Raw genomic sequence first — 110,390 nt, forward strand, 5'->3', positions numbered from 1 at the left:
CATGGACGCCTGACTATCGCTGGCTGCTCGACCGCGCCGACAGCCCCTGGTACCCCAGCGTGCGGCTGTTCCGGCAGACCGAAACGCGTGAGTATGAGAGCGTGCTCGATCGCGTGCGGGACGAATTGCGCGTATGGACCATCCCATTCGGACCAGGCCCGCGTTGACGTTGAAACGCCGTCACTCCTTCAAGCCGCTGGCGGCCACGCCACGCACGAAATTTCGGCGCATCAACGAGAAGAACAGCGCGCTCGGGACCAGCGCCAGCGCGGCGGCCGCGCTGAGGCGACCGATATCCACGGTGAAACCGGTCTGAAACAAGGCGAGCCCAACCTCCAGCGTGTAGGTCTCCTTGTTGGTCATGACGACAAGCGGCCACGCAAACGCAGTCCAGGCCTGAAAGAACGCCAGCACGGCGAGAGCGCCCAACGGGCCGCGCATCAGCGGCAGCACGATCCTTAAGAAAATCCAGAGCTCCCCCGCACCATCGACCCGCGCAGCCTCCAGCAGCTCGTCGGGGATCGACGTCATCACATATTGCCGCACCAGGAAGATGCCGAAGCTCATGATGAGATAGCCGACCAGAAGCCCGGGCCAGGTGTTCAACAGTCCGGCCGACTGGACGTTGAGGTAGAGCGGGATCATGTAGACCTCGAACGGAACGACCGCCGTCGCGATGATGACGCCGAAGATGACCGGGATTCCCGGCAGATCGAACTTGCCGAGCACATAGCCTGCGATCGCCGACGTAGAGACGATGCTCGCGGTCGAGAGCATCGCGAAGATCAGCGAATTGCCGATCCAGCGAAACAGCGGGGTTTCACTGAGGACGCTGACAATGTTGTCCAGCGTCGGCTGGTGCGGGATCACGGTCGGCGGCCAGGCCAAGAGCTCCGGCGGCGTCTTGAACGCGTTGCTGATCAGGAAGACCAGCGGCAGCAGCATCATCAGGCTGACGACGCACAAAACGGCGTCGATCACGAAGCCGACGGCACCGCTCTGACCGACGACGGACGGATGCTCGCGTTCGTGCTCGCTCATGCGCGGCTCCGATCGCGGAACAGCCTGAACTGCGCGCCGGTCAGAATGAGGACGATGACGAGCAGCACGACGGCTTCGGCGGCGGCATAGCCGACCCGGTAATTGCGAAAGCTGTTTTCGAGCATGTCGAGGACGAGGACGCGGACGAGATGCCCCGGCGCGCCCTGCACATCGGACGCCAGCACGAAGGCCTGCGCATAGATGTTGTAGGACGAGATCAGCGTAATGACCGACACGTACAGCATGACAGGCTTCAACAGCGGCACGGCAATGTAGCGGAAGGCCTGAAGCGACGAGGCGCCGTCGAGGCGCGCGGCCTCGTAGAGCGCCTCCGGCACGTTCTTCAGTCCGACGAGGAAGATGAGGACGGCATAGCCGATCGCCTGCCAGGAGCAGAGAACGATCAGGCAGACCAGTGACAGAACCGGATCGAACAACCACGACTGCGCCGGAATTCCAACCAGGCCGATCAGGGCGTTGAGCGGCCCAAGCCGGGCGTCGAAAATCCATTTCCAGGCCATCGCCGCCGGAACCAGTGAGACGACGTGCGGCAGGAACACCGAGGCCTCATAGACGCCGCTGCGCCTCAGCCCCTGCCTGGTATTGATCAGGGCGGCGAGCGCGAGCGCGACGGGAATGGTGATCGCCACGACGCTGAAGGCGATGATGGTGGTGTTGAAGATCGCCTCGAGAAACAGCGGATCGCTCGCCAACTCGACGAAGTTGGCGAAGCCGACGAATGGCTTGCGCCGCGAGATGATATTCCATTGGAACAGGCTGAGCCGCAGCGTCTCGATGATCGGATAGACGCGGACACAGCCATAGAGGGCAAGGACCGGAAGCAGCGCCAGAACTGGAAACAGCCATTTCGGCGTGGTGCGCATGGATCCTCCGGCAGGCGCCGGTCAGCGACCGGCGCCTGGATTGAATGGGTCGCTCCTGTCGGAAGCTCTAGGGTTTGGCCAGCAGATCTTCCCGGGCGAGGATCTTGTCGCTTTCATCGGCCGCGGACTTCAGGAAAGCATCGATCGCGGCATCGTTGCCCGCCAGCGACTTGTCGGTGAAGGCCTTCTCCAGCCGCGCCGCAAGCCGGGTGAGGATTTCGCTGGCCGGACTGATCGCCGGGACCGTGAAGAAGACGTGGCCGGGCGGCGTGTTGACGAAGGCGTCGAGCTGCGGGATTTTCTTGATGACGGCGGAATAGTCGAGGCCCTTGCGGTTGGGGACCCAGGCGGTGTTCTCAAGCAGCCAGAGCAGATTTTCCGGCTCGTTGGCCTTCTGCACGAAATCCCAGGCGATCTGGCTCTTGGGTCCCTTGTTCGGCACGTAGAGATCGACCGGAACCATCAGCGTGCCCTTGGGCAATGGAGCCGTGGCGTATTTGAGGCTGGGCGCCTTCTTGGCGACGTCGCCGATCACCCAGGATTCCCGGATGAACATCGCGGTCTGGCCGAGCTCGAAGGCTTCGGCATCCGCCTTCATCTCGGGCGTCACGGTCCGGTAGACCACGGTGTTGTCGAGGTACTGCTTGAGCGCGCTGCGGCCGGCCGGGCTCGCATAGGCGGCGCGCCATTTTCCGCCCTTCTCCTCAAGCAGCGTCCCGCCGTGATTATAGAGAATGGTCCAGTACTTCTCCGCGATGCCCGAGCCGCCGCCGCTGAGACGCAGGCTCCATCCGCTCACCGTCGGCACGCCGGACGCGTCGCGCTGCGCGAGCTTCTGCGCATAGGCGGTGTAGTCGGCCATGGTCTTGGGCGGACCGTCGAGGCCGGCCTTGGCGAACATCTCGGTGTTGTAGAACAGCGCGCCCTGGCCCTGGAACAACGGCACACCGAAGATCTTGCCCTCGTACATGGCGGTCTTCACGCGCGTCATATCGTAATTGGCTTTGACGAAATCGGCGATCGACGCAGGCGGCTCCGGAATGAGGCCAGCCTCGAGATAGCGCGCCGCCTCGACCTCCATCTCGATGACGTCGCCGGCCGCGCCTGACGGCAGCGACAGCGCCAGCCGCTTCTCGTGCTCGCGGAGCGCAATCGCCTCGACGCTGATCTCGAGATCCGGATATTTGCTCTTCAGCTGGTCGCCGACGCGCTTGTAGAACGGCGCCAGATCAGGCCATCCGCTCCAGATGGTCAGCTTCTCCGCGGATGCGGGCGAAGCAAACGCCGGCACCGCGACGGCCAGCGCCAGCGACAGCGCTGCGGACATCAGGGAACGGCGGCCCGAATTCGCCGGGCGAATGCTGTCCTCGGGACGCGTGATGGAGCCGAACCTGCCGACGGGTTTCACCATGAGGGTCATTCTCGCAATACGGAATGGGACAAATCCTGCGAAAAAGCTCGCATGCAACCGGTTGCGTGTCAATTGCGATCCGTTGCCGCTTTCGAAGGCCATTGATGAAATCGTCAGCGGCCTCGCCGCTTCACCGGCGCCGGACCTGTGCTGGCGCGAACGACGAGATGGGAATTCAGCTTGTGGCGGATCTCGCCGGATACGCCGCCATTCATCTGGCTGAGCAGGAGACCGACCGCGACATCGCCGGCATCGGCGCAGCGCGCCGACACGGTGGTGAGCGGCGGATAGGTGGTCTCGCCGAGGACATCATCGCAGCCGACGACACTGAACGATTTCGGCACCTCGACGTCGAGCGCAGCGAGCCCAGCCAGCAGGCCTTGGGCAACGAGGTCGTCGAACGCGATCGCCGCGGTGACGCCGCTGGCGACGATCTGGGTCGCCGCCAGCCGGCCGGTGTCGTAGGACGGCGGACGCGCGGGAACGGCGATCACCTTGAGCCCGCGCTTCTCCGCCTCGCGCCGGACGGCGTTGCGCCGCTGCTGGTTGGACCACGATGTCGTCGGGCCGCTGACATAGGCGATGTGCCGGTGCCCGAGCTCGGCAAGATGCGCAATCGCAGCCGCCACCCCCGGCGCCGTGTCGATCAGGACCCGCGTAGTACCCTCGATATCGCGATTGATGAGCACCAGCGGCCGGCGCGTCGCATGGCGGCGGATATGCTCTTCGTCCAGACGGGACGAGGCGAGGACGAGCCCCTCCACCTGGCCGATGAAGCGGCCGACCAGCAATTCCTCACGCGCGGGATCCTCGTCCGAATTGCCGAGGAAAACGCACAGCCCCGCCTGGTCCGCACGTAATTGCGCCGCCCTGATCAGCGGCGGAAAGAACGGGTTCGCGACGTCAGAGACGATGAGGGCGACATTGCCGTGGCGTCCGGTCGAGAGGGCGCGGGCGACTTGGTTCGGCACATAGCCGAGCTTGCCGGCGACCTCCTTGACGCGCCGGACGGTCTCCTTGGTCAGCATCTCCGGCCGCGAGAAGGCACGCGATACGGTCGCGCGCGAAACCCCGGAGGCCTTCGCCACCTGGCTGATCGTCGGCACGACCGATCGACGTCCCTCCCCGCCGCTATCGGAATCGCGCTTCACCGCAGGCCGCCTTCTCTGCATCGCATTCACCTACACATGACGCGGACAGGCCCGGGGCGCAAGCTTGACATGCAACCGGTTGCATTACATTCTCTTCGCTGGGGTGACAGGCAGGCCCGGCGGACCTATGGATGAGCATGACGGCTTCGGCACCTCCCTCAATCGCGACATTTGAGACGCGGGATGCGATGGGCCGTGCGGCGGCTGCGGATGTCGGTGCGACGCTGCGTGACCGCCTGGCGCGGCAGAGCACGGTGCGGATGATCTTTGCCGCGGCGCCGAGCCAGGCGGAGATGCTGGATGCCCTTGCACGCGAGCGCGATATCGACTGGCGGCGCGTCACAGCCTTCCACATGGATGAATATATCGGGCTTCCTCCGGATGCACCGGAGCGCTTCGGCGCCTGGCTGACGCGTCACCTGTTCTCGCGCATTGCCTTCGGCACCGTTCACCTGATCGGGCAAGAACCGGATCCGGGCCGGGAGGCGGCGCGCTATGCGACCGTTCTCGCCGAAGCCCCGATCGACATCATCTGCCTCGGCATCGGCGTCAACGGTCACCTCGCCTTCAATGACCCGCCGGTTGCCGACCTGCACGACCCGGAAGAGGTCAAAATCGTCGAGCTCGACGCGGTCTGCCGGCAGCAGCAGGTCGACGATGGGTGCTTCCCGACGGTTGCGGACGTCCCGACGCACGCGATCACGCTGACAATTCCGCGGCTGCTGGACGCCGGCCAATTGTTTTGCGTGGTGCCCGGCGCCTCCAAGCGCGCCGCCGTCGAGCAATCGCTGTACGGTCCGATCGGCACGGCTTGCCCGGCGAGCGCGCTCCGCACGCATCCGCGCTGCGCGCTGTATCTCGACCAGGATTCCACGCCGCCGCGGCTCTCACTGCAGACACCGGTACGCGCATGACGGATCCGGCAACGCGCGTCTCGGGCCGCGATCCGGAGACCGGGCAGACTCGCACCATCGTCATCCGGGACGGCCGGATCTCGGACATCGTTCCCGGCGGGCACGATGACGGACTGTGGCTGTCGCTCGGCCTGTTCGATCTGCAATTGAACGGTTTTGCCGGCCACGATCTCAATGCCCGCCCTGATCTCCAGACGGTCCGCGATCTCGTCACGGCCGTCCACAACAGCGGCGTGTCGCGGTTTGCCCCGACGCTGATCACGGCCTCGCACGACGCGATCATCGCGGCGTTGCAGGCCATTGCGCAGGCGCGGGACAGCGACCCGTTTCTCAAGCACGCGATGCCCTTCGTGCATGTCGAAGGACCGCATATCGCGCCGGAGGACGGTCCACGCGGCGCGCATCCGGCCGAGCATGTCAGACCGCCGAACCTCGACGAGTTCGACGCGTGGCAAGCCGCGAGCGGCAACCTCGTCGGCCTCGTGACATTGTCGCCGCATTGGCCGGAAACAGAGACGTATGTGCGCGGCCTTCATACCCGCGGTGCTCGTGTTGCCATCGGCCATACCAGCGCGACGCCGGATCGGATTTCTGCGGCCGTCGCAGCGGGCGCAACGTTATCGACGCACCTTGGCAACGGCATCGCAGCCACGCTGCCGCGACATCCCAATCCGATCTGGTCGCAACTGGCCGAGGACAGGCTGTGGGCGAGCTTCATCGCGGATGGCCATCACCTTCCTCCTGAAGCCTTCAGGGCGATGCTGCGCGCAAAGGGGCTGGAGCGGTCGATCCTGGTGTCGGACGCCGCCGCGCTCGCGGGGTGCACGCCTGGACTCTATGACGCTCCGATCGGCGGCAAGGTCGAGCTGAAGGCGAACGGCCGGCTGGAGGTCGTCGGCACGTCCTTCCTGGCCGGCGCGGCCGTCAGCCTCGCATTCGGGATAGAAACGGCCAGACGCATGGCCGGACTGTCCCTGGCCGAGGCGCTGAGGCTGGCAACAATCAATCCGCGCATCCCGTTCAACCTTCCTGCCCTGACGGTCGGGGCGCCCGCTGATCTCTTGCGCTTCCGTCTCGGCGAGGACGGGGCGCTCGTGCCCGAGACGGTCTATGTCGCGGGCCGGCCTTATCCGCTCAACCCCAGAGGACTGAGACATGAACCGGCTTCGCATCGGATTGATCGGTCCAGGGGCAATCGGTGAAACGCACGCGCGGGCGATACGGGCGCTCGACGAGACCGTCTTGTCCGCGATCGCCGGCGGCACGCCCGAGCAGATTGCAGCGTGCATGAATGGCAAAACTGTTCCGACATTCGCAACGGCCGACGCAATGCTGGCAGATGACGGGATCGACGCGGTCGTGGTCTGCACCCCCAGCGGCGCACATCATGACGTGGCCTTGGCTGCGATCGAGGCCGGACGGCACGTGCTCGTCGAGAAGCCGCTCTGCGTCGATCCAGCCGAGGCTGCATCCCTGGTCCGCGCTGCCGAGCGCTCGCAGCTGACCTGCGGCGTGGTTTCGCAGCGCCGTCTCGAACCGCAACACCAGGCGATCAAGGCTCTGCTCGACGCCGGTCATCTCGGACAGCCGCGCCTGATCGAGGCGGCGCTCCATTGGTATCGCTCCGACGCCTATTACGCGGAGAAGCCGTGGCGCAGCGAAGCGGAGCATGGCGGCGGCTCGCTGTTCAATCAGGGCGTTCACAATCTCGATCTGATGCTCTGGCTGTTCGGAGCGGTGAAGAGTGTTCAGGGCAAAACGGCAACGCTCGGGCACACCCACGCGGTCGAGGACACGACTGCAGCGCTGCTCTCCTTTGCGTCCGGCACGCTCGGCGTCATCGTGACCAGCACGGCGCTGCCGCCGGGACGGCCGGCCATGCTTCGGCTGTTCACGGACCGTGGCAGTTGCGAACTCGCCAACGACAACATCGTCCGCTGGGATTTTCCCGGCATTGCGGAGCCGCCGAGCGCGGCCGGGGTTGGAAGTGCTGCCAACGACCCCAAGGCGATCGGGATCGCTGGACATATCGCGCAGTGGCGCGACTTCGCTCAAGCCGTCCGGGAGCGACGGCCGCCCGCGAGTTCGTTCAGGGATGGATTCGAAGCCGCGAGACTGGTTGACGCCATCTATCGCTCGGCCGCGGAAGGTCGTGCCATCAGCCCCAACGAGATCGCACCTGAGGTCATTCATGCCGGCTGACAGCTCCGCGACGCTCGACATCGCCATCATTGGCGCGGCCCACCCGCATGTCGAATATGTGCTGTCAGAGATTGCGGTCAGAACCGACGTCAGGGTCGTGGCCGTTACCGATCATGACGGGCCAAGACGCGCCGAGCTCGAACGACGTACGAGCGCGCCCGGCTATGGCGACGTGAATGCGCTTCTGGATGCGCATCCAATTCGGGCCGCAGCAATCTTCACCGAATTCGGCCTTCGCGCTCCGATCGTCGTCGAGCTTTTGCGCCGCGGCATCTTCGCGATCGCCGATAAGCCGATGGCGGTGACCCTGCCCCAGCTCGCAACGATCGAGGAGGCGCTCGCCGGACGCAATTTGCTGACGCTTCTGCTGGAGAAACGTTTTTATCCTGTCACACTCGCGCTCCGCGCGATCATCGACAGCGGCGAGCTTGGAGACGTCGTATCCATCAGCGCGACGGGTCCGCACAAGCTCATCCCCAGCCGTCGTCCTGCATGGATGTTCGAGCCGGCGACTTATGGCGGCATCCTCGCCGACCTGACAGTCCACGACATCGATCTCGCGCTTTGGCTGACGGGATACGACAGCGGCACGGTCAGCGGCTGGGTCTCGCCGATTCCGGCGGCAGGCACGACGGACTTTCCCGCGCTCGGACGCGCCATCCTGGCCTGCGACGGCGGCCCGCAATTTTCGATCGAAGTCGACTGGATCCAGCCGGAAGCATCGCCACGGCATGGCGACTATGCCATGCGGATCTCCGGAACGAAGGGACGCGCCGACGTTCTGTTTGCGGAAAATCGATTGCTGGTCGAGACGGCGACGAAACCCCGGCGCGAAATCGACCTGCCCGCGGGCAGCTCACCTGCGGCCTTCGTCTTCGATCATTTCGTCCGCGGCGAGACCTTGCAAATTCCGGCAACCGACGCCCTGCGCGCCACGCGCATCGCGATCCTCGCGCAGGAGAGCGCAGCCGGTGGCGGCCGACCCCTGCGATGGGGCTGAGCTTGCTCGCGATGGCCGGCTGATCTGTTCCAGAATAAAACCACAGATCTCGATCCAGCTTGGGCTGTCACGCGCGCCGCTGATGGTCGCGCATACTCAACGTTCTGGGGCTTCCCGATCGTAGGCGCCTCTTTCCAGAACGGTGCCAATTGGCCCGGCGCTTGCAACCGGCACGTTTGACAATATTCAATCGATGGCGGAATCATTCCGGGAATAGTGGAATTCAAGGGCTACTCATGGACGACCGAGACCCACGCTGCATCGTGGAGATATTGCGCGACACGGCTCTGGCGACATGAATTACCGTTGGGACTGGTCGATCCTCTTCAAAGATACCTATATGGGTTGGCTGTGGAGCGGCCTGCTCTGGACCGTGATTATCAGCCTTGCCAGCTGGGCCGTCGCGCTCACGGTCGGCCTCCTGGCCGGAACCGCCCGGAGCGCCCCGTCGCGTAGTGCCCGGCTGCTGGCCGGACTCTATATCGACGTCTTCCGCAACGTGCCGCCACTGGTGCAGCTCTTTCTCTGGTATTTCGTTTTGCCCGAGGTGGTCCCGGATTCCTTCGGGCTCTGGCTCAAGCGGGACCTGCCCTATCCGGAGATCGTCACCGCTGTCGTGGCCATCGGTCTCTTTGCGGGTTCGCGCGTCGCCGAGCAGGTCCGCGCCGGAATCGAGGCGGTGGGCGCCCCGCTGATGCCGGCAGCGCTGGCGACGGGGCTGCGCCCGGCGCAGGCCTTCCGATTGATCGTGCTGCCGCTGGGCCTGCGCGCCATCGTCGGGCCGCTGACCTCGGAATTCCTGATCACCGTCAAGCTCTCCTCTCTCAGCCTCACGATTGGCGTACTCGAACTCACCGCGCAGAGCCGCCATGTCGAGAACTACACCTTCCAAGGTTTCGAGGCCTTCACCTTCGCGACGATCGGCTACCTCGTCATCGGCCTGTGCGTGACGGGACTGATGCGCCTCATCGATATCAGGATCGGCGGCGCAGCCCTGCGAAAGACGCCGGCATGAGCGATTTCGACTGGGGCATCATCGCCCGTTCCTCGGCGTTTCTGGCGGAAGGCATGGCGCTCAGCGCACTGCTCGTACTGGTCGCGACCGTCGGGGGGCTGATCCTGGGCTTCGGGCTTGCACTGATGCGGCTGTCCTCGCACCGGCTGCTCTCCGTCCCCGCATCGACCTACGTCACCGTGATGCGCACGCTGCCGCTGGTACTCGTGCTGTTCTGGTTCTACTTCCTCGTGCCGCTCGTCATCGGCAGGCCGGTCGGGTCGCTCACCTCGGCACTGCTGGCCTTCGTGCTGTTCGAGGCGGCGTTCTATTGCGAGATCGTCCGCGCCGGCATTTCAAACGTTCGCAATGGACAGAGTGATGCGGGATTGGCGACCGGGCTGCGGCGCGCGCAGGTGCTGCGCCTCATCATCCTGCCGCAGGCATTGCGGGCGATGATGCCGCTGATCCTGAACCAGATCGTCATCGTCTTCCAGGACACGTCGCTGGTCTATGTCGTCTCGCTGCATGATTTCCTCACCGCGGCGAGCGTCGTCGCGTCCCGCGATGGGCGCGCCACCGAGATGTATGCGCTGGTCGCCGTCGTTTATTTGGCGATTTGTCTGGGCACGACCAAAGCCGCGGAGTTCTACAGGAAGGGCCTTCCGACATGATCGTCATCGACGATGTGCACAAATCCTACGGCAGCCAGCCCATCCTGCGCGCCTGCTCCGCGACCGTCAGCCTCGGCGAGGTCGTGGTGGTTTGCGGGCCGTCCGGCTCCGGCAAGAGCACGCTGATCAAATGCATCAACGGGCTCGTGCCGTTCGAGCGCGGCACGATCACCGTGGATGGCGTCTCCGTCTCCTCGCCCAAGACCGACCTGCCGAAGCTGCGCTCGCGCATCGGCATGGTGTTCCAGAGTTTCGAACTCTATCCACATATGACTGCATTGCAGAACATCAGCCTGGCGCAAATCCATGTGCTGAAGCGCTCGCGGGCGGAGGCGGATGCGCGCTCGGAGAAAATTCTGGCGCGGGTCGGGCTCGGCGACAAGCGGGACAGCCGACCCAGCCAACTTTCAGGCGGACAGCAGCAGCGCGTCTCGATCGCTCGCGCGCTGGCCATGGACCCGCAGGCCATGCTCTTTGACGAGCCGACCTCGGCGCTCGACCCCGAAATGATCAACGAGGTGCTGGAAGTCATGCAGGAACTGGCGCTCGAGGGCATGACCATGATGGTCGTGACCCATGAAATGGGTTTCGCCCAGCGCGTTGCCGATCGCGTGCTGTTCATGGATCGCGGCCAGATCGTGGAGGACACGCCCAAGGCCCAGTTCTTCACTGCCCCCGTTTCGGAGCGGGCCAGGCAGTTCCTCACCAACGTCCTGACGCATTGAGCCGCTGAGATGATCGCCCTTCCCCAACCAGACCCAGAAAAGGCGCTCGCACGATGCGCGTAAGTATTCTTGGAGCCGGCTCCGCCGCCTGCGGTGCCGCCGCCTATCTCTCGACGGCCGGGCATGCCCCGATGCTGTGGTCGCCTTCCGGCCGCAGCACGGCAGCCCTCGCGGCGGGAGAGCCGCTGCAGGCGACGATGGCGATCGAGACCGGTTTCCATCCGCGCATCGCCGGCAGTGCCGCCGAAGCCATCGCCGACGCAGATGTCGTGATGCTGGCGATGCCGGGCTACGCCCACAAGATGGCCCTCGATGAAGCGGCACGGCACCTGCGGGATGGACAGCCGATCATCATCAGTTCGCACGCCTCCTTTGGCGCGCTCTATCTCTCGCGGCAGCTCGCGGCGCGTGGCGTGAGTTCACCGATCATCACATGGGGCACGACGCTGACGACCGGCCGCAAGACTTCGCCGACCGAGGTTGCCGTCAACTCGGTGCGCTCGAAGATCGATCTTGCGACGGTGCCGCAAGGAGCCAGTCGCGAAGGTCTCGCGCTCTGCACCGCGCTGTTCGGCGACCGCTTCGTCGAACGCGAGGGGCTTCTCGCCATCGCGCTGAGCAACCTCAACCCGCAGAACCACCTCGCCATCGCCCTGTTCAACCTGACGCGCATGGAGCGAGGCGAGCGCTGGGGGCAGGCGGAGAACGTCACGCCCGCCGTCGGGCGTGTCATGGAAGCGCTCGACGCCGAGCGGTTGGTGATCGCCGAAGCCTTCGGCGTTTCGGTCCGGACGATCCACGAACACTACGCCTACTCCTATCAACTCCCGGTCGCCAGCATCGCCGAGATGAATGCCGAATTGCACAATCGCGGACGCGGCGGCTTCGGCCCTGCGACGCCGGACAGCCGCTATGTCCTCGAGGACGTGCCCTTCGGATTACTGCCGACGGTGCTGCTCGGGCGGCTCGTCGGGCGGCCGGCGCCGTTGCACGAGGCTGGGATGACCATGCTCTCGGCGGCCTACGGCCGCGACTTCACACAAGACAACGACCTTCTGCCCGCGCTCGGCTTCACGCAGATGACGCGGGAAGAGCTCCAGACGCGGGCACGCGAAGGATTCTAGACACCTGCCCAGACGCTTGCCCTCAACCTGGGGCGGATCACCATGCGAGCGATCGCGACAACCGAGAGAGACCCATGACACTCAATCTTGCTGCCGCCACAGGCGCGTTCCTGGCCATCGGTCTCGCAGCTTCGTCTGCCGGGGCGCAGGAGGTGGACGCCATCGTCAAGAAGTTGCGCGACACCCAGACCATCACCATGGGCGTCCGGGACGCTCTGTTTCCCTACAGCTACCTCGACGACCAAAAGAACCCCACCGGCTATTCGGTCGAGTTCTGCACGCGCATCATCGAGGACATCAAGAACGAGTTGAAGCTGCCGGAGATCAAGATCAAATACGTCCCGGTCACGATCCAGAACCGTCAGGCGCTCGTCGCCAATGGCACGATCGACCTCGAATGCGAAGGCACGGTCAACACCTTCGGCCGCAACAAGCAGGTCGACTTCTCGTCGGTCTCTTATGTTTCATCGAGCCAGATGCTCGTCCTCAAGAGCGCCGGCATCAAGAGCTATGACGATTTGAACGGCAAGATCGTTGCGGTAGCGACCGGCGGCAGCAGCGAGAATGACCTCAAAAACCTCATCGCCGAAAAGAAGCTGAACATCCGCATCGTCAACGTCGACGACCACGCGGCCGGGCTGATCACCGTGGAGACCAGGCGCGCCGACGCCTATTTCAGCGACAACGGCGCCTTCTACGGGCTGATACGGCAGTCGAAGAAGCCGGACGCGCTTGAAATCGTCGGTGACGAATATGGCTATGCGCCCCAGGGCTTCATGGTGCCCAAGCTCAACCCGACGATCCTCTGGATCGTCAACCACTCGATGGGGAAGATGTTCAAGTCGGGCGAGGCCGAGGCCCTGTTCAACAAATGGTTCGGCCAGTTCGGCGCTCATGTCTCGCCGAAGCTAAGGGCGGCCTGGTCCACCCAATCCTACGCCGAATGAGCTCGGCCTGACATCGCGCCGGTTTCGCCTCGCCTTGCGCAGGGCGGATCCCGCCAGCCTGACGGCGCGGGATTCGCAGCTTTATTCCAAATGATTGCGACTGGCGCGCCCGGAACGATTCGAACGTCCGACCCTCAGATTCGTAGTCTGATGCTCTATCCAGCTGAGCTACGGGCGCGTTTTTCGCGAAAAGTGCGGGCCTTAGCCCACACGCAGCCTCCGGACAGCGCCGGAGGGGTGCGAAAGAGCGCTCTGACTAACCGCTCTTGCCCCGATTGGCAAGGTCCCGGTTGGGGAGATTTTGCACGGAAATGACAGTTTCCTGCGTCGGCCTCTGGCCGACTACGCCCTCTGCCGCTCGTTGCGAATGGAGAGGAGTTCCACGGGGCGGTCGGGAATGACGATCCGGAAGGTGGCGCCGAGGGTGCCTTCGACCAGATGGATGTCGCCGCCATGGGCACGAACCAGCTCGGCGGCGATCGCAAGGCCCAGCCCGCTGCCGCCGGGGCGCCCCGACGTCTGGAACGCCTCGAACAGGTGATCCCGGGTCTTCTGGGGCACGCCGGGGCCGGTATCGGAGACTTCCAGGATGGCAACGGCGCCCTCGCGCTTGCCGGTGATCCGGATCTGCTGCGCGCCGCCGGCCTCGGCTGACGCATGGCTTTCCAGCGCCTGGGCGGCGTTGCGGACCAGATTGAGCAGCACGCGGAACAGCTGGTCGGGATCGGCATCGATCGCGAGCCCGCGCTCGATCGCGGCGATCCAGGCGATCGTGGCGTCGGAGGCGAGGCCCGCGGTCTCGCGCACCTCCAGCACCACAGGCTCGATCAGGATCATGCGGCGGTCGGGCGCGGCTTCCTGGGCACGGCCATAGGACAGCGTCGACTGGCAGAAGGCGATGGCGCGCTCGAGCGAGCGCACCAGTTTTGGCGCAAAGCGCTGCACCCGCGGATCGGGCACGCTGGCGAGCTGATCGGACAATAGCTGCGCCGACGCGAGCAGATTGCGCAGATCGTGATTGATCTTGGACACCGCGAGGCCGAGCGCGGCGAGCCGGCTCTTCTGATGCAGCATCGACATCAGATCGCGCTGCATGTCCGACAATTCGCGCTCGGCGACGCCGATCTCGTCGCTGCGCTGGCTCGGCACGATGATCCGCGCCGAGCTTTCGGGGTTTTCGTGGAAGCCGACCAGGCTCGCGGTGAGCCGCCGCATCGGCCGTACGAAGAGATAATGAAGCGCGAGGTAGACCAGGCCCGCGGTCAGCACCCCGATGATCAGCGCCACCACCACGACATTGCGGGAGAAGCGGTACATCGACTGCCGCAGCGGCAATTCGTCGGTCACGATCTCGACGAACTGGGCATTGCCGACGCCGGGTCCGACAATGCGGATCGGCTGGTTGCCGGTCTCCAGCATCATCTGGAACGAGCCGGTGATCGCCTCCCACACGGTCATGTCGCGCAGGTCGACGTCATGCTCGATCGTAGCAGGCAGATTGTCACTGGCGAGCAGCCGGCGCTGCTGGCCCATCTTGATTGCGACGGCGCGGGCATTGATGCTCTTCAGGATCTCGCGCGACAGCGAATCGGGGACCATGCCGAGCGGCGCGGCGTCGAGCACCAGCGCCGCCGTGTTGGCCGCCGCGACGCGGTCATTGAGCCGGTTGACCCAGAAGTTGGCGATGGCGGGGACGTAGAGCAGGATGGCCGCGATCATCACCAGGGGGACGGTGAGCAGCAGCAGCTTGCCGGACAGCCCCAGCCCGGCAGGCCCACGCGGCCGCGCTGCGGGCGGGTCCCGCTGATCCATATCCTGGATCGGCTGGAGGTCTGTCACTGCCACGAAATTCGTCCTCGCTGACTTGCCCGGTGAACGATCTGGCGGGGGAAGGATGCGGCCCGCCTCCGGTCCGGTCAAATTACGGATCGCTAATCTGCCAAGGTGGGATGTAAGCGCTGATAGGACGAGTCGCCACCTCATGGGTTAAAAACCCCGCACAAACAGCGATATTCACCGGAATCGCGCGCTCTTGCGGCGTTGACGAAAAGGGGACGCTCGCATATAAGCCGGCCAAATTGTCCGCGATGACCCGGTGTGACGCCGGGAGCGGCTCTCTTGGGGCCGAAAAGGGCCCATTTTGGGCCGCATCTTCCGGACTTTCCATCAATTCTACAGGCAAATTGCCCGGTCAGCGGAGAAAAACCCGTGAAGCGGACTTATCAACCCAGCAAACTGGTGCGCAAGCGCCGTCACGGTTTCCGTGCCCGTCTCGCCACTGCCGGAGGTCGCAAGGTTCTCGCCGCCCGCCGCGCGCGCGGCCGCAAGCGTCTGAGCGCCTGAGCCGGACCCCCTTTTTGGGATTTCATCATGGATCGGCTGAGGCAGCGGGCGGATTTCCTCGCCGTTGCCAATGGCGCGCGGGTGAATAGTCCCGCGTTCGTCCTGCAGAGCCTTGACCGCAGAAGCCTTGGTTGCCAAAGCCTTGACCGCGACGACAGCGGCCCGATCCGGATCGGCTTCACCGTTACCAAAAAGAACGGCAACGCCCCCGAGCGCAATCGCATCCGGCGCCGGCTTCGCGAACTGGTGAAGCGGCTCGACCCGGTGTCGATGCAGCCCCATCATGATTATGTGCTGGTCGGCCGGAGGGACGCGCTCTCGCGCGACTTCGCCACCATGCTCGACGATCTGCGCATGGCGTTCACGAGGCCCGCGCGGCATACGGCCAAGGGGCCGTCGAAGGGACGCGGCCCAAGAAGCGACGGCACAAGGCCCGGCCCCGCTCCCGCCGCCAGCCGCAAACCCGATTGATGACGAGACATTAGAGATGACCGACAATCGCAATACCATCCTCGCCGTCATTCTGTCGGGCCTCGTCCTGATCGCCTGGCAATATTTCTACAACGTGCCGGCGATGGAGAAGCAGCGCGCCCAGCAGCAGGCGGCCGAACTGCAGCAGAAGAACACGCCGCAGCCGACGGCGTCCGCAACGCCGGGCACCACGCCCCAGGCCGGCGGCGTCGCGCAGCCGTCAACCCCCGGCGCGAGCCAGCAGGCCCAGCCTGTCGTTGCCCGCGATGCCGCCATTGCCGCCAGCCCGCGCGTGAAGATCGACACGCCGCGGTTGACCGGCAGCGTCTCGCTGAAGGGCGGCCGCATCGACGACCTCGCGCTGGTGCAGTACCGTGAAACGGTCGACCCGAAGTCGCCGGCGATCATCCTCTATTCGCCCTCGGGCACGGCAGAACCCTACTACGCCGAGTTCGGCTGGGTGGCGGCGACGGGCGTGACGGCGAAGATGCCTGACGCCCAGACCGTCTGGCAGCAGGACGGCAGCGGCAGCCTGACGCCGACGACGCCGGCGGTGCTGAAGTGGGACAATGGTGAGGGCCTGACCTTCCGCCGTACCATCGCAGTCGACGATCATTATCTCTTCACGGTCAAGGACGAGGTGAGCAATGTCGGCAACACGCCGGTCACGCTCTATCCGTTCGCGCTGATCTCGCGCCACGGCACGCCGCAGGTCTCCGGCTACTACATCCTGCATGAAGGCCTGATCGGTTACCTCGATGGCCTGCAGGAATATGCCTACAAGAAGATCGACGAAGCCAAGACGGTGAACTTCAAGGCCACCAATGGCTGGCTCGGCATGACCGACAAATACTGGGCCTCGGCGCTGCTGCCTGATACCAGCGCGCAGCTCCAGGCGCGCTTCTCGTCGAACCCGGTCGGCAACGTCCACACCTACCAGACCGACTACCTGCTCGACCCTGTCACCGTCGCGATCGGCGGCACCGCGACCGCCAATGCGCGGCTGTTCGCCGGCGCCAAGGAAGCCGGCGTCGTCGGCGTGTTCCCGTTCGCCGGCCTCGGCGGCTACAACAAGGAGCTCGGGCTGAACCATTTCGATCTCTTGATCGACTGGGGCTGGTTCTACTTCATCACCAAGCCGATGTTCCTCGGCCTCGACTTCTTCTACCGCTTCTTCGGCAATTTCGGCATCTCGATCCTGCTCGTGACCGTGATCGTGAAGCTGCTGTTCTTCCCGCTGGCGAACAAGTCCTACGCCTCGATGGCGAAGATGAAGTCGGTCCAGCCGCAGCTTCAGGCGCTGAAAGAGCGCTTTCCCGACGACAAGGTGAAGCAGCAGCAGGAGATGATGGAGATCTACCGCAAGGAGAAGATCAACCCGGTCGCCGGCTGTCTTCCCGTGGTGATCCAGATCCCGGTGTTCTTCTCGCTCTACAAGGTGCTGTTCGTCACCATCGAGATGCGGCACGCGCCGTTCTTCGGCTGGATCAAGGACCTCTCCGCGCCCGATCCGACCAATCTGTTCACCCTGTTCGGGCTGATCCCGTTCGACCCGACCACGATTCCGCTGTTCGGCCACTACCTCGCGCTCGGCATCTGGCCGATCATCATGGGCATCACGATGTGGTTCCAGATGAAGCTGAACCCGACGCCGCCGGATCCGACCCAGCAGCTCATCTTCAACTGGATGCCGCTGATCTTCACCTTCATGCTGGCGGGCTTCCCCGCAGGTCTCGTGATCTACTGGGCCTGGAACAACACGCTCTCGGTGCTGCAGCAGAGCTTCATCATGCGCCGCAACGGCGTGAAGGTGGAGCTGTTCGACAATCTCAAGGCGACGTTCGCGAAGAAGGCGACGTAGCTTCCGTCATTGCCGGACGCAATTGCCTCCACATCGTCATGCCCGGGCTTGTCCCGGGCATCCACGTTCTGGAGGGTGACGTGCGGACAGACGTGGATGGCCGGGACAAGCCCGGCCATGACGAAAGGATAGAGCCTTCGCATGACCGACGACAAAGATGCGAAGCTGATCGAGGCGGGACGCAAGCTGTTCACCCGCGACTGGCAGTTCATCTGGGCCTCGCCCTCGATCGAAACGCTGCCGCCGATGGACGGGCTGGAGATCGCCTTTGCCGGGCGCTCCAATGTCGGCAAGTCCAGCCTGATCAATGCGCTGACGGGGCGCAACGCGCTGGCGCGAACCTCGCATACGCCGGGCCGCACCCAGGAGCTGATCTTCTTCGAGGTCCCCGGCAAGAATGACCTGCGCCTCGTCGACATGCCCGGCTATGGCTATGCCAAGGCGCCGAAGAGCCAGGTCGCGTCCTGGACTGAGCTGATCCACAAATTCCTGCTGGGCCGCGCCAGCCTCGCGCGCGTCTACGTACTGATCGACGCGCGGCACGGGCTGAAGGACGTCGATCTCGAGATCCTCAAAACGCTCGACCGCTCCGCCGTGAGCTACCAGATCGTGCTGACCAAGGCCGACCAGGTGAAGGCCTCCGAGCTTGAATCGCGCATCGCCGAGACCGAGACGGCGCTGGCCAAGCATCCGGCCGCGTTCCCCAACGTGCTCGCGACCTCGTCGCGGAGCTCGACCGGCATGGAGAGCTTGCGGGCGGCAATGGCCAAGCTGCTGGAAGAGCGGACCAAATGATGGCTCGCCTGTTGATTGGGCTTGCCGGTTTGATGGGCGCCGCCGGCGTCGCACTGGCCGCCGCCTCCGCCCATGGCGGCGATGCGAGCCGGCTTGCTTCGGCCAGCGCCATGCTACTGTTTCATGCAACTGCCATACTTGCGGCGGTCGCGCTGCTTTCGCGCGGCCTTCTGCACGGCGGAATTGGCCTCATCGCCACGTTCGGTTTCGTGACCGGCGCGGCACTGTTCGCGGGCGACCTCACCTTGCGGCAATATGCGGGGCACTCGCTGTTTCCCTATGCAGCGCCGACGGGTGGAACGGTGATGATCCTGAGCTGGCTGACGGTGACGCTGGCGGCGGCGGTGGCACGGAAATAGGGTTCGTGTCCCGGACGCGGTGCGGCACGCAGTGACGCTCCGCAGAGCCGGGACCCAGCAGCCACATGGGCCCCGGCTCTGCAGCGCACCGCTGAAGAAGCGCTGCGCTGCGTCCGGGGCACGAAGAGCACTTTGCGCCCCGCCCGCCAATCGGATAGAACGCGGCCCGACAGTCCCGCCAGTGAGATCCGCCTCATGACCGACATCTCCCCGCTCGACCAGGCCCGCATCCTGTCCGAAGCGCTGCCGCACATGCAGCAGTATGACGAAGAAACCATCGTCATCAAATATGGCGGCCATGCCATGGGCGACGAGGAAACCGCCAAGAATTTTGCCCGCGATATCGTGCTGCTGGAGCAGACCGCAATCAATCCGGTCGTGGTCCATGGCGGCGGGCCGCAGATCGCGACCATGCTCAAGCGCCTCGGCATCCAGTCGGAATTCGCCGCGGGCCTGCGTATCACCGATGCTGCGACCATCGAGATCGTCGAGATGGTGCTGGCCGGCTCCGTCAACAAGCAGATCGTCGGCTACATCAACGAAGCCGGCGGCAAGGCCGTGGGCCTGTCAGGCAAGGACGCCAACATGGTGAAGGCGTCGAAGACGACGCGTACCATCATCGATCCGGGCTCGCATATCGAGAGGGCGGTCGATCTCGGCTTCGTCGGCGACCCCGAGAAGGTCGACCTCACGCTGCTGAACCAGCTGATCGGCTATGAGCTGATCCCGGTGCTGGCGCCGCTTGCAACCTCCAAAGAAGGCCAGACCCTGAACGTCAACGCCGACACGTTTGCGGGTGCGGTCGCGGGCGCGCTGAAGGCCAAGCGCCTGCTGCTGCTCACCGACGTGCCTGGCGTGCTCGACAAGTCGAAGAAGCTGATTCCCCAATTGTCGGTGAAAGACGCGCGAAAGCTGATCGCCGACGGCACCATTTCCGGCGGCATGATCCCGAAGGTCGAGACCTGCATCTACGCGCTCGAGCAGGGCGTCGAGGGCGTCGTCATCATCGACGGCAAGATGCAGCACGCCGTGCTGCTGGAGCTCTTCACCAACACGGGCACGGGGACGCTGATCCACAAGTGAGACGCGAACGCGAGCAGCGGAATAAGGTCGTCATGCCCGGGCTTGACCCGGGCATCCACGACTCTCCGCGCGCGCTGTTGCACGTGGATGGCCGGGGCAAGCCCGGCCATGACGAGTTGAGAGAGCGGCGGCACCGCCGTTCGACTCTGACACGTGTACTGATGTCTCTCCCCGCCGCGGCCGTCTCGTTTGTCTTCTCCTCCGCCCCTGCCTTCGCCGACCTCAAGATCTGCAACCGCATGTCCTATGTCGTCGAGGCCGCGATCGGCATCGACGACAAGGCGGCGACCGCGACGCGCGGCTGGTTCAGGATCGATCCCGCCACCTGCCGCGTGGTGGTGCAGGGCACGCTGAGTGCCGACCGTATCCTGCTCAACGCCCGCGCGCTCGGCGTCTATGGCGCCTCGCCGATCCCGCAGAACGGCAGCGACACGCTGTGCGTGGCGCAGGACAATTTCGTCATCGCCGCCGCCCGGCAGTGCCGCAGCGGCCAGACCCAGGCCGCCTTCACACAGGTGACGCCGACGCAAACCGACGACGGCAATCTGGTGACGTATCTTGCCGAGGATTCCGAATATGACGACGAGCAGGCGCGGCTCGCCGGCATCCAGCGGCTGCTGGTGATCATCGGCTATGACGTCGGCGCGATCGACGGCGTCGACGGACCGAAGACGCAAGGCGCACTCGCCGCGTTCCTGAAGAGCCGCGGGCTGGCGTCCGACGCCGTGTCGTCGCCGAACTTCTTCAAGACCATGGTCGATGCGACGCAGACGCCATCGCCGAGCGGCCTGACCTGGTGCAACGACACCCCGCACAAGGTGATGGCTGCGATCGCCACGGACGACGGCAAGTCCGTGACCAGCCGCGGCTGGTACCGCATCGACCCCGGCAAGTGCCTGCATCCTGACGTGACCGGTCAGCCGAAGCAGATCTTCAGCTTCGCAGAGGCGATCGATGCCGACAACCGTGCCATCAAGGTCAAGGACAAACCACTGAACTGGGGCGGCGAAAAGCAGCTCTGCACGCGCGAGACCAAGTTCGAGACCAACGAGCAGAGCGATTGCAGCGCGCGCGGATTCGCGGCGGCGGGTTTTGGCGCGGTGGACATGTCGAGCGGCGGCAAGACGCTGCGGTTTGCGGTGCCGTGATCGAGAGAGTTTTGATGAAATCCCCCCGCGCCTTCGCCCATGTCGACACCTGGGTGTTCGACCTCGACAACACGCTCTACCCGCATCACGTCAATCTGTGGCAACAGGTCGATGCGCGGATCGGCGAGTTCGTGTGCAACTGGCTGAACGTGACGCCTGCCGAGGCGCGCAAGATCCAGAAGGACTATTATCTGCGCTTCGGCACCACCATGCGTGGCATGATGACCCTGCACGACGTGCGGGCTGACGATTATCTCGCCTATGTCCACAAGATCGACCATTCGCCGCTGGAGCCGAACCCGGCACTCGGCGCCGCCATCGCAAAGCTGCCGGGACGAAAGCTGATCCTGACCAACGGCTCGGTCGACCATGTCGACGCGGTGCTGGCGCGGCTCGGCCTCGGCTCACATTTCGACGGCGTGTTCGACATCATCGCGGCCGGGTTCGAGCCCAAGCCGGCGCCGCAGACCTACCAGAAATTCCTTAGCCAGCATGCGGTCGAGCCAACCAAGGCGGCCATGTTCGAGGATCTCGCCCGCAACCTCACCGTGCCGCACCAGCTCGGCATGACCACGGTGCTGGTGGTCCCCGACGGCACCAAGGAAGTGGTGCGCGAGGATTGGGAACTGGAAGGCCGGGACGCGGCCTATGTCGACCACGTCACGGATGATTTGGCGGGGTTCTTGTTCAGATTGCAAGTTTCATAGTAATCTACCGTTGCGCGGTCACCGGTTGTTGAAATATTCCTTCATGAGCATCGCGCGAGAGCGAGATGCCGACTATGGATCAACGCAAGATATTTCAGCACGACGTATTCCTCAGCCACCGAACTGGCGACGGCGCGGCTGGTCTAAGAACAACCTTGGAGCAGTTAGGATGCTCGGTCTGGTTCGATAATGATAAGCCACTAGCGGACCGTCGTCTTTTCAAGACCGTTCGCGAGGGCTTCGAGAATTCACGAACGGTGCTGGCGTTCTTGTCGGCGAATAATCGACCGTCGCCGTGGACAATCCTTGAAATGATCGCAGCGCTGAAGAGCGAGTCTGCTGGGTTCGAACGTCTTCTCTTCTTCATTCCGGATCAGGCGCACCCAGATACCTTAGAACTTCCTGCCGAAATACGGGATGCAATACGAGCGCACGATTGCTATTCAGAGCGAACGATCGATGCGCTCGCGTTGAACCTCCGCCAACGCAATATAATTGATGTGCCGATTTGCCTGCTCGGCGTCCGCCCAGACACTCCGGCATTGCAAAATTCGCGTCGTCTCAAAATTAGTCGAACGTTAGGTCGGCTTGATCAAGCCATCGAAGACTGCCGGTCTTTGAGAGTCGACGAACTCCCGCTTCGTGACAAGATATCCGCCGCCGAAGCTCTCGAAGCTATCATTGGAGGCGCCGAGCACTGTCTACAACGGCTAAGTTCCGAGCCAGAACTTCTTGACACAGGCACGCACGATTTGACGCTCATGATACTTCGCAGCCTGCTGGAGCACCATCTGTCAAATCGGGCGCTCGAAAGGCCCTACAAACTAACCAGCTTATTCAAGGCTATCGGAGCTGCATTTGCAAAATCGCGCAACACGGATGATCGCGCAAACGCGGCCTTCATCTTGAGCTCCCTCGCTGAATATGACGGCGTTGCAGCAAGGCTCCTGAGATTACACCTCCGAGCGGAGCGGGATTGGGACGTTGCAAAGCTTTTTCGGCCCGAACGAGCGATCGACGCTGCCTGGTGGCCAAAGTGGCTCCCTGGTATCGAAGCCACGCTACTGGAGCGAAAGGAGCAATTTGACGAACCCGCTCCAAGCGAGGTGCTTCCCCTGCTTCGCCCAGACGTCCGCGCAGCGCTCTATCGGGACAAGACAGAATTCAAATTGGACGCCCTCCCCCGCGCATATCGGGTCGACGTCTCGATACATTGGATCAACATACTCACCGAGGCAGTGGACACAGCTCGCGAAAAACAAGAGCTTCGCGATGATTTCCAGTTTAGACTCGAGTTTCAGGCCAGTGACGTTGAGCTGTCGTACCGGGACCTACACAAGGATCTCGCCAGACTCTTTTATGAACCTGTGCTGGACGAAATCACGATCAGTTCCGCTATCGAACGTGCATCGGTTGCAACGCGACGTTTGGTCGAAGTAAGCGAACTGTCCCTAGGCGCCCCCTTGTCTAGCTTCGCTGCATATTTTGTAGATCATTTGCTGCCCATTCTTGGGCTTTTCATTCTTTTGCTGGATGCTGAAAAACATCGCCTTTTAGCGGGGCGGGCTGTTGGGGTTCTGGCTCCTCTTACAGAACCGAAAGAAGTCGTTGCGTACACGGCGTTCATCGAAGATTGCCATCGGTTTCGGCAAGCTGGACACTATGGGCTCTCGGATGATGGCCCGCTGGGGCTCGGACACGATCAGTTTGAAATCAAGAGGAGTCGGTTTAAGGAACTTTGGATAGCATCTGTGCAGTGATGAAAATGACCTTGATGGTGCTCTGGGCCGAGTGATGCCTTGACTCTCCCGGCCCAAATCCCGAAAAAGCGCCCCAATCCGTCAAAATTCCCGTTCCGAAGAGGAAATCCCGATGTCTCTGTCCGCCCTCGAATCCACCATCAACAGCGCCTTCGACGCGCGTGACGGCATCTCGACCTCGACCAAGGGTGAGGTGCGCGAGGCCGTGGACCAGGCGCTGGAGACGTTGGACAAGGGCGAGGCGCGCGTTGCCGAGCGCGGCGCCGACGGCAAGTGGAAGGTCAATCAGTGGCTGAAGAAGGCGGTGTTGCTGTCGTTCCGCCTCAACGACATGGACGTCATTGGCGGCGGTCCGGGCAAGGCGAGCTGGTGGGACAAGGTGCCCTCGAAGTTCGAAGGCTGGGGCCCGAACCGCTTTCGCGACGCCGGCTTTCGCGCGGTGCCGGGCGCCGTGGTGCGCCGCTCGGCCTTCATCGCCAAGAACGTCGTGCTGATGCCGTCCTTCGTCAATCTCGGCGCTTACGTCGATGAGAGCACCATGGTGGACACCTGGGCCACCGTCGGCTCCTGCGCGCAGATCGGCAAGCGCGTGCACATTTCCGGCGGCGCCGGCATCGGCGGCGTGCTCGAGCCGCTGCAGGCCGAGCCCGTGATCATCGAGGACGATTGCTTCATCGGCGCGCGCTCCGAGGTCGCCGAAGGCGTGATCGTGCGCAAGGGCGCGGTGCTGGCCATGGGCGTGTTCCTGGGCGCCTCGACCAAGATCGTCGACCGCGACACCGGCGAGATCTTCATCGGCGAGGTGCCGGAGTATTCGGTGGTGGTGCCCGGCGCGCTGCCCGGCAGGCCGATGAAGAACGGCCAGATCGGCCCGAGCACCGCCTGCGCCGTCATCGTCAAGCGCGTCGACGAGCGCACGCGTTCGAAGACCAGCATCAACGAGCTGCTGCGGGACTGAGACTCTCTCCTCTCCCTCTCCCCGTTCTTACGGGGAGAGGGTTGGGGTGAGGGGCCTCTCTCCACACGCGAGATCGCCGCGAGACCTGTACCCCCTCACCCGGATCGCAAGAGCGATCCGACCTCTCCCCGCAAGCGGGGAGAGGTGAAGAGCCCTTGCGGCGGCAATCGAACCCACCGTCCTTCCATCGCGACCAATCACCGGACGGCCTCCGCCGCCCGGAACCTTCGCCATGGACTGGACCTGGTACCTCTTCCGCTTCGACGGCCGCATCAACCGCGCCCTGCTGTGGCAGGCGCTGCTGATCGTCATGCTGCTGGCGGCCGTGCTCGGGATCATCGGTGAGGCCGTCAACGTCTTCAACGGCCACAGATCCGCCACCACCACCCTCATCTTCTCCCTCGACTTCAATCTCGACGAGCTCTTCAACGTTGTCGATCCCAGGTCCTACCGCCTGCTGGCGTCCGCCGACCGCCCGACCCTGATCCTCAAATTGCTTTGCACCCCGCTGTTCGTGTGGATCTACCTCGCGACCGCGATCAAACGGCTGCACGATCGCGACAGGCGCAGCTGGTGGATGATTCCGTTCTTCGTCGTGCCCGGCCTGTATGACCAGTTCTCGGACCTGCTTCCCCACTCCAACTGGGTTCTTCCGTTCACCCTGGCTGCCTCCATCCTGTGGCTATGGGGCCTCGTCGAAATGTTCTGTCTGCGCGGCAGCGTGGGCGAGAACCGGTTCGGTCCTGATCCGTTGGCCGAGACCGACGACAGCTCCACATCGTCCCCTGCGCAAGGCTGGGACCAGAGCCGCGAGATCGAATTTGTCCCGCCCAGCGCTAGCCCACCCGGCGGCATGCATGTTAAGCGGGGCGCATGACCGATGCTCTTTCCATTGCCCGCGATCTCATCCGCTGTCCCTCGGTAACCCCGGCCGACGCCGGCGCACTGGGGGTGCTTGAAAACGCCCTGAACGCCGCCGGCTTCACCTGCCACCGCGTGACGTTCAGCGAGCCCGGCATCGCCGACGTCGACAATCTCTATGCGCGGATCGGCACCGAAGGGCCGCACATCACCTTTGCCGGCCACACGGACGTGGTGCCGCCGGGCGACGAGAGCGCCTGGAGCGTCGGCGCATTCTCCGGCGAGGTGAAGGACGGCTTTCTGCACGGCCGCGGCGCGGTCGACATGAAGGGCGGCATCGCCTGCTCGGTCGCAGCGGTGCTGGAGCATCTCGCCGCCAATGCCGGCAAGCCGCGCGCCGACGGGACGGGCTCAATCTCGTTCCTGATCACCGGCGACGAGGAAGACGTCTCCATCAACGGCACCATCAAGCTGTTGAAATGGGCTGCCGAGCGCGGCGAAAAATTCGATCACTGCGTGCTCGGCGAGCCGTCCAATGTCGAGACGCTCGGCGACACCATCAAGGTCGGGCGCCGCGGCTCGCAATCCGGCACGCTCTATGTCGACGGCGTGCAGGGCCACGTCGCCTATCCGCACCGCGCCGCCAACCCGGTGCCTGATATTTCGCGGCTGATCGTCGCCATCAGCGACGAGCCGCTCGACCACGGCAGCGCGCAGTTCCAGGCCTCCAATCTCGAATTCACCTCGGTCGACGTCGGCAACAAGGCCAACAACGTCATCCCCGGCGAGGCGCGCGCGAAATTCAACATCCGCTACAACGACAATCACACCCAGGCATCCCTGCGCGAGCTGGTCGAGGCGCGGCTGGCGAAGGCGTGCGGCAACCGCATCAAGGCCCGCATCGTCTGGGAGCCGTCGAACTCGAACGTGTTCGTGACCAAGCCCGGCCCGTTCACCGATCTTGCGGTGTCCGCGATCGAGGAAATCACGGGGCGCAAGCCGGAGCTGTCGACATCAGGCGGCACCTCGGATGCGCGGTTCATCTCCAGCTACTGCCCGGTGATCGAGTTCGGGCTGGTGGGACAGACCATGCACCAGGTCGACGAGCGCGTGCCGGTGGTGGATTTGGAGAAGCTGACGAAAGTGTATCGCGGGATACTGGCGCGGTATTTTGCTTAGCCTGACCGCAGCCTTCGCCAAACACTCCACCGTCATGCCCGGGCTTGTCCCGGGCATCCACGTTCTCTGCTACGAGGAAGAAGATCGTGGATGGCCGGGACAGGCCCGGCCATGACGCCAGTGTCGGCGTCAGGCTCTAATAATCCACCTTCATCAGATACAGCCCGTCAGGTGGCGCGACGATGCCGCAGGCGGCGCGGTTGCGGGCCTCTAACGCTGCGGAGAGATCGTCCGCGCTCCAGCGGCCCTCGCCGACCCAGACCAGCGAACCCACCATCGAGCGCACCTGGCTGTGCAGGAACGAGCGCGCCGAGGTGAGAATCGTGATCTCGCGGCCGTCGCGCATCACGTCGAGCTGATCGAGCGTCTTCTCCGGCGATTTGGCCTGGCACTCGGTATCGCGAAAGGTGGTGAAATCGTGCTTGCCCAGCAGGCGCTGGGCGGCCGCATGCATCGCGTCGCTGTCGAGCCGGCGCGGCACGCGCCAGGCATGGCCGATGTCGAGCGCGAGATTGGCGCGGGTGTTGACGATGCGGTAGCGGTAATGGCGCTTCACGGCCGAGAAGCGCGCCTCGAACGTATCAGGCACGATCTCGGCTTCGAGGACCGCAATCGGATGCGGGCGCAGATGTGCGTTGAGCCCGTCGCGAAAGCGGCCGGGTGGAAACTGTTTCTCGATATCGACATGGGCGACCTGGCCGCGCGCATGCACGCCGGCATCGGTGCGGCCCGCACCATGCACCCGCAGATCCGCGCCGGTCATCGCCTTCACCGCCGCTTCCAGCGCGCCCTGCACCGAGGGCAGCGTGTCCTGCACCTGCCAGCCGAAGAACGGCGCGCCGTCATATTCGATGGTGAGCTTGTAGCGGGGCATCAAGCCAGCCGCATCGGCGGCTTCACGGGCACGCCCCGCAGGAAGTCCACGGCCTGCATTCGGGCCTTGCCCTCGCGCTGGAGCTCGAGGATGCGGATCGCGCCGTCGCCGCAGGCGATGGTGAGTTGGTCGTCGAGCACCTCACCCGGGGTGCCCGAGCCCTTCGCCAGCTCGCAGCGCAGGATTTTCACGCGCGCATTCTCAAGCTCGGCCCAGGCACCGGGAAACGGCGACAGGCCGTGAATGTGGCGTAGCACCGCGTGCGCGGGCTTGGTCCAGTCGATGCGCGCCTCGGCCTTGTCGATCTTGGCGGCATAGGTGACGCCATCCTCGCTCTGCTTCTTGAGCTGAAGCCCGCCGCGGTCGAGCGCAGCCATCGCCCGCACCATCAGATCGGCGCCGAGCCGCGAGAGGCGATCGTGCAGGTCGAGCGCGGTCATGGTGTCGGTGATCGGGAGCCGCTCGGCCATGGCGACGTCGCCGGTGTCGAGGCCGACATCCATCTTCATCACCATCACGCCGCTCTCGGCATCGCCGGCCATGATGGCGCGGTTAATGGGCGCGGCGCCGCGCCAACGCGGCAAGAGCGAGGCGTGCAGATTGTAGCAGCCGAGCTTGGGCGTATCGAGGATCGCCTGCGGCAGGATCATGCCGTAGGCGACGACGACGGCCGCATCGGCCTCGAAGGCGCGAAACTCTTCCAGGGTTTCCGGCGTCTTCAACGTCTTCGGCGTCAGCACGGGAATGCCAAGTCGTCGCGCGGCGTCCTCGACCGGGGTCGGCTGCAATTGCAGGCCGCGCCGCCCGCCGGGCTTCGGCGCGCGGGTGTAGACGGCGACGATCTCGTGGCCATGCGCGACGAGCTCGAGCAGCGTCGGCACGGAGAAATCGGGCGTGCCCATGAAGATCAGGCGGAGGGGCATCGACAGAACTCACTCCCCCCGCTTGGCGGCTTTCTCGAACTTCTTGATGACGCGGTCGCGCTTGAGTTTTGACAGATAGTCGACGAACAGCACGCCGTTGAGATGGTCGATCTCGTGCTGGATGCAGGTGGCGTAGAGACCTTCGGCGTCCTCCTCGTGCACCTTGCCGTCGAGATCGGTGAAGCGCACGCGTACCTTGGCGGGACGCTCCACCTCCTCGTAATATTCGGGGATCGACAGGCAGCCTTCCTCGTAGACCGACAACTCTTCCGACGAAGCGACGATTTCAGGGTTGATGAAGACGCGCGGAAGCGGCGTGGTCTCGCCGCTCTCGTCGGGCTTGGCGAGGTCCATGGTGATCAAACGCAACGGTTGCGCGATCTGGATCGCCGCCAGGCCAATGCCGGGCGCGTCGTACATGGTCTCTAACATGTCGTCGGCAAGCTTGCGGATCTCCGGCGTGACCTTCTCGATCGGCTTGGAGACCAGACGCAGCTGCTTGTCGGGCAGGATGATGATTTCTCTGAGGGCCATGGCCGCGATTTAAGCCGCATGCCGGATGCGGTCAATGCGGCCAGGAACCCCGTTAACCCTTCGCTAACCATAAAACTTCAGGTTTTCTTAACCATAAAAATTAACGGGGCATTTACCGGAAATGTTCGCTATTCGTTCGTGCCGGCAGCCGAATCGGCTAGAAGGGCAGGCATGAACGAGATCATTTTCATGGCTGGCGACTGGCCGGTGCGCATCATCGATGCGCTGATCGGCTTCGGCGCGCTGGTTCTCATCCTTCTGATCGTCATAGCGGTCGTGATCGCGCGCTCCGGGCGGCGCGGCGCGGAACTCGCCATGGCGAATGCCATCCGCGCCGACGAGCTCGAGGAACGCCTCAGCCAGGTCCTCCACGCCCAGAGCGAGGCCGCCGGCCGGGCCGACGCCATGACCCAGGCGCTGGCCGGCCGCCAGGCCGAGATGGCCCGCGCCGTCAACGAGCGGCTGGATTCGGTCACCCATCGCGTCGGCCAATCCATGGAACACTCGACCCGCAACACCATGGAGAGCCTGCACGCGCTGCACGAGCGGCTCGGCATCATCGACAACGCGCACAAGAACCTCACCGACCTCACCACGCAGGTCACCACCTTGCGCGACGTGCTCGCCAACAAGCAGTCGCGCGGCGCCTTCGGCCAGGCGCGGATGGAGGCGATCGTCCAGGACGGCCTGCCGAAGGGGGCCTACGAATTCCAGTTCACGCTCTCGACGGGAAAACGCCCGGACTGCGTCGTGTTCCTGCCCGACCAGCGCCCGCTCTGTATCGACGCGAAATTTCCGCTGGAGGCGATGACCGCGCTGCACGACGCCCGCACCGACGAGGAGAAGCGCATTGCCACGCAGCGGCTGCGCGGCGACGTGATGAAACATGTCAACGACATCGCCGAAAAATACCTCGTCACCGGCGAGACCCAGGAGATGGCGCTGATGTTCGTGCCGTCGGAATCGGTCTACGCGGAAATCCACGACGGCTTCGACGACGTGATTCAGAAGGCCTACCGCGCCCGCGTCGTGCTGGTATCGCCCTCGCTGCTGATGCTCGCGATCCAGGTGATGCAGCAGATCATGAAGGACGCGCGCATGCGCGACGCCGCCGACCAGATCCGCATCGAGGTGATCAAACTCGGCGACGACCTCGGCCGCTTGCGCGACCGCGTGCTCAAATTACAAAAGCACTTTGGCGACGCGAACGAGGACGTCCGCCAGATCCTGATCTCCGCCGACAAGATCGAGAAGCGCGCGGGACGGATCGAGGAACTCGATTTCAGCAAGGCGGATGCGCCGGAGGGACCGCATCTGGTGGCGACAGGTGCGCCGGAGCTGTTTCCAAGGAAGCTCCAGGCGGGGGAGTGAGGTTTGAGGCACACTGTCGTCGTCCGGCTTGACCGGGCGACGACAGCTCACTTGTGGCACCAGAATCTGCTAACACCTCCCGATGACCGCACCCGACGCGACGTCCCCCGCCACCTCCGCCCCTGCGACCTCCTGGCGCGACAGCCTGGCCGTGTATCTGCAACCGCGGGTGCTGATCGTGCTGTTCCTCGGCTTCTCCTCCGGGCTGCCGCTGGCGCTGTCGGGGTCGACGCTGCTGGTGTGGATGCGCGAGGCCGGGGTCGATCTCAAGACCATCGGGCTGTTTGCGCTGGTCGGCACGCCCTACACGCTGAAATTTCTGTGGGCGCCGCTGGTGGATGCGCTGCATGTGCCGCTGTTCACCCGCGCGTTCGGACGGCGGCGCGGCTGGCTGCTGTTCTCGCAATTGCTGCTGATCGTCGCGATCCTGCTGCTCGCGCTCACCGACCCCGCGCGCTCGCCGTTCTATGTCGCGCTGGGCGCGCTGCTGGTGGCGACGATGTCGTCGACGCAGGACATCGTGGTCGATGCCTTCCGTGTCGAGAGCCTGCCCGAGAGCGAGCAGGCGGCCGGCATGGCGGCTTACGTCGCGGCCTATCGCATCGGCATGCTGGTCTCGACCGCGGGCGCGCTGTTCATCGTCTCGGGCTTCGAGGACACCGGCATCCCGCGCCAATCAGCCTGGATGTGGGGCTATGTGGTGATGGCGGCGATGGTGCTGATCGGAACCATCACGGCGCTGGCCGCGACCGAACCCGAGCAATCGATGCGAGCCGAGGCGGCGACGCAGGAAGAGAGCGCGTTCACACGCGTGCTGCACGCGGCGATCGGCGCCTTCTCGGAATTCTTGACGCGCAAGGACGCGCTCGCCGCGCTCGCCTTCGTCGTGCTGTTCAAGTTCACCGACGCCTTCTCGGGCACGATGACCGCGCCGTTCGTGATCGACCTCGGCTTCACCCGCAATGATTATGCGGCGATCGTGAAAGGCGTTGGCCTTGCCGCGACGCTGATCGGCGGCTTCGCCGGCGGCTTTGTCGCACGGCGCTATCCGCTGGCGGCGGCCCTGTGGATCGGAGGCGTGGTGCAGGCGCTGGCCAATCTGTCCTTCTCGTGGCTCGCAATCGCAGGCGCCAGCCAGTGGGCCCTCGCCTTCGCCATCACTTGCGAGAATTTCACCAGCGCCATCGGCACCGTGATCTTCGTCGCCTATCTTTCGGCGCTCTGCCAGAACCCGCTGCACACGGCGACGCAATATGCGCTGCTCACCGCGCTTGCGGCGGTGGGGCGGACGTACCTGTCATCGGGAGCCGGCTTTGTGGCTGATAGCACCGGCTGGGCGCTGTTCTTCGTGATCTGCGTGCTGGTGGCGATCCCGAGCCTGGTGCTGCTGGCCTGGCTGCAGAAGCGCGGGCATTTCGAGACGCTGGGGCCGGTCAGGGTTTAAGGCTCACCTGTCTCCCCGTCATTGCGAGCGAAGCGAAGCCATCCAGACTGTCGCTGCGGAAACAGTCTGGATTGCTTCGTCGCAAGGGCTCCTCGCAATGACGGCGGAGCGAGCAGTGCGCTGCCTGCCCCCTACTGCTTCTTGATCAAGCTCCACTTCGTGATCACGGCTTCGCTCATCTGGCCGGGATCGCTGGCGCAGGCGACTTCGTCGACCTTGACCGAGATCGCCTTGCCGACGAACGATTTCAGCTGGGCTGCCTGCGCGTCGCTGGAGGTGACGAGCTGGAAGGTCTCAGGCCCGGTCTCGAGATTGCACAGCCCGTTCGGCGCCGGCAGGCGGCGCGGCTCGGAGGTGATCTGGTACATCGCAATCCGCTTGCCGGCGTTCTTGACGTCGCGCACCTTCATCGCGTTCAGCTCGCCCGAGAGCACCTCGCCGGTGTTGATCGGCTTGCCGGGCTTGGGTGCCGGCGATGCCTCGTCGTCCTGCTGCGCGGCGATGGCCGGCGTCACCAGCAACATCATCGTCGCAACCAAAGCCGAGCGTGTGGCGAATCGTTTCGTCATGTCGTCCGTTCCGTCAGGTCTGTAGGAAAACTAGAACAGGGTCCGCTGCCGCATCGCGGCCGATAGCGTACCTTCGTCGAGATAATCAAGCTCGCCACCGACGGGCACACCATGGGCCAGCCGGGTTACTTTTACGTTGGCGTCCTGAAGCAGGTCGGTGATGTAATGCGCGGTGGTCTGGCCGTCCACCGTCGCATTCAGCGCCAGGATGATCTCGTGCACCTCGGCCGCATGCGCGCGCGCCACCAGCGCATCGATGGTGAGATCCTGCGGGCCGACGCCGTCGAGCGGCGACAAGGTCGCACCCAGCACGTGATAGCGCCCCTGGGTGGCGTTGGCCCGCTCCAGCGCCCAGAGGTCGGCGACGTCGGCGACCACGACGATGATGGCGGGATCGCGCTTCGGATCGATGCAGACGGTGCAGGGATTTTGCGTGTCGATGTTACCGCAGGTCTTGCAGACCTGAACCTTGTCCAACGCGACCTGCATCGCGGATGACAGCGGCATCATCAGCGCTTCGCGCTTCTTGATCAGGTGCAAGGCCGCGCGCCGCGCGGAACGCGGGCCAAGGCCCGGCAGCCGTGCGAGAAGCTGCACCAGCCGCTCGATCTCGGGACCTGCAACCGCGCCCATGTTACTGGCCGAACAGCCCCGGCGGCAGGCCGAGCCCGCCGGTGAGCGATTGCATCTTCTCCTGCACCGCCGTTTCCGCCTTGCGGCGGGCATCGCCGAGCGCGGTGACGAGCAGGTCTTCCAGCACCTCGCGCTCCTCCGCCTTCATCAGCGAGGGATCGATCTTGATCCCCTTCACGTCCATCTTGGCAGTCATGCGCACGGCGACGAGACCGCCGCCGGAGATGCCTTCGACCTCCACATTTGCAAGCGCGTCCTGCATCTCCTGCATCTTGGATTGCAGCTGCGCCGCCTGCTTCATCATGCCGAGAAAATCAGCCATCGGTGCCTGTCCTCAAAATTTGGCTCAGAGATCGTCGTCGGCTTCGGAACCGTCGGGCGGATCGTCACTGCCGTAGTCGGCGTTAATATTGGATTCCGGCGTCTCGGGGGCAAGCCTGCGGACCTCGACGACCTTCGATCCGGGGAAGCGCGACAGCACCTCCTGCACGCGCGGATCGGCCTCGGCGGTACGCGCATGTTCCTGCTTGGCGGCCTGGTTCACCGAACGCAGCGTCGGCTGGCCCTGCTCGTTGGAGACGATCACGGTCCAGCGACGGCCGGTCCACAGCTCGAACTTGCGCGCCAGCTCGGTGATCATGGTCTTGGAGGCGTTCGGCTCGAGCGCGACCTCGAGCCGGCCCTCCTCGAAACGAACGAGGCGCATATCCGCTTCGAGTGCACCCTTGGTCATGAGGTCGCGCTTCTGGCCGGCGAGCGCAACGAGCTGGGTGAAGCTGGTGACGCGCAGCTGGGGGGCCGCGGCTTGCGGATCCGGCGCGGGCGCCGCCATCTGCGGCCGGGCCGCGCCGCCGCCAAATCCCGACGGCGCGCTCGGTGCACGCACGGGCGCGGCAGAGGCAACAGGCGCCGCGGATGCCATCGGTGCGGCCGGCGCACTGCTGCGGGCAGCACCGCCGCCGTTCACCACCGGCGAGCCACCGCCGTTCTGCTCCAGCATCCTGATGGCTTCATCGGGCGTCGGCAGGTCGGCGACATAGGCGATGCGCACCAGCACCATCTCGGCAGCTGCCGCAGGACGCGTCGCGGCCTGCACCTCGGTGATGCCCTTGAGCAGCATCTGCCACATCCGCGACAGCACCCGCATCGAGATTTTCGAGGCGAAGTCACGCGCGCGCACGCGCTCGGTCTCGCCATAGGCGACGTTGTCCGCGGTCGCCGGCACGATCTTCACACGGGTGACGAAATTGACGAATTCGGCAAGATCGGAGAGCACGACGATGGGATCGGCGCCGACGTCGTATTGGTCGCGGAACTCCTTGAACGCGGCGGCGATGTCGCCGCGCGCCAGCGAATCGAACAGGTCGATGACGCGGGTGCGGTCGGCGAGCCCGAGCATCTGCCTGACCGCATCGGCCTTCACGGTCCCCGCCGCATGCGCGATCGCCTGGTCGAGCAGCGACAGTGAGTCGCGCACGGAGCCTTCGGCGGCGCGCGCGATGATGCCGAGCGCTTCCGGCTCGATCTCGACGTTTTCCTTCGCGGCAATATTGGCGAGGTGCTTCATCAGCACGTCGGCCTCGACGCGGCGCAGATCGAAGCGCTGGCAGCGCGACAGCACCGTGACGGGAACCTTGCGAATCTCCGTCGTGGCGAACACGAACTTGGCGTGCTCCGGCGGTTCCTCCAGCGTCTTCAGGAAGGCGTTGAACGCCGCCGTCGACAGCATGTGGACTTCGTCGATGATGTAGACCTTGTAGCGGGCGCTGGCCGGCGCGTAGCGCACGCTGTCATTGATCTGGCGAACGTCGTCGACACCGGTATGCGAGGCCGCGTCCATCTCCAGCACGTCCATGTGCCGGCTTTCCATGATCGCCTGGCAATGCACGCCCAAGGTCGGCATGTGGACGGTCGGCCCCTTCACCGAGCCATCCGGCATCTCGTAGTTGAGCGCACGGGCAAGGATGCGCGCCGTGGTGGTCTTGCCGACGCCGCGGACGCCGGTGAGGATCCAGGCTTGCGGGATGCGCCCGGTCTCGAATGCGTTGGAGACGGTCCGGACTACGGCCTCCTGGCCGATCAGATCGTCAAAGCTGGAGGGGCGGTATTTGCGCGCGAGAACCCGGTAAGGCGCGTTGCCAGCCGGGCTGGCGCTGTCAGCGTTGGGAGGGGCGCCAGCGTCGGTCATCGGTCGATCCGCAATGAAATGTCTCTCGGCCGGCTTTTGCGGAAAGGAGCGCGCTGGCGGGAGGCCCGCCGGCGCAATTCGCTCGAAAAAACAGGTAGGAGACTGACGAGCGACCCGATCCGGACCTCGTTAGGGCTGCTTCCTTCCGGACCTGACCCGGTTGGCGAGTGGCTCGTCCACCGCCAATCTCCCGGTCCCTATTTGGGGCCAAAAGGAGCGGAAAGCAAGCGGGTATCAGCTTGAACGGGTTGGGTTTGCCCAGCATCCGGGCAAATCCGCGCCTGCCCAGCCGATAGGCTGTGCTTTCGCTGGCGGGACCACCTTGCTAAGAACGCCGCCGGAACTCCATCCAACCAGAAAAGCGATTGATCCCAATGGTTACACGTCGTGATGTTGCATCGATTGTCGGACTTGGCGCGGTAGCCGCAGCCGCGCTGGCCTCCCCGGCCGTGGCCCAGACGGCCGACCCCAACGAATCGACCTTCGCCCGCATCCGCCGAACCAAGAAGATGCGGATCGGCGCGGTCGGCGGCGGCGCGCCGTACTACATGAAGGATCTTTCCAGCGGCCAGTGGAAGGGCTTTTACGTCGACATCGCCAAGGCGCTGGCCGACGACATGGAGGCCGAGCTCGAGATCACCGAGACCACCTGGGGCAATTCGGTGCTGGATCTGCAGTCCAACAAGATCGACATCTTCTTCGGCCTCAACCCGACCCCGAAGCGCGCACTGGTCGTCGATTTCTCGGTGCCGGTCTTCAACAACGCTTTCGGCATCCTCTGCAAGAAGGACTTCAAGCCGAAGAGCTGGGCCGAGCTGAACTCGCCCGACGTCAAGATCGCGGTCGACCAGGGCTCCTCGCACGACCAGGTCGTCAGCCGCCTGACGCCGAAGGCGCAGATCTCACGGCTCAAGACCGCCGACGATGCCACCGCCGCGCTCCAGACCGGCCGCGTCGACGCGCAGTGCCTGATCACCATGTTGTCGCTCACCGTGCTGAAGAAGAACCCCTCGCTCGGCCAGTTCGTGCTGCCGACGCCGATCTTCGCAACCACCTCGAACGCGGGCTTCCGCCGCGAGACCGACAAGACCTGGCGCGACTACGTCAACACCTGGATCGACTTCAACAAGGGCCTCGGCTTCATCCGCAACGCCATCATCACCAACATGGAGCTGGTGGGCGTGACCGAAGCGGACATTCCGCCGGGCGTTTCGCTGTAAGTGATGAGATCAGGGCGATTTCGATCCGCTAGGCGCGGTGCGCTCCCTCTCCGGCTTGCGGGAGAGGGTCGGGGAGAGGGTGTCTCCGCCAGGAAGACTCCCCCAGAGGAGAGAGCCCTCACCCGGCGCTATGCGCCGACCTCTCCCGCAAGCGGGAGAGGTGCACCGAGAACGACGCAACACCGTTCCAAGCTTTCCGCCGGCTGAGTAAACGCACGCATGTATCAGTGGGACTTCGGCATCCTCTGGAGCTATCGCTGGCTCTTTCTCAACGGGCTCGGCGTCACCGTCGGCTTCACCGTGGTCATCGTCGTGCTCGGGCTGGTGTTCGGCCTGTTCGGCGCGTTCGGCAGCCTGTCGCGCTTCAGGGCCGTGCGTCTGCTCGCGCTGACCTTCATCGAGGCGTTTCGCTGCACGCCGATCCTGGTGCAGCTGATCTGGTTCTATTACGCGCTGCCGATTCTCGCCGGCGTCGAGATGACGCCGATCACGGCTTCGGCGCTGGCGCTGTCGCTCTATGGCGGCTCGTTCTATTCGGAGATCATCCGCGGCGGTATCATCTCGATCGACAAGGGCCAGTCGGAAGCCGGCGCCGCGCTCGGCATGACGCCGGGCCAGTCGATGCGGCGCATCGTGCTGCCGCAGGCGATCAAGCGCATGATCCCGGCGCTGATGAACCAGTCGATCATCCAGTTCAAGAACACCTCGCTGGTCTCGGTGCTGGCGGTGCCCGACCTCGTCTATCAAAGCCAGGTCGCCGCCCATGACAGCTACCGGCCGCTGGAGACCTACACCGCGGTCGCAGTCGCCTATGCCGCGATCCTGATCCCGCTTACCATCATCGTCCGCCGCGGCGAGAAGCGACTGGCGGTCAGCGAATGAGCGAGACGTCAAAGATCGAGATCCGCAGCCTTCGCAAGAGCTTTGGCAGCAACGAGGTCCTCAAGAACATCAATCTCGACGTGCCCAAGGGCGGCGTGGTGGCGCTGATCGGCCCGTCGGGCTCGGGCAAGTCGACGCTGCTCCGCTGCATCAATCTGCTGGTGACGCCTGATGGCGGCAGCGTTCGTGTCGGCGATACACGTTTCCAGTTCGGCGAGGGCGCGAAACTCCCGGACGTGAAGACACTCGCAAGATTCCGCGCCACCACCGGCATGGTGTTCCAGCATTTCAACCTGTTCCCGCACATGACGACGCTCCAGAACGTGATGGAGGGACCGGTTACGGTGCGGCGCATGGCCAAGGCCGACGCCGAGAAGCTCGCGCGGGCGCAGCTCGCCAAGGTGGGCCTTGCCGAGAAAGCGGACCAATATCCGGCAACGCTGTCAGGCGGACAGAAGCAGCGTGTCGCCATCGCGCGGGCGCTGGCGATGGAGCCCGATGTCATGCTGTTCGACGAAGCAACCTCCGCGCTCGATCCCGAGCTCGTCGGCGAGGTGCTCGCGGTTATCCAGCAGCTTGCCGCCGAGGGCATGACCATGGTGATCGTCACCCACGAAATTGCCTTCGCCCGCGAGGTCGCCGATCGTCTCATCTTCATGCGCGACGGTGTCGTCGTCGAGGAAGGCCCGGCGCGGCAGGTGATCGACAATCCGCGGGAGGCGGCGACCCGCGCCTTCCTCAGCCATTTCCACCGTACCGGTGCACTGCCGCCGGCCAACGCAGCTTCGTGATGTCCAATATCGATCGCGTCTATCTCGTCACCGGTGCTGCCAGCGGCATCGGCCGCGCCACCGCAAAACTGCTCGCAGCGCCCGGCACCGCGCTGCTGCTGCACACACGCTCCAACGCCGCCGGCCTCGACGCCACTGCGGTGGAAGTCGAAGCGAAAGGCGCGGTCGTCGCAAAATGCCTCGGCGACCTCGCCGAAGAGGCCGCGGCCGGCGAAGCCATCGCCGCCACGCAAGCCGCGTTCGGCCGGCTCGATGGATTGGTCCTCGTCGGCGGCCATGCCCGCCGCGGCAGCGCCATCGGGACGCCCGCGGATGATTTCCGCAAGGCGATGGACGAATCGGCACTGGCCTTCACACGGCTGGTCGACGCCGCGCTGCCGCTGCTGCGTGCCGGGCAAGACGCGCGCATCGTCGCGGTGTCCTCATTCGTGGCGCATGCGATCAGGCCCGAATTCGCGCCGTTCGCCGCGACCGCCGCGAGCCGAGCCGCGCTGGAAGCGCTGGTGCGCCTCACCGCGATCGAGCTTGCTAAAGACGGCATCACCGTCAATGCGGTTTCGCCCGGCCTCATCGTCAAGGACAAGCCGAGCGAGAGCCGGCTGTCGCCGGAGCAGATTGCCGCGACCGAAGCACTGATCCCGATGCGCCGCCGCGGGCAGCCGGAGGAAGTCGCCGAGATCATCGCCTTCCTCGCATCCCCCAAAGCATCCTACGTCACCGGCCAGGTCTGGCACGTCAATGGAGGCCTGACATGACCGAAGCAACCATCGCACGCATCAGGCTGTTCCTGATCGAGAGCCCGATCAAGATGGCGCGCCTCCAGGGCGTCGGCAACGTCAAGGGCACCGTGAAGCGCGTGCTGATCGAACTCACCGCGAGCAACGGCGTGGTCGGCTGGGGCGAAGCCGCCCCGTGGGAAGTATTCACGGGAACGCCGGAAGCGGCGTTCTCCGCGCTCGACATTTATCTGCGGCCGATCGTGCTCGGCAAATCCGTGCGTCGCATCCGCGCGCTGATGGCGGAGCTCGACCGTGCGCTGGTCGGGCATGCCGAGGCCAAGGTCGGAATCGAGATGGCGCTGCTCGACATCGTCGGCAAATCGTCGGGGCTGTCGGTCGCCGATTTGCTCGGCGGCCGCGTGCGCGACACCATCCCGCTGTCGTTCTCGATCGCCGATCCCGATTTCGCCGCCGATCTCGAGCGTATGCGGAAAATGGTTCCGGACGGCAATGTCATCTACAAGGTCAAGACCGGCGTGAAGCCGCACCGCGAGGACCTCGATCATCTCGAGGCGATCCGCAAGGAATTCGGTGACACCGTCGATCTGCGCGTCGACTACAACCAGGCGCTGGCGCCGTTCGGGGCCATCAAGATTTTGCGTGACGTCGAGCAGTTCGCGCCGACCTTCATCGAGCAGCCGGTGCCGCGCAAATTTCTCGACGTGATGGCGCAGCTCACCGCCGCGCTGGAGACGCCCGTGCTCGCCGACGAAAGCTGTTTCGATCGCCGCGACATGATGGAGGTGGTGCGCCGCGAGGCGGCCGATGCCGTCTCGATCAAGCTGATGAAGGCCGGCGGCCTGTTCGAGGCGCAGGCGATCATGGCGATCGCCGACATTGCCGGCCTGCCCGGCTATGGCGGCACGCTGTGGGAGGGCGGTATCGGCCTTGCCGCCGGCACACAGCTGATCGCGGCGACGCCGGGCATCTCGCTCGGCTGCGAATTCTACATGCCGCACCACGTGCTGACCGAGGACGTGCTGGAAGAGCGCGTCGCTAACCGCGCCGGTCATGTGGTGGTGCCCGATGGTCCGGGCCTCGGGATTCGCGTCAGCGAAGCCTCCGTCCGCGCCAACGCACGGGTGCTGGCGGAGGCGTAGTTCCGGGGCGCGCAAAGCGCGACACCGGGACGACAGCGGAGCATGCCGCCCCCGCGGCCCCGATCCTTCCCCTCAGGGAATCGGTATCGTATGGTCCGGCCAAACAGGCCCGAACCCATCGGGCCATCCGGAAACGCATATGTCCGAACCCGCCTGGTCGCTGCACTCCCGCCTGAAAGAGGACACCATCGACATCGGCGACCTGCCGCTGTCGAAGGTGCTGGTCATCAAGGACGCCCATTATCCCTGGCTGCTGCTGGTGCCCCGGCGCCCCGATTCGGTCGAGATCATCGATCTCGACGAGGTGCAGCAGGCGCAGTTGATGACCGAGATCTCCCGCGTCTCGCGCGCGCTGAAGGAGATCACCAAATGCGACAAGCTCAATATCGCAGCGCTCGGCAACCTCGTGCCGCAGCTGCACGTCCACATCATCGCCCGCCGCACCGGCGACGCCGCCTGGCCGCGGCCGGTCTGGGGCGTGATGCAGCCGTTGGCGCATGACGCCACCGAGGTACAGAACTTCATCAGCGCGCTTCGTCGCAAGATCTGGTTGGGTTGAGAGAACAATGTCAGCATTCGACTCGTTTCCGCTGGGACAACCGGCCTTCGTTACCCACGTCCTCGACCGTGCCGCGCATTTGCGCCGCGACGACGAAAAGCTGTTCGCGCTGGAACAGAAGCCGTCATCGCGAGCCTATGTGGTCTACCGCGACTCCCTGTTGGTGAAGCGCGAGGGCGAGAAGACGCGCGCACTGCTGGGAATCGACGAGGCGCTGAAATGCGGCGCCAATCCCGGCACGATCTTCCTCGGCCTGCGCGACGGCGCGGCCGTGTTCGGCATGGGCATGCCGCAGGCCGCCGCCGAAAAACTGGTCGGCCGCGAGGACTACACCGTCACCGAGCTGCGCGGCATGGCGATGCAAGGCGCGATTCCGCCCGACGAGCTTTCGGCGATCGCGATGGCGAAGTCGATGGTGAGCTGGCATCAGCGCCACGGTTTTTGCGCCAATTGCGGCACGCGCAGCGCGATGAAGGAAGGCGGCTGGAAGCGCGAATGCCCCAGTTGCAAGGCCGAGCACTTTCCGCGCACCGATCCCGTCGTGATCATGCTGGTGGCATCAGGCGAAAAATGCCTGCTCGGCCGCCAGAAGCAGTTTCTGCCGGGCATGTATTCCTGCCTTGCCGGCTTCGTCGAGGCCGCCGAGACGATCGAGGATGCGGTGCGCCGCGAGATCCTCGAAGAATCCGGCATAAGCTGCACCGACGTGCAGTATTACATGACCCAGCCGTGGCCCTATCCGTCGTCGCTGATGATCGGTTGCAGTGCGCGGGCGCTGAACGAGGATATCGTCGTCGATCACTCCGAGCTGGAAGACGCGCGCTGGTTCACGCGTGAAGAGGCGGCACTGATGCTGACGCGGACGCATCCGGACGGGCTCGCCGGCCCGCATCCGTTTGCGATTGCGCATCATTTGCTCGGCCGCTGGGTGCACGACAAGAGCTGACCGCCGATGGCGCCATCCGTGATCGCGCCGCGCATCCTCTGCATCGGCATTCCCGTGCGCGACCTGACCTTTCGGGTCGAGGCCGTGCCCGCGCGGGGCAGCAAGGCCAACGCCACGCATCTCGCCGAGATCTGCGGCGGCAACGCGCTCAACGCCGCGATCGCCATTGCGCGCCTTGGCGGCCGCGCCTCGTTCGCAGGTCCCATGGGCGATGCGCGGGAGGCGTCGAGCGGTTTCATTGTCGACCGCATGACCGCCGAAGGCATCGACACCGGCCACATCGTGCGCCTGCCTGATGTGACCACGCCCGTCTCGGCGATCATCATCGACGCGACAGGTGAACGGACGCTGACTATCTATCGCGATCCAGCCCTGTGGACGGTCAGGCTGCCCGACGCCGACAAGCTGCTCGCCGATTGTCAGGCCGTCCTCGTCGAGAGCCGCTGCGCATCGTTCTGCACGGACCTCTGCACCGAGGCGCGCCGGCGCGGCATTCCCGTCATCGTCGGCGTGGATCGCGCGATGTCGTTGCAGGACGGCCTGCTGACGACAGCCTCGCACCTGCTGTTCGCCAGCGAGCAGGTTCAGGAGACCGCCGGCCTCGCCGATGACGGCGGGGCCTTGAAGCGCCTTGCCGGGCTGACGCCAGCCTTCCTCGCCGCCACCCGCGGCCCGCAGGGCACGATCTGGCTGAACGAGACGGGCGGGCTGGAAGAGACGCCGGCCTTCCCGGTTCAGGCGGTCGATACGCTCGGTGCGGGCGACGTCTTCCATGGCGCCTTCGCGCTTGGTCTGGCCGAGGGTAAGGGGGTGCGGCAGGCGCTGCGATTCGCCGCGGCCGCCGCGGCGCTGAAATGCACCCGCCATGGCGGCGGCCTGGCCGCCCCACAACGCATTGAAGTTGAAAGGCTTTTGGGGGGCGACCCCTAGAGCGATCCCACTGCTGCGCCGAGAATATAGGCTTGCCGTGGAAGGATTTTCTCTATATCAGGGAAATCGACCCGTGAAATGGAACAAAGTTCTTCAAATGACTGACCTCGCTGTCCAGATCCCCGAGACCAGCCGCCGCCTCGACGCCATCGACCGCAAGATCCTGATGGTGCTCCAGGACGATGCCTCCCTGTCCGTCGCCGAGATCGGCGACCGTGTCGGCCTGTCCTCGACCCCGTGCTGGAAGCGCATCCAGCGGCTGGAGGCCGACGGCGTGATCATCAAGCGGGTGGCCCTGGTCGACCAGAACAAGATCGGGCTCGGCATCTCCGTGTTCGTCTCGGTCGAGAGCTCCGACCATTCCGACGCCTGGCTGAAGAAGTTCGCCGAAGCTGTCAGCGCCATGCCGGAAGTGATGGAGTTTTACCGCATGGCCGGCGACGTCGACTACATGCTGCGCGTCGTGGTCGCGGACATGCAGGCCTATGACATCTTCTACAAGAAGCTGATCAGCGCCGTGCCGCTGAAGAACGTCACCTCGCGCTTCGCGATGGAGAAGATCAAGTCGGTCACCGCGCTGCCGATCCCGGCGGTGGTGGCGGCTTAACGCCAGAGTCTTGTTTGACGCGTTTTCTTCACGCGAACCGGCATCCACTTCGCTCGAAAACGATTCAAGCCGGCTGAAACACCGGCAGCGCGACATTGACCCGCGTGCCCCCGCAGGGGGTTGCGGAAATCTCGATCGTTCCGCCATGCGCCTCGACCAGGCTGCGCACGACCGCGAGGCCGAGGCCAGCCCCACCCGTCGCGCGATTGCGTGACTTCTCCAGCCGGTGGAACGGCTCCAGCACGGTCTGCCGCTGATCTGCGGGAATGCCCGGTCCCTCGTCGTCGATCGACACGACGAAGGCGCCGTCCTTCAAGGCCGTCCGCACATGCGCCGCATGACCATAGGCAAGCGCATTGTCGATGACGTTGGCGAGGATACGCCGCAGCGCCAGCCGGTCGCCGAGCACGACGGCATTGCGCGCGCGCTCGTCCGTCACCAGATCGACCGGCTTGCCCTGAGCGCGCCGGTCGTGCACCTCGACGGCGATCAGCGCGGCCAGCTCGACCATTTCCTGCGACAGCCCGCCGGCGCCCGCCCGCGTCGACAACAGCGCGTCGTCGAGCAGCCGGATCATGTCGTCGATATCGGCAACCGCCCGCTGCCGCTCGGCATCGTCGGGGATGTGCTCGACCCGCAGCCGCAGCCGTGTTGCGAAGGTCCGGACGTCATGGGCGATGCCGCCGACCAGCGTCATGCGGGCGCGCAGCATCTCGGCAAGCCGCCCCTGCAAGCGGTTAAACGCGGCGATGACGGCGCGGATCTCCGGCGCGCTGCGCCGCGCGTCCGGCAGCGGCGGCGGATCGGCCGACAGGTCGACGCGATCGACCGCGGCCGCGAGCTGCGCCAATGGCCGCGTCTCGCGCTGCATGATCAGAAGTGCGAGCAGCGCCACGATCGAGCCGAACACGCCCGCGCCGAAACCGACGGGCAGACCGAGCGGCGTCACCGGCAGGCGGGTATAGGCATCGACGATCAGCATCTCGCCGCTGCGCAAGCCGATGCGGAATTCGATCGCATTGGCCATCAGCCGCGCGATGCGCGGGAACAGGCGCGCGACGCGATGATCGGGCGGCGACACGATCTCGACGGGGCGGCCGGCAAGACCGGCCGCATAGGTCTCGCGCAAATGTTGCTGCTGCTCCGGCGTCTCGCCACTGACCGGCGCGCCATCCGGAACGACGCGCACCCTGAATTGCGGTGACGACACCGCATCGAGCACCGACTGCCGCGAATCGGCGGTGGTGCGCTCCACGAGCGTTGCAAGCGCATCGAGGCGCGCCGGCGTGGGCCGCGTCAGCTCGTTCTCGTGCACTGTCGTCCGGTAGAAGATCGCGACGACCACGGTGAGCACCACCGTGAAGCCGATCAGCCCGATCAGCGCCAGCCGGGCCGCGAGCGTCACGCGCAGCATCACGACACCTGCTTGACGGCAGCGGTGAACAGATAGCCGCCGTTGCGCACCGTCGTGATCAGGTTGGAGCCGGGGCTTGCGCCGTCGAGCTTCTTGCGCAGCCGCGAGATCAGCATGTCCACGGTACGGTCGAACGGCTCCGCCGAACGCCCGCGGGTCCAGTCGAGGATCTGGTCGCGCGTCAGCACCCGGCGCGGGCGCTGGACGAAGCAGCCGAGCAGGTCGAACTCCGCACTGGTCAATTGCAGCGCCACAATCTCGTTCTCGACAGTCTCGACACTGCGCGAATCGAGGTCGATGACGAAGCGGTCGAACGCAAAGCGCCGCACCAGCGGCTTGGCCGGCGCCCCGTTGGCGCGGCGCAGGATGGCGCGCACGCGCGCCAGCAGCTCGCGCGGTCCGAACGGCTTTGTCAGATAATCGTCGGCGCCCATCTCGAGACCGACCACGCGGTCGATCTCGTCACTCTTGGCGGTCAGCATCAGGATCGGGAGGGAATCGTCGGCACGCAAGCGACGGCAGATCGAAAGCCCGTCCTCGCCCGGCAGCATGAGGTCGAGGATGACAAGGTCGGGCCGCAGGCGCTGAAGCATCGCGTCCATCGCCTTGCCGTCGGCGACGCAGGCGACCTCGAACCCCTCGCGCCGCATGAAATCGGCGACGAGGCGGCTGATTTCGGGATCGTCCTCCACCATGAGAATCGTGGCCGGCTGCGCGCTCATTGCCGCATTGTGGACAACGGCGCACAGCACGCAAGGGCGCGGGCCGCGTTGTTACATAGTGTTACACGCGCCCGACAAAGCCATAACAATCGTTTCGTCCCGGCAATGCAGCGCGGACGCCGCCGGCCCAGTCTCCTTCGCATGGCTCCCGCTCACGGCAGCCCCCACAAGGAGACGACGACCATGAACAAGTTCTTCCTCACCTCCCTCGTCATCGGAGCCCTGTCGGTTGCCGCCGCGGCCGACGCCAATGCCTGGACCCGGACGGCGACCGGCTCCGGTCCGCGCGGCACCTCCAGCGTCACCGCGACCGGCAGCTGCGCCAATGGAAGCTGCTCGCGCAACGTCACGCGCACCGGCCCGGCCGGCAACACCTACACCCGCACCGGCACGATCTCGCGCTGAGAAGCGGGCAAGGCCGTCGCTGCGTCTGCCCCACGCGGCGGCGGCCAATCTCACCAGGTCAGAAAAGGATCAGCACCATGCCATCGACTTTCCGTCTCCTCTCAATCCCGCAGGCCGCAATCATCGTCGCCCTCGGTCTCGCCGCCTCGACATCCGCGTTCGCCCAGAGCCAGTTGCAAACGCAGATCACGCCGCAAATGCGGAGCGAAGCGAGGGCCGTCATGCAGGCCTGCCGCGCCGACTATGACCGCCTTTGCAGCGACGTCGCACCGGGCGGCGGTCGCATCCTCGCCTGCCTGCAATCCCACGCCGGCCAGCTCACCTCGTCCTGCGCACAAACGCTGCCCCGCGCACAGGCATTGAGGGACAGCGCCGTCAGCGCCGGCGTCGCGCCGAAATAGGAGGATGCCGTGGGCTACGCGTCACTCCTCTTCGATCCGACGCTCCGGCGCGTGATCCTGGCAACGGCGATCGGCCTGATGCTGCTGGAATACGGCATCGGCCGGCTTGCAGACCGCCAGACCCACGACTGGCGCGAAAGCGTGGCATCGTTCGGTGTCGCTCTGGGACAGAACGTGCTGCGCGCGATCGAGGCCGGTCTTCTCGCGGTACCGTTCGCCTTCCTCTACGAGCACCGCCTGTTCGACTTTGCGCAAGGCAGCCTGCTCGCGCTCGCCGGATTGTTCATCGGCAGCGAGTTCCTCTACTACTGGCAGCATCGCGCCTCGCATCGCATTCGCTGGATGTGGGCAACGCATGCGGTGCATCACTCGACGACGCGGCTGAACCTGACAGCGGCGATCCGGCTCGGCTGGACCGGCAACGTCTCCGGCAATTTTCTCTTCTTTCTGCCGCTGGCGCTGATCGGCTTTCATCCCGTCGCGATCGTCGCGATGCTCGGGATCAACCTGCTCTACCAGTTCTTCATCCACAGCGACTTCGCGCCGCATCTCGGCATGCTCGAATGGCTGCTCAACACGCCGAGCCATCACCGCGTGCACCACGCCTGCAACGAGCCGTGCCTCGACAAGAACTACGGCGGCATCCTGATCGTGTTCGACCGCCTGTTCGGCACGTTCGCCGAGCAGCCCTCGGATCAGCCGCTCCGCTTCGGTCTGGTCGGCGGCACACCGTCGTTCAACCCGATCCGGATCGCGCTCGGCGAATGGATCGCGATGCTCGGCGATGCCCGGAAGGCCCGCGGCGCAGGCGCGAAGTTCCGCGCCCTGTTCGGTCCGCCGGGGGGCTGAGCGCGCTGTCGGCGATGGCACTTACCTCTCCCCGCTTGCGGGGAGAGGTCGGATTGCGAAGCAATCCGGGTGAGGGGGTACAGGTCCCTCGACCATCTCACGTGTGGAGAGAGCCCCTCACCCCGACCCTCTCCCCGTAAGAACGGGGCGAGGGAGAGGACCGCCGTCGGAGCGATCAGCTCGCATCAGATCTTCTGATTGTACTCGCCGACTTCGGGATGGGTGCGCAGCACGCTGTTCACCATCTCGAACATGTCGTGCATGCGCTGCTCGGAGACCGGGCTCTCGACCACGACCACGAGCTCGGGCTTGTTGGATGAGGCGCGCACCAGGCCCCAGCTGCCGTCCTCGACCGTGACGCGGACACCATTGACGGTGACGAGGTCGCGGATCGCCTGTCCCCCGATCTTGGCACCCTTCGCCTGCAAGCCCTCGAAATGCTTCACCACCTGGTCGATGACGCCGTATTTGACCTCGTCGGCGCAATGCGGCGACATGGTCGGCGACGACCAGGTCTTCGGCAGCGCGTTCTTCAGGTCCGCCATCGACTTGCCGGGCGCGCGGTCGAGCATGTCGCAGATCGCGAGCGCCGAGACGAGGCCATCGTCATAGCCGCGTCCATACGGCTTGTTGAAGAAGAAGTGGCCCGACTTCTCGAAGCCGGCGAGCGCGCCTGTCTCGTGGGTGCGGCGCTTCATGTAGGAATGGCCGGTCTTCCAATAGGTGGTCCTGGCGCCCTGCTTCTGCAGCACCGGATCGGTAATGAAGAGACCGGTCGATTTCACGTCGACGATGAACTGCGCGTCCTTGTGGATCGCCGACATGTCGCGCGCCAGCATCACGCCGACTTTGTCGGCAAAAATCTCCTCGCCGGTATTGTCGACGACGCCGCAGCGGTCGCCGTCGCCGTCGAAGCCGAGGCCGACATCGGCCTTGTGCTGCAGCACCGCGTCGCGGATCGCGTGCAGCATCTCCATGTCTTCGGGATTCGGATTGTATTTCGGGAAGGTGTGGTCGAGCTCGGTGTCGAGCGGGATCACCTCGCAGCCGATTGCCTCCAGCACCTGCGGCGCGAATGCGCCGGCGGTGCCGTTGCCGCAGGCCGCGACGACCTTCAACTTGCGCTTCAGCTTCGGACGGTTGGTGAGGTCGGCGATATAGCGCGCCGGATAGTTCTCGTGGAACTGATAGGAGCCGCCGGCCTTGTTCTTGAATTCGGCGTTGAGGACGATCTCCTTCAGTCGCGTCATCTCGTCAGGGCCGAAGGTCAGCGGACGGTTGGCGCCCATCTTCACGCCGGTCCAGCCATTGTCGTTATGCGAGGCCGTGACCATGGCGCAGCAGGGCACGTCGAGGTCGAACTGCGCAAAATAGGCCATGGGCGTCACCGCAAGCCCGATGTCGTGAACCTTGCAGCCGGCCGCCATCAGGCCGGAGATCAGCGCGTATTTGATCGAGGCCGAATAGCCGCGAAAATCATGGCCAGTGACGATCTCCTGGCTAACCCCGAGCTCGGCGATCAGCGCGCCCAGCCCCATGCCGAGCGCCTGCACACCCATCAGGTTGATTTCCTTCTGGAACAGCCAGCGCGCGTCGTATTCGCGGAAACCCGTGGCCTTCACCATCGGCTCGGATTCGAAGGCGTAGGTGTTGGGCAGCAAGACGGATTTCGGCTTGGGGAACATGGAGACGGTCTCGTGAAACTGGCGGGAATTGATGCAGCCTTAGCGAATGCCGGGCCGTGGCGGAAGGCGGGAATGGCGCCTTATGGATGATAATTGCGGCAGTTTGGTAACGAGGAATGATGTGCTGAGATAGAACCTGCATTTCTGGCCAGATCGGCTATGGGCGTGCCATCTCATTTTCGACGACTGCCCTGAGAGGTGGGAGTGCCTGCTGAGCGGTCTCCCACACAAGATGGGCTGCAACGTCCTCATAGTTGTGGCGATAGACATTGCCCGCCGCCGCCATCTGCCTCCATGCGATCCCTGGGTGCCTCGCCTTCAGTTCTTCTGGCAGGCGTCGAGACGCTTCTGAAATGATTTCCAGACACCGCGTAACGGCATAGACCGCCCGCAGGTCCGCCGCGAATGCCTCGCGATCGAGACCTCCGGCGAACTCAATCGCCAGATCGATGTGATGCAGGAGCCCGCAGGGTCCCGTCGATGCGATCAGAAGGCATAGACAGCGTCAGCCGTCGCGGCGGGCGCGACGTATGATTTCAGGCCGTCGCGATTGACGACATCAACCGGCCCGTCAAAAAGGTTGGCGATATATTCCTTGAGCTCGACGTAGTCGAAGACCGTGATCCGCGCCTCGGGATCGATCTCAACCATGATATCGACGTCGCTGCCGGAGTGATTTTCACCCCTCGCGACCGAACCAAACAGCGCGGCATGCAAAACGCCCCGCTCGCGCAGGGCGGACTCGGACCGTCGGAGGATGGCAATCGCGTCGGGGCTGTTCATGGACGGAATATAGCACCCCGCTCGCCCTTAAGGGAGGCCCACCGGCCAATTAGAGCAGACCTACTGCTCCAGCACCATCTGGCCGTTGGCGTACTCGAAACGCTTCAGGCGGGACAGGAAGGAGAGACCGAGCAGGTTTTCGGACAGCGCTTCGTCCGGAAGCACCATGGCATCGACGTCGCGCACGACGAGGCCGCCGACATCGAGCATGGCGATGCGGGTGCGCGCGGCCTTGATGGTGCCGTTGGCGGTGGAGACGGTAGCGTTGTACTCGCTGCGCGAGGGACGGAGACCAAAGCGGGCAGCCGAGGTCTCGTTCAGCGCCACCACGGACGCGCCGGTGTCGATCATGAAGCCGATGCGCTGGCCGTCGACGCGGCCTTCAGTCTGGAAATGACCGCGGGCGTCGCGGGGAATATTGACGCTGCGGCCGCCAGCCGGCGCCGTGGTCACCACTGCGACCGTCGTGCGCGGCACTGATGTGGCGGACGCGGAGCTCATCCTGTCCGCCATCTGCGCCATGAAGGTGCCGAGGCCGATCATCACGGCCGCGAAGATCACAATGTTACGCATCACACCACTTCCGAGCCGAAAGCTCGATTTCACCACGCGGCACGCCCGACCGCGAGCGATGCCGCGGCTGGGCCGGTGCCATTTTGACGAAAAGGATGAGCGGACGGTTAATGCGGGTTCGTGGTTTCTCAGGTGCCGCGCGGCTTGACCCGCCGGGTCGGCAGCGCATTCGCCGGGTCTTCCGGCCAGGGGTGGCGCGGGTAGCGGCCGCGCAGGTCGGAGCGTACCGCACTGTAGCTGCCGCGCCAGAAGCCCGGGAGATCGCGCGTCACCTGCACCGGGCGCTGCGCCGGCGACAGCAATTCCAGCACCAGCGGCACCTTGCCGGCGGCGATCGAGGGATGGGTGTTGAGGCCGAACAATTCCTGGAGCCGCACCGCGATGGTCGGCCCCTGCTCGGCCTCATAGTCGATCGCCAGAATAGTGCCGGTCGGCGCCTCGAAATTCGTCGGCGCCTCGCGATCTAGCCGCGCGCGCATCTCCCACGGCAGCAGCGCCATAAGCGCATCGGAGAGATCGCCGGGGGAGATGTCCTTCAGTGCGATCTTGTCGTAGAGCGCCGGCACCAGCCAGTCCTCGCGCCGCGCGATCAATCCGTCATCGGACAGATCCGGCCAGCTGTCGCCCTCGGCCTTGCGCAAGAACATCACGCGATCGCGCCATTGTTTTGCGGCCTTCGACCAGGGCAGCCGGTCGAGGCCGGCGGCGATCAGCCCATCGGCGAAGATGCGCGCGGTGTCCTCGGAGGGCGACACCGCAAGTGTCGCTTCGGAGAGCGTGATCGCATGCAGCGCGCGCTTGCGCCGCGCGCGCAGCGCCATCGCCCCGCGGTCGAAGGAAATCTCGTCGACGCTCTCGATATGCTCGGCAAAATGCCGCTCGATCTCGTCCTGCGTGATTTGCGCGGCGAGCAGGATGCGGCCGCTCGCCGCCGTGCCCGTCATCTCGCCGATCGCGATATAGGGCGCTCGTGCCAGCGACGATGTCTGCTCGACGGCAGCGCCACGGCCATTGGCGAGCACGAAGCTGCCATTGCCGCGATTACGCGCGACGCGGTCCGGAAAGGCGTAGGCGAGCATCAGGCCGGTGGAGAGATCATCCGGCTCGCCCGCCTTCTCTGACGCCGCCACCTGCGAGGCCCAGCGCCGCGCCAGATCACGCGCGCTCGCAGCGCGTGGCGAGCGGTCGCGGCGAAACTGATCGCGGCGATGCTCGAGATCGGCGCTGTCGCCGCCAAGCCCACGCTCGGTGAGGATGGCGGCAATCTCCGCGGCGGCTTCGCCCTCGCCGGCGCGATGCGAATCCACGATCATGCGCGCCAGCCGCGGCGGCAGCGCCAGCGCGCGCAAGCTCTTGCCCTCCGCCGTGATGCGGCCGTCGGCATCGAGCGCGTTAAGCTCGGTGAGCAGACTTTTGGCTTCCTTCCAGGCCGGCGCGGGCGGCGGATCGAGGAACGACAGTGCGGCGGGATCGGCGACACCCCATTGCGCGAGATCGAGCACCAGCGAGGACAGATCGGCGCTCAAAATTTCCGGCTGGGTGTAGGGCGCGAGCGAGGCCGTCTGCGGCTCGTCCCAGAGCCGATAGCAAACGCCAGGCTCGGTGCGGCCGGCGCGGCCGCGGCGCTGGTCCACCGCTGCGCGGGCGGCACGCACGGTCTCGAGCCGGGTCAGGCCGATATCGGGCTCGTAGCGCGGCACGCGGGCAAGCCCGGAATCGACGACAATGCGCACGCCTTCGATGGTGAGCGAGGTCTCGGCGATCGAGGTCGCCAGCACGACCTTGCGCATGCCCTTGGGCGCCGGCGAAATCGCGCGGTCCTGCACGGCGGCATCGAGCGCGCCGAACAGCGGCACGATCTCGATGCTGGCGTCCTGCACGCGCTCGCCGAGAAAGTTCTGGGTGCGGCGGATTTCGGCGGCGCCGGGCAGGAACGCCAGCACCGAGCCGCTGTCGGCACGCAACGCAGACGCAATCGCATCCGCCATCTGCCGCTCGATCGGCGCATCCGCCTTGCGGCCGAGATAGCGCGTCTCGACCGGAAAGGCGCGGCCCTCGCTTTCGACGACAGGCGCCTCACCAAGCAGCTTTCCGACCCGGGCGCCGTCGAGCGTGGCCGACATCACGAGGATACGCAGGTCTTCGCGCAGGCCGGTCTGCGCATCACGCGCCAGCGCCAGACCCATGTCGGCATCTAGCGAGCGCTCGTGGAATTCGTCGAACAAGATGGCGGCGATGCCGGAGAGTTCGGGATCGTCGAGGATCTGACGGGTGAAGATGCCTTCGGTCACGACTTCGATTCGCGTCGCGCGCGAAATCTTCGAGCCGAAACGGACGCGATACCCAACGGTCTCGCCGGCGCGCTCGCCGAGCGATCTGGCCATGCGGTCGGCACTGGCGCGCGCGGCGATGCGGCGCGGCTCCAGCACAATGATCTTCTTGCCCTTGGCCCAGGGTGCGTCGAGCAATGCCAGCGGCACGCGCGTGGTCTTGCCTGCCCCCGGGGGAGCCACCAGCACAGCCGCATTGTTGGCCTCCAGCGTGCGCGAGAGGTCGTCGAGCACGGCATCGATCGGGAGGGGCGTGTCGAAGTTGCGGGGCAAATATCTCGGTCCCGTCATCACCCGCGAAGGCGGGTGATCCAGTAAACTCAGATCTCAATCATCACGAAGATCGAGATTACTGGATACCCCGCCTTCGCGGGGTATGACAATCATATGGTTATCAGCCCTGAACGGTCGGTCGGCCGACGCTCTCGTAGACGAAGCCGGCCGCACGCATGTCTTCCGGGCGGAAGATATTGCGGAGATCGACAACGACGGGCTGGGCCATGGTCGCCTTCAGCCGGTCGAGATCGAGGCCGCGGAACTGGGTCCATTCCGTGACGATGACGAGCGCATCGGCGCCTTCAGCGCAGGAATAAGCATCCTCGCAATAGGTGATGCTGGGCAGCTCACTCTTGGCCTGCTCCATGCCGACGGGATCGAAGGCCTTCACCTTCGCGCCCATGTCGATCAGGCCGGTGACGAGCGGGATCGACGGTGCATCACGCATGTCGTCGGTGTCGGGCTTGAAGGTGAGGCCGAGCACGGCGATGGTCTTGCCGCGCAGCGAGCCACCGAGTGCCTGGCTCACTTTTCGCGCCATCGCGCGCTTGCGGTTCTCGTTGACCGAAAGCACGGATTCGACGATGCGAAGGCTCACATCATAGTCCTGCGCAATCTTGATCAGCGCCTTGGTGTCCTTCGGGAAGCAGGAGCCGCCGAAGCCGGGACCTGCGTGCAAGAATTTCGTGCCGATGCGGTTGTCGAGGCCAATGCCGCGCGCAACCTCCTGCACGTTGGCGCCGACCTTTTCGGAAAGGTCCGCGATCTCGTTGATGAAGGTGATCTTGGTCGCGAGGAATGCGTTCGCGGCGTATTTGATCATCTCGGCGGTGCGGCGTTCCGTGAACATCAGCGGCGCCTGGTTCAGCGACAGCGGACGATAGATGTCGCCCATCACCTTGCGGCCGCGCTCGTCGGAGGTGCCGACGACGACGCGATCGGGAAACTTGAAGTCTCGGATCGCGGCGCCCTCGCGCAGGAACTCAGGGTTCGAGGCGACGACAACATCGGCCTTGGGATTGGTCTCGCGGATGATGCGCTCGACCTCGTCACCGGTGCCGACCGGCACGGTCGACTTCGTCACCACGACGGTGAAGCCGGACAGCGACTGCGCGATCTCTTTCGCGGCGGCGTAGACATAGGACAGATCAGCGTGACCATCACCGCGGCGCGACGGCGTGCCGACCGCGATGAACACGGCATCGGCATCCGCAACCGGCTTCGACAGATCGGTGGTGAAGTCGAGCCGCTTGGCCTTGACGTTGGCCGCAACCAGCTCGTCGAGGCCGGGCTCGTAGATCGGAATCTCACCGCGATGGAGTGCCGCGATCTTCTTCTCGTCCTTGTCGACGCAGGTGACGTCGTGACCGAAATCCGCAAAGCAGGCTCCGGACACCAGTCCCACATAGCCCGTTCCGATCATCGCGATGCGCATGAAAAACCCTGTTTTGGCTTGGTTAACGAAATCCCAATGCGGGGCGGTTTAGCACTTTCCTGATGGGTGGGAACAGGCCGCACGCAAAAACCGGCACACGAATTGTACCGGTAAAGAAATCGTAAACCGCAAGGCCCCACACTGCATCACGCCCGCACAGAGCCGGGCGGAACACGCCTCGAAACGGGACACCATGGCACCATCAGGCACAATCGCAGCGAGCAGGGGCGTTAACGCCCCGGCTGCCGCGCGTGTCGACTGGGTCGACTACGCCAAGGGCATCTGCATCGTCATGGTCGTGATGATGCATTCGGTGCTGGGGGTCGAGCTCGCCGCCGGCGAGACCGGTTTCATGCACGTCCTGGTGGCCTTCGCAAAGCCGTTCCGGATGCCGGATTTCTTCCTGATCTCGGGCCTATTCCTGCCCCTGGTGATCGATCGCGACTGGCGAACCTATCTCGACCGCAAGGTGGTGCATTTCGCCTATTTCTATGTCGTCTGGGTGACAATCCAGTTCGGCTTCAAGGCCCCCGCCTTCGCCGCCGAAACCGGCTGGCGCGACGCGGGCCTGCTGTATCTGGAATCCTTCATCGAGCCGTTCGGGACGCTCTGGTTCATCTACCTGCTGCCGATCTTCTTCATCGTCACAAAACTGACACGCAAAATGCCGCCGCTGGCGATCTGGCTCATTGCCGCCGCGCTGGAGACGGCACGCATCACGACCGGCTGGACCGCGATCGACGAATTCTGCGCGCGCTTCGTCTATTTCTATTCGGGCTATCTGTTCGCGCCTTACGTGTTCGCACTGTCGGATCGCGCACGCAGCCGTCCTGCGCCTGCGCTCGGAGCGCTCGCGACCTGGGCGCTGATCAATGCCGGTCTCGTCGCGAGTGGCGCCAGCGAATGGAAGATCGTCTCGCTCGTGCTCGGCTTCGCCGGCGCCGGCGCGATCATCACGATGGGCACTCTGCTCGCGCGCGCGCAGCGGCTGAACTTTTTCCGCTTCTGCGGCGAGCATTCGATCGTGATCTATCTCGCCTTCTTCCTGCCGATGGCAGCGACGCGAACGCTGCTGCTGCACACGGGTATCATTCCTGATATCGGCACGGTGTCACTGATCGTCACCATCGTCGGCGTAATCGGATCGCTGGCGATCTGGCAGGCGGCGCTGCGGCTCGGCGGCAATTTCCTGTTCGAGCGGCCGGATGCATTCTGGATCGCGCCGAAGAAGGCTACGGCCGCGTTGCAGGCCGCGGAATAGCGAGAATCACAGTGGGGGATAGTCGCCCCACCAGCCCAAAAATCCCGCTCCCAAGGCTGTCTTTTGCCGCAAAAATTCATACATTGCGGCCATGCCCAAGACATCCCCGAAGACCGCCGCCAAAGCCGAAACCAAGCCCGCTGCCGCGACAGCTGCTGCCAAACCGGTCGCGGCGAGGGCAGCCGGCAAGGGCGACCACATCTTCCTGGTCGACGGTTCCGGTTACATTTTCCGCGCCTATCACGCGCTGCCGCCGCTGAACCGCAAATCCGACGGCCTTCAGGTCAACGCCGTGCTCGGCTTCTGCAACATGCTGTGGAAGCTCTTGCGCGACATGCCCGCGGACAACCGACCGACGCATCTCGCCATCGTGTTCGACAAGTCGGAAGTCACGTTCCGCAACAAGATCTATCCCGAGTACAAGGCGCACCGGCCGCCGGCGCCTGACGATCTCATTCCGCAATTCGCGCTGATCCGCGAGGCCGTGCGCGCCTTCGACCTGCCGTGCCTGGAACAGGGCGGCTTCGAGGCCGACGACCTGATCGCGACCTATGCGCGGCAGGCCAGCGAGCGCGGCGCCACCACGACCATCGTGTCCTCCGACAAGGACCTGATGCAGCTCGTGAACGACAAGATCACGATGTACGACACCATGAAGGATCGCCGCATCGGCATTCCCGAGGTGATCGAGAAATTCGGCGTGCCGCCGGAAAAGGTGGTCGAGGTGCAGGCGCTGGCCGGCGATTCCACCGACAACGTGCCTGGTGTCCCCGGTATCGGCATCAAGACCGCGGCGCAGCTGATCGTCGAATACGGCGACCTCGAGCAGCTCCTGTTCCGCGCCACCGAGATCAAGCAGCCGAAGCGGCGCGAGGCGCTGATCGAGAATGCCGAGAAGGCGCGGATTTCGCGCCAGCTGGTGCTGCTCGACGACAAGGTCGAGCTGGAGGTGCCGCTGGACGATCTCGCCGTGCACGAACCCGACGCGCGCAAGCTGGTCGCGTTCCTGAAGGCGATGGAGTTTTCCACGCTGACGCGCCGCGTCGCCGACTATTCGCAGATCGATCCGGCCAATGTCGATGCCGATGTGACGAACAGCAGCGAGGCACGTGGCGGCGACAGCGCACCCAGGACGACGTCGTCCGCGACATCGGGCGATCTCTTCGCCGCTCCTGCGGCGACCGCGACGGGCGGCGACAAGGGCGACAAGTCGGCCAGCGTCAAGGGCGCGCCGATCTCACTCGCAGCCGCGCGCGAAGAGGCCTTGCGAAAACTTCCGGTCGATCGCGGCAGGTATCAGGCGATCAAGACACTCGACGAGCTCAACGCCTTCATCGCCCGCATCCACGATGCCGGTCATGTCGCGATCGAGATCCGTGCGAACTCCATCGATCCGATGCAGGCCGATCTCTGCGGCATTGCGCTGGCGCTGGCGCCGAACGAGGCCTGCTACGTGCCGCTGGCGCACAAGCAGTCCGGCGGCGGCGCCGGCCTGTTCGACGCGGGCCTTGCACCCGATCAGGTCAAGCATGCCGATGCGATCGAGGCGCTGCGGCCGGTGCTGGAATCAGGGGGAATTCTCAAGATCGGCTTCGACGTCAAGTTCACCGCCGTGATGCTGGCGCAGCACGGCATCACGCTGCGCAACGCCGACGATGCCAAGCTGATCTCCTATGTGCTCGACGCCGGGCGGGGCTCGAATGAACTCGACTCGCTCGCCGAGCGCTGGTTCGGCCATGCCATGCTGAAGGAGAGCGAGCTGCTCGGCAGCGGCAAGGGCAAGATCACCTTCGACCAGGTGCCGATCGACAAGGCCGCGCCGCTGTCGGCCGAAGGCGCCGACATGGCCCTGCGGGTCTGGCGCGTGCTCAAGCCCCGCCTCGTCGCCGAGCAGATGACCACCGTCTACGAGACGCTGGAGCGGCCGCTGGTGTCGGTGCTCGCGCGCATGGAACGGCGCGGCATCTCGATCGACCGCCAGGTGCTCTCGCGTCTCTCCGGCGACTTCGCCCAGACCGCCGCGCGCGTCGAGGCCGAAATCCAGGAGATCGCGGGCGAGCCGGTCAATGTCGGAAGTCCAAAACAGATCGGCGACATCCTGTTCGGCAAGATGGGTCTCTCCGGCGGCACCAAGACCAAGACCGGCGCGTGGTCGACCACCGCGCAGGTGCTCGACGAGCTCGCCGAGCAGGGCCACGACCTGCCGAAGAAGATCCTCGAATGGCGCCAGGTCTCGAAGCTGAAATCGACCTACACCGACGCGCTGCCGACCTATGTCAATCCGCAGACCCATCGCGTGCACACGACCTACGCGCTGGCCGCGACCACCACGGGCCGGCTGTCGTCGAACGAGCCGAATTTGCAGAACATCCCGGTGCGCACCGAGGACGGCCGAAAAATCCGCCGCGCCTTCATCGCGACATCAGGGCACAAGCTGGTCTCTGCCGACTATTCGCAGATCGAGCTGCGGCTGCTGGCGGAGATCGCCGACATTCCCGTGCTGAAGCAGGCGTTCAAGGACGGGCTCGACATTCACGCGATGACGGCGTCCGAAATGTTCGGCGTCCCGATCAAGGGCATGCCGAGCGAAATCCGCCGCCGCGCCAAGGCGATCAATTTCGGCATCATCTACGGCATCTCGGCGTTCGGCCTCGCCAACCAGCTCGGTATCGCGCGCGAGGAAGCCTCGGCCTACATCAAGAAGTATTTCGAGCGCTTCCCCGGCATCCGCGCCTACATGGACGAGACACGGGACTTCTGCCGCAGCCACGGCTATGTCACCACGCTGTTCGGCCGGAAGATGCACTATCCCGACATCAAGGCGTCCAATGCCTCGGTGCGCGCCTTCAACGAGCGCGCCGCCATCAACGCGCGGCTGCAAGGCACCGCCGCCGACATCATCCGCCGCGCCATGACGCGGGTGGAGGATGCGCTGGCGCAGAAGAAGCTCTCGGCGCAGATGCTGCTCCAGGTGCATGACGAGTTAATCTTCGAGGTGCCGGATGCGGAGGTCGCCGCGACGCTGCCGGTCGTGCAGCACGTGATGCAGGACGCGCCGTTCCCGGCCGTGAACCTGTCGGTGCCGCTGCATGTGGATGCGCGGGCGGCAACGAACTGGGACGAGGCGCATTGAGCGCTCGTCACCTCTCCCTGTAAGAACGGAGCGAGGGAGCGCATCGCGTGCGCGGCAGCACCTGGAATTGTCCTCCGAGCAATTGCGCGATGGCGAGGCGATCACTCGCATATTAGAACCGTGCCATCCCCCGCACCGGTTCACCCATGCCCCATACCTCCGCCCTGCTCGGCTTCGCCCTCGTCTCGCTCGGTCTCGTGCTCACGCCCGGGCCGAACATGATCTATTTGATCTCGCGCTCGATCACGCAGGGGCCGGCGGCGGGCATCGTCTCGCTCGGCGGGGTGGCACTGGGCTTCGTGTTCTACATGCTGTGCGCGGCGTTCGGCATCACGGCGCTGCTGCTGGCCATTCCCTTTGCCTATGACGCGCTGCGCTTCGCCGGTGCCGGCTACATGCTCTGGCTCGCCTGGCAGGCGGTGAAGCCGGGCGGACGCTCGCCGTTCCAGGTGAAGAAGCTCGCGATCGACAGCCCGCGCAAATTGTTCGCGATGGGGCTCGTCACCAATCTGCTCAACCCGAAGATCGCGATGCTGTATCTGGCGCTGCTGCCGCAGTTCATCGATCCCACTGCCGGCAGCGTGCTGACGCAGTCGGTGGTGCTGGGCGCGATCCAGATCGCGATCAGCGTCAGCGTGAATGCGATGATCGCGCTCGCGGCGGGATCGATCGCGCTGTTCCTGGCAAGCCGGCCGAGCTGGATGCTGGTGCAGCGCTGGCTGATGGGCACCGTGCTGGCCGGGCTCGCGGTCCGGATGGCGGTGGAAGCGCGGAAGGTGTAGTCGACGTCGCAAGACATGCGCTCGTGTCCCGGACGCGCTGCAGCGCTCTTGCGGTGCTGCGCAGAGCCGGGACCCAGTGTTGCCGCATGGGCCCCGGCTCTGCAGTGCACCGCTTTCGCGCTGCACTGCGTCCGGGGCACGCGATGCGAGAGCTGAGAGATCAATCCAGCTTCGCGTCCATGCCCCGCTTCACGGCCGGGCGGGCCATCAGGGCGTCGTACCAGCGCTTGACGTTGGGGAAATCGGCCAGATCAACCTTGTGGCGAGGGTGGCGCCAGGCCCAACCGAGAATGGCAAAATCGGCAACCGAGAGGTCGCCGGCGACGAACTCGTGGTCGGCGAGGCGGCGGTCCAGCACGCCGTAGAGCCGGCGGGTCTCGGCCATGTAGCGCTTCAGGCCGTAGGCGCGGTCCTGCTCGTTCTCGAGTGCGATGAAATGATGCACCTGGCCCGGCATCGGGCCGAAGCCGCCCATCTGCCACATCAGCCATTCATAGACGGGAATGCGGCCTGCGAGCGATTTCGGCAGGAATTTGCCGGTCTTTTCGCCGAGATAGAGCAGGATTGCGCCGGATTCGAAGATGCTGACGGGCTTGCCGTCGGGCCCCTCGGGGTCGACGATCGCGGGAATCTTGTTGTTCGGGGAGAGCTTCAGGAACGCTGGCGCCATCTGCTCGCCCTTGCTGATGTTCACCGGGATCACCTTGTAGGGCAGCCCCATTTCCTCCAGCGCGACCGAGATCTTGCGGCCGTTCGGCGTGTTCCAGGTGTGCAACTCGATGGTCATGCCTTAATTTCCTTCCCCAACAGGTTGCCCCTCCACTACTCCAGAAGGTTGCACCCCCACAACCGGCGGGCCGGGATGGCCGACCGTCGGCCGATCCCTGTTGACTGGACCGGTCCCCTCTGGAATGTCGCGGCCTTCGCGGATAAATTCCGCCACTTTCCAAAAATGCTCCCGAGGGACCGCCGTGTCGAAATCTGCCTCCCGCGCCCGCCTGTTCGAAATCATCCGCCGGCGCTCCTTCGGCCGCGGTGACGTGACGCTCGCGTCGGGCCGCAAGAGCGATTTCTACTTCAACCTCAAGCCGACCATGCTCGACCCCGAGGGCGCGACCCTGCTCGCCGAGCTCACCTACGAGGCGCTCAAGGACGACAATCTCGATTTCATCGGCGGGCTCGAGATGGGCGCGGTGCCGCTCGCCGGCGCGCTGGCGCAGATCTCCTGGATCAAGGGCCATCCGATCGCGGCGTTCTTCGTGCGCAAGAAGCCGAAGGAGCATGGCGCCAAGCTCGCGATTGAAGGCCTGCCCAAAGGCGAGACGCTGGAAGGCAAACGCGTCGTGATCGTCGAGGACGTCACCACGACCGGCGGCTCGGCGATGAAGGCCGTGGAATCGGTGCGCGAGACCGGCGCCGAAGTGGTGCTGGTGCTGACCATGGTCGACCGCGAGGAAGGCGCCACCGACACGTTTGGTGCGGCCGGCCTGCCGTTCCGCTCGCTGTACAAGGCCTCGGAATTCTTGAAGGCGTAACACGGGCTCTCGTGTCCCGGACGCGGCGCGGCACGAAGTGACGCGACGCTGAGCCGGGACCCAGACTGTCGCGAGCATGGGCCCCGGCTCTGCAGCGCATCACGCCGCGTAGGGCGGCGCGCTGCGCAGCGTCCGGAGCACGAGAGTTCGCCAGGAACTGCTCCCTCAACCCCTCATTTACCATCCCGCTCTATGGTGAATCATTCGCTGAGACCTGACGGTCCCGGCCCGGTTCAGTAGCGTCGGGTGGAGTAAGCGTTGCGTACAGTCTCGTCCCATGCGCGCCGGCGGCGTCGCGCGATGCTTGTGGCCGCCACCCTGGCAGCCCCGCTGCTTGCAGCTCCGGCCCCGGTTTCGGCCGAAGGCCTGTTCGACTTCTTCTTCGGCGGCATGCAGCAGCAGCGGCCTCAGCGCGAAGTGCCGCAGCAGGCGAACTCCTACGCCGATCCCTTCACCGGCCAGCAGAACGCCGCGACCCCGCAATACGTGCCGCCGACCCGCTCGGCGGCAGCCGGCGGCTCGGGCCCAGCCTTCTGCGTGCGCAGCTGTGACGGCAAGTATTTTCCGCTGATGCGCGGCCTCGCCTCGCCGGCGCAGATGTGTCAGGCGTTCTGTCCTGCCAGCACGACAAAGGTTTATTTCGGCTCCTCGATCGACGGCGCCGCGTCGCAGACCGGCGAGCGCTACGCCGACAGCGAGAACGCGTTCGCCTATCGCAAGGCGCTGCGTTCGGACTGCACCTGCAACGGCCGTGAGCCGGTCGGCCTCGCCCCGGTCGATCTCGCGCTCGACTCCTCGCTGAAGGCCGGCGACGTGATCGCGACCTCCGACGGCCTCGTCGCCTATACCGGCGTTCGCCTCGGCAACGACCAGACCGCCGAGTTCACCCCGGTCGCCTCCTATCCCGGCCTCACCGCGCAGGTCCGCGCCCGCCTCGGCGAGATGAAGGTCGCTCCGGTGCGGGCAGAGACGGTGTCGGCAGATGCGCCGGCACAGGCCGAGATCGTGCGCGAGGCGCTGCCTGACGTGACGGCGCCGAAGACCCAGGGGAAGTCTGCGAAGCGGGCGGGGCTGGAGTAGTTCAGTCTCGTGTCCCGGACGCGGCGCGGCACGAAGTGACGCGACGCAGAGCCGGGACCCAGAATGTCGCGGGCATGGGCCCCGGTTCAGCAGCGCATCACACCGGACGATGCTTCGCATCGCCGGGAGTGCTGCGCTGCGCCCGCGGCAAGAGACCGTCACCTCCCGATAATGACCCCGATCACGTTCGGCGCGGCCAGATATTTCTCCTCGATCGCCGCGCGGGCGGCGGCGCGGTTTTCTGCCGTGAGCAGGCCGCGCTTTTCGGCCAGCATCATCCAGCAGAAACCCCACCAGTCGGTGAGCATGCCCTGATCCCCAACGAGGTCATAACCCTGCTCGGCCGCGAAGATGCGCGCATGCGCTTCGTCCAGCGTGTCGAGGAACAGATGGTCCTCGACCGAGAACAGATCGTCGCTGATGTCGTCGATGGTGTAGCCCCAGACCGACTGGCACACCGCGTTGAACTCGCGGTCGAACTGGTCGTCATCGATCCGCTGGCGCCGCGCCGCCTGGTGCAGCCGCGACAGCGAACGGGCGAAATCGGCGATCCGGGTGAGGGCAAACTGGTCGAAGGCAACGGTGGACATGTAGTCCTCGCAGAATCTGACAGACGCTAGATATTGTGTCGGCAACGTGCCGAATCACAATGATATATCAAAGACTTGCTAAAGTGTTCTTAATTTGTTCCAGAGAGACCCGAAATCTCAATAACAGCGCGAGGCCGCAATCGCGTGGACGCGGCGGTCACCGAGCAGATGGGCGACAAAGCCGTTCTTCGGAAAGATCTTTGCGAAGGCGGCGTCGCGGATGCTGAGGCCGCCGGCATAGGCGCCGAAGGCGGGCATCACGGCGCGCTGTCCATCGGAGGCAAAGCAGCGGCGCTCCATCAAACGGCCGCGGGCGGAGACGCGGGCCTTCGGATGCAGATGGCCGGCGATCTCGCCGTGCGCGCCGGTCGGCTCGTGGCGGAAGGTGATGGGACCGATCGCGACTTCGTCGGCGATGGTGCCGCCAAGATCGCGCGGCAGCATGGGATCGTGATTGCCGGAGATCCAGATCCAGTCGCGACCGGTCTGGAGTGCGGCGACGGCATCGCGGTCGTCCGCGGACAGGCGCTCATGCGCGGTGCGGTCGTGGAAACTGTCGCCGAGCGCGATGACCACGCGCGGATCATGGCGGGAGATGACAGCAGCGAGACGGCTTAGCGTTGCCAGCGTGTCGTAAGGTGGCAGCAGCACGCCGCGCGTGGCGAAGCTGGAGCCCTTTTCCAGATGCAAATCGGAGACGACGAGCAGGCGCTGTTCGTCCCAATAGAGCGCGCCGGAGAGATCCACCACGAAGGTCACATCGCTGATGCTGACCCTGGAAACGCGCATGTCCTCGACATCCTCCGAAATCAGCGCGCCCAAGATCAAACCTGCTTCTATCCCATCGCCTCTTTGACCAGCTCATTGGCGGCTTCCGCCAACAGCTCGTCTGCAGCTTCGCCATAGACTGACTCGCGGCCGATTTCCAGCATCACAGGGACGGCGAGCGGGGAGACGCGGTCGAGTTCCCGGTGGGTGATGCGGCCCTGGATGCGGGCGAGCATGCCCCCTAAACGGCGCAGGTCGAGCAGGCCGGTTGCGGCATCGGCGCGGGCGGCGCGCAGCAGCACGTGGTCGGCCTGGTGTTTGCGCAAGACGTCGTAGACGAGATCGGTCGAGAACAGCACCTGACGGCGGCTCTTGTCTTCGTCCGTGAAGCGACGCGGGATCAGGCCGCTGATCAACGCACAATTGCGAAAAGTGCGCTTCATCAGCGCGGATTCGGCAAGCCAGGCTTCGAGATCGTCACCGAGCATGTCGGGGTTGAACAGCGCATCGAGATCGAGCTCACCGTGGCGGATCATGAAGGAGGCATCGCCCAGCCCCCAGATCGCCACCGCATATTCATTGGCGACGAAGCCGAGCGGCCGGGCACGCGCGCGCTCCAGCCGCCGCGTCAGGAGCATGCCGAGCGTCTGGTGCGCGAGCCGGCCTTCGAAGGGATAGCAGATCAGGTAATGCTTGTTGCCGCGTGGGAAGGTCTCGACCAGCAGCTCGCGGACGCCGGGCACGCGCGAGACGTCCTTCTGTAGCGACAGCCAGTCGCGCACCTGCTCGGGCAGGCTGTTCCAGGCGCGCTTGTCATCGAGGATGCGGCGCACGCGCTCGGCGAGATAGGTCGAGAGCGGAAACTTACCGCCCATATAGGACGGCACCTTCGGATCCTTGTCGTTGGCGCGGGAGACGTAGACCTGGTCCTCGGCCAGCGCCTCGTAGCGCACGACCTCGCCGCCGAACACAAAAGTGTCGCCGGCAATGAGGCCCTCGATGAAATATTCCTCGATCTCGCCGAGGACGCGGCCGCCGCGCGCGATGGCGCCGGTCGATCCGCTGCCGGTGGAGCGTCCCCGCACCAGCCGCACCTTCAGCATCGGCTCCTCGACGATGGTCCCGACATTGAGGCGGTAGCTCTGCCGCACCTTTGGATTGGCGACGCGCCAGCGACCCTGCTTGTCCAGCTTGATGCGAGCGAAGCGCTCGTAGGTCTTCAGCGCATAGCCGCCGGTGGCAACGAAATCGACGACGTCATCGAAATCCTGACGCGTGAGGCCCGCATAAGGCGCCGCGGTGCGCACCTCGTCATAGAGATCGTCGCCGTAGAATGGCTCGCCGCAGGCGCAGCCCAGCACATGCTGGGCCAGCACGTCGAGCCCGCCGGTACGGAGCGGCGGGGTGTCCTGCGCATTCTCCGCGATGGCATCGATGGCCGCGCGGCACTCCAGCACCTCGAAACGGTTCGCCGGCACCAGCACCGCACGCGAGGCTTCGTCGAGGCGGTGATTGGCGCGGCCGATCCGCTGCATCAGGCGCGAGGAGCCCTTGGGCGCGCCGATATTGACGACGAGATCGACGTCGCCCCAGTCGACGCCGAGGTCAAGCGAGGAGGTGCAGACCACGCCGCGCAGCTTGCCGGCCGACATCGCGTCCTCGACCTTGCGGCGTTGGGCTACGTCGAGCGAGCCGTGATGCAGCGCGATCGCAAGGTTATCGTCATTCATGCGCCAGAGATCCTGGAACAGCATCTCGGCCTGGCTGCGGGTGTTGACGAAGACGAGCGTGGTCTTGTTCTGCTTGATCAGGTCGTAGACTTCGGCCAGCGCGTGGCGCGCGCCGTGGCCGGCCCAGGGCAGCCGCTCGCGCGTGTCGAGCATCTCGACCAGCGGCGGCGCCGCGCCGCTGGCGACGACGATGTCGGCAGCCGCTTCCTGACCGCCGGGCTGCGGCACCAGGAAGCGCGCAAGCTGATCCGGCTCGGCCACGGTTGCCGACAGGCCGATCGCACGCATCTGCGGCGCCAGCCGCCACAGCCGCGCAAGGCCAAGTGACAAGAGATCGCCGCGCTTGGAGGTCACCAGCGCATGCAGCTCGTCAAGCACGATACGTTTCAAGGAGGAGAACAAGAACGGCGCGTCGTCGGAGGACAGCAGCAATGCAAGCTGCTCCGGTGTCGTCAGCAGGATGTCAGGCGGATAGCGCCGCTGGCGCTGGCGCCGCGACACCGGTGTGTCGCCGGTGCGGGTCTCGACCTTGATCGGTAGAGCCATCTCGGCGATGGGACGCTCGAGGTTGCGCGCGATGTCGACGGCAAGCGCCTTCAGCGGCGAGATGTAGAGGGTGTGGAGACCGGCGCTACGCTGCACCGCGCGGCCGGTCGAGATCACCGAATTTGGAGAGGCTGCGGGCGCAGAACTCAGCTCCACCAGCGTCGGCAGAAAGCCCGCCAGCGTCTTGCCGGCGCCGGTGGGCGCGATCAGCAGCGCGCTAGCGTCCTCGCGCGCCTTCTCCAGCAGTGCGAGCTGATGCGCGCGCGGCGACCAGCCGCGGCCCGTGAACCACGCATTGAAGCGGTCGGGCAGCAGCGTGGCCGGCTCAGACGGGATTTTGAGAATGCGGGGCGGCACGGCATCACAGGTAAGCCGTGGGGGTGGGTTCGTCGAGGGGGTGGGTCTTCGCCTCGCCCCGCTTGCGGGGAGAGGCCGGAATGCGCGCGCAGCGCGGACTCCGGGTGAGGGGGAGCCTCCGCGAGTCCAACTGCCTCCGTCCCCGCGGAGGCTCCCCCTCACCCTCCCCTCTCCCCGCGCGCGGGGAGAGGGGAAGAGACAGCGATGCCCGCCCTACTCCGACATCGGCTTGTCGGAGATATCCCAATCCTTGCCGCTGAAGGTAGAGATGAACAGCGTCTTCATCGGCGTGTAGTCCTCAGGCGTGTAGTCGTAAGTGACGCCGTCGAGGAAATAGGGCGAGTGGAAGCCTTTGAGATTGGAGGCCTGCTTCAGCACGTTGGCACGGGTGAGGTCGTCGCCGCAGCGGCGCAGGATCTCGCCCATGGTGACGGCCTGGCCGTAGCCCGCAAAAGCGATGGTGTTGTCCTGATCGATCGCCGGCGTGTACTTCTTGCGCAGCTCCTCGAACGCCATCACGTCCGGATCCTTCTCCCATTTCGGGAGGCCAACTTCCTTGTTGTAGCGGATGGCGACGATGCCGGCGGCGTTCTCGAGGCCCGCGGCGTTGAGGATCGAGCGGCCGGTCGAGCCCGCCGACAGCAGTTGCAGCGGCTTCCAGCCGAGCTCGGCCACTTTCCGGATCGACTGCGACGTCGCCTTGCCGGTGGTGATGTTGTAGAAGACATCAGCACCCGACTTCGAGAGATTGATGAGCTGGGAATCGACCGTCGGATCGGTGAGATCGTAGGTCTGCTCCATGATGACAGATGCGGTGCCGCCGGCATCGGCCAGCACCTTCTTGAAGGGACCGAGGAAGTCGCGGCCGAAATCATCGTTCTGGTAGAGGATGCCGATCTTGGCGTTCGGCTTCACGGCAACGACGTGCCGCGCCAGGATGCGCGCCTCGGTCGGATAGAGCGGCAGGCCCGCCATCGTCCATTTGAACTCTTTCGGGTTATTCCACTTGGACGCGCCGGTGTTGAGCAGCAGCTGAGGCACGCCTTTGGCGTTCAGGTATTTGTGCACGGACGTCTGCGGCGCGGTGCCGAGCGAGCCGTACAGCGCGAGCACCTCTTCCTGCTCGACCAGGCGCCGGGTCGCCTCGACGCATTTCGGCGCGCTGTAGGCGTCGTCCATGGTGAGGAACTTGACCTTGCGTCCGTTGATGCCGCCCTTCTCGTTCAGCATCTGGAAATAGGCCTCTCCTATGCGCCCGAGCACGCCATAGAGCGAGCCGGGGCCGGAATGCGGCACGGTCTGCCCGATCTTGATCTCGGTGTCGCTGGCCCCCGCATCGTATTTCTTCTCCGCGGCCCAGACGTAAGGCGCGGGCAAAGCGGAGGCGGCGATGGTTGCGAGCGCGGCGGCGCTGAAATCGCGCCGCGATGGATTCTTGGTCATTATTTGTCTCTCCCTAGCGCGCGCATTGTGCTGGGAACGCGGCACGGCTCGCAAGTAGGAAGTCATCGCTTTGCGATGCAATGACGCTCAAATCGACGGGCGTTAGCGCCTAAACTCAAGTTTTCTCGGCGGCCACGACGAGGCCGCGCACCGGCTCATTGTTCTCGATACGCGGAGATGCCGGCTCCAATGTCAGCAGCTTCAGGCCGGCCTTGGCGATGGCGCCGCGCGCATATTCCGCAGAATGGGCATAGCGCAGTCCTTCGCCAAGGACGATCCCGCTGCCGTCATGCGTTTCCAGCGTGAAGGCGAGCACTCCGCCAGACGCGAGCACGCGCCTGGCCTCAGTCAGCACCGGCGCGAGATCGGAGAGATAGACGAAGGCGTCCGCGGCGACGACGAGATTCGCGCTGGCATCGGCCTTGGTGCGTAGACCCTCGATCATGTCGGCAACTTCGAGCTCGGCATAAAGCTCCGTTGCGCGCGCCTGCTTGATCATGCCGGGCGACAGATCGATGCCGATGAAATGATCGACCTGTCTGGCGAAGGCCGCAGCCGCAAGCCCGGTGCCGCAGCCGAGATCGATGGCGCGCTTGAACAGGGCCGGCTTCTTCGCAGCAACGCGCGCAGCCAGCACCGCCTTGAAGATCAGCGACGGCGCGCGATAACCGAGATCGTTGATCAAGACGTGCTCGAAGCGCGGCGCATATTGATCGAACAGGGCCTGCACATAGGCCTTTGGCATCTCGGACAATTGCTCGTCGCCGAGGCGTATCAGATGCAGATGGGCGCCGTGCTGGTCGCCGGGATCGGACTCGCGCGATTTTCGAAAGGCCGCGATGGCCTTGTCACGCTCCCCGAGCTGGCTGCGGATTTCGCCGAGCGTGAACCAGGCGGACGTAAAATGAGGTGCGAGTTCGAGCGCCTGCTCGATGAGGTCGGCGGCGGCGGGCAGATCGCCCTTGAGCTGGAGGTCGCGCGCAAACTCGAAACGGCGGTCGGCCATGAGATCGCCGGAGGACAGGAACAAGCGCAGGGGCATGGGGAGACCGGGAAGCAGTGCAGACGGGTGACTCGAAGACACGGGGTTGCAACCTATATATCAGGCATGCGTCCCCAAGACATCCTGTTACCAGCTGCTGCCGGCCTGTGCTGCAAGCCCGGCGGCTTCCATATCGATCCCGTGCGCCCGGTGGAGCGGGCCGTGATCACCCACGGCCATTCCGACCATGCCCGCGCCGGCCATGGCGCGGTGCTGGCGACGCAGGAAACGCTGGACATGATGCGGCTGCGCTATGGCGAGAATTTTGCCGGCTCGACCCAGGCAATCGACTACGGCGAGGAGATCCGGCTGGGCGATGCCAGGGTGAAGTTTCACCCCGCCGGTCATGTCCTGGGCTCGGCCCAGATCGCGGTCACATGCAAAGACACCTGCATCGTCGCCTCCGGCGATTACAAGGATGCGCCAGACCCAACCTGCACGCCGTTCGAGCTGGTGCCCTGCGACGTCTTCATCACCGAGGCCACTTTCGGACTGCCGGTATTCCGGCATGGCGACGCCGCCGACGAGGTCAAGAAGCTGCTCGCCTCGGTCGCATTGTTTCCCGAGCGTGCGCATCTCGTGGGCGCCTATTCGCTCGGCAAGGCGCAGCGCGTGATCGCGCTGCTGCGGCAGGCCGGCTATGACGCACCGATCTACCTGCATGGGGCGATGGAGAAGATCACCGAGTACTATCAGAGCCGCGGCATCGCGCTCGGCGAGCTGAGGCCGGTGATGGGCGTGAAGAAGGCGGCGCTCGCCGGCACCATCACGCTGGCGCCGCCGTCGGCGACGTCAGATCTCTGGACCCGCCGCTTCCCCGATCCCGTCACCGCGTTCGCGTCGGGGTGGATGCGCGTGCGCGCCCGCGCGCGGCAGCGCGGCATCGAGCTGCCGCTGGTGATTTCCGACCACGCCGACTGGGACGGCCTCACCGCCACGATCGCCGCGACCGGCGCCGGCGAGATCTGGGTCACCCACGGCCAGGAAGATGCGCTGGTGCATTGGTGCCAAAGCAAAGGTCTTCGCGCGCAGCCGCTCGATCTCGTCGGCTACGGCGACGAGGAGGAGAGCGAGACGCCGCTTACGGATGAGGCCGAAGCATGAACCGCTTCGCCGAACTGCTGGACCGCCTCGCCTACGAGCCCGGCCGCAACAACAAGCTGCGGCTGATCACCAGCTACTTCCGCGAGGTCGGCGACCCCGATCGCGGCTACGCGCTGGCGGCGCTGACAGGCGCGCTCAGCTTCAAGCACGCCAAGCCGGCACTGATCCGCGATTTGATCGCGGCGCGCACGGATGAGGTGCTGTTCGGCCTGTCGTATGACTATGTCGGCGATCTCTCCGAGACCGTGGCGCTGACGTGGCCGAAAGCAGTGGGCGTCCACAACAACCCACCTCCTCCCACCCTCACCGAAGTCGTCACCACGCTCCGCACGCTCGGCAAGACCGAGCTGCCAAAACAGCTCGAACGCTGGCTCGATGAGCTCGACGAGACCGGCCGCTGGGCGCTGCTGAAGCTCGTCACCGGCGCGTTGCGTATCGGCATCTCCGCGCGCCTGGCCAAGACCGCCGCGGCGGCGCTTGGCGACAAGGACCCGCATGAGGTCGAGCTGATCTGGCCGGGCCTCAGCGCTCCCTATCTCGACCTGTTCGCCTGGCTGGAAGGCCGCGCCGAAAAGCCGGTCAATCGCGATCCCGCGCCGTTCCGCCCGGTGATGCTGGCGCATGCGATCGAGGACACCGACTTCCAAAACCTCGATCCCGCCGACTATATCGCCGAATGGAAATGGGACGGCATCCGCGTGCAGGCGGTCGCGGGGCGCGACGAGCGCGGGCAGATCACCGCACGGCTCTATTCGCGCACCGGCGAGGACATCACGGGAAGCTTTCCGGATCTCGTGCCGTCGCTGCGGCTGGCGGGCGCAATCGACGGCGAACTGCTGATCCTGCGCGAAGGGCGGGTACAGAGTTTCAACGTCCTGCAACAGCGGCTCAACCGCAAGGTGGTGTCGCCGAAGCTGATCAAGGAATTCCCGATCCATCTGCGCGCCTACGATCTGCTCGGCGACGAGGAGAACGATCTGCGCGAGTTGCCGTTTGCGGAGCGGCGCGCGCGGCTGGAGGCATTCGTCGGGAAGCTCAGCGATCCCCGCATCGATCTGTCGCCCACCGTCCCCTTCGCGAGCTGGGAAGCGCTCACTGCCGCTCGCGCCGATCCCGCGAGTGCCGGTGCCGGTGAAGACGCCGACGCCGTCGAGGGCGTCATGCTGAAGCGGCGCGATGCGCCTTACCTGCCGGGACGGCCGAAGGGGCAATGGTGGAAGTGGAAGCGCGATCCGCACGTTATCGACGCCGTGCTGATGTATGCGCAGCGGGGACACGGCAAGCGTTCGTCCTATTATTCCGACTACACCTTCGGCGTCTGGACCGAAGGCGATGATGGCGACGAACTGGTGCCGGTGGGAAAAGCCTATTTCGGCTTCACCGACGAGGAGCTGTTGCAGATCGACCGCTTCGTCCGCCGCAACACCACCGAAAAATTCGGTCCCGTCCGTCATGTCGTGCACGAGGGCGACAAGGGGTTGGTGCTGGAGGTCGCCTTCGAGGGCCTGCAGCGCTCGCCGCGGCACAAATCCGGCGTCGCCATGCGCTTTCCCCGCATCAGCCGCCTGCGCTGGGACAAGCCGCCGCGGGAGGCCGACCGGCTGGAAACGCTGGAAAAGATGCTGAAGGGGGAAGCGGCGGAAATTGAGGCGTGAATTGCCGCCGCGACAGCAGTGCGCTCCCTCGCCCGCTTGCGGGAGAGGGCTGGGGAGAGGGTGTCTCCGCGTTGGGGCTCCCCAAGAGGAGAGAGCCCTCACCCGCGCCTTCGGCGCGACCTCTCCCGCAAGCGGGAGAGGCTGCAGCCCGCCCGCGGCATGTGCTTACCCGAATTAAAGTCCCGTAAGCTGATTGACGCCCCGTTGCGGGTTCCCCATGTGCCTCGGCGTGCCCTATAATGGGGTCGAATCCGCCTGAGGAGTTTGAGATGGTCCAAGACGTCAGAGATTTGCCGGCCGGCCGCAGCGATGGGCTGAACCGCTTTCTCGGCGGCTCGCCGCTGGCGGTCGCCTTTCGCCTGGTCCTGCTCTCGATCCTGGTCGGCGTCGTGCTGGCTGCGATCGGCTTCGATCCCTGGAACATCATCACCAGCATTCGCCTCTTGTTCCAGCGGCTCTGGGATCTCGGCTTCGACGCCGTGAACTGGCTGTGGCGCTACTTCCTGCTCGGCGCCGTCATCGTGATCCCGATCTGGCTGCTGATGCGCGTGTTCGGCACGCCGCGCGGCCGCTAACCCCGCACGGAGTCCAGCAGCCGATGCAACTGCGTTTCGTCGGCTGCGGTGACGCCTTCGGCTCGGGCGGCCGGCTCAACACCTGCTTCCACATCTCGGGACGCGAGGCGAACTTCCTGATCGATTGCGGCGCGTCGGCCCTGCCGGCGCTGAAGCGGCTGGAGATCGACCGTAACGACATCGATCTCATTCTCATTACCCATTTCCACGGCGACCATTTTGCCGGCCTGCCATTTGTCCTGCTCGACGCGCAATTCTCGCGACGGACAAAACCGCTGACGATCGCGGGCCCGCAAGGCATCGAGACGCGGCTGAAACAGGTGATGGAAGCGCTGTTCGAGCACTCCTCCAAGACCACGCAGCGTTTCGAGCTCAACATCGTCGAGCTCGCACCCGGGCAAAGCCAATCCTTCAGCGCGGTGACGGTGACGCCCTACCCGGTCGTGCACGGCGAATCCGGCGGGCCGTTCCTGGCCTACCGCGTCGAGGCCGAGGGCCGCACGCTCGCCTACAGCGCCGATACCGAATGGACGGAGGCGCTCATTCCGCTGGCGCATGGCGCGGACCTTTTCATCGCGGAAGCCTATATGTACGAGAAGGTGGTGAAGAACCATCTCAGCCTGAAGACCTTGGAACAGCACCTCCCCGCGATCGGCGCAAGGCGGCTCGTCCTCACCCATATGAGCGATGACGTGCTGTCGCGCCTGGATCACATCGACCATCTCGCCGCCGAAGACGGCATGGTGCTCGTGTTCTGACATGCACGCGCCTGTTCCCATCAAGATCGGCTCCCGCCAGGTATTCGCCATCGCCGGCCCCGCGATGGTCGCGAACCTCACCACGCCGCTGATCGGCGTGGTCTCGACCACCGCGATCGGCCGGCTGGACGATGCCGCCCTGCTCGGCGGCGTCGCGATGGCGTCCGTGATCTTCGACTGCCTGTTCTGGCTGTTCGGCTTCCTGCGCATGAGCACGCTCGCCTTCACCGCGCAGGCGCTCGGCGCCGGCGAAACGCGCGAGCAGACCGTGATCCTGGTGCGCGGCTTCATCGTCGCCGGCCTGATCGGCGCGGCCCTGATCGTGCTGCAACTGCCGCTAGCCGGCGCGCTGTTCGACCTGATGGGCGGCAGCGAAGGCGTGACGCGCGCGGCAAAAACCTATTTCATGATCCGGATCTGGTCGTCGCCGTTCGCCTTCGCGAACTACGTCATTCTCGGCTGGCTGGTTGGACAGGCCCGCGCCAATCCGGCGCTGCTGCTGCAGGTCGTGATCAACCTCATCAACATGGCGGCAACGATTTTGCTGGTGCTGGTCTACGACACCGGCATCGCGGGCGCGGCGATCGCAGCATTGCTGTCCGAGACGACCGGCTTCGTGCTCGGCGTGATCGTGTGCCGGCGCTATGCCGACGGCGGCTTTGCCGTGCCCCGCGCAACGCTGTTCGACCGGGACAAGCTGATGCGGCTGCTGGCGGTGAACTCCGACATCATGATCCGCACCGCAGCGCTGATCGCGGTGTTCCTGTTCTTCACCGCCAAGGGCGCCCGCGCCGGCGACGTCACGCTGGCGGCGAATTCCGTACTCAACAATTTCCTGCTGGTCAGCGCCTTCTTCCTCGACGGACTTGCCAACGCAGCCCAGCAGCTCTGCGGCCGCACTTTTGGCGCACGCGATGCCAGGGGATTTGCGGATTCGACCCGGCTGGTGCTGCTCTGGGGCCTCGGCTTCGCGCTGGTCGTCGTGGTGCTGTTCGCACTGTTCGGAACGTCGCTGATCAATGTGATGACGGCGAGTGAGGACGTCCGGCGCGCCGCGCGCGAGTTCCTGCCGTTCATCGTGCTGGCGCCGATCCCGGGCGTATTCGCGTTCGGCTTCGACGGCATCTATGTCGGCGCCACCTGGGCACGCGAGATGCGCAATCTGATGCTGGCTTCGCTCGCGATCTTCTTCGGTATCTGGCTGGCGCTGCAATCCCTCGGCAATGCCGGGCTGTGGTGCGCGCTGATCGCGTTCTACGTCGCACGCGGCGGCTTGCAGGGCGCGCGCTATCCGGCGTTGTACAGGGCGACGTTCCCGAAAACCTGACGATCGTGTCCCGGACGCGGCGCAGCACGCAGTGATGCGACGCAGAGCCGGGACCCAGCGGCACTGGGCCCCGGTTCAGCAGCGCATCACTACGCGCTGCGCTGCATCCGGGGCACGAGACCGTTACAACCCCGGCCAGTCTTCCGCCGTCAGCGTCGCGGCATCTGCGCCGACGATGTCGGAGAGCGAATCCCGCCCGGTCCGCAACAGCGTCGAGGTGAGGTCGCGCTTGATTTCCTCGACGAGGCCGAGACCCTTGTAGACCAGCGACGAATAGAGCTGGATCAGGCTGGCGCCGGCGCGGATCTTGGTCAGCGCGGCACCACCGGAGTCCACGCCACCGACGCCGATCAGTGGGAATGCGCCCTCGACACGCACATAAGTCTCCGCGACCATGCGGGTCGACAGACGGAACAGCGGCCGGCCGGAGAGACCGCCCTGCTCCTTGGCGCGCATCTCCTCGCGCAACGTGCTCGGCCGTGCGATCGTCGTATTCGACACGATCATGCCATCCACCCGGCGCGAGCGCGCCACCTGCACGACGTCGTCGAGCTGGGCGAGGCTCAAATCCGGCGCGATCTTGAGCAGCACCGGCGTGTCGCCGGCCTTCTGCCTGACACGCTCGCGCGCATCGATCACGCGCGCAAGGAGATCGTCGAGCAGCGCGCCTTCCTGTAAGTTGCGCAGGCCCGGCGTGTTGGGCGAGGAGACGTTGACGGTGAAATAGCTCGCGACCGGCGCAAAGGTCTCGATCAGCTTGACGTAATCGCCGACGCGGTCCGGCGAATCCTTGTTGGCGCCGACATTGACACCGACGATACCGCCTTGCTGCGCACGTGCAGCAAGGCGCCGCAGCGCGACTTCTGCGCCGTCATTGTTGAAGCCCATCCGGTTGATCACGGCCTCGTCGCGCTCGAGGCGGAACAGCCGCGGCCGCGGATTGCCGGCTTGCGGTTTCGGCGTCACCGAGCCGATCTCGACGAAGCCGAAGCCGAGCCGCAGCAGCGCGTCCGGCACCTCGGCACTTTTGTCGAAGCCGGCGGCCATGCCGATCGGATTGGGGAAGTTGAGCCCAAAGGCGCGCACCGCGAGCTTGGGATCGTCGGCGCGCGGCTTGACCGGCGGCAGGAAGCGCAGGCCCTGGATCGCCAGGCGATGGGCATCTTCCGGATCGAGCCAGCGCAGCACCGGCAGCGAGAAAGCGTCAAAAGCGCGGATCACGGCAACAGCTCCGGAACATCGTGACCGCCGTCGGAGCGCATGTTGAGGTTCAGCACCGAGAGGACGGCGCCGAGATCGAGTTCGCCATAAAGATGCGGAAACAGCTCGTCATTGCGCGAGCGCTCCCAGCGCAGCTCGCTGCCGAGCGCATCGCCGTCGATCTCGACCAGGAACAACGCACGCTGCCCGGAATAATGTTTTCGCAGGGTCTCGGGAACCTGGGGAGCGGTGGAAAAATGGATGAAGCCGTCGCGCGCATCGTCCGCGCTGCCGCGGTACACGCCCTGCCGTTCCGCCTCGCGCCAGGCCGAGGCCGGACAGATTTTGTAGATCTTGACCACCGCTTACGCAGCCCTGTTTGCTCTTTGAGACAGCTCTTTGAGTCTCTTGGGGTTTTTCGTCGCTTACGGGTCCCTGAAACCCGGGCGCGACCGTAAAGGCCGCCCTCTCCGAACTCAAGCGTTAGAGCCGATTCCCTTCCGATGAAATCGAAATGACCTCTAAACTCTTGTTTTGGCGCGTCTTCCCTGGGCGAGCCGGCATCCGCTTCGCTTCAAGGCGGCTTTCCCGCCGCCTCTTGCGCGGAAAACGGAAAACCGGTTGATTTGAGGATAGTTTTCCTGAGTTGCGACGGGCAGGACCTTCCATGGTCAGACTGGCCAAAGCGCAGAGGATACTGACTCACGACCAGATCTGGGTCGCGCTGGATCGGCTGGCGGAGCGTGCCGGCCTGTCCCCGTCGGGCCTTGCCAAGCGGGCCGGGCTCGATCCCACCACCTTCAACAGGTCCAAGCGCGTCACCCCCGACGGCCGCGAGCGCTGGCCGTCAACCGAATCGATCGCGAAGGCGCTGGCAGCCACCGACGCCTCACTCGACACCTTTGCAAGACTGATCGGCGACGAGGCAGGCGACAGCCCCTCGGTGCCGCTGCTCGGCTTCGCACTGGCCGGCGCAAGCGGCGCTTTCGACGAGTTCGGCTTTCCATCCGGCAAGGGCTGGGCCGAGACCGCGCTGCCGACCGCCGAGGACAGCCACACGTTTGCGCTGGAGATTGCCGGCGATGCGCTTGCGCCGGTTTATCGCGACGGCGACATCATCCTGGTCTCGCCCGGCGCACCGATCCGCAAAGGGGATCGCGTCGTGGTCAGGACCAAAGCGGGCGAAGTGAGCGTCGCGACGCTGAAGCGCCGCACGGCCAAGGTGCTGGAGTTGCAGCCGCTCGATGCGTCACAGGCCGGACGCACGATGGCGGCGAGCGAGGTCGGCTGGATCGCGCGGATCGTGTGGGCGCGCCAATAGGTTCTCGGGCGATCGCCGTTGCGACTCACCGTAACCCTCGCCTAGGTTGTGCTGATATTGCCAGCCAAATTCACGTCAGGGGGAATATGATGAATCGCCGTCACGCATTGAAAGCGCTCGCGGGTCTCGCGCTTTGTCCGTTGTGCAAGCCGGCCTTTGCCGCCGAGGGCGTGCACTGGAGCTATGAAGGCGCAGGTGCCCCTGCCAAATGGGGTGATCTCGACGCGGCCAACAAGGCCTGCGCGATCGGTCTGCAACAATCGCCGATCGACATCGAGGCGACGATCAAGTCGCAATTGCCTATGTTGAAGCTGAACTGGGGCAAGAGCGCCGACACCATCGTCAACAACGGGCACACCATCCAGCTCAACTTCGCCGAAGGCAGCACGCTTCTTCTCGGCGACGTCACATACAAGCTGCTCCAGGTCCACTTCCACCGGCCGAGCGAGCACATGATCGGCGGCAAGAATTTCCCGATGGAGGCGCATTTCGTCCATCGCAACGATGCCGGCGGGCTCGCCGTGGTCGGCGTGCTGATGGCCGAGGGCAAGCCGAACGCGGCCTTCGGCAAGATCGTCAAGACCATGCCGGCGGCAGAAGGCCCTTCGGTGAAAGCCGACGCAACCATCGATCCTCACGCCATGCTGCCCACGAGGCTCAGCTATTTCCGCTATCCCGGCTCGCTGACGACGCCGCCCTGCTCGGAAGTGGTGGAGTGGCTGTTGCTGACCACCCCGATCCAGGTGTCGGCTGCCGATGTCGCCGCGTTCGCAAAACTCTATCCGATGAACGCGCGCCCGGTGCAGAAGGACAACCGGCGCTACGTGCTGCGCTCGATCTGAGCGGTCGACGGCATCTACTAAGCGCTCCGCGCCAGCGCGCCGTCGATCATGTTGACCGCATTTTGCACGCCGTACACGGCGACGAAGGAGCCGAAGCGCGGGCCCTTCTCCTGGCCGAGCAGGACCTGATAGAGCATGTTGAACCAGTCGAGCGTGACGCCGGGGCGGCCGTCCTTGCCCTTCTTGACCTGGTCGAGGAACGGCTCGCGACGGCCGATCTCGTAGACGACGTTCTGGATCTCTTCGGCCGAAGATTCCAGCGGAAGCTGTGATAGCGCATCGCGCAGATCCTGCAGCGCTGCGCGCTCGGTGTCGGTCGGCACGCGGAACTGCTTCGTTGGCGCCACGAAATCGCGATAATAGTTGATGGCGTAGCCGACCATCGCATCGAGCTTGGGATGCGTCTGCGGGCTCACGCCGGGACGATAGCGGCCGATGAAGCCCCATAGCGTCTCGGCATTCTCAGCGTTCGACGACGACACCAGCGTCAGCAGGAGCTGGAACGTGACCGGCATGTCGCCCTTCGGCGGATTGCCGCTGTGGATGTGCCAGACCGGATTGCCGAGCTGCTGCTTGGCGTCCTGCTTGGCAAAACCGTCGATGAACTGCTGATAGTCGTCGACATTGCGCGGGATGACGTCGAAATACAGCCGCTTGGCCGCTTTCGGCTCCCGATACATGAACAGCGTCAGCGATTCCGGCGAGGCGTAACGCAGCCATTCGTCGATGGTGAGGCCGTTGCCCTTCGACTTCGAGATCTTCTGGCCCTTCTCGTCGAGGAAGAGCTCGTAATTGAAGCCTTCAGGCGGCGCGGCGCCGAGCGCCTTCGCGATCGCGCCAGACAGCTTCACCGAGTCGATGAGATCCTTGCCCGCCATTTCATAGTCGACGCCGAGCGCGACCCAGCGCATCGCCCAGTCGGCCTTCCACTGGCACTTGACGTTGCCGCCGGTCACGGGCGTCTCGACCTCTTCACCGCTGTCGGGATCGACATAGGTCACCGTTCCGGCCGCGACGTCGCGGCGGATCATCGGCACCTGGAGCACGACACCGGTGGTCTTGCTGATAGGCAGGAACGGCGAATAGGTGGCGCGGCGATCCGGCCCCAGCGTCGGCAGGATGATTGCCATGATCTGGTCATAGGCGGCGAGCATTTTCAGCAGCGTCGCGTCGAAACGGCCCGACTTGTAATAGTCGGTCGAGCTCGCGAACTCGTAGTCGAAGCCGAAATGATCGAGGAAGGCGCGCAGGCGCGCATTGTTGGCGGCGCCGAACGAGGGATATTCGTTCGAGAAGGGATCGGGCACGGCGGTCAGCGGACGTCCGAGATATTGCGCCAGCATATCCTTGTTCGGCACGTTGTCCGGCACCTTGCGGAAACCGTCCATATCGTCGGAGAAGGCGAGCAGACGCGTCTTGATCTTGTCCTCGGTGAGCACGCGGAAGGCATGGCGCACCATCGAGGTGCGCGCGACCTCGCCGAACGTGCCGATATGCGGCAGGCCGGACGGACCGTAGCCGGTCTCGAACAGCACCTCGTCCTTCGGGCTTTTCTTCAGCCGCGCGACAATCGCCTTCGCCTGCTCGAACGGCCAGGCGTTGGATTGTTCGGCGAGCGCACGCAGGTCGCTCGGGTTCGCGGCGAGATCGATGACAGACATTGAGGAGCCTCCGGGCCGCGGAAAATAGCGATTTCCGGGCAGAATGCAATTTGGTGGGACGACACAGCGGCCCCGCCGTCATTGCGAGGAGCGTAGCGACGAAGCAATCCAGACTGCATCCACAGAGAAAGTCTAGATTGCTTCGCTTCGCTCGCAATGACGACGGAGGAAGCGGCAGCGGAATTAGAACGGGCTCACCGAGAAATACCGCAGCCACAGGTCGGTGTAGCGGCCCTTTTCCCAGACACGGAACAAGGCCCAATTCAGGGCCTGGCGCAGCACGTCGTTGCCCTTGCGCACGGCGATGCCGATGCCCTCGCCGAAGAAGCGGCTCTCGACGAAGGGGCCGCCGGAAAAGGCGCAGCAATCGCCGGAATCGGTGCCATTGATCCAGAAGGCGAACGAGATGGCGTCGCCGAAGATGAAATCGACCTCGCCCTTGCGAAGTGCGGCGCGCATCGCGTCGTCGTTGGGATAGGCGCGCAGCTCGGCGTCGGTGAACATCGCTTTCAGATACGCCTCATGCGCTGAGCCGCCGATCACGCCGACCTTCTTGCCTTCGAGATATTCGGGACGAATCTCCGGCATCACCGCGTCCTTGCGCGAGACGAAACGCGCCGGCACCCGGTAATAGGGATCGGTGAAATCGACGCGGGCGCGGAGCTGCGGGCTCACCGCCATCGAGGCGATGATGGCATCGCCCCGGCTTGAGGTGAGCGCATCGACCAGCGTCTCGAAGCGGCGCATCTGCACCGTGCAGGTGACCTTGATCTCCTCACACAGGCTGCGTGCGAGGTCGACGTTGAAGCCGGCCGGGTTGCCATCGGCGCCGGTGTAGTTGAACGGCGGATAGTCGGTCTCGGTCAGGAAGCGGATCACGGTCAGGCGCGACAGGTCCGGCCGCTCCGGCCGCCGCCGCGGGTCCCAGAAGCCCGGCACGGCCTGGGGGGCCGCAGTTTGAGCGGTAGATTGGGGCGCGACCTGAGGCGTAGCCTGGGGAGCTGCCGGAGGCTGCTTGGCGGGGGCCTGGGCCTTTGCGTCGGGCTGGGCCGCCAGCAGGCAGGCCCCGACCACCAGCCCGAGCAGGACACGGCACACGATTTTGGGCGATTTTACCTGTCGCGACGGGGCCATCAGCGGGAAATGAACGAATTTCATTGGGATCGGAGGGCCTTATAGACCATCCCGCCGGGAACGCGAGTACCGATTGCGGCCAGGGTGAAGGTGCGCTCCCTCTCCCACTCGTGGGAGTGGCGTTCTCAGAGATACCGCTTCAAATCGGCCGCGGCCTCTTCCGGCGTCCGCTTCAGGTTGAAGGGCGAGACGAAGCGGCCGTCGCGGTCCATCAGGTAGATCAGCGCGGTGTGGTCCATGGTGTAGTCGCCGTCCTTGGTTGGGACCTTCTTGGCGTAGACCCGGTAGGAGGTGATGACCTTGGCGGTCTCGGCGGGATCGCCGCTGAGGCCTTCGAGGTGCGGGTCGAAGCTGGACAGATAGTCCTTCATCGCAGCCTGGGTGTCGCGCTCGGGATCGACCGAGATGAAGACCGCATTGACCTTGTCGGCGTCCTTGCCCAGCGCACGCAGCACCTCCGAGATCTCGAACAGCGAGGTCGGGCAGACGTCGGGGCAATGAGTGTAGCCGAAGAAGATCAGGGTCGGCTTGCCCTTCAGATTCTTGTCGGTGACGGCCTTGCCGTTCTGGTCGGTCAACTGGAACGGGCCGCCGATCGCGGCCGGCTGGACCACCTTGCTGACCCCGCCCATGGTCCAGAACATGATCAGGAGCCCGACAACGAGGCTTGCGGCGAAGGCGGTCGCGATCACCAGCGGACGGGCGGCGGAACTCATGAGCGGAAAACTTCCTGTCGGGGGTCAGAAGCAGGCAGCGAAGCCGGTCCTGATCATTTCGAAGAACACCTGCGAGCCGTAGTGGAACCACAGCGCCAGCGCGCCGACCAAGGCCAGCCCGCCGATCCCAGCGCCGGCCAACAGCAGCACGGACGGCGTCCGGCCGGCAGTGGGCGAATTGTCCGATACAGGATGTGCCGGGTGCACTGGTTGAGTCACCGCAATGACCGGGGCGAAGGCCCCGGTTCCCGGGTTCTCAGATAAGCTTTAGCCCGCCTGCGGGCAAGGCGCCGCGGGCGGGCCAAAACAATCCCGTCGTGCCGAGGATGTCAGTGCAGGAGCTGGCCCCGAGCGGACTCGAGCTGGTCCGATTGCGGGAGAGAGCGGCGTGACGGCTTGATCGCCGAGGCCTGCGCGTCCAGGTAGCAGGGCTTGTACATGGCCTGAAGCTGCTTGCCCTTCAGGAACAGCATGTGCGGGGTCAGGCCGCCGCGCTGCGAGATCCAGCGCTTCACCTGCGATGGATACATCGCATAGAGCATCTGGGTCGCCTCGGTGTTGGTGACGGCGCGGCCATTGGCGCCGAAATCCCAGGCGGCGTGGAAGCCGAGCGTCGCGCTCGAGGTCACGCAGATGCGGTCATGCGGGATGGCGCCGAGGACGATGGTGCAGGCGGAGGCGCAGAGACCGTCGATGATGACGGTATCGCCCGACTGACGCAGGTCCTGGTATTTGTCGACGTAGGTTCCGATCCGGCCGCCACGATCATCCGCGATGCGAACCACCGCGTGAGAAGCCCCCATGCAAGCGATCAGCACAACCGCCGCCAGCAACCCGGTCAGAAACTTCATTGTCCCCCGCCCCAGTCGAATTCGAATCTGCGTGTCAGGTGGTGATGCGCGCCTAGCGTCGGTCGTAACCGAGGTTTTGTCTAGGCAGGCCGGCTCGCTCAAAACAAATTCAAATCCAGTGTTGCGTCCGCGCTGCACTTGGCCGGTCCCTATCCCATAGTGGAACAAGTTAATGATGTCTTACGCGCCACACCCTTGATCTCAGTTGCAACCGCTGGCTTCAATCCGGGCAACTACAGGGGGGGGAACTCATGGGAGGGGGAAACAACATGGCCGACGAAACAGACGTCATCGTCATCGGCGCGGGACTATCGGGCCTTGTGGCGGCAACCGAGATCGCCGACGCCGGCAAGCGCGTCATCGTGGTCGACCAGGAAGGTGAGCAGTCGCTCGGCGGCCAGGCGTTCTGGTCGTTTGGCGGATTGTTTCTGGTGAATTCGCCGGAGCAGCGCCGGCTCGGCATCAAGGACTCCTTCGATCTCGCAATGCAGGACTGGCTCGGCACCGCCGGCTTCGACCGCGACGAGGATTTCTGGCCGCGCCAATGGGCCGAGGCCTATGTGGCGTTCGCCGCGGGCGAGAAGCGCGACTGGTTGCGCGCGATGGGGCATCGCATCTTCCCCGTCGTCGGCTGGGCCGAGCGCGGCGGCTATGACGCGATGGGCCACGGCAATTCGGTGCCACGCTTCCACGTCACCTGGGGCACCGGCCCAGGGATCGTCGAGCCGTTCGAGCGCCGCGCGCGCGAAGCGGTCAAGAGCGGCCGGCTGACCTTCAGGTTCCGTCATCGCGTCGATGCGCTATCCATCACCAACGGCACGGTGGACGGCGTCAGCGGCGCGGTCCTCGCAGCCGATGATGTCGAGCGCGGCAAGAGCTCGTCGCGCAACGTCGTCGGCGAGTTCGCGCTGAAGGCGCAGGCCGTAATCGTGGCGTCCGGCGGCATCGGCGGCAATCACGAGCTGGTGCGGAAGAACTGGCCGAAGCGGCTTGGCGAGCCGCCAAAATTCATGATCTCCGGTGTGCCCGAGCATGTCGACGGCCGCATGATCGGCATCACCGAGACATCAGGTGCGCGGCTGATCAACCGCGACCGCATGTGGCATTATGTGGAAGGCATCCAGAACTGGTCCCCGATCTGGCCGCGCCACGGCATCCGCATCCTGCCCGGTCCCTCCTCGATGTGGTTCGACGCAACAGGCACGCGATTGCCGGCACCGCTGTTTCCCGGCTCGGACACGCTCGGCCAGCTCCAATACATCATGTCATCAGGCTATGATTATTCCTGGTTCGTCCTGACCCAGAGCATCATCAAGAAGGAATTCGCGTTGTCGGGCTCGGAACAGAATCCGGATTTGACGGGCAAGAGCTGGCGGATGACATTGCGCCGCGCCACCAACAAGGGCGCGCCGGCGTCGGTGGAAGCGTTCAAGCGCCATGGTGTCGACTTCATCGTACGCGACAAGATCGAGGATCTCGTCGCGGCCATGAACAAGCTTGCCGGCAGCGACCTCCTCAAGCTCGAGCACATCCGGATGCAGATCGAGGCGCGCGACCGCGAGATCGCCAATCCTTACGTCAAGGACGCGCAGGTGATGAACATCCACAACGCGCGCCGCTACATCGGCGACAGGCTGATCCGCACCGCCTCCCCGCACCGCATCCTCGATCCCGCGCAGGGGCCGCTGATCGCGGTCAAGCTCAACATCCTCACCCGCAAGACGCTGGGCGGCTTCGAGACCGATCTCGACTCCCGCGTGTTCGGCAGCGAGGGCAGCGTCATTCCCGGCCTCTATGCGGTCGGCGAAGCCGCCGGCTTCGGCGGCGGCGGCGTGCACGGCTATCGCTCGCTGGAAGGCACTTTCCTCGGCGGCTGCCTGTTCTCGGGCCGCAACGCCGGCCGCGCGGCGGCGAAAGCGGTGGCCTAGGTCATGCGGCGGTGGACGCAGATCGGGGCGCTTCTTGCGGCATTGTCGACAGCCTCCGTTGCATCAGCCGACACCATCGACGTCAACGGCACGAAGCGGTCCTACACCGTGCAACTGCCGGGCAAGCGACTTGTACCGCTGGTGGTCGTGCTGCATGGCAAGACTCAGCGCGGCGCCGACATGGTCGCGCGGACGGCTTGGCCCGAGGTCGCCAAGCGCGAAGGTTTTGCCGTGGTTTTTCCTGATGGCCTCAACCATGCCTGGGCCGATGCGCGGACGAAGGCGGGACCTGCGCTGCGTGGCCCGCCGGAGGGCACCGACGACGTCGCTTTCATCGCAGAGCTCGTCGAGAAGCTGGTGACGAACGGTACGGCCGACCCAAAACGCGTCTATGTCGCCGGCATCTCCAATGGCGGCGCCATGGCGATGACGCTCGTTTGCGCACGCGCCGATCTGTTTGCGGCGGGTGCGAGCGTGATCATGAATCTCACTGACGAGGCCGCAGTCACGTGCCACCCGTCGCGGCCGCTGCCGATGCTGCTCATGAACGGCACGGCCGACCCGCTGGTCCCCTACGCGGGCGGGCGCGGATCGAGCTATTTTGCCGCAGACGGATTCTGGTCGACCGAGGAGACGCTGGCCTTCTGGCGCAAGCTCAACGAGTGCGACACCGACGACGCCAGCGTAACTGAAATGCCCGACAGGGTGGCCGCAGACCAGTCCACGGTCACGCGGATCGCCTCGCGCTGCCCCAAAGGGCACGACGTCGTGCTCTATCGCGTCAATGGTGGCGGCCATCGCATGCCGGGATTTGCACCGGATGCCCGCTTCCCGAGGGTCGCGACCAGCCTGCTGGGACCGCAGAACAGCGACATCGACGGCGCCGAGACGATCTGGTCGTTCTTCAGTCAGTTTCCGTGAACGACGCATGCATCAGCGGCAACGCATGCGTGCCCGGCAACGCATGCGTGCCCGGGGTGGCAGAGCGCAAGGCGCTGCGCTAGACAGGGCCGCCATTCATAGGAGATCCCAATGAGCATTCAGCGTTTTGAAACCGGCCCGCGCATGAGCCAGGCCGTCGTGCACGGCAACACCGTCTATCTCGCCGGCGTCGTCGCCAGCAACGCGGCCGGCGAAAGCGTGACCAAACAGACCCAGGACATCCTGAAGACCATCGACGGCCATCTCGCCAAGGCCGGCACCGACAAGTCGAAGCTGCTCTCGGCCACGATCTACATCACCGACATGAAGACCTTCGGCGAGATGAACGCGGTGTGGGACGCCTGGGTCTCGCCCGGCAACACCCCGGCCCGCGCCACCGTCGAGGCCAAGCTCGCCGCGGCGCAATACACCGTCGAGATCATGGTGACGGCTGCGAAGTAATCTTCGCGCACAACTCACACACGAATGCAGCGCGATGAGAGCATCATCGCGCTTCATTTTTTTGCGCCTGCCGATGACCTCCGAGGTAATCGATCAGCGCGCGCGAACCTTCGATAGTCGGGCACAGCCGGACACGGCATCATCGAAGGAGAGCCCCATGACCGATCCCGTCACCATCGCCCGCCGCTACATCGATCTCTGGAACGAACGCGCGACAAGCCGCCGGCGCGAGCTGCTGAGCCAGAACTGGACAGCGGATGCAAGCTATGTCGATCCCCTGATGACGGGCGACGGCCAGGACGGCATCGACGCGCTGATATCAGGCGTGCAGCAGCGCTTTCCCGACTTCAAGTTCAAGCTGATCGGCGAGCCCAACGGCTACGGCGATCATTTGCGGTTTTCGTGGGGGCTTGGTCCCGACGGCGTGGACAGTCCGATCAAGGGGACGGATTTTGCCGTGCTGAAGGACGGGCGGATCAGGAGCGTCACAGGGTTTCTGGACCAGGTGCCTGCGGGCGCGTGAAGGCGCTGCTCGTTGCTGTGCCCTCTCCCCTTGTGGGAGAGGGCAGCTCCGTTCGTAAATACTGGCTCACTGGGGTGAGGGGTATCTCTCCGCGCGGAATCCCGGGAGTTGAGTTCGCGGAAGCATACCCCTCATCCGGCGCTTCGCGCCACCTTCTCCCACAAGGGGAGAAGGGGTAGCGAGTTCGCGGTTGGCATCATCGCAACCGATACGCAGTCTTCGCATTCACCCCAAATGCCTTCTCGCGCACGTTCGCACCGAGCTTCGCCAGACACACCTCCAGCGCGCCCTTGATCTCGCGATAGCTCCCCGCCAGCAGGCACACCGGCCAGTCCGAGCCGAAGATCAGGCGATCCTCACCGAAACATGTCGCGACATGCTGGACGAACGGAAACAGCCGCTCCGCATCCCAATCATTCCACTTCGCCTCCGTCGCGAGGCCGGAGATCTTGCACCAGACATTGCCGCAAGCGGCGAGCGCCTTGATGCGGTCGGACCATTCGGCGCTGCCACCGTCGGCGATGGGCGGCTTGGCGGCGTGGTCGAGCACGAAGCGCGCCTGCGGAAACGCTTTTGCGGTTGCGATCGCGGCGGGCAACTCGCGGGTGCGGACCAGGAAATCATAGGTGAGATCGCGGGTGAACAATGCACTGAGACCGCGCTGGACGTCCTTGCGCAGCAGCCAGTCGGGATCGACCTCGTCGTGGACCTGGTGGCGGACGCCGACCAGCTTGTCGCCGCCTGGCGAGGCGCGCAGCCGGTCGAGCGTGTCGCCGATCGCACCGTCGGTCAGATCGACCCAGCCGACGACGCCGATGACTGACAGCGTCGCGTGCGCGATGCGCAAAAACGCCTCGGTCTCCTCCAGCGCCGAACGACACTGCACCACGATGCTCGCATCGATGCCGTTCGCTTTCAGCAATGGCGCGAGATCGGCGGGGCCGAAGGCGCGGCGAATTGGAGTCAGCTCGGGCGCGTCCATCCAGGGATAGTCGGCGCGCGCCGGATCCCAGAAATGCTGATGGCCGTCGATCACCATGCCTTACGCTCCACCCGGCAGCGGTGCCCGCGCATCGACGAGTTTTCGCGCGCGCAATTCCTGCCAGAAGGCCGGCGGCGCCGCCTTCTCCGACATCGCGATGTTGTCGGCGACTTCACCGGCGTTGCGCGCGCCGAGCACGGCGACCGTCACCGCCGGGTGCGCCATGCAGAACTGGAGCGCGGCGGCCTTTAGCTCGGTCCCATGCTTGCGGCATAGCTCGTCGAGCTCGCGCGCCCGCGCGATCAATGCCGCATTGGCATCCTCATAATTGAACTTCGCGCCTGCGCCCGGGTTGGCGAGGATTCCGCTGTTGTAGATGCCGCCGAGCAGGATGCCGATGTTCTTTGCCTGACAAACCGGAAACAGCGCATCCAGTGCACCCTGATCCAGCAGCGTGTAGCGTCCTGCGAGCAGGAAGCAGTCGACCGGCACGGCTTCGGCAAAACGCACCAGCATTTCCGACTGGTTCATGCCGGCGCCGATCGCCTTGACCGTGCCGTCGCTGCGCAGGCGCTGGAGCGCACGGAAGGCGCCGGCGACGGCGGCGTCATAGTGATCGTCAGGATCGTGCACGAGCAGGACGTCGACACGGCCGAGCCCGAGCCGACCCAGGCTCTCCTCGACCGACCGCATCACGCCGTCATGGGAGAAATCGAACACCGGGCGCTCGCGCTGCGTGCCCTTGTAGTAATCGTCCTCAGTGGCAGCACCATCGGGCGCGCGCAGCAAGCGGCCGACCTTGGTCGAGATGACGTAGGAGTCGCGCGGTTGCTGCCGCAAGAATGCGCCGAGCCGCCGCTCGGCGAGGCCAAAGCCGTAGAGCGGCGCGGTATCGTAGAAGCGGATGCCGGCCGACCATCCGCGCTCGAGCGTGGCGTGCGCATCGGCATCACTGACGGGGCTGAACAATCCGCCGAGCGGGGCGGAACCAAGGCCGATTGAGGTGACGTCGAGGGAGCCGAGCCGCGATCGTTTCATTCCAAATCCTTCCAACAGTCCAAATCATCTCTCCCGCTTGCGGAAACCGCAAGCGGGAGAGGCACGCAGGAGCGCGGGGCTGGCGGCGCTCCTACTTCAGCATCTGTGCAACGTTTTCCTTGGTGACGAGATCGAGGCCGGTATAGACGATCTCCGGCACCTTCTCGCCCTTCTTGATGGCGAGCAGCGTGTCCATCGCCTTCTCGCCCATCTCGAATGGACGCTGGCCGACCAGCGCATTGGCATAGCCGTCACGCAGCAGCTCGAGCTGCATCTTCAGGGTATCGGCGACAACAAGCGTGAACTTGCCGGAATCGATGTCCTTCTTGGACCTCGACGCGAAGGCCTTGAAGCCCTCGGGCGCGAACATCGGCCAGCCGCCGATAGGAATAATCGCGGCGAGGTCGGGGGTCGACGTCCGCACGTCGGTCATCTGCTGGACCGCGAGCGCGGGGTCGTCGTTGCAGAAGGTCGGAGAGCCCGAGACCTCGGCCCATTTCGAGCCCTTCAGCGCCTCGCGGACGCCGTCGACGCGCTCGGCGAGATTCTTGGCGCCGGGACCGCCCGAAACCATCGCGTATTTGCCGCCGTCGGGGCGCATTTTCAGCAATTGCTTGCCGAGCGCGACGCCGAATTCCTTGTTGTTGGTGCCGATATAAGCAATGCGCTTGGAGCCCGGCGCATCGGCGTCAAAGGTAATGACGGGAATGCCGGCCGCGGTCGCAGCCTCGATCGACTTGGTCATGGCCGCGACGTCGGCGACCGAGATGGCGAGGCCATCGACCTTCTGGGTGACGAAGTCCTGGATGATCTGCGCCTGCGTCGCCGGCTCGTGCTCGACCGGCCCCTTGTAGATGCACTCGATATTGCCGAGCTCCTTGGCGCGCTTCTGGCAGCCGTCGCGCGCGAAGTCGAAGAACGGATTGTTCATCGCCTTGGGCACGATCACGAAGCGGTAGTTCGCGGCAAGCGCCGGCGTCGCCATCAGCGCGACAGCCATGCCCGCAAGAAGAAGTCTCCTCATTGCTTTCCTCCACCCTTGTTTGGCGCCCATCCTCTCAAAATCGTCCGGGAAGCGGACAGGCGGCATTTTCGTTGCCTTCCCGACGACGTCACGTCAGATCATCCGCGAACGGATGCGGTCGACCAGAACGGCCAGAATGATGATCACGCCCACCAGCGTCTGCTGCCAGTAGGAGGAGACCTGCGCCAGCACGAGACCGTTGCGGATGACCTCGAGCAGCACGCAGCCGACGATGGCCCCGAGCGGACCGCCGATGCCGCCGGCGAGGTTGGCACCGCCGATCACGGCGGCCGCGATCACGTTGAGCTCATAGGAGGTCGCCATGTTGGCCGGCGCGGAGCCAAGCCAGCCGGAGATGATGATGCCCTGAAGGCCCGCGGCGAGCGCGCAGATCACGTAGACCTCGATCTTCACCCGCACCACCGGGATGCCGGTGAGCTCGGCCGCCTTCTCGTTGCCGCCGAGCGCGAAGACGTGGCGGCCGAAAGCACTGTGATGCAACACCACCGCCATCGCCAGCGCGAGGACCACGAGATAGATGAACGGCACGGGCACGCCGAGCACGTCGCCCGACGTCAGCGTGTAGAAATAATCGGCATCCGGCCCGCCCGGAAAACTGCCGCGGCCGTTGGACACGACATAGCCGAGCCCGCGCACGATCGAGAGCATGCCGAGCGTGGTGACGAAGGGCGACAGGCCCAGCACCGCGATGCAGAAGCCGTTGACGAGACCCACGATCAGCGCGACGCCGAGGCCCGCGACGATCGAGATCAGCAGGATCAGCCCCGGCACGTTGGCCAGCACGGTCTTGCCGTCCGCCGCCATGTGCACGAACAGCGAGGCGCCGAGCCCGCCGGGCGTCGACAGCTCGGTCATGACCATCGAGGTGATCATGGCCGAGAAGCACATCATCGAGCCGACCGACAGATCGATGCCGCCGGTGATGATCACGAAGGTGACGCCGAGGGTGGCGATGGCGATGAACGAAAAATTCTTCGCCACGTTCTGCATGTTGCCTTCGGTGAAGAAATACGGGCTGGCGAAATGCATGATCACCAGCAGCACGGCGAGTGCGAGCAGCACATAGCCGGTCTGGGAGGCGAAGATGCCGCGCTGCCACCATCTGACCTTGCCGACATTCGAGAAGGTGATCGGGGATTCCAGGGGCATGGCCATTACGCCGCCTCCTTCGCGCCGGTGATGAGGGCGGTGACTTCCTCAGGGGAGGTCTCGTGGATCGGCTTGTCGGCCCGCTTTTCGCCGCGGCGCATGACGATGACGCGGTCGCACACCGCGAATACGTCGGGCATGCGGTGCGAGATCAGCATCACCGCGACGCCCTGCTCCTTCAGCCGGTGGATCAGTCCGAGCACCTGCTCGACCTGGCGGACCGAGATCGCCGCCGTCGGCTCGTCCATCATCACCAGCCGCGCATTGGAGAGCCGGGTGCGCGCGATCGCGACCGCCTGGCGCTGGCCGCCCGACATCTGCTTGACGAGATCGTCGGGCCGCGTCTCCGAGCGCAGCTCGCCGAACAATTCCAGCGCGCGCGCCGCCATCGCCTTGTGGTCGAGAAGCGCGAGCGGTCCGAATTTGCGCTTCAGCTCGCGCCCGAGAAAGACGTTGGCGGCCGCCGTCAGATTGTCGGCGAGCGCGAGATCCTGATAGACCACCTCGATGCCGACGGCGCGGGCATCGACCGGCCGGGTGAAATGGACGGCGCTGCCGGCAAAGCGGACTTCGCCATGGGTCGGGCGGAAATTGCCGGCGATGATCTTGACCAGCGTCGACTTGCCGGCGCCATTGTCGCCCATCAGGCCGACCACTTCGCCGGGAAAGACCTGCATGTCGACGCCATGCAGCGCGCGGATCGCGCCGAACTCCTTGCCGATGCCCTGGAGTTCGAGGACCGGTGTTGCGTCAGCACTTGCCATCAGCAGCCTCGCTCAGACGTAGCGGTTGACGAGTGATTCCAGATATTCCTGCCGACCCGAGCGCGGCTGCGGGTCGAAGTCGGGACCGAGCGCGCGATCGGCAAGATCGGCGAGCGAACGCTGGCCGCCGAGAATGGCGCGCCCCTCAGGACCGGCCCATCCCTCGTAGCGTTTCTCGAGCGTCGCGGTGATCGCGCCGGCATCGAGCATGTCGGCGGCGGCAAGGAAGGCCCGCGCGCAGGCGTCCATCGAACCGACATGGGCGTGAATGAGATCGTCGGGGTCGATCGACTGGCGGCGGATCTTGGCGTCGAAATTGAGCCCGCCCGAGGTGAAACCGCCGCGGTTCAGGATCTCGTGGAACACCAGCGCCAGCTCACCCACATTCATCGCGAACTGGTCGGTGTCCCAGCCGAGCAGATCGTCGCCGCGGTTGATGTCGAGCGAGCCGAACACGCCAAGCGCCTCGGCCAGCGCGACCTCGTGGTGGAAGGAGTGGCCGGCGAGGATGGCGTGGTTCTGCTCGATGTTGAGCTTGACGTCCTTCAGCAGATCGTAGCGTTCAAGGAAGCCGTAGCAGGTCGCGACGTCGAAATCATACTGATGCTTGGTCGGCTCCTTCGGCTTCGGCTCGATCAGGATCGGCCCCTTGAAGCCGATTCTGTGCTTGTGCTCGACGACCAGCGAGACGAAACGGCCGAGCTGGTCGAGCTCGCGCTTGAGATCGGTGTTGAGCAGCGTCTCGTAGCCCTCGCGGCCGCCCCACAGCACATAGTTCTGGCCGCCGAGCCGGTGCGTCACTTCCAGCGCGGCGCGGACCTGGCCAGCGGCATAGGTGAAGATGTCGGGGTCCGGATTGGTCGCGGCGCCCGCCATGTAGCGGCGATGCGTGAACAAATTGGCGGTGCCCCATAGCAGGCGGACTTTTGCCGAGGCCATTTTCGTTTCGAACAGGTCCGCGATCGCGTTGAGATTTGCGACGGATTCGCTGAGCGAGTTACCTTCCGGCGCCGCATCGACGTCGTGGAAGGTGAAGAAGGGCACGTCCAGCAGGCGGAACAGCTCGAAGGCGACATCAGCCTTGGCCTGTGCCATCGCCATCGCATCGGAGCCGTGATGCCAGGGCCGCAAAAAGGTTTCGCCGCCGAAGGGATCGCCACCTGGCCAGCACAGCGAATGCCAATAGCAAACCGCAAAGCGCAAGTGATCCTCGAGCCTGCGGCCATGCACCAGCCGATCCTTGTCGTACCAGCGGAAGGCATGCGTGTTGGCCGCATCCTTGCCGGCAAAGGTGACAGGCGTGCTGGCATCGAAGAATTTGGCTGACGCGTTCACTTAAAGACTCTCCTTCAACGCGGGATAAAGCGCGCGCCAGCGGCGATAGGCCTCGTCGTAGGCCGCGGTCACGGATGCGCGGGGCACGAAACTCGCGAGCCGGCGCGGGCGGGTGCAGACGTCAGCCGGATCTTCGCCGGTGGAGGCAAGGCGCCCGAGCCGGGCAGCACCGAGCGCGGCCCCGACCTCGCCTTCCTCGACGCGGTGGACGGGAATGCCGAGCACGTCGGCGCAGATCTGCGCCCACAGCGGCGAGCGCGAGCCGCCACCGACGAGATCGAGTTCGGGAATGGGCCCGCTCGCCGCGCTCAGTGCCGCGAGATTATCGCGCGCGGCGAAGGCAACGCCTTCGAGCACGGCCTGCACGATCTGGCTGCGCCCGGTGGCACCGCGCAAACCGACAAAGGCGCCGCTGGCGGCAGCATCGTTATGCGGCGTGCGTTCGCCGTCGAGATAGGGCAGGAACTTGACCGGGCTCGGCCCGTCGACGTGCGCGCCGAGCGGCGCCAGCAGCGCCGCAGCCGGCGTCTCCATCACGCCTGAGAGCCAGGCCAGCGAGGCCGCAGCCGACAGCATCACGCCCATCTGGTGCCAGAGACCGGGCAGCGCGTGGCAGAAGGCATGCACAGCGGAAGCCGGCGCCGGCGCGAAGCGATCGGTGACGCGGAACACGACGCCCGATGTGCCCAATGAGAGGAAGGCATCGCCGGGGGCAATCGCGCCGAGCCCGATTGCGCTCGCAGCGTTATCGCCGGCGCCGCCCGCAACCACGACATCTTTCGCCATGCTCCAGCGCTGCACGAAGTCAGGCGCAAGCATTGCGCTGACCGCGCTGCCTTCGACGAGGCGCGGCATGTGGTGCAGATCAAGCCCGGTGGCTTGCAGCAGCTCCGAAGACCAGCGGCGCTGGCCGACGTCGAGCCACAGCGTGCCGGCGGCGTCCGACATGTCCTCGACCATCTCGCTGGTGATGCGGTAGCGGACATAGGCCTTCGGCAGCAGCACCTTTGCGACGCGCGCGAAAATATCGGGCTCATGCCGCGCGACCCAGAGCAGCTTCGGCGCGGTGAAGCCGGGCATCGCCAGATTGCCGGCGATCGCGTGCAGCGATGAACAGCGCCGCTCCAGCTCGACACATTCAGCCTGCGAGCGGCCGTCGTTCCAGAGGATTGCAGGCCGCAATGGGCGACCGTTCTCGTCCAGCAGTGTCGCGCCATGCATCTGGCCTGACAGCCCAATGCCGCGGACCTCAGCGACCTCACGCGGATGACGATTTGCGAGGTCATCGACCGCGCCGGTCGCAGCATCGACCCAGGCATCCGGATCCTGCTCGGACCACAGCGGCGCGGGATGCGACAGCGCAAGCTCGCGCGCCGCCGTCGCGACGACAGCGCCGGCTTCGCTCACGAGCACCGCCTTCACACCTGATGTGCCGACGTCCAGTCCGAGATACACGCCGTCCTCCCTTTTGCCTGTCGCGGTGTGCGAGCTTGACGTCGCCTTTTCCGCCACGCGCCGTTCGAAGTCCCGCTGCCGCTACGGCAGATTGTCCCGCATCACGATGTCGATCCTGATCTTCTCCTGTTCGCGCAAAATCGGCTCGCCGCGGGCGAGCGCGAGCAGCACGCGCACGGCGGCACGCGCCTCATGTCCGGGGTTCTGCGAGATCGCGGCATCCATCACGCCCTGGAGCAGCAGCCGGCGCGTCAGCGCCGTGACGTCGTGCCCGACGAACACGACCTTGTCGCGGCCGGCCTCGCTCAACGCCTTGGCATTCAACGCTTGGGCAACGCCCTGTGTGCCGGCGCCGACGTTATAAAGGCCGACAATGTCAGCATGCCTGCCCAACAGCCGCGACAGCAGCTGCTCGGAACGTTCGTCCTCATCGCGTCCCTGCAGCACCGGCAGCACGCTGAGGTCAGGAAATTCCGAGGCCATCACCTGGTTGAAGCCGAAGATGCGCTCGGCATGGTCGCGCAGGCCCTGCGATCCCGCGACGATCGCGACCTTGCCGGACCGCCCGCCGGCCAGCCGCCCGACCAGCGCGCCGGCGGTGCGCCCTGCCGCGATGTTGTCGATGCCGACATAATGGTGGCGGCGCGAGGACGGCACGTCCGACACCAGCGTGACGATTTTGGTGCCGGCATCGACGAGATCATTGATCGCGGCACGCACACCCGGATGGTCGAGCGCGACCACGGCGACGCCGTCGTAATCGCCCGACAGCGCCTCCAGCGAGGCTGCGAGCACGGAGGGGTCGAATACGTCGGTTGCGACCATCTCGACATTGAGGCGACGGGCCGAAAGCCAGGCCGACATCTCGCCGAGATAGGCCTCGATCTGCTGCATGAACGGGTTCGGCCCTGATGGCATCACGAAGGCAAAGCGGCGGGCGCGGCCACGGGCGAGCTCGGCGGCCGCCACATGCGGCTGGAACGCATTGCGCTCGATCGCCTCCCTGACGCGCCGGACGGTGTCCGGCCGCACGCCCGGGCGGTTGTGCAGGACCCGGTCCACTGTCGCGAGACTCACGCCCGCCTGGCGGGCGATGTCCTTCAGCGTCAGCGCGTTGGCAGCGAGAGTCTCGGCCATGCCTGAAGGCTATCAGAGGCGTTTTGAGGTACGCAACTCATTTTGAGGGGAAAAGCGACAGTCTCGAGTCCGGGTTGCACCGGGCCGTGGCTAGCCGCCGGTCAGATCCAGCGTCAGGAACAGGCTGTTGGGGTCCTCGGCATAGCCTTCGAACGGGCCGCACAGCACAAAACCGTGCGCCTGGTAGAGCGCGTGCGCGGGCTTGAAATAGGTCCAAGAGCCAGTCTCGAGGCTGAGCCGCGACAGACCGCGCACACGGGCCTCGGTGATGATGTGGCGGAGCATCTGGCCGCCAAAGCCGCGCCGCCGCGTGGTCTGAAGCGTGTGCATCGACTTCACCTCGCCATGGTCGGCCGAGAGCGTCTTCAGCGCGCCGGTGGCGACCAGCGTGTCGCCGTCCCAGCCGGTCCAGAACGCGACGTCGCTCGCGCGCAGGCCCGCCAGGTCGAGCGCATGGGCGCTGCCCGGCGCGGTCTGTGCCCGCGCCGCCGTGACGTGATGGTCGAGCAGCGCGATGACGCGGGGATCGAAAGTGTCGCCGGTCCGGATCTGCATCGTCACGGTCTCACTCCGCTTGAAAGCCGCTTCTGCATGAGGACCATATCGAGCCAGCGGCCGAACTTGCAGCCGACCTCAGGCATGCGGCCGACCTCGGTAAAGCCGAACGACGCGTGCAGCGCGATCGAGCCGGAATTCGAGGCCTCGATCGCGGCGACCATCGTGTGCTTGCTCAGCGCCGTGGCCCGCTCGATCAACGCAATCATCAGGCCGCGGCCGATTCCCGCGCGATGATGCCGCTCATCGACATAGACGGAATTCTCCACCGTGTGCCGATAGCCGGGCCAGGGACGGAAATCGCCGAACGAGGCGAAGCCGACCACATCGCTGCCCTTCATGGCGACCAGAACGGGATAGCCGGCGTCCCATCGCGCGCGGATCCACGCGCGCCGCGAATCGAGATCAACCGGGCCATCGGTCCACACCGCGGTGGTGTTGATCGCGGCATGATTGTAGATGGCCAGAATGTCCTCGGCATCCTCCAGCATGGCGTCCCGCACGATCAGCGACATCACATTTTCCCGTACGATGTGCCGCGCCGCGTGATGATGACGTAGCGCGCGTCATGTTTGGTTTCATTCTCGAAGGTCACGGAGCGCATGACATCGAAGTCGAGGCAGTCGCCGTCACGCAGCCGCACCGCCTTGGCGTCGATATGCACGCAGACCGCGCCCTCGAGCATCAGCAGCTGCTGGGTGAAAGCGTTGCGGCCCCAGGGGCTGTAGGAGACGCGCGCGCCGGCCGGCAGGTCGACAACGATGATCTCGATGCCGCTTGCCGCATCCGGCGGCGAGGCATGACGCCGCCGATAGCCGCTGTCGGGATCACGCCAATGCGGCTGGTCTGCCAGCCGCATCAGCCGCTCCGGCGGCTTCTCCGCGAGCGCGACGACGTCGCTGAGCGTGACATCGAGCGCCGCGCAGAGCTTGTTGAGCAGCGCGGCCGTCGCACTGCTCTGCGCCCGCTCCACCCGCCCGATCATGGCCCGGCTGACGCCGGAGCGCGCTGCGAGTTCGTTCAACGTCATGCCCGCCTGCGTCCTCAGGGTCTTCAAGCGACGACCGATCGCACGGTCGAGTTTCTGCTGGTCCATCTCTTTGCAGGTCCTGATCTTCATCCGAACATCGCCCGACACGAGGACCGCACCCGCCGGGGCGACGCAGAGCTTAAGCCGGGAAAGGTGCGCGTGCGGGGTGTGTGAGGCTAATATATTGGAATATTAGGCTCACGCATCGCGCCTTGCCGCAAGCGCGTGGCAGGCCGGATACGACAGAATGGCTATGGAAATCCGCTAGACAAGAAAATCCGACGCCGCGCCGTGGGCCTGCGGGATCAAGGATCCAGGCGAGAAGTGAAGCGTCATCGCATGATGACCCGCATCGGTCAGCGTCAAAATGCCGGTCTGATAGTCGAAAGCCTCGTTGACCTCGGTATCGAAGCCGTCCAGCACCAGGGTCGTGCCCGGCGTATAATTCGAGATGACACCCGATGTTTGTTTGGCATCGGGTTCGAACACAAATGAGTCCGTACCGGTCAGAACGACATTGCTGCTCAGATTGCCGGTGACCACCAATGTCCCGTTGTTGACATTGACAGCTCCAGACCCGCTCAAATTTTCGACCTTGAGCACGCCACTGTCCAGGACCGTGCCGTTGTTGACGAAATTGCCCGAGACATCCACCTCGCCGCCGGTGTGCACATTGACGATGCCGCCATTGGTCAACCCATTCCTGAAGTCGATCGTACCGCCCTGATTGGCGGCGATCGTTCCGAGTGCATTGAACACGGCGTCGTCGAAATGGAGCGAGGCGTGCATGGCTTCGATCAGGCCGTTGCTGGTGACGGCATTGCCGGTGTTCACGCCAAGCGGCTGCGACCCGTTCGCATCGAGCGTGCCGGAGAAGCCGATATCCAAGGTGAGGCTGTGATCTCCGCTTCCGATCGTGCCGGCGCCGTCGATCGCGCCGCCTTCAAGGTCGAGCGTGTGATGCGCACCACCGTTCAGGATCAGGGAGCCCGGGTCGAGCCTGATCTCGCCATTGCCGATAATTGTGGTGTCGCCGGTCAAGACCATTTTCGCGGCGTCGAACAGCTCGATCCTGCCGCCATTGTTCAGCGTGCCGCTGACATCCAGAACGCTTCCGGCGCTGTCGTCAAACGCGGCGCCGGCCTTGAGTGCCACATTGTTGAAGGTGTTGGTGCTGCCTGCAACGGATTCGATAACTCCACCCGATGCCGCGTGCAGCGACACCCCGTCCAGATGCACCTTGTCGAAGGTGACGGTGCCGCCATTGGCGACGATCACACCGAGGGAACCGCCGGTGATCGTATCGTTCACGAGCGCAAGCACCGCCTTGGTTTCGTCCAGCGAACCGACATTATTGATCGTGCTGTTGCTGATGACACCGGCGCTGCCGGTCTCATGCAAATTACCGGTTACGGTGATATTTACCGTTGCCCGATCAATCGATGTGAAGCCAGTCGAGCCAGTGACGGTCAGAACACCGCCGCCGGTGGTATCATTCACGTCGGTGACCTCGATCGCGACGTTCTTTGTGGTGATCTTTGTCCCATCGCTCACTGCTATGGTGACGTCATAGACGTTGTCGTGGTTCGCGTCTTTCGGCGCTTCAAAGTCGGGCGCGGACTTGAACGTCACATTGCCTGTCGCCGACACGTCGAACAGAGCCGCGTCGGCACCGGAGAGCGAATAGGTCAGCGTCGGGCCGTCCACGTCGGTTGCCGCGATGTGGTAGGCGACATCAGTGCCATTCTCTGCGAAGCTTGCCGTCGCCCCCGAGCTGATCACAGGGGCATCATCGATTCCCGTCAGCGTCACGGTGATGGCCTGCGTCGTGGTTCCACCGTGGCCGTCGTCGAGAGTCAGGGTGAAGGTGTCGGCATGGGTCTGCCCGGCCGCGAGCGGCGCGATGTTGGCGCGGGAGACATCATAGCTCCACGTCACCTTGCCATCGGCGTCGTTGACGATAGCCGTGAGGGTACCGAGATTGCCGTTTTGCGAGGCCACCGAGACCGTGTGAATGTCGGTCTTGTCGGCGTCGGTAAAGAACACCGCCCCCGATGTCGAAACATGGGCGGCGCCATTGTCTGTCAGACTGGCTTCCGTAACGGACGACTGGCCAATATCTTTGACGAAGATGTCGGACGTGCCGTTGGTATCGCCCGGCACCAGATTGCTGGCTGAAGACTCGAATATCAGCTTGGTACCATCAGCCGAGAAGCCGGGAAGCTGGCTGTAGCCATTTGCCGGCGCCCCGCTCGCGTTGGTCGAGACAACCGTGACGGCCCCGGTGATCAGGTCCTTCACATAGACCTCATAGCCGTTGACACCCGGCACGAGATTGTCGGCAAGTGAATAGAACGCAATCTTGGTGCCGTCAGGCGAGAACACGGGCTTCTGGGCTTCGCCATTGTTCTGCGGAGCTCCGCTGGCATTGGCCGATACCAGCGTGATCACGCCCGTGGTCAGATCTTTGACGACAATGTTGCCGATTCCGATATTGGAACTACCCGGCACAAGATTATCGGCGAAGGTATAGAATGCCACCTTGGTGCCATCAGGCGAGAACACCGGGTCGTAGCTGCCGCCATTCCCATGAACCCCGCCGGCGCTGTCCGACACCAGTGTCGTGGCCCCGGTGGCGAGATCCTTGATGTAGATCTCGTTGGTGGCGCCGAACCCTGTGGTTGACCCGAACACGATTTTGCTGCCGTCGGGCGAGAACGAGGGGGCGAAAGTAAAACCATTCTGATCCCCACCGTTGCTGCCGGCTCCCCCGTTGTAAGGACTGGTCCCCACGAGCGTTATCGCGCCCGTGGTCAGGTCCTTCACGAAGATGTCGCGCAAATGGTCGGTATCATCGGGCACGAGATTGTCGGCATCGGAATAGAACGCAACCTTGGTGCCGTCAGGCGAGAATATCGGGTTGGTGCTCTGGAGGCCGTCCGCCTGTGTTCCGTCGGCGCTGGTCGACACACGCGTGACGGCGCCGGTGGTCAGGTCCTTCACGAAGACGTCCCAAGCGTTGTTGGTATCGCCCGGCACCAGATTGTCGGAAGCCGATACGAACGCAACCTTGGTCCCATCGAGCGAAAAAACCGGCTGGTAGCTCCAGCTGTCCCCCTGTACTCCGCTGGCATTGGTCGACACGAGCGTAATCGCCCCGGTCGTCAGGTCCTTCACGAAGACGTCGGGTCCGCCGTTGGTGTCGCCGGGCACCAGATTGTCGGCATAGGATTCGAACGCCACTTTCGTGCCGTCGGGCGACAACACGGGCTGGTGACTTTGGTCATCCGCCTGCGCCCCGATTGCGCTGGTCGACACGCGCGTGACGGAACCGCCGCGACCATCGTCGGCGGTGAAAACAGGTGCTGAGTTTGTCATCAATGCCTCCGTTGACCCGGCAACAGGCCGGACCAGGACGTCTTGCGAGATAGTCAGAAACAAAAACGCGGCACCAATGAGCCCCTGCGAACCAAGGCAGGTTTAGTGCCCCTGGATGACGAACGCTTGATGTCGCTCGATTCGTCATCGTGACAAGGCTTGCTGGAGAGCGACCTTGCCGAAGTCTTTTCGGTCGACGCGGTGAGCGTGAACGGGTTCGGCCGCTGTGGTTATTTTGAAGGCTGCCGCGCTGCACGCAAGCAATCGGACTGCGCCGGCAAGCTGCGCCATCCTGAAATGCGGCGCGAGCGGCGATCCGCTCCGTCGCCAAAAATCGGCCGCTTGAACCGACGCTGGGGCGACCGATGCCCTTGGCAGATCTGCGGCCCTTCATACCTCCGGACAGGCCAGGGGTCGGGGGAACGCGCAACAATTCGGACAACGGACCGATTGGCGCAGGATCGTTCGTTCAGATAATTATCGGATTTCGCTCTCGAAATTCACGCCATCGGATGTCCTGCATGAGGACTTCACCAAATCAGCGGCCATGACGTTCTTTGGAGCGGGCGAAGGGAATCGAACCCTCGTATGCAGCTTGGGAAGCTGCCGTTCTACCATTGAACTACGCCCGCGGATGCGCATGCAGCGCCCGTTCTGATTAGCCGAGACGGCGCGTCCCGCCAAGCGGTTTGGCGCACCCGGCCGGATGCTTCTTAACGATTCAGTAAGATTCCAGGTGCGCGGGATTGTGGCGGTGTTATGATCTCGTGTCGGGGGAGAAACGTGCACTGAGTGGGGCGTGTGCATGGTGGGGCGTGGCTACACGATATTCGACACGGCGATAGGGCGCTGCGGCATCATCTGGAGCGGCACCGGCGTCGTGGCCGTGCAATTGCCGGAGGCGCGGGAGATCGACACCCGCCGCCGGATTTTCCAGGTCCATCCGGAGGCGCGCGCGCAGCAGCCTCCGCCCAATGCCGAGCTTGCGATCGAGGGCATCGTCGGCCTGCTGCAGGGCAGCGATCCCGATTTTTCCGATGTCAGCCTGGATGCCGGCGGCGTGCTGGCCTTCAGCCGGCGGGTCTACGAATACACCTGCACGATCCCGCGCGGGGAGACGCGCACCTATCACGAGATCGCCAAGGCGCTGGGTGCCTCCGGTGCCGCCTATTCGGTGGCGCAGGCGATCGCCAAAAATCCCTACATGCTGATCGTGCCGTGCCACCGGGTGCTGGAGGCCGGCAATTACGCCGACCGGATCTCGCCTTACGGCGGGGTGATTTCCAAACGGCGGCTGCTGTCGCTGGAGGGCGCCCATCCGGTCGCCAGCAAGACGCTGTTCGAGGTGCTGCTGCCCGTTGCTCCGCCGCGAGCGCCCACCTAGATAGTCAGGATGGACGCAACCACGCTGCTGACGACACGCGCGATGACCGTCTCCGAGTTCCGCTGCGATGCGGGGCCGGGCGACACGCCGTTTGCCGAGTGCCGCACCGGCCATTCCATCGCCTATGTCCGCTCCGGCAGCTTCGGCTGCCATTGCCGCGCCGGCTTCTTCGAGCTGGTGGCAGGCGCGATGCTGGTCGGCGCGCCCGGCGACGAATACACCTGCACGCATGAGCATGTCAGCGGCGACGTCTGCCTGTCGTTCTTCCTCAGCGATGATCTCGTCGATGCCCTCGGCGGGCGGCGCGAAGCCTGGCAGGTCGGCGCGACGCCGCCGTTGCCCGAGCTGATGGTGCTGGGCGAGCTCGCCCAGACGGCGGCAGATGGCAACAGTGACCTCGGCCTCGACGAGGTCGGCCAGATCCTGGCTGGCCGTTTCGTCGAAATCGTCTCCGGCAAGGCGCGCAAGCCGGCAACGCCGACCGCGCGCGACCGCCGCCGCGCGGTGGAAGCGGCACTGTGGATCGACGACAATTCGCATGCCGAGGTCGATCTCGAACAGGCAGCAAGGCAGGCGGGCCTCAGCCCGTTCCACTTCCTGCGGCTGTTCTCGGCCGTGCTCGGCGTCACTCCGCATCAATATCTGCTGCGCTCGCGGCTGAGGCACGCCGCGCGCCTGCTCACCGAGGACGACATCGCGGTCACCGACATCGCCTATGACGTCGGCTTCGGCGATCTCTCCAATTTCGTCCGCACTTTCCACCGCGCCGCCGGCATGTCGCCGACCAAGTTCCGCCAGGCCTCGCGCGGGAAGCGCAGGATTTTCGGGAAACGCCTCGTCCTCAACTGAGACACGCTGGCCGGATGGCAGGTAACCGTCTGTTGACCAGACGGGTGCGACGCACTGGCGCTTGCGGCACATCGCGCGTTATTACAACCGAAGGGCGATTTGGCGCCCCTTCAGGCGGCGAGCCGGCGGATGAACAGTGCCTCGATTGACGTGATTGCGGCCACGCTGGTCGCGCTTGCCGTCGGCCTCGCCTTCATCGCGGGTTGTGCCGTCTATTACGGCCGCCAGATCGGCTTGCGCAGGATTCCGATGCAGTGGGGCACCGACGGTCAGCCGGCCTGGTTTGCACCGCGCCTCATTGGACTCTGGTTCAGCTTCGGCGTCACGGCGGCACTTTCCGCGTTCCTGCTCGTCCTCGCCCTTCATGCCCCGCAAAAGCTCACAGCCTTGATCGTCGCCACGATCAGCGTGATCGGAACGAACATGTGGGTGCAGGTCTATCATCTGAGACGAGTGATCCGGTGGCAGGGGGAGACACCGGCAAACTAGCCGGAATGCGCAAGATTCTCCAAGAGTGGCTTGCCCTCACCTGACTAGGTTCCTCTCCGGCGTGCGCCATTTGCGGCGCGCATTGCAATGGAGACGACCATGTACGACCACATCGGACTTCGCGTTGCCGATCTCGATGCCGCCACGCGCTTCTATACAGCGGTGCTGGCGCCGCTCGGCTATGTCCTGTGCTCCAGCGGCGACGGCTATGCCGGCTTCGGGCCGAAGGGGGAGCCGGCGCTGTGGCTGCACCTCAATAAGGGGCGGAAGGCCGACGGCGCGCACATCGCGTTTCGCGCCGGGAATCATGACGCGGTCAAGGCCTTTCACAGCGAGGGCCTGAAGAGCGGCGGCCGCGACAATGGCGGCGCCGGGCCACGCAAGGACTACAGCCCGACCTACTACGCGGCGTTCCTGATCGATCCTGATGGCAACAATGTCGAGGCGGTTTGCGTGTGAGCACTTCGGTCTCCTCCGTCATTGCGAGGAGCCCTTGCGACGAAGCAATCCAGACTGATTCTGCGGGGACATTTCCGGATTGCTTCGCTGCGCTCGCAATGACGGTGCTTGTGGCGACGACCTCTCGAAATCAAGGATACCCACCCATGGCCTCCATCCACAACGACATTCCTCTCAACGCTTCGGCCCGCGACGTCTGGGATGCGGTGCGCGACTTCGGCGCACTGCCGCAGCGGCTGGCGCCGGGCTTCGTCACCGCCTGCACGCTCGACGGCGATGCGCGCATCGTCACCTTCGCCAACGGTTCGGTGGCGCGCGAGGTGCTGGTCGATTGCGACGATGCGCGGCAGCGCCTCGTCTATGCGATCAACAACGAGCGGCTGAAGCATTACAGCGCCTCGGTGCAGGTGATCGCCGAGGGTGAGGCGAGGTGCCGCCTCGTCTGGATCATCGACATGCTTCCAAACGAGCTTGCCGCCTATGTCCAGGGGCAAACCGGGGAAGCCGTGGCCGCGATCCACAGGGCTTTTCCATCCGCGGCGGCCTGACAGGCCTCTGTGATTTTTCTCACAGAGCCCGCTCCTCCCCGGCCGTAACCATGACGGCGTGCGTCCGGTTGGCTCCGCTCTCCCGGCGAAGCCACGCACGCGAGGAGCATGCCATGAGAGGTGCGGACAAGGTGATCTGCCAGGCAGCCGCCGTGCTGCTGTTGTTTTCGGTCGCGAGCACGCCGGCAAAGGCGCAATTCGCGGGCCTCGGCGGAGGCGCCGGCGGCGAGGACATGATGACCCAGATGGCGCCGATGCTGGAGATGATGAAGGCGAAGATGGGCAAGCGCCGCTTCGCCATGCTGATGCAGACCATGGGCCCGATGATGAGCCGCATGATGGAGAACGGCGGCGGCGGGCTCGGTGGTGGTCTTGGCGGCATGATGGGCGGCGGCCTCGGCGGCGGCAATCTCGGCGGCGGCTTCGGCGCGCCCAATTACGGCGGTTACGCGCCGATGAGCGGAGGCGGCTATATGCCGGCCGGAATCGGCGGCATGGGCGGCGGCGACATCATGGGCATGCTCGGCGGCTCAGGCGGAGGCGACATGATGGCGATGATCCCGCAATTGATGCGCCTCGCCAATGTCGGCGGCGGTGGCGGCCATCGTCGCCACAAGCATCGCTAAAGCGGATAGATATCGCCGCTGCGTGACAACCCTGGCAACGCGGCAACCACCCTTCGCGGAGCACGAAGGATGGTTGCGCCGGGCCGGCGGATGGGGCGCCGCCGGTATCAGATCCGATCGTTGAGGAGGACGCCGGAGAGCGAGGGATCGCGTGCATCCGTCGCGTCGCTGGATTGTGTCGCGCTGTAGGTCGGATCCGTGAGCGAGTTCTTCAGCGACTGAAGAAATTGTTCAAGCAGGTCCGTCGCCGACTTGCCGCTCGACGAACTGTCCGTGGTGGTGGTCGAAGACGAATCGCTTGCACTCGTCGTGTCGCTCGATCCCGTCGTGCTGGACGAGGTCGAATCCGTGAGCAGGCCCTTCAGCGAATCCAGGAATTGCTGAAGCATGTCGACCACCGAATTGCCGCTTGACGAACTGTCCGTGGCGTTGGCCGGAGGAGGCCCGCCGGGCGGCGGTCCGCCTGCTCCACCCGGACCACCTGCCCCACCCGGTCCCTGCGCAAACGCCGACTTGAAGATGCCTTGCAGCTCGGTGGCCTGCTGGTCGGTCAGCTTGCCGTCCGAAACTTCCTTCTGGATGAGATCGTCGATCCTGGACTTGAACGCGTCAGCCGACGATCCGCTACCGCTGGATTGATCGCTCGCGCTGCTCGATTGCAAGGCGGAGTCGATGTCGCTGAGCGCGGACGACAGTGCCGACTGATCGGACGAATCGATCGTGCCGGAACTGACTTCCGTTTGCAGTTCATCCTGCAATCGCTGCAACGGCGATGCGTGATGGTGGTGGGAGGAGAGCGCCGAAATCGAGGTCATGATGCCTTTCCGTGCTTCTGGTGAACTCGACGCGACGTTCTTCCCAGGAGCTGGCGCGGAGCCTTCGGCAAAGGGCAGTCGTGGTTACCCGGCATTGCCAGGTGGCTGATGGAAATATTCAGAAACAAAAATCCGGCAAGCGCGCCTAATCCGCCGCCGCCGACAGAGCCGGCCGGATCGCGGGCTTGCGCTCGCGCGGTCCCCAGCGCGTCAGCACCACGCTGGAGCAGGAGAGCAGGCCGAGCATGACCATCGAGCTTGCGGCCAGCCAGAAGAAGCTCTGCGCGGTCGCCTCATGCGTCGACAGCCACCAGCCGATCGTCGCGATGTAGATCAGCCGCGCGGTCTGCGCCAGCACCGGGCCGATCACCTTGGCCGCCCCTTGCGAGGAGAAGTACATCGTCGAGGCAAGCCCGATGAAGGCGTAGAACGGCGCCACCGTCGACAGATATTGGTGGCTGGTGGCGCGCACCGTCGCGCTGTCTGTAAAAATATTGACCCACAGATCGGGGAAGGCCGCGACCAGGCATGCCGGCGCACCGACGGCAACGAAGGCGCTCGCGCCTGCGATCCAGGCGATGCGCCGGGCGCGCGCAATGCGGCCAGCGCCGATCGCCATGCCGACCATCGGCACGGAGGCGATGCCGAACGAGAACGCGATCGAGGTCAGCAAAAATTCGAGCCGCGCGCCGATGCCGTAGCCGGCGAGGATTGCGGTGCCGAACTTGGCCAGCATGTGGGTGAAGATCGAGATCGTCAGCACCGATTGCAGCGGCGAGAAGCAGGCGATCGCGCCCACTTTCAGGATGTCGAAGAACATCGCCCATTGGATGCGCAATCCGCGCAGTTTTGGCACGACCCGGGCGCGGCCGGAGAACAGGTACCAGCCCATCACGCAGATGTTCATGGAATAGGCGGTCAGCGCGCCGGCGGCGACGCCGCGCATGCCGAGCTGCGGCATGGGTCCGAGCCCGAGCCCAAGCGTGCCGCCGAGCACGATCTGCCAGACTGCGGAGTTGAGGATCAACAGCGACGGCAGCTTCATGTTGCCGGTGCCGCGCAGCACGCCCGCCATGGTGTTGAGCAGCCAGGGCAGCACGGCACCGCCGAAAAACACCTGCGTGTAGGCGATCGCATGCGTCAGCACATCGCCGCGGCCGCCGAGCATCTCGAGCACTTTTGGCCCGAAGATCAGCATGCCCAACATGAAGACGAGGCCGAAGGTGATGCCGATCAAGAGCGCATGCATGGCAAGCGTGCCGGCGCGCTCGCGATCGCCGGCGCCGAGCGCACGCGCGATGGCGGAGGCCACCGCGCCGCCCATGGCGCCGCCCGACATCGTCATGGTCAGGATCACTGTCGGAAACACCAGCGCCATCGCGGCCAGCGCCTCGACGCCGAGCCGGCCGATATAGGAGGTCTCCGCGATCACCACGCAGGTGCCGGCCGAGAGCGCGATCACGTTCGGCCAGGCAAGCCCCAGCAGCGTGCGCAGGATCGGCCCGTCCGTCAGCGCGCTTTTCACCGGACGCGGGGGCGACGGCAGCGGACGCTCTTGTTCATCGACCGGGATTTCGGCGATGTCGGACATGTCCTCTCCCGGGCAGAAGCGCCATTTGCAGCGCAGCAATCACTTGGTGTGCCAATGAATTTCATCGCGCGAAGCGCGCGGCGAGAGCTTGTTAGCACGGCAATTGCCGATTCCTCCTGCGCCGGGTGCAGGCGTGCCCTGCGGCAGCGCATTTCAGTGGGTGGAATTAACCGATCGTCCACAGCAGCGGCGGCCGCCCGCCCGCCGTCGGACGCAGGTGCACGCTGATGTGCCGACCGCATCCGGCAGCGAGGCCTTCGAACAATCCTTCCAGCACTTTTGCGCAGGCGTGGTGATAGTCGGACACATCTTCCATCAGCTTCCAGCTCTGCTGTCGGATCTCGAACGTGCCTTCGGACTTTGTGATCTCGGCCACATCGTCCTGCGCGGCGAATAGCGAGTCGAGGAACGATGCGAACTCGATCGCGCCACCACGAGTCGCTGACAAGGCAGTGGCGACTTCATCAAAATATTGCATGCCGATCAGCTTGCCGGTGAGATGCAGGAGATAGCCGGCATCCTCAGGTCCGAACAGCTGCACCAGCACGGGCGCGGCGGTGCGGACATATTCCATCGCGTAGTTGCGATAGGCTTTTTCAAGGCGCGGTTTCGGCCAGCTCGCAACAGGCAATGCCGGCGCGGTCTTGGCATCGAACAGCGGCGCCTCCAGATGCCGTGCGAACACCAGCCGCTGGTCGATCTCGAGCGGATGGTCGTATTGATGATAGTAGCCTTCGAGCCCGTCCTGGCCGTCGACACTCTGCTTGGTGCAGACGAAGCCGAGCCTGGTATCGCCGAGCGCGACGCCATTATTGGCGTGCCAGCCGCGCAGCATCGCGCGGCTCACCTCGCCCGGCACGCCGCAGATCGCGGTGCCCTTCCAGATCCAGCGCGGCGGCGGATAGCGGATCCACGCCTTGACGTCGCTCTCATGCATGTACTCGACATGCACGCCGCCGATCCAGTTGGAGAGATAGTGGTACTGCGCAGCAGCGACCGCCGGCGGCAGATGGCTGAGGCCGAGCTTTTCCAGTCCCGGCAGGAAACGCTCCTGCTGCTGGCGGCGAAACACGCGGAAGACGAACTCGGCGGCATCGGGCGTGCCGCGGCGGGTGACGACGGTGAGGATGAGGCCGGTGAAGTAAGCGTGATAGAGGTCGGCGACCGCGCGCCAGCGCTTCCATTGGGCTTCCTGCGCGGTGTCAGCTGCGGCAGTCATGTTCGCTCCCGGCTTGTTGTTTTGCGGGAGTGTGTCATCGCGGATGGGACGGCGCAACACGCCACACATTGGTTGTCATCGCCCGCGAAGGCGGGCGATCCAGTATTCCGAGACGGAAGTGATTGAATCGAAGGGCCGCGGCGTACTGGATTCCCCGCTTTCGCGGGGAATGACAGCGGAGTGTGTGGCTACACCCGGAAATGCTTGCTCAGCTTCAACCCTTGCGCCTGGTAGTTCGAGCCGATGCGCTGACCGTACATCGCGTCGGGACGCGCCAGCATCTTTTCGTAGACGAGGCGACCGACGATCTGGCCGTGCTCGAGGATGAACGGCACCTCGCGCGAGCGCACTTCCAGCACGGCGCGCGATCCCTGCCCGCCGGCGCCGGCATAGCCGAAGCCGGGATCGAAGAATCCGGCATAGTGCACGCGGAATTCGCCGACCAGCGGATCGAACGGCACCATCTCCGCGGCGTAATCGGGCGGCACCTGCACGGCCTCTTTCGAAGCAAGGATGTAGAACTCGCCGGGATCGAGGATCAGGCTGCCGTCGGGACGCGCCGACATCGGCTCCCAGAAATCTTCGACCGCATAGCCGGAGCGGCGATCGACGTCGACGACGCCGGTGTGGCGCTTGGCGCGGTAGCCGACGAAGCCGCTCGCCTTCTCGCCGGAGAGATCGACGGAGACGGCGACGCCGCCCGAGAGATCGGCATCGTCGATGTCGACGAGACGCTCGGCCGCATGCAAGGCGTCGAGCTCGTCGGAATTGAGGATGGCGTCGCCGGTGCGGAAGCGCACCTGCGACAGCCGCGAGCCCTCGCGCACCAGCACCGGAAACGTCTTCGGGCTGATCTCGGCATAGAGCGGGCCGTGATAGCCGGCGCCGATCATGTCGAAGCGGCGGGTGCCGTCGGCGATGACGCGGGTGAAGACGTCGAGCCGGCCGGTGGAGCTTTTGGGGTTTGCGGCCGCGACGATCTCCGGCGGCAGCGCCAGGCTCTCAAGCAACGGCACGATGTAGACGCAGTTGGTCTCCAGCACCGCACCGTCGGCGAGGCTGAACTCATGCAGCTTCAATTCGTCGATGCGTTCGGCGACGGTGGCGCCGGGGCCGGGCAGGAAGCTGGCACGCACACGATAGGCGATGTCGCCGAGACGCAGGTCGAGGCTCGCCGGCTGGATCTGGCTCTCGACGAAGTCGTAGGCGGGCAGGATGAGGCCTGCCTCCGCCATCGCCGCGATCATGCGGTCGGGCAGGATACCATTGGCGTCGGCGGCGATCGTGAAGCTCAACCGGGGGTCCTCGTCAGGGGTCAAATGCATCCGGACATACAGGAAATACTAGTCTTTTACGGCTATCCGATGGACGCCTTGACGGAAAGGCCATTGCGGAATATGAGCATCACTTATCCCGTGGTGATTTGAGCCGGCCGGCTTGCAGCCACGTTAAATAAGTCGCTAAACAGGCCGGGGACCTCTGTGATCCCGGCCCGTGGTTTTATCCAGGCCGGTTTTTTTGTGACCATTTTCGATGGTCACTTGAGGAGGTCCTATGTCGAAGTCCCCGGCGCCCACCGCGCAATATCGTCCCGAAACCCGCCTGGTCCATTCCGGCACCCTGCGCTCGCAATATGGCGAGACGTCGGAGGCGCTGTTTTTGACCCAGGGCTACGTCTACAACAGCGCCGAGGAGTGTGAGGCGCGGTTCAAGGGCGAGGACCCCGGCTTCATCTATTCGCGCTACTCCAATCCGACCATCTCGATGTTCGAGCGCCGCATGATCGAGCTCGAAGGCGCCGAAGCGGCCCGCTCGGCCGCAACCGGGATGGCCGCGGTGACGACCGCAATCCTCGCGCCGCTCAAGGCCGGCGATCACGTCGTGGCATCTCGCGCCCTGTTCGGCTCGTGTCTCTACGTCATTCAGGATCTGCTGCCACGCTACGGCATCGAGACCACGCTGGTCGACGGCTCCGACCTCGACCGGTGGCAGCGTGCGCTCAAGCCCAACACCAAGACGTTCTTCCTGGAGAGCCCGACCAATCCGACGCTCGACGTGCTCGACATTCCCGGGATTGCCGAGATCGCGCATAGCGGCGGCGCGCGGCTCGTCGTCGACAACGTGTTCGCGACGCCGATCTGGCAGAGCCCGCTCGCGCTCGGCGCGGACGTCGTGGTTTATTCCGCGACCAAGCACATCGACGGCCAGGGCCGCTGTCTCGGCGGCATCATCCTGTCATCGGAAGCCTTCATCGCCGAGCACCTGCACAACTTCATGCGCCAGACCGGCCCGTCGATCTCGCCGTTCAACGCCTGGGTTTTGCTCAAGGGCCTCGAGACGCTCGGCGTGCGCGTGCGCGCGCAGACAGAGACGGCGGGACGGATCGCCGACGTATTGGCGGACCATCCCAAGATCTCGCGGCTGGTCTATCCCGGCCGCGCCGATCATCCGCAGGCAGCGCTGGTGAAGAAGCAGATGCGCGGCGGCTCGACGCTGGTCGGCTTCGAGGTGAAGGGCGGCAAGCAAGGCGCGTTCCGCGTGCTCAATGAGCTGAAGCTTGCGAAGATCTCGAACAATCTCGGCGACGCCAAGAGTCTCGTCACGCATCCGGCGACGACGACGCATCAGCGTCTGAAGCCGGAAGACCGCGCCGCGCTCGGGATCAGCGAGGGGTTCATTCGCTTCTCGGCGGGGCTCGAGCATGCCGACGATCTGATCGAGGATCTGACGGCGGCGCTGGAGAAGGCGTGAGTTTGAATCGTAGGGTGATTAGCCCGCGGCTGCGCGAAGCGCAGTCCGCTGGCGTAATCCACCTACTTCGTTCGGCAGTCGTTGATGCATGGTGGGTTACGGCTTCGCCTGACCCACCCTACGGCACCGAACTACATCGGCCGGTACGTCCGCACATCGCCCGGCACGTTCACACCCAGCTTGATCTGGCCGACGGAGCGGATGATGTCGTCGCCGAGCAGCTGGGCGAAGCAGGCATAGCCCCAGTCGTTCATGTGCAGGCCGTCGGAGATGACGAAGCTCTCGACCGGGATCGATTGGTTCTCGTGCCAGTCGCGCATCACCTCGAAGCGCGGGAAGATGCCGACGTGACGGAGCTCGGCGACCTTGCCGAGCAGCTTCACCATCTTGCCGGCGCTCTCCTTGCGCTGGTTGACGGCCGGCGAATATTGCGGATCGACCAGCACGATGTCGGCACCGCCGGCGGCCTGGATGCTGGCGATGCCGTCCTCGACCATCTTGGCGGTGTCGCCGGGATCGAGGTTGCGCAGCACGGCGTTGGTGCCGACCTGCCAGATCACGAGATCCGGGTGCACGTCGATCACCTCCTTCTGGAGGCGCTTCATCATCTCGGGCGCGTCCTCGCCGCCGACGCCGGCATTGATGATGGTGATGTCGGCGGTCGGATATTTCCGGCGCAGCTGCGCAGCAAGACGGTTCGGATAGTTGAATTCCGGTGAGCTCGCGCCGTA

109 protein-coding genes, 2 tRNA genes, 1 other RNA gene and 1 riboswitch (2 of these 113 cut by a window edge) are annotated in these 110,390 nt (G+C 64.9%); of the genes, 59 read left to right on the plus strand and 53 right to left on the minus strand.

Annotated features, from left to right (window positions below; translation table 11 throughout):
- Window positions 1–167, plus strand: partial view of a tetratricopeptide repeat protein gene (locus tag AC1RR3_RS25695; protein ID WP_492825885.1) — the final stretch only. The gene continues 1,783 nt to the left of window position 1, outside the view; only the last 167 of its 1,950 coding nucleotides appear in the window; the start codon falls outside the window, past its left edge; its stop codon occupies window positions 165–167.
- Between the two features lie 13 nt (window positions 168–180).
- Here the strand turns inward: AC1RR3_RS25695 and AC1RR3_RS25700 are convergent, their stop codons facing one another.
- The 4 genes from AC1RR3_RS25700 to AC1RR3_RS25715 all read right to left on the minus strand — a co-directional run bounded on the left by AC1RR3_RS25700 (window position 181) and on the right by AC1RR3_RS25715 (window position 4,487).
- Entirely contained in the window at window positions 181–1,041 is an 861-nt protein-coding gene (locus AC1RR3_RS25700) for a carbohydrate ABC transporter permease (RefSeq protein ID WP_492825886.1), read from the minus strand.
- The gene (locus tag AC1RR3_RS25705; protein WP_492825887.1) at window positions 1,038–1,925 is read right to left on the minus strand and encodes a carbohydrate ABC transporter permease; all 888 of its coding nucleotides are present in this window, start codon (window positions 1,923–1,925) and stop codon (window positions 1,038–1,040) included. Before AC1RR3_RS25705 ends, AC1RR3_RS25700 begins: the two co-directional genes overlap by 4 nt.
- Before the next feature lie 67 nt (window positions 1,926–1,992).
- Entirely contained in the window at window positions 1,993–3,336 is a 1,344-nt protein-coding gene (locus AC1RR3_RS25710) for an ABC transporter substrate-binding protein (protein ID WP_492825888.1), read from the minus strand.
- Window positions 3,337–3,449: 113 nt separating this feature from the next.
- Window positions 3,450–4,487, minus strand: a complete 1,038-nt coding sequence (locus AC1RR3_RS25715) for a LacI family DNA-binding transcriptional regulator (RefSeq protein ID WP_492826059.1) — start codon at window positions 4,485–4,487, stop codon at window positions 3,450–3,452.
- A 131-nt stretch (window positions 4,488–4,618) separates the two neighbouring features.
- Between AC1RR3_RS25715 and AC1RR3_RS25720 the strand changes: the two genes are divergently transcribed.
- From AC1RR3_RS25720 to AC1RR3_RS25760, 9 genes are all read left to right on the plus strand, one after another.
- A complete protein-coding gene (locus AC1RR3_RS25720; protein ID WP_492825889.1) occupies window positions 4,619–5,401 on the plus strand; it encodes a glucosamine-6-phosphate deaminase in 783 nt (260 codons plus the stop codon).
- Entirely contained in the window at window positions 5,398–6,603 is a 1,206-nt protein-coding gene (locus AC1RR3_RS25725) for an N-acetylglucosamine-6-phosphate deacetylase (protein ID WP_492825890.1), read from the plus strand. Before AC1RR3_RS25720 ends, AC1RR3_RS25725 begins: the two co-directional genes overlap by 4 nt.
- Entirely contained in the window at window positions 6,557–7,603 is a 1,047-nt protein-coding gene (locus AC1RR3_RS25730; RefSeq protein WP_492825891.1) for a Gfo/Idh/MocA family protein, read from the plus strand. Before AC1RR3_RS25725 ends, AC1RR3_RS25730 begins: the two co-directional genes overlap by 47 nt.
- Window positions 7,593–8,603 (plus strand): Gfo/Idh/MocA family protein, encoded by a 1,011-nt coding sequence (locus tag AC1RR3_RS25735; protein ID WP_492825892.1) that lies wholly within the window; start codon window positions 7,593–7,595, stop codon window positions 8,601–8,603. Before AC1RR3_RS25730 ends, AC1RR3_RS25735 begins: the two co-directional genes overlap by 11 nt.
- A gap of 295 nt (window positions 8,604–8,898) precedes the next feature.
- Window positions 8,899–9,618 (plus strand): amino acid ABC transporter permease, encoded by a 720-nt coding sequence (locus AC1RR3_RS25740; protein WP_492825893.1) that lies wholly within the window; start codon window positions 8,899–8,901, stop codon window positions 9,616–9,618.
- Window positions 9,615–10,271, plus strand: coding sequence for an amino acid ABC transporter permease (locus tag AC1RR3_RS25745; protein WP_492825894.1), 657 nt, complete (start codon window positions 9,615–9,617; stop codon window positions 10,269–10,271). Before AC1RR3_RS25740 ends, AC1RR3_RS25745 begins: the two co-directional genes overlap by 4 nt.
- Window positions 10,268–10,996 (plus strand): amino acid ABC transporter ATP-binding protein, encoded by a 729-nt coding sequence (locus AC1RR3_RS25750; protein ID WP_492825895.1) that lies wholly within the window; start codon window positions 10,268–10,270, stop codon window positions 10,994–10,996. The genes AC1RR3_RS25745 and AC1RR3_RS25750 overlap by 4 nt, the downstream gene beginning before the upstream one ends.
- A gap of 53 nt (window positions 10,997–11,049) precedes the next feature.
- The gene (locus AC1RR3_RS25755; protein WP_492825896.1) at window positions 11,050–12,120 is read left to right on the plus strand and encodes an NAD/NADP octopine/nopaline dehydrogenase family protein; all 1,071 of its coding nucleotides are present in this window, start codon (window positions 11,050–11,052) and stop codon (window positions 12,118–12,120) included.
- Window positions 12,121–12,194: 74 nt separating this feature from the next.
- On the plus strand, window positions 12,195–13,067 hold the full coding sequence (locus AC1RR3_RS25760; RefSeq protein ID WP_492825897.1) for an amino acid ABC transporter substrate-binding protein: 873 nt from the start codon (window positions 12,195–12,197) through the stop codon (window positions 13,065–13,067).
- A gap of 101 nt (window positions 13,068–13,168) precedes the next feature.
- Here the strand turns inward: AC1RR3_RS25760 and AC1RR3_RS25765 are convergent.
- Window positions 13,169–13,245, minus strand: a tRNA-Arg gene (locus tag AC1RR3_RS25765).
- A gap of 164 nt (window positions 13,246–13,409) precedes the next feature.
- The gene (locus AC1RR3_RS25770) at window positions 13,410–14,912 is read right to left on the minus strand and encodes an ATP-binding protein (RefSeq protein ID WP_492825898.1); all 1,503 of its coding nucleotides are present in this window, start codon (window positions 14,910–14,912) and stop codon (window positions 13,410–13,412) included.
- Window positions 14,913–15,275: 363 nt separating this feature from the next.
- Here AC1RR3_RS25770 and rpmH point away from each other — a divergent pair, with 363 nt between their 5' ends.
- The 12 genes from rpmH (at window position 15,276) to dapE (ending at window position 26,592) form a co-directional block, all read left to right on the plus strand.
- The gene (gene rpmH, locus AC1RR3_RS25775) at window positions 15,276–15,410 is read left to right on the plus strand and encodes a 50S ribosomal protein L34 (protein ID WP_008542748.1); all 135 of its coding nucleotides are present in this window, start codon (window positions 15,276–15,278) and stop codon (window positions 15,408–15,410) included.
- Window positions 15,411–15,437: 27 nt separating this feature from the next.
- Window positions 15,438–15,881, plus strand: a complete 444-nt coding sequence (gene rnpA / locus AC1RR3_RS25780; RefSeq protein ID WP_492825899.1) for a ribonuclease P protein component — start codon at window positions 15,438–15,440, stop codon at window positions 15,879–15,881.
- 16 nt (window positions 15,882–15,897) lie between these two features.
- A complete protein-coding gene (gene yidC, locus AC1RR3_RS25785; protein WP_492825900.1) occupies window positions 15,898–17,742 on the plus strand; it encodes a membrane protein insertase YidC in 1,845 nt (614 codons plus the stop codon).
- A 141-nt stretch (window positions 17,743–17,883) separates the two neighbouring features.
- The gene (gene yihA, locus AC1RR3_RS25790; RefSeq protein WP_492825901.1) at window positions 17,884–18,537 is read left to right on the plus strand and encodes a ribosome biogenesis GTP-binding protein YihA/YsxC; all 654 of its coding nucleotides are present in this window, start codon (window positions 17,884–17,886) and stop codon (window positions 18,535–18,537) included.
- Window positions 18,534–18,896 (plus strand): DUF423 domain-containing protein, encoded by a 363-nt coding sequence (locus tag AC1RR3_RS25795; RefSeq protein WP_492825902.1) that lies wholly within the window; start codon window positions 18,534–18,536, stop codon window positions 18,894–18,896. Before yihA ends, AC1RR3_RS25795 begins: the two co-directional genes overlap by 4 nt.
- Window positions 18,897–19,091: 195 nt before the next feature.
- Window positions 19,092–19,979: an acetylglutamate kinase gene (gene argB, locus AC1RR3_RS25800; RefSeq protein ID WP_492825903.1), complete on the plus strand. Its 888-nt coding sequence runs from the start codon at window positions 19,092–19,094 to the stop codon at window positions 19,977–19,979.
- A gap of 161 nt (window positions 19,980–20,140) precedes the next feature.
- Window positions 20,141–21,127: a DUF1036 domain-containing protein gene (locus AC1RR3_RS25805; protein WP_492825904.1), complete on the plus strand. Its 987-nt coding sequence runs from the start codon at window positions 20,141–20,143 to the stop codon at window positions 21,125–21,127.
- Between the two features lie 14 nt (window positions 21,128–21,141).
- A complete protein-coding gene (locus tag AC1RR3_RS25810; RefSeq protein WP_492825905.1) occupies window positions 21,142–21,834 on the plus strand; it encodes a pyrimidine 5'-nucleotidase in 693 nt (230 codons plus the stop codon).
- A 74-nt stretch (window positions 21,835–21,908) separates the two neighbouring features.
- Window positions 21,909–23,594 (plus strand): TIR domain-containing protein, encoded by a 1,686-nt coding sequence (locus AC1RR3_RS25815; protein ID WP_492825906.1) that lies wholly within the window; start codon window positions 21,909–21,911, stop codon window positions 23,592–23,594.
- A 112-nt stretch (window positions 23,595–23,706) separates the two neighbouring features.
- A complete protein-coding gene (dapD, locus tag AC1RR3_RS25820; RefSeq protein WP_492825907.1) occupies window positions 23,707–24,552 on the plus strand; it encodes a 2,3,4,5-tetrahydropyridine-2,6-dicarboxylate N-succinyltransferase in 846 nt (281 codons plus the stop codon).
- 232 nt (window positions 24,553–24,784) lie between these two features.
- The gene (locus AC1RR3_RS25825) at window positions 24,785–25,429 is read left to right on the plus strand and encodes a DUF805 domain-containing protein (protein WP_492825908.1); all 645 of its coding nucleotides are present in this window, start codon (window positions 24,785–24,787) and stop codon (window positions 25,427–25,429) included.
- A complete protein-coding gene (dapE, locus tag AC1RR3_RS25830) occupies window positions 25,426–26,592 on the plus strand; it encodes a succinyl-diaminopimelate desuccinylase (protein WP_492825909.1) in 1,167 nt (388 codons plus the stop codon). Before AC1RR3_RS25825 ends, dapE begins: the two co-directional genes overlap by 4 nt.
- Before the next feature lie 136 nt (window positions 26,593–26,728).
- On the opposite strand, the gene truA is transcribed toward dapE, so the two are convergent.
- From truA to def, 3 genes are read right to left on the minus strand one after another with little or no spacing between them, the layout of a single operon-like run.
- Window positions 26,729–27,466, minus strand: a complete 738-nt coding sequence (gene truA, locus AC1RR3_RS25835) for a tRNA pseudouridine(38-40) synthase TruA (protein WP_492825910.1) — start codon at window positions 27,464–27,466, stop codon at window positions 26,729–26,731.
- Window positions 27,466–28,389, minus strand: a complete 924-nt coding sequence (fmt, locus tag AC1RR3_RS25840) for a methionyl-tRNA formyltransferase (RefSeq protein WP_492825911.1) — start codon at window positions 28,387–28,389, stop codon at window positions 27,466–27,468. The genes truA and fmt overlap by 1 nt, the downstream gene beginning before the upstream one ends.
- 9 nt (window positions 28,390–28,398) lie before the next feature.
- Window positions 28,399–28,923 carry a peptide deformylase gene (gene def, locus AC1RR3_RS25845; RefSeq protein ID WP_492825912.1) on the minus strand — a complete coding sequence of 175 codons (525 nt, stop codon included), beginning with the start codon at window positions 28,921–28,923 and terminating at the stop codon, window positions 28,399–28,401.
- Window positions 28,924–29,094: 171 nt separating this feature from the next.
- Here def and AC1RR3_RS25850 point away from each other — a divergent pair, with 171 nt between their 5' ends.
- A complete protein-coding gene (locus AC1RR3_RS25850) occupies window positions 29,095–30,294 on the plus strand; it encodes a DNA recombination protein RmuC (protein WP_492825913.1) in 1,200 nt (399 codons plus the stop codon).
- Window positions 30,295–30,376: 82 nt separating this feature from the next.
- Window positions 30,377–31,738, plus strand: a complete 1,362-nt coding sequence (locus tag AC1RR3_RS25855) for an AmpG family muropeptide MFS transporter (RefSeq protein WP_492825914.1) — start codon at window positions 30,377–30,379, stop codon at window positions 31,736–31,738.
- A 131-nt stretch (window positions 31,739–31,869) separates the two neighbouring features.
- Here AC1RR3_RS25855 and AC1RR3_RS25860 read toward each other — a convergent pair whose 3' ends face one another.
- The 5 genes from AC1RR3_RS25860 to ffs all read right to left on the minus strand — a co-directional run bounded on the left by AC1RR3_RS25860 (window position 31,870) and on the right by ffs (window position 35,319).
- Window positions 31,870–32,307, minus strand: a complete 438-nt coding sequence (locus AC1RR3_RS25860) for a hypothetical protein (RefSeq protein ID WP_492825915.1) — start codon at window positions 32,305–32,307, stop codon at window positions 31,870–31,872.
- Window positions 32,308–32,337: 30 nt separating this feature from the next.
- Window positions 32,338–32,940: a recombination mediator RecR gene (recR, locus tag AC1RR3_RS25865; protein ID WP_492825916.1), complete on the minus strand. Its 603-nt coding sequence runs from the start codon at window positions 32,938–32,940 to the stop codon at window positions 32,338–32,340.
- A gap of 1 nt (window position 32,941) precedes the next feature.
- Complete coding sequence (locus AC1RR3_RS25870) at window positions 32,942–33,262, minus strand: YbaB/EbfC family nucleoid-associated protein (protein ID WP_314949215.1); 321 nt, start codon at window positions 33,260–33,262, stop codon at window positions 32,942–32,944.
- A gap of 24 nt (window positions 33,263–33,286) precedes the next feature.
- Window positions 33,287–35,128 (minus strand): DNA polymerase III subunit gamma/tau, encoded by a 1,842-nt coding sequence (locus tag AC1RR3_RS25875; protein WP_492825918.1) that lies wholly within the window; start codon window positions 35,126–35,128, stop codon window positions 33,287–33,289.
- Between the two features lie 94 nt (window positions 35,129–35,222).
- Window positions 35,223–35,319: signal recognition particle sRNA small type (gene ffs / locus AC1RR3_RS25880), an RNA gene on the minus strand.
- A 183-nt stretch (window positions 35,320–35,502) separates the two neighbouring features.
- On the opposite strand from ffs, the gene AC1RR3_RS25885 reads away from it, so the two are divergent.
- The 9 genes from AC1RR3_RS25885 (at window position 35,503) to AC1RR3_RS25925 (ending at window position 42,942) form a co-directional block, all read left to right on the plus strand.
- A complete protein-coding gene (locus tag AC1RR3_RS25885) occupies window positions 35,503–36,348 on the plus strand; it encodes a transporter substrate-binding domain-containing protein (RefSeq protein WP_492825920.1) in 846 nt (281 codons plus the stop codon).
- A 219-nt stretch (window positions 36,349–36,567) separates the two neighbouring features.
- The gene (locus AC1RR3_RS25890; RefSeq protein WP_492825922.1) at window positions 36,568–37,230 is read left to right on the plus strand and encodes an amino acid ABC transporter permease; all 663 of its coding nucleotides are present in this window, start codon (window positions 36,568–36,570) and stop codon (window positions 37,228–37,230) included.
- On the plus strand, window positions 37,227–38,021 hold the full coding sequence (locus tag AC1RR3_RS25895) for an amino acid ABC transporter ATP-binding protein (RefSeq protein ID WP_492825924.1): 795 nt from the start codon (window positions 37,227–37,229) through the stop codon (window positions 38,019–38,021). Before AC1RR3_RS25890 ends, AC1RR3_RS25895 begins: the two co-directional genes overlap by 4 nt.
- Window positions 38,021–38,776, plus strand: coding sequence for an SDR family NAD(P)-dependent oxidoreductase (locus tag AC1RR3_RS25900; RefSeq protein WP_492825925.1), 756 nt, complete (start codon window positions 38,021–38,023; stop codon window positions 38,774–38,776). The genes AC1RR3_RS25895 and AC1RR3_RS25900 overlap by 1 nt, the downstream gene beginning before the upstream one ends.
- Window positions 38,773–39,900 (plus strand): muconate cycloisomerase family protein, encoded by a 1,128-nt coding sequence (locus AC1RR3_RS25905; RefSeq protein ID WP_492825927.1) that lies wholly within the window; start codon window positions 38,773–38,775, stop codon window positions 39,898–39,900. Before AC1RR3_RS25900 ends, AC1RR3_RS25905 begins: the two co-directional genes overlap by 4 nt.
- 139 nt (window positions 39,901–40,039) lie before the next feature.
- Entirely contained in the window at window positions 40,040–40,459 is a 420-nt protein-coding gene (locus tag AC1RR3_RS25910) for an HIT domain-containing protein (protein ID WP_492825929.1), read from the plus strand.
- A 7-nt stretch (window positions 40,460–40,466) separates the two neighbouring features.
- Window positions 40,467–41,405 carry an NAD(+) diphosphatase gene (nudC, locus tag AC1RR3_RS25915; RefSeq protein ID WP_492825931.1) on the plus strand — a complete coding sequence of 313 codons (939 nt, stop codon included), beginning with the start codon at window positions 40,467–40,469 and terminating at the stop codon, window positions 41,403–41,405.
- A 6-nt stretch (window positions 41,406–41,411) separates the two neighbouring features.
- Window positions 41,412–42,335 (plus strand): sugar kinase, encoded by a 924-nt coding sequence (locus AC1RR3_RS25920; protein WP_492825933.1) that lies wholly within the window; start codon window positions 41,412–41,414, stop codon window positions 42,333–42,335.
- Between the two features lie 97 nt (window positions 42,336–42,432).
- Complete coding sequence (locus AC1RR3_RS25925; RefSeq protein ID WP_008131682.1) at window positions 42,433–42,942, plus strand: Lrp/AsnC family transcriptional regulator; 510 nt, start codon at window positions 42,433–42,435, stop codon at window positions 42,940–42,942.
- 64 nt (window positions 42,943–43,006) lie between these two features.
- Here the strand turns inward: AC1RR3_RS25925 and AC1RR3_RS25930 are convergent, their stop codons facing one another.
- A complete protein-coding gene (locus tag AC1RR3_RS25930) occupies window positions 43,007–44,356 on the minus strand; it encodes a sensor histidine kinase (protein ID WP_492825935.1) in 1,350 nt (449 codons plus the stop codon).
- Window positions 44,356–45,078, minus strand: a complete 723-nt coding sequence (locus AC1RR3_RS25935) for a response regulator (RefSeq protein WP_492825937.1) — start codon at window positions 45,076–45,078, stop codon at window positions 44,356–44,358. Before AC1RR3_RS25935 ends, AC1RR3_RS25930 begins: the two co-directional genes overlap by 1 nt.
- A 183-nt stretch (window positions 45,079–45,261) precedes the next feature.
- On the opposite strand from AC1RR3_RS25935, the gene AC1RR3_RS25940 reads away from it, so the two are divergent.
- The 3 genes from AC1RR3_RS25940 (at window position 45,262) to AC1RR3_RS25950 (ending at window position 46,733) form a co-directional block, all read left to right on the plus strand.
- Window positions 45,262–45,483: a hypothetical protein gene (locus AC1RR3_RS25940; protein ID WP_211399121.1), complete on the plus strand. Its 222-nt coding sequence runs from the start codon at window positions 45,262–45,264 to the stop codon at window positions 45,481–45,483.
- 77 nt (window positions 45,484–45,560) lie between these two features.
- Window positions 45,561–45,884: a cysteine rich repeat-containing protein gene (locus AC1RR3_RS25945; RefSeq protein ID WP_492825939.1), complete on the plus strand. Its 324-nt coding sequence runs from the start codon at window positions 45,561–45,563 to the stop codon at window positions 45,882–45,884.
- A 9-nt stretch (window positions 45,885–45,893) separates the two neighbouring features.
- Window positions 45,894–46,733 (plus strand): sterol desaturase family protein, encoded by an 840-nt coding sequence (locus AC1RR3_RS25950; protein WP_492825941.1) that lies wholly within the window; start codon window positions 45,894–45,896, stop codon window positions 46,731–46,733.
- 185 nt (window positions 46,734–46,918) lie between these two features.
- Here the strand turns inward: AC1RR3_RS25950 and AC1RR3_RS25955 are convergent, their stop codons facing one another.
- The 6 genes from AC1RR3_RS25955 to AC1RR3_RS25980 form a co-directional block, all read right to left on the minus strand.
- Complete coding sequence (locus AC1RR3_RS25955) at window positions 46,919–48,418, minus strand: phosphomannomutase/phosphoglucomutase (RefSeq protein ID WP_492825943.1); 1,500 nt, start codon at window positions 48,416–48,418, stop codon at window positions 46,919–46,921.
- Between the two features lie 157 nt (window positions 48,419–48,575).
- Window positions 48,576–48,908, minus strand: a complete 333-nt coding sequence (locus AC1RR3_RS25960) for a HepT-like ribonuclease domain-containing protein (protein WP_492826060.1) — start codon at window positions 48,906–48,908, stop codon at window positions 48,576–48,578.
- Window positions 48,905–49,201: a nucleotidyltransferase family protein gene (locus AC1RR3_RS25965; RefSeq protein ID WP_492825945.1), complete on the minus strand. Its 297-nt coding sequence runs from the start codon at window positions 49,199–49,201 to the stop codon at window positions 48,905–48,907. Before AC1RR3_RS25965 ends, AC1RR3_RS25960 begins: the two co-directional genes overlap by 4 nt.
- Before the next feature lie 60 nt (window positions 49,202–49,261).
- Window positions 49,262–49,774, minus strand: coding sequence for a TIGR02281 family clan AA aspartic protease (locus AC1RR3_RS25970; RefSeq protein ID WP_492825947.1), 513 nt, complete (start codon window positions 49,772–49,774; stop codon window positions 49,262–49,264).
- 128 nt (window positions 49,775–49,902) lie between these two features.
- Complete coding sequence (gene hrpB, locus AC1RR3_RS25975) at window positions 49,903–52,377, minus strand: ATP-dependent helicase HrpB (protein ID WP_492825949.1); 2,475 nt, start codon at window positions 52,375–52,377, stop codon at window positions 49,903–49,905.
- A gap of 121 nt (window positions 52,378–52,498) precedes the next feature.
- A complete protein-coding gene (locus AC1RR3_RS25980; RefSeq protein WP_492825951.1) occupies window positions 52,499–53,815 on the minus strand; it encodes a UDP-glucose dehydrogenase family protein in 1,317 nt (438 codons plus the stop codon).
- 193 nt (window positions 53,816–54,008) lie between these two features.
- Here AC1RR3_RS25980 and AC1RR3_RS25985 point away from each other — a divergent pair, with 193 nt between their 5' ends.
- From AC1RR3_RS25985 to AC1RR3_RS25995, 3 genes are all read left to right on the plus strand, one after another.
- Window positions 54,009–55,076 (plus strand): acyltransferase family protein, encoded by a 1,068-nt coding sequence (locus AC1RR3_RS25985; RefSeq protein WP_492825953.1) that lies wholly within the window; start codon window positions 54,009–54,011, stop codon window positions 55,074–55,076.
- Between the two features lie 91 nt (window positions 55,077–55,167).
- Entirely contained in the window at window positions 55,168–58,209 is a 3,042-nt protein-coding gene (gene polA / locus AC1RR3_RS25990) for a DNA polymerase I (RefSeq protein WP_492825954.1), read from the plus strand.
- Between the two features lie 146 nt (window positions 58,210–58,355).
- Window positions 58,356–58,991 (plus strand): LysE family translocator, encoded by a 636-nt coding sequence (locus AC1RR3_RS25995; protein ID WP_492825956.1) that lies wholly within the window; start codon window positions 58,356–58,358, stop codon window positions 58,989–58,991.
- Between the two features lie 160 nt (window positions 58,992–59,151).
- Here the strand turns inward: AC1RR3_RS25995 and AC1RR3_RS26000 are convergent, their stop codons facing one another.
- Complete coding sequence (locus tag AC1RR3_RS26000; RefSeq protein WP_492825958.1) at window positions 59,152–59,778, minus strand: glutathione S-transferase family protein; 627 nt, start codon at window positions 59,776–59,778, stop codon at window positions 59,152–59,154.
- Between the two features lie 184 nt (window positions 59,779–59,962).
- Here AC1RR3_RS26000 and pyrE point away from each other — a divergent pair, with 184 nt between their 5' ends.
- Both pyrE and AC1RR3_RS26010 read left to right on the plus strand, forming a co-directional pair.
- Window positions 59,963–60,526, plus strand: a complete 564-nt coding sequence (pyrE, locus tag AC1RR3_RS26005; RefSeq protein WP_441238844.1) for an orotate phosphoribosyltransferase — start codon at window positions 59,963–59,965, stop codon at window positions 60,524–60,526.
- 300 nt (window positions 60,527–60,826) lie between these two features.
- A complete protein-coding gene (locus AC1RR3_RS26010; RefSeq protein WP_492825961.1) occupies window positions 60,827–61,606 on the plus strand; it encodes a DUF2865 domain-containing protein in 780 nt (259 codons plus the stop codon).
- Between the two features lie 158 nt (window positions 61,607–61,764).
- On the opposite strand, the gene AC1RR3_RS26015 is transcribed toward AC1RR3_RS26010, so the two are convergent.
- From AC1RR3_RS26015 to AC1RR3_RS26035, 5 genes are all read right to left on the minus strand, one after another.
- Window positions 61,765–62,196: a hypothetical protein gene (locus tag AC1RR3_RS26015; RefSeq protein ID WP_492825963.1), complete on the minus strand. Its 432-nt coding sequence runs from the start codon at window positions 62,194–62,196 to the stop codon at window positions 61,765–61,767.
- Window positions 62,197–62,313: 117 nt separating this feature from the next.
- Complete coding sequence (gene pdeM, locus AC1RR3_RS26020) at window positions 62,314–62,985, minus strand: ligase-associated DNA damage response endonuclease PdeM (RefSeq protein ID WP_492825965.1); 672 nt, start codon at window positions 62,983–62,985, stop codon at window positions 62,314–62,316.
- 47 nt (window positions 62,986–63,032) lie between these two features.
- The gene (locus AC1RR3_RS26025) at window positions 63,033–65,597 is read right to left on the minus strand and encodes a ligase-associated DNA damage response DEXH box helicase (RefSeq protein WP_492825967.1); all 2,565 of its coding nucleotides are present in this window, start codon (window positions 65,595–65,597) and stop codon (window positions 63,033–63,035) included.
- A 213-nt stretch (window positions 65,598–65,810) separates the two neighbouring features.
- Entirely contained in the window at window positions 65,811–67,040 is a 1,230-nt protein-coding gene (locus tag AC1RR3_RS26030) for an ABC transporter substrate-binding protein (RefSeq protein ID WP_492825969.1), read from the minus strand.
- Between the two features lie 115 nt (window positions 67,041–67,155).
- Complete coding sequence (locus AC1RR3_RS26035; RefSeq protein WP_492825971.1) at window positions 67,156–68,082, minus strand: class I SAM-dependent DNA methyltransferase; 927 nt, start codon at window positions 68,080–68,082, stop codon at window positions 67,156–67,158.
- 66 nt (window positions 68,083–68,148) lie between these two features.
- On the opposite strand from AC1RR3_RS26035, the gene AC1RR3_RS26040 reads away from it, so the two are divergent.
- From AC1RR3_RS26040 to AC1RR3_RS26060, 5 genes are all read left to right on the plus strand, one after another.
- Window positions 68,149–69,186 (plus strand): ligase-associated DNA damage response exonuclease, encoded by a 1,038-nt coding sequence (locus tag AC1RR3_RS26040; protein WP_492825973.1) that lies wholly within the window; start codon window positions 68,149–68,151, stop codon window positions 69,184–69,186.
- Entirely contained in the window at window positions 69,183–70,841 is a 1,659-nt protein-coding gene (locus AC1RR3_RS26045; RefSeq protein ID WP_492825975.1) for a cisplatin damage response ATP-dependent DNA ligase, read from the plus strand. The genes AC1RR3_RS26040 and AC1RR3_RS26045 overlap by 4 nt, the downstream gene beginning before the upstream one ends.
- Before the next feature lie 269 nt (window positions 70,842–71,110).
- Window positions 71,111–71,416, plus strand: coding sequence for a DUF6460 domain-containing protein (locus AC1RR3_RS26050; RefSeq protein ID WP_492825977.1), 306 nt, complete (start codon window positions 71,111–71,113; stop codon window positions 71,414–71,416).
- Window positions 71,417–71,439: 23 nt separating this feature from the next.
- Window positions 71,440–72,174: an MBL fold metallo-hydrolase gene (locus AC1RR3_RS26055; protein ID WP_492825979.1), complete on the plus strand. Its 735-nt coding sequence runs from the start codon at window positions 71,440–71,442 to the stop codon at window positions 72,172–72,174.
- A 1-nt stretch (window position 72,175) separates the two neighbouring features.
- Window positions 72,176–73,501 carry an MATE family efflux transporter gene (locus tag AC1RR3_RS26060; RefSeq protein WP_492825981.1) on the plus strand — a complete coding sequence of 442 codons (1,326 nt, stop codon included), beginning with the start codon at window positions 72,176–72,178 and terminating at the stop codon, window positions 73,499–73,501.
- 123 nt (window positions 73,502–73,624) lie between these two features.
- Here AC1RR3_RS26060 and AC1RR3_RS26065 read toward each other — a convergent pair whose 3' ends face one another.
- Complete coding sequence (locus tag AC1RR3_RS26065; RefSeq protein ID WP_492825983.1) at window positions 73,625–74,722, minus strand: quinone-dependent dihydroorotate dehydrogenase; 1,098 nt, start codon at window positions 74,720–74,722, stop codon at window positions 73,625–73,627.
- Window positions 74,719–75,063 carry a DUF952 domain-containing protein gene (locus AC1RR3_RS26070; protein WP_492825985.1) on the minus strand — a complete coding sequence of 115 codons (345 nt, stop codon included), beginning with the start codon at window positions 75,061–75,063 and terminating at the stop codon, window positions 74,719–74,721. Before AC1RR3_RS26070 ends, AC1RR3_RS26065 begins: the two co-directional genes overlap by 4 nt.
- Window positions 75,064–75,368: 305 nt before the next feature.
- On the opposite strand from AC1RR3_RS26070, the gene AC1RR3_RS26075 reads away from it, so the two are divergent.
- Complete coding sequence (locus AC1RR3_RS26075; protein ID WP_492825987.1) at window positions 75,369–76,022, plus strand: S24 family peptidase; 654 nt, start codon at window positions 75,369–75,371, stop codon at window positions 76,020–76,022.
- Between the two features lie 89 nt (window positions 76,023–76,111).
- On the plus strand, window positions 76,112–76,864 hold the full coding sequence (locus tag AC1RR3_RS26080; protein ID WP_492825989.1) for a carbonic anhydrase: 753 nt from the start codon (window positions 76,112–76,114) through the stop codon (window positions 76,862–76,864).
- A gap of 17 nt (window positions 76,865–76,881) precedes the next feature.
- On the opposite strand, the gene AC1RR3_RS26085 is transcribed toward AC1RR3_RS26080, so the two are convergent.
- The 5 genes from AC1RR3_RS26085 to AC1RR3_RS26105 all read right to left on the minus strand — a co-directional run bounded on the left by AC1RR3_RS26085 (window position 76,882) and on the right by AC1RR3_RS26105 (window position 81,226).
- Window positions 76,882–78,525 (minus strand): lysine--tRNA ligase, encoded by a 1,644-nt coding sequence (locus AC1RR3_RS26085; protein ID WP_492825991.1) that lies wholly within the window; start codon window positions 78,523–78,525, stop codon window positions 76,882–76,884.
- A 183-nt stretch (window positions 78,526–78,708) separates the two neighbouring features.
- A complete protein-coding gene (locus AC1RR3_RS26090; RefSeq protein ID WP_492826062.1) occupies window positions 78,709–79,659 on the minus strand; it encodes an ABC transporter substrate-binding protein in 951 nt (316 codons plus the stop codon).
- A gap of 125 nt (window positions 79,660–79,784) precedes the next feature.
- Complete coding sequence (locus tag AC1RR3_RS26095; protein WP_492825993.1) at window positions 79,785–80,375, minus strand: SCO family protein; 591 nt, start codon at window positions 80,373–80,375, stop codon at window positions 79,785–79,787.
- 24 nt (window positions 80,376–80,399) lie between these two features.
- Entirely contained in the window at window positions 80,400–80,525 is a 126-nt protein-coding gene (locus tag AC1RR3_RS26100; RefSeq protein WP_492825994.1) for a hypothetical protein, read from the minus strand.
- Between the two features lie 179 nt (window positions 80,526–80,704).
- The gene (locus AC1RR3_RS26105) at window positions 80,705–81,226 is read right to left on the minus strand and encodes a hypothetical protein (protein WP_492825996.1); all 522 of its coding nucleotides are present in this window, start codon (window positions 81,224–81,226) and stop codon (window positions 80,705–80,707) included.
- Between the two features lie 269 nt (window positions 81,227–81,495).
- On the opposite strand from AC1RR3_RS26105, the gene AC1RR3_RS26110 reads away from it, so the two are divergent.
- The 4 genes from AC1RR3_RS26110 (at window position 81,496) to AC1RR3_RS26125 (ending at window position 85,060) form a co-directional block, all read left to right on the plus strand.
- The gene (locus tag AC1RR3_RS26110; protein WP_492825998.1) at window positions 81,496–83,154 is read left to right on the plus strand and encodes an FAD-binding dehydrogenase; all 1,659 of its coding nucleotides are present in this window, start codon (window positions 81,496–81,498) and stop codon (window positions 83,152–83,154) included.
- Window positions 83,155–83,157: 3 nt separating this feature from the next.
- A complete protein-coding gene (locus AC1RR3_RS26115) occupies window positions 83,158–84,075 on the plus strand; it encodes an extracellular catalytic domain type 1 short-chain-length polyhydroxyalkanoate depolymerase (RefSeq protein WP_492826000.1) in 918 nt (305 codons plus the stop codon).
- Between the two features lie 111 nt (window positions 84,076–84,186).
- Window positions 84,187–84,537, plus strand: coding sequence for a RidA family protein (locus AC1RR3_RS26120; protein ID WP_008136479.1), 351 nt, complete (start codon window positions 84,187–84,189; stop codon window positions 84,535–84,537).
- A gap of 157 nt (window positions 84,538–84,694) precedes the next feature.
- A complete protein-coding gene (locus AC1RR3_RS26125; RefSeq protein ID WP_492826002.1) occupies window positions 84,695–85,060 on the plus strand; it encodes a nuclear transport factor 2 family protein in 366 nt (121 codons plus the stop codon).
- A gap of 196 nt (window positions 85,061–85,256) precedes the next feature.
- Here the strand turns inward: AC1RR3_RS26125 and AC1RR3_RS26130 are convergent, their stop codons facing one another.
- The 13 genes from AC1RR3_RS26130 to AC1RR3_RS26190 all read right to left on the minus strand — a co-directional run bounded on the left by AC1RR3_RS26130 (window position 85,257) and on the right by AC1RR3_RS26190 (window position 99,560).
- Entirely contained in the window at window positions 85,257–86,099 is an 843-nt protein-coding gene (locus AC1RR3_RS26130; RefSeq protein WP_492826004.1) for an amidohydrolase family protein, read from the minus strand.
- Window positions 86,100–86,102: 3 nt separating this feature from the next.
- Complete coding sequence (locus tag AC1RR3_RS26135; RefSeq protein WP_492826006.1) at window positions 86,103–87,080, minus strand: aldo/keto reductase; 978 nt, start codon at window positions 87,078–87,080, stop codon at window positions 86,103–86,105.
- Between the two features lie 91 nt (window positions 87,081–87,171).
- A complete protein-coding gene (locus tag AC1RR3_RS26140) occupies window positions 87,172–88,104 on the minus strand; it encodes a sugar-binding protein (RefSeq protein ID WP_492826008.1) in 933 nt (310 codons plus the stop codon).
- 93 nt (window positions 88,105–88,197) lie between these two features.
- Window positions 88,198–89,280 (minus strand): ABC transporter permease, encoded by a 1,083-nt coding sequence (locus AC1RR3_RS26145; RefSeq protein WP_492826010.1) that lies wholly within the window; start codon window positions 89,278–89,280, stop codon window positions 88,198–88,200.
- Window positions 89,280–90,038 (minus strand): ATP-binding cassette domain-containing protein, encoded by a 759-nt coding sequence (locus AC1RR3_RS26150; protein WP_492826012.1) that lies wholly within the window; start codon window positions 90,036–90,038, stop codon window positions 89,280–89,282. Before AC1RR3_RS26150 ends, AC1RR3_RS26145 begins: the two co-directional genes overlap by 1 nt.
- 12 nt (window positions 90,039–90,050) lie before the next feature.
- On the minus strand, window positions 90,051–91,373 hold the full coding sequence (xylA, locus tag AC1RR3_RS26155; protein ID WP_492826014.1) for a xylose isomerase: 1,323 nt from the start codon (window positions 91,371–91,373) through the stop codon (window positions 90,051–90,053).
- Entirely contained in the window at window positions 91,374–92,828 is a 1,455-nt protein-coding gene (gene xylB, locus AC1RR3_RS26160) for a xylulokinase (protein WP_492826016.1), read from the minus strand.
- Window positions 92,829–92,909: 81 nt separating this feature from the next.
- A complete protein-coding gene (locus tag AC1RR3_RS26165) occupies window positions 92,910–93,965 on the minus strand; it encodes a LacI family DNA-binding transcriptional regulator (protein WP_492826018.1) in 1,056 nt (351 codons plus the stop codon).
- Between the two features lie 90 nt (window positions 93,966–94,055).
- Complete coding sequence (locus AC1RR3_RS26170; protein ID WP_492826064.1) at window positions 94,056–94,520, minus strand: GNAT family N-acetyltransferase; 465 nt, start codon at window positions 94,518–94,520, stop codon at window positions 94,056–94,058.
- A 2-nt stretch (window positions 94,521–94,522) separates the two neighbouring features.
- Window positions 94,523–95,035 carry a GNAT family N-acetyltransferase gene (locus AC1RR3_RS26175; RefSeq protein ID WP_492826020.1) on the minus strand — a complete coding sequence of 171 codons (513 nt, stop codon included), beginning with the start codon at window positions 95,033–95,035 and terminating at the stop codon, window positions 94,523–94,525.
- Complete coding sequence (locus AC1RR3_RS26180; protein ID WP_492826022.1) at window positions 95,035–95,616, minus strand: helix-turn-helix domain-containing protein; 582 nt, start codon at window positions 95,614–95,616, stop codon at window positions 95,035–95,037. Before AC1RR3_RS26180 ends, AC1RR3_RS26175 begins: the two co-directional genes overlap by 1 nt.
- Before the next feature lie 198 nt (window positions 95,617–95,814).
- Window positions 95,815–98,928 (minus strand): VCBS domain-containing protein, encoded by a 3,114-nt coding sequence (locus AC1RR3_RS26185; RefSeq protein WP_492826024.1) that lies wholly within the window; start codon window positions 98,926–98,928, stop codon window positions 95,815–95,817.
- Between the two features lie 558 nt (window positions 98,929–99,486).
- Window positions 99,487–99,560, minus strand: a tRNA-Gly gene (locus AC1RR3_RS26190).
- Between the two features lie 173 nt (window positions 99,561–99,733).
- Between AC1RR3_RS26190 and AC1RR3_RS26195 the strand changes: the two genes are divergently transcribed.
- From AC1RR3_RS26195 to AC1RR3_RS26220, 6 genes are all read left to right on the plus strand, one after another.
- Window positions 99,734–100,312: a methylated-DNA--[protein]-cysteine S-methyltransferase gene (locus tag AC1RR3_RS26195; RefSeq protein ID WP_492826026.1), complete on the plus strand. Its 579-nt coding sequence runs from the start codon at window positions 99,734–99,736 to the stop codon at window positions 100,310–100,312.
- 9 nt (window positions 100,313–100,321) lie between these two features.
- The gene (locus AC1RR3_RS26200; protein WP_492826028.1) at window positions 100,322–101,161 is read left to right on the plus strand and encodes a helix-turn-helix transcriptional regulator; all 840 of its coding nucleotides are present in this window, start codon (window positions 100,322–100,324) and stop codon (window positions 101,159–101,161) included.
- A gap of 129 nt (window positions 101,162–101,290) precedes the next feature.
- Window positions 101,291–101,650 (plus strand): hypothetical protein, encoded by a 360-nt coding sequence (locus tag AC1RR3_RS26205; RefSeq protein WP_492826030.1) that lies wholly within the window; start codon window positions 101,291–101,293, stop codon window positions 101,648–101,650.
- A gap of 99 nt (window positions 101,651–101,749) precedes the next feature.
- Window positions 101,750–102,109, plus strand: coding sequence for a VOC family protein (locus AC1RR3_RS26210; RefSeq protein WP_026202432.1), 360 nt, complete (start codon window positions 101,750–101,752; stop codon window positions 102,107–102,109).
- 146 nt (window positions 102,110–102,255) lie between these two features.
- Window positions 102,256–102,657 carry an SRPBCC family protein gene (locus AC1RR3_RS26215; protein WP_492826032.1) on the plus strand — a complete coding sequence of 134 codons (402 nt, stop codon included), beginning with the start codon at window positions 102,256–102,258 and terminating at the stop codon, window positions 102,655–102,657.
- Window positions 102,658–102,770: 113 nt separating this feature from the next.
- A complete protein-coding gene (locus AC1RR3_RS26220) occupies window positions 102,771–103,283 on the plus strand; it encodes a hypothetical protein (RefSeq protein ID WP_492826034.1) in 513 nt (170 codons plus the stop codon).
- A gap of 107 nt (window positions 103,284–103,390) precedes the next feature.
- Here the strand turns inward: AC1RR3_RS26220 and AC1RR3_RS26225 are convergent, their stop codons facing one another.
- The 4 genes from AC1RR3_RS26225 to AC1RR3_RS26240 all read right to left on the minus strand — a co-directional run bounded on the left by AC1RR3_RS26225 (window position 103,391) and on the right by AC1RR3_RS26240 (window position 108,233).
- A complete protein-coding gene (locus tag AC1RR3_RS26225) occupies window positions 103,391–104,098 on the minus strand; it encodes a hypothetical protein (protein ID WP_492826035.1) in 708 nt (235 codons plus the stop codon).
- 145 nt (window positions 104,099–104,243) lie between these two features.
- Entirely contained in the window at window positions 104,244–105,689 is a 1,446-nt protein-coding gene (locus AC1RR3_RS26230) for an MATE family efflux transporter (RefSeq protein WP_492826037.1), read from the minus strand.
- A 166-nt stretch (window positions 105,690–105,855) separates the two neighbouring features.
- Window positions 105,856–106,908, minus strand: a complete 1,053-nt coding sequence (locus AC1RR3_RS26235) for a hypothetical protein (protein WP_492826039.1) — start codon at window positions 106,906–106,908, stop codon at window positions 105,856–105,858.
- Between the two features lie 188 nt (window positions 106,909–107,096).
- A complete protein-coding gene (locus AC1RR3_RS26240; protein WP_492826041.1) occupies window positions 107,097–108,233 on the minus strand; it encodes a 2'-deoxycytidine 5'-triphosphate deaminase in 1,137 nt (378 codons plus the stop codon).
- 80 nt (window positions 108,234–108,313) lie between these two features.
- Window positions 108,314–108,393: riboswitch (SAM riboswitch) on the plus strand.
- Between the two features lie 69 nt (window positions 108,394–108,462).
- Between AC1RR3_RS26240 and AC1RR3_RS26245 the strand changes: the two genes are divergently transcribed.
- The gene (locus AC1RR3_RS26245) at window positions 108,463–109,659 is read left to right on the plus strand and encodes an O-succinylhomoserine sulfhydrylase (protein ID WP_492826043.1); all 1,197 of its coding nucleotides are present in this window, start codon (window positions 108,463–108,465) and stop codon (window positions 109,657–109,659) included.
- 131 nt (window positions 109,660–109,790) lie between these two features.
- Here the strand turns inward: AC1RR3_RS26245 and AC1RR3_RS26250 are convergent, their stop codons facing one another.
- Window positions 109,791–110,390, minus strand: the 3' portion of a protein-coding gene (locus AC1RR3_RS26250) for an SGNH/GDSL hydrolase family protein (RefSeq protein ID WP_492826045.1). Its footprint extends 393 nt past the window's final position; the window shows 600 of its 993 coding nt (coding positions 394–993); its start codon lies off the right edge, out of view; its stop codon occupies window positions 109,791–109,793.

The organism is Bradyrhizobium sp. GW821-FHT13H05, assembly GCF_058804065.1.

What these genes read in the sequence shown, in the direction of transcription:
- AC1RR3_RS25700 (WP_492825886.1), bottom strand. Translation starts at nt 1,041, where the DNA reads ATGAGCGAGCACGAACGCGAGCATCCGTCCGTCGTCGGTCAGAGCGGT.
- AC1RR3_RS25705 (WP_492825887.1), bottom strand. Translation starts at nt 1,925, where the DNA reads ATGCGCACCACGCCGAAATGGCTGTTTCCAGTTCTGGCGCTGCTTCCG.
- AC1RR3_RS25710 (WP_492825888.1), bottom strand. Translation starts at nt 3,336, where the DNA reads ATGGTGAAACCCGTCGGCAGGTTCGGCTCCATCACGCGTCCCGAGGAC.
- AC1RR3_RS25720 (WP_492825889.1), top strand. Translation starts at nt 4,619, where the DNA reads ATGAGCATGACGGCTTCGGCACCTCCCTCAATCGCGACATTTGAGACG.
- AC1RR3_RS25725 (WP_492825890.1), top strand. Translation starts at nt 5,398, where the DNA reads ATGACGGATCCGGCAACGCGCGTCTCGGGCCGCGATCCGGAGACCGGG.
- AC1RR3_RS25730 (WP_492825891.1), top strand. Translation starts at nt 6,557, where the DNA reads ATGAACCGGCTTCGCATCGGATTGATCGGTCCAGGGGCAATCGGTGAA.
- AC1RR3_RS25735 (WP_492825892.1), top strand. Translation starts at nt 7,593, where the DNA reads ATGCCGGCTGACAGCTCCGCGACGCTCGACATCGCCATCATTGGCGCG.
- AC1RR3_RS25740 (WP_492825893.1), top strand. Translation starts at nt 8,899, where the DNA reads ATGAATTACCGTTGGGACTGGTCGATCCTCTTCAAAGATACCTATATG.
- AC1RR3_RS25745 (WP_492825894.1), top strand. Translation starts at nt 9,615, where the DNA reads ATGAGCGATTTCGACTGGGGCATCATCGCCCGTTCCTCGGCGTTTCTG.
- AC1RR3_RS25750 (WP_492825895.1), top strand. Translation starts at nt 10,268, where the DNA reads ATGATCGTCATCGACGATGTGCACAAATCCTACGGCAGCCAGCCCATC.
- AC1RR3_RS25755 (WP_492825896.1), top strand. Translation starts at nt 11,050, where the DNA reads ATGCGCGTAAGTATTCTTGGAGCCGGCTCCGCCGCCTGCGGTGCCGCC.
- AC1RR3_RS25760 (WP_492825897.1), top strand. Translation starts at nt 12,195, where the DNA reads ATGACACTCAATCTTGCTGCCGCCACAGGCGCGTTCCTGGCCATCGGT.
- rnpA (WP_492825899.1), top strand. Translation starts at nt 15,438, where the DNA reads ATGGATCGGCTGAGGCAGCGGGCGGATTTCCTCGCCGTTGCCAATGGC.
- yidC (WP_492825900.1), top strand. Translation starts at nt 15,898, where the DNA reads ATGACCGACAATCGCAATACCATCCTCGCCGTCATTCTGTCGGGCCTC.
- yihA (WP_492825901.1), top strand. Translation starts at nt 17,884, where the DNA reads ATGACCGACGACAAAGATGCGAAGCTGATCGAGGCGGGACGCAAGCTG.
- AC1RR3_RS25795 (WP_492825902.1), top strand. Translation starts at nt 18,534, where the DNA reads ATGATGGCTCGCCTGTTGATTGGGCTTGCCGGTTTGATGGGCGCCGCC.
- argB (WP_492825903.1), top strand. Translation starts at nt 19,092, where the DNA reads ATGACCGACATCTCCCCGCTCGACCAGGCCCGCATCCTGTCCGAAGCG.
- AC1RR3_RS25805 (WP_492825904.1), top strand. Translation starts at nt 20,141, where the DNA reads ATGTCTCTCCCCGCCGCGGCCGTCTCGTTTGTCTTCTCCTCCGCCCCT.
- AC1RR3_RS25810 (WP_492825905.1), top strand. Translation starts at nt 21,142, where the DNA reads ATGAAATCCCCCCGCGCCTTCGCCCATGTCGACACCTGGGTGTTCGAC.
- AC1RR3_RS25815 (WP_492825906.1), top strand. Translation starts at nt 21,909, where the DNA reads ATGGATCAACGCAAGATATTTCAGCACGACGTATTCCTCAGCCACCGA.
- dapD (WP_492825907.1), top strand. Translation starts at nt 23,707, where the DNA reads ATGTCTCTGTCCGCCCTCGAATCCACCATCAACAGCGCCTTCGACGCG.
- AC1RR3_RS25825 (WP_492825908.1), top strand. Translation starts at nt 24,785, where the DNA reads ATGGACTGGACCTGGTACCTCTTCCGCTTCGACGGCCGCATCAACCGC.
- dapE (WP_492825909.1), top strand. Translation starts at nt 25,426, where the DNA reads ATGACCGATGCTCTTTCCATTGCCCGCGATCTCATCCGCTGTCCCTCG.
- truA (WP_492825910.1), bottom strand. Translation starts at nt 27,466, where the DNA reads ATGCCCCGCTACAAGCTCACCATCGAATATGACGGCGCGCCGTTCTTC.
- fmt (WP_492825911.1), bottom strand. Translation starts at nt 28,389, where the DNA reads ATGCCCCTCCGCCTGATCTTCATGGGCACGCCCGATTTCTCCGTGCCG.
- def (WP_492825912.1), bottom strand. Translation starts at nt 28,923, where the DNA reads ATGGCCCTCAGAGAAATCATCATCCTGCCCGACAAGCAGCTGCGTCTG.
- AC1RR3_RS25850 (WP_492825913.1), top strand. Translation starts at nt 29,095, where the DNA reads ATGAACGAGATCATTTTCATGGCTGGCGACTGGCCGGTGCGCATCATC.
- AC1RR3_RS25855 (WP_492825914.1), top strand. Translation starts at nt 30,377, where the DNA reads ATGACCGCACCCGACGCGACGTCCCCCGCCACCTCCGCCCCTGCGACC.
- AC1RR3_RS25860 (WP_492825915.1), bottom strand. Translation starts at nt 32,307, where the DNA reads ATGACGAAACGATTCGCCACACGCTCGGCTTTGGTTGCGACGATGATG.
- recR (WP_492825916.1), bottom strand. Translation starts at nt 32,940, where the DNA reads ATGGGCGCGGTTGCAGGTCCCGAGATCGAGCGGCTGGTGCAGCTTCTC.
- AC1RR3_RS25870 (WP_314949215.1), bottom strand. Translation starts at nt 33,262, where the DNA reads ATGGCTGATTTTCTCGGCATGATGAAGCAGGCGGCGCAGCTGCAATCC.
- AC1RR3_RS25875 (WP_492825918.1), bottom strand. Translation starts at nt 35,128, where the DNA reads ATGACCGACGCTGGCGCCCCTCCCAACGCTGACAGCGCCAGCCCGGCT.
- AC1RR3_RS25885 (WP_492825920.1), top strand. Translation starts at nt 35,503, where the DNA reads ATGGTTACACGTCGTGATGTTGCATCGATTGTCGGACTTGGCGCGGTA.
- AC1RR3_RS25890 (WP_492825922.1), top strand. Translation starts at nt 36,568, where the DNA reads ATGTATCAGTGGGACTTCGGCATCCTCTGGAGCTATCGCTGGCTCTTT.
- AC1RR3_RS25895 (WP_492825924.1), top strand. Translation starts at nt 37,227, where the DNA reads ATGAGCGAGACGTCAAAGATCGAGATCCGCAGCCTTCGCAAGAGCTTT.
- AC1RR3_RS25900 (WP_492825925.1), top strand. Translation starts at nt 38,021, where the DNA reads ATGTCCAATATCGATCGCGTCTATCTCGTCACCGGTGCTGCCAGCGGC.
- AC1RR3_RS25905 (WP_492825927.1), top strand. Translation starts at nt 38,773, where the DNA reads ATGACCGAAGCAACCATCGCACGCATCAGGCTGTTCCTGATCGAGAGC.
- AC1RR3_RS25910 (WP_492825929.1), top strand. Translation starts at nt 40,040, where the DNA reads ATGTCCGAACCCGCCTGGTCGCTGCACTCCCGCCTGAAAGAGGACACC.
- nudC (WP_492825931.1), top strand. Translation starts at nt 40,467, where the DNA reads ATGTCAGCATTCGACTCGTTTCCGCTGGGACAACCGGCCTTCGTTACC.
- AC1RR3_RS25920 (WP_492825933.1), top strand. Translation starts at nt 41,412, where the DNA reads ATGGCGCCATCCGTGATCGCGCCGCGCATCCTCTGCATCGGCATTCCC.
- AC1RR3_RS25925 (WP_008131682.1), top strand. Translation starts at nt 42,433, where the DNA reads ATGACTGACCTCGCTGTCCAGATCCCCGAGACCAGCCGCCGCCTCGAC.
- AC1RR3_RS25930 (WP_492825935.1), bottom strand. Translation starts at nt 44,356, where the DNA reads ATGCTGCGCGTGACGCTCGCGGCCCGGCTGGCGCTGATCGGGCTGATC.
- AC1RR3_RS25935 (WP_492825937.1), bottom strand. Translation starts at nt 45,078, where the DNA reads ATGAGCGCGCAGCCGGCCACGATTCTCATGGTGGAGGACGATCCCGAA.
- AC1RR3_RS25940 (WP_211399121.1), top strand. Translation starts at nt 45,262, where the DNA reads ATGAACAAGTTCTTCCTCACCTCCCTCGTCATCGGAGCCCTGTCGGTT.
- AC1RR3_RS25945 (WP_492825939.1), top strand. Translation starts at nt 45,561, where the DNA reads ATGCCATCGACTTTCCGTCTCCTCTCAATCCCGCAGGCCGCAATCATC.
- AC1RR3_RS25955 (WP_492825943.1), bottom strand. Translation starts at nt 48,418, where the DNA reads ATGTTCCCCAAGCCGAAATCCGTCTTGCTGCCCAACACCTACGCCTTC.
- AC1RR3_RS25965 (WP_492825945.1), bottom strand. Translation starts at nt 49,201, where the DNA reads ATGAACAGCCCCGACGCGATTGCCATCCTCCGACGGTCCGAGTCCGCC.
- AC1RR3_RS25970 (WP_492825947.1), bottom strand. Translation starts at nt 49,774, where the DNA reads ATGCGTAACATTGTGATCTTCGCGGCCGTGATGATCGGCCTCGGCACC.
- AC1RR3_RS25980 (WP_492825951.1), bottom strand. Translation starts at nt 53,815, where the DNA reads ATGCGCATCGCGATGATCGGAACGGGCTATGTGGGACTGGTGTCCGGA.
- AC1RR3_RS25985 (WP_492825953.1), top strand. Translation starts at nt 54,009, where the DNA reads ATGGCACCATCAGGCACAATCGCAGCGAGCAGGGGCGTTAACGCCCCG.
- polA (WP_492825954.1), top strand. Translation starts at nt 55,168, where the DNA reads ATGCCCAAGACATCCCCGAAGACCGCCGCCAAAGCCGAAACCAAGCCC.
- AC1RR3_RS25995 (WP_492825956.1), top strand. Translation starts at nt 58,356, where the DNA reads ATGCCCCATACCTCCGCCCTGCTCGGCTTCGCCCTCGTCTCGCTCGGT.
- AC1RR3_RS26000 (WP_492825958.1), bottom strand. Translation starts at nt 59,778, where the DNA reads ATGACCATCGAGTTGCACACCTGGAACACGCCGAACGGCCGCAAGATC.
- AC1RR3_RS26010 (WP_492825961.1), top strand. Translation starts at nt 60,827, where the DNA reads ATGCTTGTGGCCGCCACCCTGGCAGCCCCGCTGCTTGCAGCTCCGGCC.
- AC1RR3_RS26015 (WP_492825963.1), bottom strand. Translation starts at nt 62,196, where the DNA reads ATGTCCACCGTTGCCTTCGACCAGTTTGCCCTCACCCGGATCGCCGAT.
- pdeM (WP_492825965.1), bottom strand. Translation starts at nt 62,985, where the DNA reads ATGCGCGTTTCCAGGGTCAGCATCAGCGATGTGACCTTCGTGGTGGAT.
- AC1RR3_RS26030 (WP_492825969.1), bottom strand. Translation starts at nt 67,040, where the DNA reads ATGACCAAGAATCCATCGCGGCGCGATTTCAGCGCCGCCGCGCTCGCA.
- AC1RR3_RS26035 (WP_492825971.1), bottom strand. Translation starts at nt 68,082, where the DNA reads ATGCCCCTGCGCTTGTTCCTGTCCTCCGGCGATCTCATGGCCGACCGC.
- AC1RR3_RS26040 (WP_492825973.1), top strand. Translation starts at nt 68,149, where the DNA reads ATGCGTCCCCAAGACATCCTGTTACCAGCTGCTGCCGGCCTGTGCTGC.
- AC1RR3_RS26045 (WP_492825975.1), top strand. Translation starts at nt 69,183, where the DNA reads ATGAACCGCTTCGCCGAACTGCTGGACCGCCTCGCCTACGAGCCCGGC.
- AC1RR3_RS26050 (WP_492825977.1), top strand. Translation starts at nt 71,111, where the DNA reads ATGGTCCAAGACGTCAGAGATTTGCCGGCCGGCCGCAGCGATGGGCTG.
- AC1RR3_RS26055 (WP_492825979.1), top strand. Translation starts at nt 71,440, where the DNA reads ATGCAACTGCGTTTCGTCGGCTGCGGTGACGCCTTCGGCTCGGGCGGC.
- AC1RR3_RS26060 (WP_492825981.1), top strand. Translation starts at nt 72,176, where the DNA reads ATGCACGCGCCTGTTCCCATCAAGATCGGCTCCCGCCAGGTATTCGCC.
- AC1RR3_RS26075 (WP_492825987.1), top strand. Translation starts at nt 75,369, where the DNA reads ATGGTCAGACTGGCCAAAGCGCAGAGGATACTGACTCACGACCAGATC.
- AC1RR3_RS26080 (WP_492825989.1), top strand. Translation starts at nt 76,112, where the DNA reads ATGAATCGCCGTCACGCATTGAAAGCGCTCGCGGGTCTCGCGCTTTGT.
- AC1RR3_RS26085 (WP_492825991.1), bottom strand. Translation starts at nt 78,525, where the DNA reads ATGTCTGTCATCGATCTCGCCGCGAACCCGAGCGACCTGCGTGCGCTC.
- AC1RR3_RS26090 (WP_492826062.1), bottom strand. Translation starts at nt 79,659, where the DNA reads ATGGCCCCGTCGCGACAGGTAAAATCGCCCAAAATCGTGTGCCGTGTC.
- AC1RR3_RS26095 (WP_492825993.1), bottom strand. Translation starts at nt 80,375, where the DNA reads ATGAGTTCCGCCGCCCGTCCGCTGGTGATCGCGACCGCCTTCGCCGCA.
- AC1RR3_RS26105 (WP_492825996.1), bottom strand. Translation starts at nt 81,226, where the DNA reads ATGAAGTTTCTGACCGGGTTGCTGGCGGCGGTTGTGCTGATCGCTTGC.
- AC1RR3_RS26110 (WP_492825998.1), top strand. Translation starts at nt 81,496, where the DNA reads ATGGCCGACGAAACAGACGTCATCGTCATCGGCGCGGGACTATCGGGC.
- AC1RR3_RS26115 (WP_492826000.1), top strand. Translation starts at nt 83,158, where the DNA reads ATGCGGCGGTGGACGCAGATCGGGGCGCTTCTTGCGGCATTGTCGACA.
- AC1RR3_RS26120 (WP_008136479.1), top strand. Translation starts at nt 84,187, where the DNA reads ATGAGCATTCAGCGTTTTGAAACCGGCCCGCGCATGAGCCAGGCCGTC.
- AC1RR3_RS26125 (WP_492826002.1), top strand. Translation starts at nt 84,695, where the DNA reads ATGACCGATCCCGTCACCATCGCCCGCCGCTACATCGATCTCTGGAAC.
- AC1RR3_RS26130 (WP_492826004.1), bottom strand. Translation starts at nt 86,099, where the DNA reads ATGGTGATCGACGGCCATCAGCATTTCTGGGATCCGGCGCGCGCCGAC.
- AC1RR3_RS26135 (WP_492826006.1), bottom strand. Translation starts at nt 87,080, where the DNA reads ATGAAACGATCGCGGCTCGGCTCCCTCGACGTCACCTCAATCGGCCTT.
- AC1RR3_RS26140 (WP_492826008.1), bottom strand. Translation starts at nt 88,104, where the DNA reads ATGAGGAGACTTCTTCTTGCGGGCATGGCTGTCGCGCTGATGGCGACG.
- AC1RR3_RS26145 (WP_492826010.1), bottom strand. Translation starts at nt 89,280, where the DNA reads ATGGCCATGCCCCTGGAATCCCCGATCACCTTCTCGAATGTCGGCAAG.
- AC1RR3_RS26150 (WP_492826012.1), bottom strand. Translation starts at nt 90,038, where the DNA reads ATGGCAAGTGCTGACGCAACACCGGTCCTCGAACTCCAGGGCATCGGC.
- AC1RR3_RS26165 (WP_492826018.1), bottom strand. Translation starts at nt 93,965, where the DNA reads ATGGCCGAGACTCTCGCTGCCAACGCGCTGACGCTGAAGGACATCGCC.
- AC1RR3_RS26170 (WP_492826064.1), bottom strand. Translation starts at nt 94,520, where the DNA reads ATGCAGATCCGGACCGGCGACACTTTCGATCCCCGCGTCATCGCGCTG.
- AC1RR3_RS26175 (WP_492826020.1), bottom strand. Translation starts at nt 95,035, where the DNA reads ATGTCGCTGATCGTGCGGGACGCCATGCTGGAGGATGCCGAGGACATT.
- AC1RR3_RS26180 (WP_492826022.1), bottom strand. Translation starts at nt 95,616, where the DNA reads ATGGACCAGCAGAAACTCGACCGTGCGATCGGTCGTCGCTTGAAGACC.
- AC1RR3_RS26185 (WP_492826024.1), bottom strand. Translation starts at nt 98,928, where the DNA reads ATGACAAACTCAGCACCTGTTTTCACCGCCGACGATGGTCGCGGCGGT.
- AC1RR3_RS26195 (WP_492826026.1), top strand. Translation starts at nt 99,734, where the DNA reads ATGGTGGGGCGTGGCTACACGATATTCGACACGGCGATAGGGCGCTGC.
- AC1RR3_RS26200 (WP_492826028.1), top strand. Translation starts at nt 100,322, where the DNA reads ATGGACGCAACCACGCTGCTGACGACACGCGCGATGACCGTCTCCGAG.
- AC1RR3_RS26205 (WP_492826030.1), top strand. Translation starts at nt 101,291, where the DNA reads ATGAACAGTGCCTCGATTGACGTGATTGCGGCCACGCTGGTCGCGCTT.
- AC1RR3_RS26210 (WP_026202432.1), top strand. Translation starts at nt 101,750, where the DNA reads ATGTACGACCACATCGGACTTCGCGTTGCCGATCTCGATGCCGCCACG.
- AC1RR3_RS26215 (WP_492826032.1), top strand. Translation starts at nt 102,256, where the DNA reads ATGGCCTCCATCCACAACGACATTCCTCTCAACGCTTCGGCCCGCGAC.
- AC1RR3_RS26220 (WP_492826034.1), top strand. Translation starts at nt 102,771, where the DNA reads ATGAGAGGTGCGGACAAGGTGATCTGCCAGGCAGCCGCCGTGCTGCTG.
- AC1RR3_RS26225 (WP_492826035.1), bottom strand. Translation starts at nt 104,098, where the DNA reads ATGACCTCGATTTCGGCGCTCTCCTCCCACCACCATCACGCATCGCCG.
- AC1RR3_RS26230 (WP_492826037.1), bottom strand. Translation starts at nt 105,689, where the DNA reads ATGTCCGACATCGCCGAAATCCCGGTCGATGAACAAGAGCGTCCGCTG.
- AC1RR3_RS26235 (WP_492826039.1), bottom strand. Translation starts at nt 106,908, where the DNA reads ATGACTGCCGCAGCTGACACCGCGCAGGAAGCCCAATGGAAGCGCTGG.
- AC1RR3_RS26240 (WP_492826041.1), bottom strand. Translation starts at nt 108,233, where the DNA reads ATGCATTTGACCCCTGACGAGGACCCCCGGTTGAGCTTCACGATCGCC.
- AC1RR3_RS26245 (WP_492826043.1), top strand. Translation starts at nt 108,463, where the DNA reads ATGTCGAAGTCCCCGGCGCCCACCGCGCAATATCGTCCCGAAACCCGC.